Here is a 90,884-nt window from a genome sequence, read left to right as displayed (position 1 = left end):
AAGATGACCACGTTGATAGGCTATAGATGTAAAGGCAGTAATGTCATAGTCGAGTAGTACTAATAATCCGTAAGCTTATGTACACCCTTTTCCCGGGAGCGAAAGCTCTCGGGAGAGAACTTTCTAAAATAGTAAATAAAACTTTTTTCTTTATCTCAGTATGTTAAGATATTTGCTCGACGCAAGAGCAGTTGATGGTCAATAGTTGATAGTTGATGGAAAATCCAACAACCGACAACCACAAACCAACAACTAAAAATCTTAAGGTGGTTATTGCGGCGGGGCTCACCTCTTCCCATCCCGAACAGAGAAGTTAAGCCCGCCTGCGCAGATGGTACTGCAGTTATGTGGGAGAGTATGTCGTCGCCTTTCTTTTGAGAATCCTCATCATTCACTTGATGGGGATTTTTTCGTTTTACAAATGTTTGGGAAAAATACCTCTTATCCCTAATTAAGACCCGACGGTGCAACTGCGGGCAATCTTTAGCTTGAAAACCGTTTGTGGCTGTTTTGAAAACTGAAAACGTTTATTCTTCCCTAAACGCGTTAGGGATGGGAGTGGCATCCTTTTGCGGGAAACCAAAAACTACCAGACTTACCTGAAACTCCTCCCGCAAAAGATACAGCGGACAGCCCGACCCAGAGGGAAACGCCATAATTATTCTTTTTTTTAAATAAAAGGTTTGTATGTTGCAAACCAAAGCATTGTGTTCTGTTCTTTTTAGATTTTTTTGCTGTCAACCTCCTTTATAAATTCTATGACCCCATTCATAAAGATTTTTTGATCATCCCACATGGCCAAGTGGCTACCGTTTGGGCAGTATAGATATTGTCCATTTTTGACTAATTTACTTTGTTCTTCCATTGCTTTTGGATCCATAGTATCATATTTTGCTCCTATCATTAAGGTAGGGACAGTTATTTCATGTAGTCTACTTTTTATGTCCCAATTAGCTAATCTTCCGCTGATTCCGAATTCGCTTGGTCCCTGCATCATAGTGTAAATTTCACTGTTCATGTGTTTGTTAGCACGATTTAAACCGTCAGGAGATTCCTCTAGTCGGCAAAGATGTTTTTTATAAAAATTAGGGATTAACAATTCCATGTATCTCGGATTAGAAAAATCTTTTTTTGCTTCGATTGCTCTAATTTCAGCCAGGATTTCCGGCTTCATTTGTTTTGCGAGAACATCCTTAGCATATTTTCCGTACTCAGGTGCACTTGCCACCATATTAGCTACAAGAAGGCCTTTTATTTTGTCCTGATGTTTTAGAGCGTATTCCATAGCTAGAATTCCACCCCACGAATTTCCAAGTATATAGAAGTTATTTTTGTCTGCATTAATAGCTTTACGAACTTGCTCTACTTCGTCTACAAAACGGTCTGTTGTCCATAAACTGCTGTCTTTGGGTTGGTCGCTGTAGTAAGATCCAAGCTGATCGTATTCGTAAAATTCGAAGCCTTCACGCTGAAAAAATGTTTCAAAACATTCCATATATTCGTGAGTCATTGCTGGGCCTCCGTGTAATAGCAAAATTTTAATTTTAGGATTATTCCCAAATCGTTTTGTCCAAACTTTAAAATTGCCAACAGGTGTTTTTATTGGAATCATTTTAACACCAGCACTTTGAATCGGACTTGTTTCCTTGTACGTGAAATAATTTGCTAAAGAATCTGTCTGGCCTTCTTTTTTGCAGGAGATCAAAAGTAGAAACACTAAAAGTAATAGTATTTGACGCATTTTCTTTTTTATTTATAGTTAGACGTTTTGATTTTTATAAATCTAAAATACGAATTAAAGTGCAGCTTTTTAACAGTATTTATTAAGATTTAGATAAGGGAACTCTTTTTATTAATTAATTTGTTTGTGATTATATTTTTTTGCTATTTTTACTAAATCGTTTTAGCTATTTGAAATTAAGAAATAGGAACTGTTTGTTAGTTGTTATACTAATGAAAACCTGTGCATAGTGATTATTAATTTTAGTTTTCTTCCGAAAGGGAAATAGTTTAAAACGATTACTTATTAAGACAGAAAGAGTGCTGTTTATGACGTAAGTTCACAGTCATGAAATAAGAAAAGTGACAATTCCATTCATACAAAAATCAAACAGATGTTTTTGTCGATTGGGGAATGGCTATTTTCAATAAAGAATGAAATAAATAAAAAAGTAATAATTAAAATAAAAACATCAAACATGAGTGCAAAAATGTATCCAATGCAATTTGAGCCGATTCTGAAAGAAAGAATTTGGGGAGGAGAAAAATTAAAAACAATTCTTAATAAACCAATAAACTCAAAAATTACTGGAGAAAGCTGGGAATTATCTACTGTTGAAGGAGACGTAAGTATTATAGCGAATGGATCATTAAAAGGGAAATCATTAATGGATATTATTAATGAATCACCAGACGAGGTTTTAGGAACAGCTGTTCATGCCCGATTCGGAAAGCAATTTCCTTTATTGTTTAAATATCTTGATGCGAGAGAAGATCTCTCTATTCAGGTTCATCCAAACGATAAATTAGCTAAAGAACGTCATAATTCTTTCGGAAAAACTGAAATGTGGTACGTAATGCAAGCAGATACGGATTCGCGTATTATCGTTGGCTTTAAAGAAGATTCTAATAAGGAAGAATATTTGAATCATTTAGAAAATAATACTCTTGTCTCTATCTTGGATGATGTGAAAGCAAAATCGGGAGATGTTTTTTTTCTTGAAACAGGGACAGTTCATGCAATTGGAGCCGGTTTAGTAGTTGCTGAAATTCAACAGACATCTGATATTACCTATCGTTTATATGATTTTGATCGAGTTGATGCACAAGGCAACAAAAGAGAATTGCATGTGGATTTAGCACTTGATGCGATCAATTATAATAAGGTCGAAACTTTTAAAAACTACGATAAAGTTTTTAATCAATCGAATGTAATAGTTGACTGTCCTTATTTTACAACAAATTATCTTCCTTTGGATGGAAAAGTAGAAGTTAGTAAAAACGGTAAAAGTTTTACTGTGTATATGTGTGTTGATGGTAATTTTGAAATTGAAAGCGAAAATGAAAAGTATATTTATAAAAAAGGAGATACAGTTTTAGTTCCAGCGGCGCTAAAAAGTTTCAGTCTTAATGGCAACGCAGCTGTTTTAGAAGTTTGTATCGTTTAGTTTTCTTTTGGAATCTTTGAAAATAATAGTGTTTTTAATAAGATATTAGCTGTAAAAGTCTTATAATTGCTATGAATTATATTTAATATTAACGATAAATAAATGATTTATTTAAATATAATGTTTACAAAATCGTTTTAGTTTCTATTTTTGTTTATATTTGTGATTAAGATTAATGATAATTTAATATCAGCACGCTTCATGAAAAAGATTACCATAAAAGATATTGCTACAGAAGCTCAGGTTTCTATTTCTACGGTATCTTTTGTTATAAATGGGAAGGGTGAGAAAATGGGTATTAGCGCTGCTGTTATTAAGAAAGTACAAGATGTAGCAGAAAAACTTAATTATAGGCCAAGCATGATTGCTACTAGTTTAAGAACTGGGAAGACAAGATCTATTGGGCTTATTGTGGAGGATATTTCGAATCAGTTCTTTTCTGATCTTGCGCGTATAATTGAAGAGGAAGCGAGAAATATTGATTACAGAGTTTTTTACTGTAGTACGGGAGATGATGATGAACGTTCTGAAGAGTTGATTCATAGTCTTTTACAAGCTAATGTGGATGGTTTTATTATTACTCCGACTCAAAATCTTGAAAAGAAAATAGATCTTCTATTAAAGTTGAAAAAACCTATGGTTTTGATTGACAGATATTTTCCGGATCAAAATGTAAGCCACGTAGTAATGGACAATTATGAAGCAGCAAATTCGGCTACAAAATTTTTGATTAAGAAGGATCGCAAAAATATTGCCGTCGTGAATAATACTTCTGAAATGATTCAGATGAAATTAAGGGAAGATGGTTACAGAGATGCTTTGAAAGAAGAAGGAATGTATAAGGAAGAACTTGTGCTTCATTTGGATTATCATAGTAATGAACAAACAAGAATTGACGGTCTGGTAAGTTTTTTTAAGAAAAATAAAGAAATTGATGCCGTTTTATTTTTAACAAATTATATGGGGCTTTCGGGGCTTCAGGCTTTGAGAGGACTAGGAATTAATATTCCTGAAGATATTTCGATAATAAGTTTTGATGATCATGACAGTTTCAAATTGCATTCACCAACAATAAGTGTAATTGCGCAGCCAATTGTAGATATTGGAATCAAAGCGATAGAACTTTTAATGAGTCAAATGACAAATATTGAAACATTTAAAGTCGAAAAAAGTTTAAAAAAGGGCGATCTGATAATCAGGGAGTCTGTCTGATTTTTTGAAATATTAAAAAGAAAAGAAAAAAACGTTTCGTTTTTTTTTGCCATTTCACTAAATCGTTTTAGTCTGAAAATAAGATTTGGTTAGTGTAAAAGCCAGCCTGATTAAAAGTGTATAAGAAACACAACCCATTATAAAGTTGATTGTGGGGTGTAAATGAGTTAAAAATTTTGGTTAGTTAGTTGAATTAAGCCGGGTAGAAATCCTGTAACTCCCGGCTTATTTTAAATTTAATTTTCGGAAGATTTTGATTTTGCTGATTTCAGTTTAAATTAAGCAAAAAAAAATAAAAGAGAAATAAAATGATTGTCTATGCAATCAAAAATATAAAATAAGTTAAGCCTGGCAGCCGTAAAAAAGGAAATGATTTCTGGATATTTTGTTAGTTACTGTTATTCTGATTTAAAACCTAAAAGAGAAGGAGCCGATTGCGAAAACCGATCGCCCTTCTCAAACTGCCAGCGATTAATTTGATAAAAATAATAAAATAGGAATTCGGTAAAATGAAGTATAAAAGTAGCTTTTATTGGTTTGTTGGTATTTGCGTTGCAAGCTTTTCTTTTGCGGCTCAAGCTCAAAATATTGATATAAAGACAGGTTGGCAGTATCGCGAAATAAAAACTGAAAAATGGTTTCCCGCAACAGTTCCGGGAGAAATTCACACTGATTTATTACGCAATAAAACAATTCCTGATCCATTTTACAGGGATAACGAAAAAAAACTGCAATGGATTGACCTAAAAGATTGGGAATACAAAACAACTTTTAAACTTACCGACGCAACATTAAAAAAGAAAAATGCTGAGTTGGTTTTTGACGGATTAGATACTTACGCTACAGTTTACCTAAATAATAAACAGATTTTAAAAGCTGACAATATGTTTCGTCAGTGGCGTGTGGAAGTAAAAAATTTGCTGAAGACTGGAAATAATGAATTGGTAGTCGTATTTAAATCGGCACAAAATGTTGTTGATTCACTTGCCAAAAAAGATTTGCCTTTTGTTATTCCTGACAATCCACGCCTTTATGCTCGAAAAGCACAATATCATTTTGGATGGGATTGGGGACCTAAATTTACTACTTGCGGAATTTGGAAAACGCCACGTTTGGAAGTTTATGACACAAAGACTCCAGAAAAACCGTACGTGATGGACCGCAAAATTGAATTGGTACAGCAACCGGATAGTATTGGGAAGTCATTTTACTTTAAAATTGACGGAAAACCGGTTTATATGAAAGGTGCCAATTATATTCCGTCAGACGCTTTTCTTTCGCGTATGACAAAAAAAGAATATGAAAAAGTGATTTCTACAGCCAAAGATGCCAATATGAATATGCTTCGTATTTGGGGTGGCGGAATTTATGAAGACGATTATTTTTATGACTTATGTGATAAAAACGGAATTTACGTTTGGCAAGACTTTATGTTTGCTGGTACAATGGTACCGGGCGACAAAGCTTTTTTCGATAATGTAAAAGCAGAAGTGCAGTATCAGGTAAAACGTCTTCGTCATCATAAAAGCATTGTTTTATGGTGCGGAAACAATGAAGCCGATGAAGCTTTTAAAAATTGGGGCTGGCAGAAAGCTATGAAAATGTCGAAACAAGATTCAACTCGTATCTGGCATGATTATGTTCGTTTGTTTCAGGATAGTATTCCAAAATGGGTAAAAGAAGTTGATAATAAAAGACCTTATGTAAGTTCTTCACCTTTATTTGGATGGGGAAAAAAAGAAAGTCTTACACAAGGAGACAGCCATTATTGGGGGATTTGGTGGGGACTTGACGATATAGAAATAGCGAACTCTAAAACCGGTCGTTTTGTTAGTGAATACGGAATGTTGGCAATGCCAAATTACTCTTCAGTAGAAGCCTTTACTTTACCGGAAGATCGTTATTTGTACTCTGATATTTTAGAAGCGCATTTAAAAGCCGGAAAAGGATTTATGAAAATAGATTCTTATCTAAGTCGATATTTTATTGATTCGACCAAGATTAAGAAAATGAATGTCGAAGATTATACATATCTCACGCAATGTCTGCAATATTATTCTTTAAAAAATATTATCGGAATTCAAAGGTCAAAAGCGCCTTATAATATGGGAACATTGGTTTGGCAGCTTAATGATTGCTGGCCAGTAGCAAGCTGGAGTGTTACCGATTATTACAATCGAGAGCCAAAAGCGGCTTGGTATGCAATAAAAGAAGCGTACAGAGATGATAAAACTCCTGAAATTGATTTGACTCGTCCGATTGATTTGAAATTAGAAGATCCAAAAATAACATGGAAAGTTTCAGGAAATAAAATCATTTTAAAATCTTCTAAGGCTGCAAAATATGTATACGTTTCTATAAAAGGTTATACAGGAAAATGGAGTGACAACTATATTGATCTTAAGGCCGGAGAAGAAAGAACAATTTCTTTTGAAGGCAAATTATCGAAGCCACAAGTGAAAGTTTTCTCTTTATACGATGTTTTAGCAAGGTACTAAGGTTCTAAGTTTTGGTACAAAAGTTTTTGTTGAGTCGCGCTAAAGTGCGTCTTTCTTGAGATTTAAAATTCTGAGATAAAAAATAGCGGCATAGATTGATGTAATCGTTTAACCAGCGGGCAATTTATGCAAATCAAATTATAAAAGAATATGTTTAAAAAATACAATAAAATAGCACTGAGCGGTATTATTGCTTTCCATTTATTGTTTGCTAATCCTGTAGTAGCACAGAAAAAAAATGTAAAACAAAATAATATTGATTACACAAAATATGTAAATCCGCTTATCGGATCTGCGGGGCACGGACACGTTTTTGTAGGAGCAAATGTACCTTTTGGAGCGGTTCAGTTAGGGCCGGTAAATATTTTTGAAGGTTGGGATTGGTGCAGTGGCTATAATTATGCAAGTAATACAATTTTAGGTTTTACACATACACATTTAAGTGGTACCGGAATTGGCGATTTAAATGATATCCTTTTATTACCCGTTTCCGGAAAAGTTCCGCTTTTTAAAGGAACAAAAGAAGATATGGTAAACGGTTATGGTTCTTATTTTTCACATGAAAATGAAGTTGTTAAGCCAGGTTATTACAGCGTTATACTTGATAAATACAAAATTAAAGCAGAAATGACAGCTTCGGAACGAGTTGGTTTTCATAAATATACTTTTAATAGTACTGCAGACGCTCATGTTTTATTAGATCTTGCCGATGGAGTGGGTTGGGATAAACCGGTAAAAACTTATATCAAAAAGATAAATGCAACTACACTTGCCGGATATCGTTTTTCTGAGGGATGGGCTACAGATCAGCGTATTTTCTTCACAATGGAATTTTCTGAACCAATTTCAAATTTGGCGTTGTACGATAATAAAACAGCAGTTTCAGGAAATGAGGGTGAAGGACTTCAAATCAAAGCGGTACTGGATTTTGCATCTTTAAAAAACAAACAAGTTTTAGTAAAAGTTGGAATTTCTCCTGTAAGTTCTGAAAACGCTTCCGCTAATATAAAAGCCGAAATCCCAAACTGGGATTTTGATAAAACGGTTAAAACGGCTACTTCAAAATGGAATGCTGAATTGAATAAAATTCAGATCACAGGAAATGATAAAACAATGAAGGTTTTCTACACTTCATTATATCACACCATGTTTGCGCCTTCCATTTTTAATGATGTAAACGGAGATTACAGAGGAACGGATAAAAAAGTATACGAAAAAGCAGATTTTACCAATTACACCACTTTTTCACTTTGGGATACTTATCGTGGTCTGCATCCATTGTACACAATAACACAAGCAGATAAAATCAATGATATTGTAAAATCATTTTTGGCTATTTATCAGCAGCAGGGAAGATTACCTGTTTGGCATTTAATGGGGAATGAAACAAACACGATGAACGGAAATCATTCGATTGCTGTAATTGCCGATGCTTATTTGAAAGGATACCGCGATTATGATGTGGAGTTAGCTTATGAAGCAATGAAAAAGACTGCAATGCAAACGCGCGACGGAATGGATTACGTTCAAAAATTGGAATATATTCCTGCCGATAAAATGTTAGAATCTGTTGGTAATGCTTTAGAATATGCTATTGATGATTATTCGATTGCACAAATGGCGAAAGCTTTAAACAAAACAGAAGACTACGAATATTTCTCGAAAAGAGCCAATTTGTACAAACTTTATTTCGATAAAGAAACCACATTCATGAGAGGTAAATTGACAAACGGAAATTGGAGAACTCCATTTAATCCGCTTTCGTCTGCACACCGAAAAGATGATTATGTTGAAGGAAATGCATGGCAATATACTTGGTTAGTTCCTCATGATCCTTATGGCTTAATTGATTTATTTGGAAGTGAAAGTAAATTTTTGAACAAATTAGATTCACTTTTTCAAATTACAGACAAAGTTGAAGGTGAAGAAATTTCTCCTGATATCAGTGGTTTAATTGGTCAATATGCGCAAGGAAATGAACCAAATCACCATATTCCATATTTATATGCTTTTGCTGGTGAACCTTGGAAAACGGCAAAATTAATCAGAGAAATTGATGATAAGTTTTATTCTACAAAACCTGACGGATTGTGTGGTAATGAAGACTTAGGTCAGATGTCGGCTTGGTACATTTTATCTTCAATGGGATTTTATTCTGTTAATCCTGCAAATGGAGTTTATGTTTTGGGAAGTCCATTAGTAAATACGGCAACAATTCATTATAAAAAAGGAATTTCATTTACAGTAAATGCAATTGATAATAGTGCAACCAATATTTATATTCAGAAAGCGGAGTACAACGGAAAGCCTTATTCAAAATCTTACATTACTCATGATATGATAGTGAAAGGCGGAGAGTTAAAATTGTATATGGGAAGTAAACCATCTGCAACATTTGGTGTAAAAAAAGAAGATAGACCGCTTTAGTTTTTAGTCGCAGTATCAGTTTACAGTTCCTGCAAGGTTTTTAAAACCTAGTAGGTATAATTTTAAGTGTCATTATTACTATAGTTTAGAAATTAGAGTTTTTGCAAAAAAATAAATACCTACAAGGTTTTAAAAACCTTGCAGGATAAAAAACACAGAATATGAAATTAAAGAGTTTAATTTTTTTAGGATTAATACAGTGTGGTATTGCCACGGCACAGGTTAAAACCTTAGATCCTGCGGAGTATGTAAACCCATTAATGGGAACACAATCTGTTCATAGTTTGTCAAACGGAAACACATATCCGGCAATCTGCAGACCTTGGGGAATGAATTTCTGGACACCACAAACAGGAAAAATGGGTGACGGATGGGCATACACGTACACGGCAGAAAAAATTAGAGGATTTAAGCAAACACATCAGCCATCACCTTGGATGAACGATTATGGTCAGTTTTCGATTATGCCTGTAACAGGGAAATTAGTTTTCGCGGAAGCGGAAAGAGCAAGCTGGTTCAGTCATAAAGCAGAGGTTTCAAAACCATATTATTATAGCGTTTATCTTGCTGATTATGATGTTACAACTGAAATTACAGCCACAGAACGAGCAGCACATTTTCAAATTACTTTTCCTGAAAATGAGCAATCTTCTATCGTAGTTGATGCTTTTGATAAAGGTTCTTATATTAAAATTATTCCATCAGAAAATAAAATCATCGGATATACAACACGCAATAGCGGTGGCGTTCCGGGGAATTTTAAAAATTATTTTGTACTTGTATTTGATAAACCGTTTACAACAAGCAGTACATGGAATGACAAAGGACTTGAAAAAAATAAATTAGAACTACAAGACGATCATGCTGGTGCTATTGTAACCTTTAAAACGAAAAAAGGTGAAATCGTAAATGTAAAAACAGCTTCTTCATTTATAAGCGCAGAGCAAGCAGAATTAAATTTGAAATCAGAATTAGGAAACGCTTCGTTTAAAGAAACAGTTGCCGCTTCTAAAAAAGAATGGAATAAAGTATTAGAAAAAATTACTGTAGAAAGTAATAATGAAGACCAATTAAAAACTTTTTATTCTTGTTTGTACCGTGCGACTTGTTTTCCTCAGAAACAATACGAAATCAACGCAAAAGGAGAAATTGTTCATTATAGCCCATACAACGGAAATATTTTACCGGGTTACATGTACGCTGGAACTGGATTTTGGGATACTTTCCGCGCATTATATCCATTGTTAAATTTGGTTTATCCTTCGATAAATAAGGAAATGCAGGAAGGTTTAATCAATGATTATAAAGAAGGTGGTTTTTTACCAGAATGGTCAAGTCCTGGATTTAGAAATGTAATGGTTGGAAACAATTCAGCTTCTGTAGTTTCTGATGCTTATATGAAAGGTTTAAGAGGATATGATATAAACACATTGTATGAAGCGTTGGTTCATGGAGCCAATAATGAAGGTCCGATGGATGCAGTTGGTAGAAAAGGAGTTTCCTATTATAATTCTTTGGGATATGTTCCTTATGATGTAAAAATTAACGAAAATGCCGCAAGAACACTTGAATATGCCTACGATGACTTTGCCATTTGGAAATTAGCGAAAGCTTTAAACCGTCCCAAAAAAGAAATCAGTTTGTTCGAGAAAAGAATGATGAACTATAAAAACTTATACAATCCTGAAGCGGGATGGATGAGTGGTAGAAATAAAGACGGAAGTTTTCCGGCAAATTTCAATCCATTAAAATGGGGAGATGCTTTTACGGAAGGTAATAGTATGCATTACAGCTGGAGCGTTTTCCATGATATTCAGGGATTAATTAATTTGATGGGTGGACAGAAAAAATTCACAGAAAAATTAGACGCTGTTTTTACAACACCACCAATTTTTGATGATAGTTATTACGGATCAGTTATTCATGAAATCCGCGAAATGCAGATTATGAATATGGGACAATATGCACACGGAAATCAGCCTATCCAGCATATGATTTACTTGTATAATTATGCAGGAGAACCTTGGAAAACACAATATTGGTCAAGAGAAGTTATGAATCGTTTATACCAACCTACTGCAGATGGATATTGTGGAGACGAAGATAACGGACAAACTTCGGCTTGGTATATTTTCTCTGCAATGGGATTTTATCCGGTTTGCCCGGCAACAGACGAATATGTTTTAGGTGCGCCATTGTTTAAAAAAATCAGTTTGCAATTAGAAAATGGTAAACAATTGATTATTAACGCGCCTAAAAATTCAGAAACAAACAAATACGTTCAGGATTTAAAATGGAATAATGCGAGTCATACCAAAAATTTCATTAATCATTCAGATGTTTTAAAAGGCGGGGAGCTAAATTTTGAGATGGGTGCTGAGCCAAATCTTCAAAGAGGAACCGCTGCAAGTGCTTTTCCATATTCTTATTCAACTTCAAAATAATACTATGCAATCACGTAGAAAATTTATAAAAAACGCCGGGATTTTTTCCGCCGGATTATTGGCGATTCAAACAGATGTTTTTGCGTCGCAGTCAGATACTTTTAATTTTGCCCTAAAAGATTTTATCAGTAAAAGACCTCCTTTGGCAGAACGAAAATTTACCAGTCCGGCTATTGAGGCGGCAATTGTTCGCATTAAAAAGCAAATTGCAAATCCTGAATTGGCGTGGTTGTTTGAAAACTGTTTTCCAAATACACTAGACACTACGGTTGATTTTGAAATTATAGACGGAAAACCTGATACATACGTAATCACCGGAGATATCGATGCAATGTGGCTTCGTGATAGTACAGCGCAAATCTGGCCTTATATTCCGTTTGTAAAAGAAGATAAAAAACTGGCAGAATTGGTAAAAGGAGTGATCAATCGTCAGGCAAAATGTATTCTTTTAGACCCTTACGCAAATGCTTTTTATAAAGATTTTAATCAGGTGAGCGAATGGAAAAACGACATGACGAAAATGCAACCTGGTATTCACGAGCGCAAATGGGAAATCGATAGTTTGTGTTATCCAATACGACTTGCTCACGGATACTGGAAAGAAACCGGAGATATTAGCCTTTTTGACAGTAAATGGAAAGAAGCAATGCTTTTGGTTTTGCAAACGTTCAAAGAACAGCAAAGAATGCATGACAAAGGGCCTTACAGTTTTCAGCGTGTAACGGCTTGGGCTACAGACGGTGTGCCATTAGGCGGTTACGGTTATCCTGTAAAACCATGCGGATTGATTGTTTCAACATTTAGACCTAGTGATGACAGTACATTATTCGGATACTTGATTCCGAGTAATATGTTTGCGATCGAGGTACTTGGATATCTTATCGAAATTTTCTCTTTACCAGCTTTAAAAGACAATGATTTGGTGGCTAAAGCCAAAGAATTACGCGATCAGGTTCAGAAAGGTTTAGAAGAAAATGGAATCATCGAGCATCCGAAATTTGGAAAAATCATCGCTTTTGAAGTTAACGGTTACGGAAGTTTTCATATGATGGATGATGCAAATGTTCCTTCATTACTTTCATTACCTTATTTAGGTGCAATTGAACCGGATAGTTCTCTTTATTTAAATACAAGAAAAGTAGTTTTGTCTGAAAATAATCCGTTTTTCTATAAAGGAAAAGCCGGAGAAGGAATCGGTGGGCCACATACAGGAACGGACACCATTTGGCCAATGAGTATTGTTTTAAGAGCAATTACAAGTGTTGACGAAAAAGAAATAAGACAATGTATCAGCAACCTGATTAAAACCAATGCAGATACTGGATTTATGCACGAATCCTTCCATAAAGACGATGTGACGAAGTTTACCCGAAAATGGTTTGCCTGGGCAAATACATTGTTTGGAGAAATGATTGTTCACACCAGTATAAAATATCCACAAATTTTAAAGGATAAAAATTTATAAAATCCGAGAGAATAAAAATAGAAGAAGCTTTTAAATAAGCTGTAGTTATAGTTTCAAAATGAAATTGAAGTTTATGAATGAAATGAAATTGGTGAGGCGAAAACCAGATTTTAAAAAATTAGATAAAACAGAAAAAATGAATAAAGAATATGCCGTTGGAGTTGACATTGGTGGAACACATATTACCGCAGCAATTATAGATATTGCGAATATGAAAATGATTGACTTTTCGGTACATAAAGAATCTTTTGATTCTAATTTACCAGTCGATCAGGTCATGAGCATTTGGGAAAAAGTGATTCGTATTTCAATCGAAAATTCTAAAGTTGAAGAAGTAAAAGGACTTGCCGTGTGCATGCCTGGTCCGTTTGATTATGCCAATGGACTTTGCTGGATAAAAGATCAATCGAAATATGAGCATTTCTATGGTAAGAATGTTCGTTATTTATTTCAGGGAACTCTTAATTTGTCCAACGAATTTCCAATTCTTTTCGAAAATGATGCCGTTTGTTTTGGAAAAGGAGAGGTTTTTAAAGATTCAGCAAACCTTACCAAAAAAGTTATGGCAGTAACGCTTGGTACAGGACTTGGTGCTTGTTTTATCGATAAAGGTGTTTCTGTGGCAGCAGGAGAATCAGTTCCGCATGACGGAGAAATTTACAATTTGCCTTTTAAAGAAGGTATCGCAGAAGATTATATTTCGACACGAGGTCTTTTAGGCGGATATAAAACTTTATCAGGAAAAGGCCTCAATAACGGTTTAGAACTTTATAATCTTGCAATAGCCGGAGACGAAATTGCCATAAAAGTTTTCGAACAAATGGGTGAGGATCTGGCCGAAGTTACAAGCCCTTGGTTAAATAAATTTGGTGCAGATCATTTTATTATCGGCGGAAAAATTGCAAACGGAAGCGAATTTTTTCTTCCTGGTTTCAATAAAAAAATTAAAGAAAACAATCTTGAAGTAAGCGTTTTAGTTTCAACAGATAATGAAGCTGCTGCTTTACTTGGAGCTGCAAGTATGCTTTATACTTTATAGTTTAAATTATTAAAGGATTTTATATCTGCATAAAAAAAGAGTCTACAGAAGTAGACTCTTTTTTTTACAAAAAAAATAAATAACAAGAAGTGAATTAAACTTTAAAAATTAATTTCTTTTTGTAAAAAATCCACAATATCACTGACCAAAATATAGCATACAGAATGGCATAAGCCAAAGAGGAGTTCAGTGGATTTTCAAAACAAGGAACAATTCCATGTTCGTAGATATATGCCTGAAGTCCAATTTCTTCGCCTCCAGTTTCAGGATTCGCAACTTTTATGGAACTTAAAACTCTCGGTATTATTCCTGAAAAGAAAAAGACAATCATTGGGTTTACGCCCCAGATCAAAAATAATTTTGTCCACTTTTTATAACCTTTAATATCGATTATATAGTAGAGGAGCGTTAGACATATTGTAGCAATTCCTGCAGTATATAATACGTAAGAACTTGTCCATAATGATTTGTTTATCGGGAAGAAAATATTCCAGATTAATCCGCCAATTAATAACGATGTTCCCACTATTGCAGCTTTTTTTACAATTTCAATTTTGGAAATCTGAAGATTAAGAATTTGTCCAATAAATATTCCGAGAATTCCGGTGCCAATTGCGGGTAAAGTACTTAAAATCCCTTCCGGATCCCAGGTTTTAGACGATGCCCATAAATGCCCGTTTAAAAGTGTATTGTCTACCGATGCAGCAAGATTGGTTCCTTTATCAAAATTAGCAGGGCCAAATCCGGGAACAGGAACGCAAGCCATCAATACCCAATAGCCTAGTAAAAGTGTTGCCACAACCAAAAGCTGCGTATTTAAATTTGTTTTTAAATATAAAAGAGAAGAAAAGAAATAAACGATAGCAATTCGTTGTAAAACACCTGGTATTCTGGTATCTTCAAAATGTTCCAGACCGCTGAATGATAGCGAAATTAGTATTAGAAATACACTTACAGCCAGAATGGTTTTTACTTTCATTGAAAAATTTCCCAAAAGCGCATAAGCAACAGCAAAAGCAATAATTAACCTCAACGCTAATAACGGAATCCCTTCCAGACCAAATAAATGTATTCTGCTGAAAACGCTCAAAAACAATCCTAAACAGAAAATACGAAGCGAACGAACTAAGATTTTATTAAAAACGCTTCCGTCAAAATGTTTTACCGGCATTGCAAACGGAATTGCAGTTCCCATTATAAAAACAAAAAAAGGGAAAACTAAATCGGTTGGAGTACAGCCATGCCATTCAGCATGTTCTAAAGGTGGGTAAATAGAAGCCCAGCTTCCCGGATTATTGACAATTGTCATCAATAAAATGGTAAAACCTCTAAATACATCTAGTGAAGTTAAACGTTCTTTTGTCATTGGGTTTTATAGTTTATGGTTGATAGTTTATGGTTGATAGTTTATGGTTTGGAATTTGGAATTTAAAATTTGGAATTTATTTAATAATTGCGTCCTGAATTATTTGTTGAATTTCTTCTCTGATTTTTCCTTTGGCTAATTTGTTTTCGTCGTTAACTACTTCAGGATACGTTCTGTTGGATAGGAATACATATACAATTTCGGTTTCCGGATCAGCCCAAGCCATGTTTCCTGTAAAACCAGTATGACCGAAACTAGCTTCAGAAACACAGTCGCAAGTTGGTCCGCCTTTATGCACTCTTTTATCAAATCCTAAACCTCTTAAAACACCTTGATTTTTGTAATAACAAGTATTAAAAGCGTCGAAAGTTTGTGGAGAAAAGTACTGAATACCGCCATAATTCCCTTTTTGCAAAAACAGCTGCATCATTTTGGCAACATCCATACTGTTAGAAAAAATTCCGGCGTGACCGGCAATTCCGCCTTCCATAGCGGCAGCCATATCATGAACATAACCCTGTATTACCTGATGTCTGAAATAAGTATCAATTTCGGTAGGAGCGATGTCGGTTTTATTAAATCTATTTAACGGATTATACGTTGTATAATTCATTCCCAATGTGCTGTAGAAGTTTTCCTGACTCAAATCTTCTAATTTTTTATGGGTTTTTCTTTCTAAATATTCTTTCAGAATGATGAAAGTAAAATCACTGTATTTGTATTCTTTTTTTGAAGATAACGGACTTTTAGCAATGATTTTCATAATCGTATCCTGATAATCATTTCTCAGGAAAAGACTATCGGCGACTTTGGTAGAAAATTTACTGTCGGCTACTTTTTTATAATATTTTTCAGAAGGCTGATTGTTTTTATCTAAAGTTGCTTTGTAAAACGGAATCCAAGCCTGAAGTCCTGCGTAATGATTCAGCAAATCTTTAAAAATGATATTTTCTTTATTAGTTTTTGCAAAAAACGGAACCATATCTTTTAATTTGGTATCCAGCGTCACTTTATTTTTATCATAAAGCTGCATTACATTCGGAAGCGTTGAAATCATTTTTGAAATGGAAGCCACATCATATAAATCCGAATTGGTCACTTTTTTTCCGTTTTCATAGGTTTGCGCTCCGTACGATTTCTGAAAAATTACGTTTCCTTTTCTGGCAACCAAAACCTGCATTCCCGGAGTCATTTTTCCGTCAATTGCTTTTTGTGCAACCGCATCGATTTTCGATAAAACAGACGGATTCATACCAACATTTTCCGGAGCGGTAAAAGCCAGTCGGTTTATTTTTTCGGTTGACAAACCATCATTTACATGGAAAGAATCATTAATAGAAACGGGTAATTTTCCCTTGGCTCCAATTGCTCCAAAAAGCAATTCTGCCGAAACAACCTGACTGATATCAGAGTTTTGATAAGACACTACTAAACCTTCAATATCATCAAAATCAGTAATTGATAACAGCGAATAAGGTTTTGCAAAAATGTCCAGAATTACTTTATTGTGTTTGGCAATTTCTTTCAGCCAAAGCATTTCCTGTAGTGTAAATTCTTGTTTTTCCCAAGCTTTATTTACTTTGTGAAAGCTGATAATTACCTTATCAAACTTTTTTAATTCCTTATTTAAACTGTCAAGATTGGTGTCTTTAACTTCTACGATTTCCGTGTATTTTTTTAAAGTAGAAATAAAAGTGGAGTTAGTGTCTTCGCCCAGTTTTACGTAAGCGATTTTTTCGCTTAAATCTTTTATAGGAAGTATTTCTTTTTCATTCTTTAAAATAGTAATCGCATTTTCATATAGTTTGTAATGCAAAGCATCATTCTCTGAAGGATTTAAATCATTGTAAATATTAGCCATATCGATTGGCTTGTATTTGTTTAATCCCACTTTGTATTTATAGTGCAATATTTTTTTTACCGAATGTGCCAATCTTTCTTCTGTAATCACTTTTTCGTTGTAAGCTGTTACAAGTTTTTCAAAAGCTACAGGTACATTTTCCGGACAAAGTAAAATGTCATTTCCGGCAAGAATAACAGCAATTTCTAAATCTCCCGGACCTTTGAAATTTGCTGCGCCTTTCATTGCAAGGCCATCTGTAAAAATCAATCCGTTGAAACCTAATTCTTTTTGAAGCAAGTTTGTAACCACATTATAAGAAGCAGATGACGGACAGTTTGGCTGTGATTCTAAACTCGGAATATTAAGGTGCGCGACCATAACAGAAGCCAAACCTTCGTCAAACATTTTTTTGTACGGATACAATTCGACCAAGTCCAAACGTTCTTTAGAAAAACTTACAGTTGGTAATGCATGATGCGAATCGGTTGAAGTGTCTCCGTGTCCGGGAAAATGTTTTCCGGTACAAAGTACGCCGTTACCTTGAATTCCTTTCATTAACGCAATGGCTTTGTCAGTTACATTGACTTTGTCTTCTCCAAAAGAACGATTTCCGATAATAGGATTTTTGGCATTCGTATTAATATCCAAAACTGGCGCAAAATTAAAATGAACGCCAATTCGCTTGTTTTCGGCAGCCATATTTCTCCCTACTTTTTCAATCAAACTCAAATCCTGAATCGCGCCCAAAGTCATATTCCAAGGATAACGGTAAGTTGAGTCCAATCGCATTGCCAATCCCCATTCTGCGTCAATACCTACAAACAAAGGAACTTTAGCTTTTGATTGGTGTAAATTCGTTAGTTTCGCCTGACGAACCGGACCGCCCTGAAAGAAGATTACGCCACCCACTTTATAATCGGAAACCAATTTATTGATCTCGTTTACATGAATTGAATCTTTGTTGGAGTAGGCAGAGACCATAAAAAGTTGTCCAATTTTTTCCTGTACAGACATTTTATTGTAAATGCTGTCTACCCAAGCCGTTTCTTTATCAGAATCTTTAAAAAAGGTTTTTCGTTCTAGTTGTCCTTTCGGAGTATAAACTACAGTATCTTTTACTGGAATTTCTTTTTTTTCCGTGGCAACGGATTTATCTTTTTTTGAAGCGCAATTTATTATCAGAAATAGGAAAGAGGCGTATAGGGTTATCTTTATGAAGGAATTTTTCATATCATGTTTTTTTCGGCAAATGGATTCTAAATGATTTAGAATTTTAGTTATAGAGAAATGTTTTTAGAAAGAAACCTGTTCACTGCTTCGTGAACTAGTCAGGAATAATCCTAAGTAAGTCAACAAACCGTTTAGTAGAATTAATTCATTATCAAATACATATCCTGAAAATAATAGTGTCGAATTTTCATTTATTAAATAGGTAAAGAAAGGAGACAAAAGGCATATAAAAGGCACCAATTTGTCATTTACATGTCTTGTTTTCTGAAACAAACCAAAAGCATATAATCCTAATAGCGGTCCGTAAGTATACGAAGCAACCTTGAAAATCATTCCCACAACCGAGCTGTCATTGATGGTATTAAAAATAAGGATGATAAAGAAAATTAAAGCCGAAAAACTGATATGAACCAAATGTCTTACGCGTACTGTATTTTTCTTGTCACTGTTTTCAGCTTTGTCCATACCTAAAAAATCTACACAAAATGAAGTAGTCAAGGCCGTTAATGCCGAATCGGTAGTGGCAAATGTTGCAGCAATAATTCCAAGCAAAAATACAATTGCCGGAATTGTCGCTAAATGATTTAGTGCTATTTCAGGGAAAAGTAAATCGGTTCTTGGTTTTCCGGTAACCAAATCAACAGGAATCGAAATTCCGTTTTTATTGGCATAAATGTATAAAAGTGCACCAACGCTTAAAAAGAAAATATTAATTACCACGAAGATTCCAGTAAAAGTGAACATATTTTTTTGTGCTTCGCCAATATTTTTGCAGCTCAGATTTTTTTGCATTAAATCCTGATCAAGTCCGGTCATTGCTATGGTAACAAACATTCCTCCAATAATTTGTTTTATAAAGTGGAATTTGCTTCCCATAAAATCATCAAAGAAAAATATTTTCGAGTAATTACTGTTTTTTACTTCCTCAAAAGCAGTAATGGCGCTTAAATCCATACGATCGCAAATAAAATAAATAGTAAGGAAAACCGATGTAACCAAGAAAAACGTTTGTAAAGTATCAGTGATAATAATAGTTTTCAATCCGCCTTTATACGTGTATGAAAAAATAAGAAGCAGAGAAATCATTACTGTAAAAGCAAAAGGAATATGAAAATAATCAAATACGAAACGTTGTAAAACAATCACAACCAAATAAAGTCGGAACGCAGAACTGATGGTTCTACTGATCAAGAAAATAGAAGCAGCTGTTTTGTAGCTGTAAAATCCCATTCTTTTTTCGATATAACCGTAAATAGAAGTTAGATTCATTCGGTAATACAACGGCAATAATAATTTTGTAATTACAATAAAACCAATTGCGTTACCCAATACAAACTGAAAATATTTGAATTGTTCGCCGCTCGCCGCCCCAACTTCTCCGGGAACAGATATAAATGTTACACCTGAAAGTGCAGTTCCAATCATCCCAAAAGCAACTAAATACCATTTTGAGTTTTTGTTGGCAGTAAAAAAAGCATCATTTCCACTGTCTTTTTTGCTTACGCGATAAGAGATGTAGAATAATGTTCCGAAATAAATTAGGATGAGAAGAAGGATTGTACTTGGTGTCATTTTATAGCTTTGGTTTTTTGGATTCTTTTATAAATCTATAAAAGATTTTGTATAGTTTTAGATTTCCGGTTTTTTATTTATGTGCCAATAAAACCGCTCTTACACTTTTGTGTTTGTGCAATAATTCTTCGGCCAAATCATGTTCAATATCAAGTTCTTCCATAATCATTTTGATAGCGCGTTTTACTAATTTTTCATTAGAAAGTTGCATATCGACCATTTTATTACCTTTTACTTTTCCTAATTTAATCATTACCGAAGTAGAAATCATATTTAAGGTCAGTTTTTGAGCTGTTCCTGATTTCATTCTCGTACTTCCGGTTAAAAATTCAGGTCCAACAATTAATTCAATTGGATAATCGGCTTCTTGGGCAATAAGTCCGTTGCTGATACACGAAATACTTCCGGTTTTAATATTATGTTCTTTCGCTTTTTTCAAAGCTCCCAAAACGTAAGGTGTGTTTCCAGACGCTGCAATTCCTATAATCATGTCCAAACTTGAAATTTCATATTTGGCTAAATCTTTCCAGGCTTGTTCTGTATCGTCTTCGGCATTTTCAACCGCTTTTCTGATAGCGGTATCGCCACCGGCAATAATTCCGATAATCATATCATGTGGTACGCCAAATGTAGGTGGACATTCTGATGCGTCTAAAATTCCAATTCTCCCTGAAGTTCCTGCTCCAATATAAAACAATCGGCCACCTAATTGCATTTTTTTGACAATTGCCTTAACCAGTTTTTCGATTTTAGGAATTTGCTCTTCAATAATATCCGGTACCTTTTTGTCTTCTGTATTAATGTTGGTAAGAAGTTCTTTCACGCTCATTTGATCCAAGTCTTTGTACAAAGATTCTTGTTCAGTTTCAGGATTTTTATTTTTCATTTTTCTTTTTTTTTTGATTTTTGAAACCAAAATTCTTTCGAACAATTGATTTCATTATTTTGCATTAATAGTTTCTATTTTTATGGAAAAAATAGCTGAATTTGGGAAAATTATTGAATTAAGGGATTATTTATAAATCAGATATTTTGTTCGCATTTTTTTGAAAGCTTCAAGATCTTTCTGCCAAGTTTTTCTAATCTCAGTTTCAGAAACTCCACTTTCAATTTGTTGTTGTAATTTTTTTGTTCCGGCAAGTTTGGTGAAAAAAGCGTTGAAGAATTTAGTTTTGTCACTTGTATTCTGATAAGCTTTGATCAACCATTTTAATTCGAGTTGTTTTAGTTTTGGATATTTCGTTAAATCTTCACCAAAACACTCTTTTCCGTTGTATAAAGGATCTTTAGCTCCAAAGTTTGGTTTCGGCGTAAAGCTAAAAGTTGTGTTTTTTAAAAAAGGCGAACCATAAATTTGAAATTGCGTTTCAGTTCCGCGCCCCATACTTACGTTCGTTCCTTCAAAAAGGCATAAACTTGCGTAAAGATTTATCGACTGATCGTTTGGTAAATTTGGAGATGGTTTTGCCAATAAACTGTATTCCATTTTTCTATTGTAATCCGTACACGGAATAACAGTCAGTTTACATTGTGCGCCGTCTTTTAGCCATTTTTCACCATTAACCATTTGTGCATATTCGCCAATGGTCATTCCGTGAAGAAGCGGAATAGGGTGCATGCCGACAAAACTGGTGAATTCTTTTTCTAAAAGCGGTCCGTCTACAATACTTCCATTCGGATTTGGTCTGTCCAGAATTAATAACGGAACATTATTTTCGGCGCAAGCCTCCATAACATAATGCAAAGAAGAAATATAAGTGTAGAAACGTGCACCAACATCCTGAAGATCAAAGATCATAATGTCAATTTCTGCTAATTGTGCTGCTTTTGGTTTTTTGTTGTCTCCATAAAGCGAAATAATAGATAATCCCGTTTTTGGGTCTTTTCCGTCAACGATATGTTCCCCTGCATCGGCTGTTCCTCTAAAACCGTGTTCCGGAGCAAAAATGGTTTGAAGATTGATTTTTTTCTCAATTAAAAAATCAACGACATGTGTTTTGTCTGATAAAATTCCCGTTTGATTTGTAACAATCCCTACTTTTTTATCTTTCAGTAATGGCAAATATTTTTCGTAATTATCTGCTCCGGTTTTAATTACAGAAGCATTAATTTCTTTTGTGTTGTTTGTTGTTGTAACTGGTAAAATTGTAGTTGCGAAAGATGGAGTGTAAAATAAAGACGTTACAATAAGGGTGCTTTTTGCTATAAATTTTATCATTTTAAATACAGTTAATAGTTAAAGACAAAAATGAACTAAATAAAATTAGAATAGTATTGTGATGTATAATGTTATTGGCAGATTGGGGATCTGATATTTTTAGAAATACACCTGAATGTTCAGGGTAGAATTTTATTTGATCTTTTGTCTTTTCCTAAGTGGTTAGAAAAAAGTATTTTAAAATACTACCTTCAGAATAACTGATTCCGAAGGTAGTGTAAAATATGTTGGTTATTTCTTTAAAAAAGAAGGTTTTACCAACCTGGGTTTTGTTTTAATTCAACACCCTGAGCTTTATACAAATCAATATCGTTTGTTGGGATATTCATTAAATAATGTTTTGCTTCAAAGGTTCTGGTACTTGCAGGGTATATTTTTACATAACCATTTGCATCAACCTGAGTTTGCGATCCAACCGGAGTTCCAATTCTTGCACCAAGATTTACATCAGGATTTTTTGAAGTATCTAAATAGTCACCTTTTTTCCAACGGTAAATATCAGCTTGTCTCAAAGTTGTCCAGCTCATAAATTCGATTTGACGCTCACGACGAACTTCCCAAATTAAAGGACTAACCACACCAGAAATTTGCTCTAAAGCAGAAGTTCTTCTTGGGTCATTAATTAGTACACCATTTGCAGAAGCATTAATTCCGTTTGTAGTTAACGGTGCGATTCCAGCGCGGGCACGTACTTTATTAATCGAAATATCAAGGTCATTGTTTGTTGCTGTACCAAGTTCGGCACAAGCTTCGGCATAATTTAAATATACTTCACTCAATGTAAATAATGGAGCATCAGTATAGTTACGTCCACCAGTTGTAACATCCGGGCCACTTGTTGCAGGGTTGTTGTATAATTCGAATACATAACCAGACATTGAAACCAATGCTGCTGTACCAAAAGGTTTTCCTTTGTAACCGTAATTCGTTGTATTTACTGTTTTACCAAAACGAGGATCTCTGTTTGCAAATGTTTTAGTAATATCATCATCACCTTGATATTGTGCATTTCCAGATTGCTGAATTGGTAATCCATTTGTAGTTACATAACTATCAGCTGCCCATTTTGTAATACCATACTGAATTGTTGACGTATTGGTATAGTTTTGAAGCGAATGCATCAAGACGTTTGTTAAATAACGTTTTGCCAATATCACTTCTGAATTTCCAAGTAATTCAACAGAGTTGTAAAGTGATTTCCAGTCTGCATTTAATTTATAACTTGGATTGTTCATGATGGCTAAAGAAGCAGTTTTAGCTTTGTTAAGATAAGCGCTTCCGTCTTGACCTAAATGGTATTTTCTGTAAGTCCCTTCATAAATACAAGCGTTGCTTAAAGCTGCATAAGCTGTGTATTTATTTGCTGTAGCATTTTTATCATCAGATACAAGCATCAAGTTGGCAGCTTCTTCTAATTCAGCAATAACTTTGTCCATTACTTGCGCTCTAGGCATTGAAGGAGCATAAACTTCAGGAGCATCCTGAGCTAAATATTTATCCGTATAAGGGACATCTCCAAATTTTTGAACCAAACGGAAATAAGTATACGCTCTGAAAAATTTAGCAACTCCAAGATAGTGGTTCTTTTTTTCTGCAGACATGCTTACCGTTGGAACTTTTTCCAACATAAGATTACAACGACGGATAAGCGTATAATACTCATTCCAAGAGTAAACATTTGTAGTTGCAGCAGTTACCGGCATTTGGTAGAAAGTAAATGCTGATAAGTTGTCATCTACTCTGTAATCAGATCCATGATAGTAGAAAAAAGAAAGTCCGATTGTGGTTCCGTTTCCATAACCATAAAAAGTATCATAGTTAAGCCATGAAAAGGTTTTTACGTTATCTTCTGACTGCCAAAAGTTATCATTTGTAAATTTATCTGCAGGATCATCAGTAAGATAATCTGAACAGCTAACTGCGCTTCCTGCTAATAAAGCAGTTGCAAACATTAGCAGAAACTTAGATTTTATATTGTATTTTTTCATTGTATAAGTTTTGAATAGTTAGAGATTAGAAAGCGATATCAACACCAACTGACCATGTTTTTGTGTAAGGATAAGCTCTTCCCCAGAAAACTTCTGTTTCGTCGATTTCAGGGTCAACCGGAAGACGTTTGTCAGCCCATGTTGCAATATTTTCACCTGAAGTATATAATCTTACTTTTTCTAATCCTGCTTTTTTCACAAGAACTGTTGGCAAATTATAACCAATAGTAAAGTTTTTAAGACGGAAATAAGACATGTCTAACAAGTATCTTGTTGAGGTAACAAAGTTGTTTTGTCCATTAGTTCCAGAACCAAAAGTATTTGCTTCATTTCCATAATAAGGATTTGGGAAATAAGCACCAGTGTTTTCCGGAGTCCAGTAATCTGCCTGGTTTGCATACATTTGCTGAGGAGCACGATAGAAAGGCAATACAGCATCAGAAGCAGCCCAGTAATCACGTTTTCCAACTCCCTGGAAGAAAGCAGAAATATCAAATCCGCGGAATTTACCACCTAATGTGATACCATATCTGTAACGTGGAGTTGAGTTACCAATTTTTTTCAAATCTCCGTGATCGTCAGCAGTTCCTGCTCCACGAGTAATTGCTCCATCGCCGTCTACATCTACATAGTGAACGTCTCCCGCTCCGTATTTAAAGTTTCCACCCATTGTTTTAGAGTAGTCAACGCCATTTACTGTTTTACCATTGTTAGTAATTACATCATCAGCCTGAAGAAGTCTGTCACTGGTTAATCCCCAGATTTGACCAATTTCGAAACCATCATAATAAGGTCTTGTATCCGGTGTTACTAAAGCTAATAATTTAGAAGTGTTGTTCCATTTTGTAATAACCGATTTAGAATCAGATAAAGCAAGATCTACGAAAAATGAAGCAGTTTCGCTCAATTCTTTGTTAAAGTTCAATGAAAGCTCCCAACCTTTAGTTCTCATGTTTCCTGAGTTAGTCTGTGCAGAACTCTGTCCAAATGAACCCGGAAGTGTTATACCCGGAGCAAGCATTCCTTTTGTATCACGCTGATACCAGTCAAAAGAAGCACCAAGCATATCAAATATTTTAACATCGACACCAACATCTTTAGTCAATACTTTTTCCCAAGTTAATGCAGGGTCTACGTTTGTTGGTAAATCAGTAGAAGGCGGAATTGTAGCGCCACTATTTACCCAAGAAGGATTTTTAGCATTCATGATTGCTAAGAAAGCATTGTTTCCAACATTCTGGTTACCGATAGATCCTATAGATCCACGCAATTTAAGGTCGTTCAACCAGCTGCGTGTTCCTTCCATAAATTTCTCGTTTACAATTTTGTATCCTACAGAAGCAGAAGGGAAGAATCCCCATTGTTCGTTAGTTGGGAATCTTGAAGAACCATCGTAACGAGCGTTAAGCTCAACTAAATAAATTCCGTTGTAATCATAATTTACACGCCCAAAGAAACCTGCAATTGAGTATTCTGTTACCGTTGGATTTAAATCTTTGTTTGCAGCTCCAGAAACAAATTGCTCACCTACAGCAAGGTTAAATTCTGGTTTAGATTTGTCCAAAAGTGTATTTCTTCTTGCATAATTACGAGAGAAATTCTGCCACTCCGAGTTGAAACCAGCTAAGAATTTGAAATTATGCTTGTCAAATTGTTTTTTGTAGTTACCATAAATGTTCACAACATTTGTTGTTGACTCTTGTTTTGACTGTCCTACAAAGTCATTTCCTGTTTCAAGCGTTGCAGGTACAGCAGTTTGAATTGTAGTAGCATCGTATGGCATTGAAGACCAGCTGTCCCACGCTAAGAATTTACCACCGTTTTGTTTTCTGTTGTAATAGTCGTTTACGCTGCTTACTTCAGTGATAAGATTTAAATCTTTTGTAATATCTGCAGTAAATCTTGCGCTTAGCCTTGTATTACGTCTATTGTTTTCATTTCGTGAAGCATTAGATAAATATCCTCCCGCAGTACGGAAATTGTATCCTCTGTATGTTCCAAAATTTGGGAAATATTGCCCCCAACGAAGTGCATAACCAAAATATCCACCGTAGCCAGTATCATCAGTTCCAGAACCACCATAGTAGTTAAAAGGCTGATCGTAAGAGCTGTTGATTGTCATTACTTTGAAATCTCCAGTAAGCCAATCCGCTAATTTTGTTGTAAAACCTAAATTGATGTTGATTCTTTGTCTTTTTTCCTGATTCACTCTTAACATACCATCTTGGTTTGTAAGTCCGAATGAAGCGAAGAATGAACTTTTATCTCCTAAATTACCTTGCGCAGAAACATTGTGAGTTGTTTGTAGCGCATCTTTTGCATATAATTCTTTGTTGGCATCCCAAACTCTGTAAAAATAAGGAACACCATTTTTTATCTCCCAATCTTCTCCGTAAACCATTTCACGGCTTGTACGATTGTTTTCGTATTTTTCTTTCCAGTTTTTAATTCCGTCTAATAAAATGCTGTAGTTCTGACCAAAAATCTCCGGTGTTGAACCATCTGTTCTTGTTCCAGCTGCAATTAATCCTGGAATTTCTTCTGTTGGATCTAAGAATTTAAGCGTAGAAATTGGGTTAGTAAAAGCAGTATTGGCAGAATAAGAAAATTTCACTTTTCCTTCGCCTGTTTTTCCTCCTTTTGTTGTAATAAGAACAACACCAAAAGCAGCACGAGCACCATAAATAGATGCAGAAGCAGCATCTTTAAGTACAGACATCGTCGCAATATCATTCGGATTGATCAATGATAAATCTGTAGGAACACCGTCTACTAATATTAATGGATCATCAGAACCGTTAACAGTACCAGCTCCACGAATGTTAATTTTTGCGGCGCGATTAATGTTTCCTGAGTTAAAATTAATGTTTACACCTGGTGTAGTTCCTTGCAAAGCTTTACTAACATCTGTAAGCGGTCTGCTTCCAATAGTTTTAGCTACATCGATTGAGGCAACAGCTCCAGTTAAGTTTGTTTTCTTTTGAGAAGAGAATCCTACGACTACAACTTCGTCAAGTTTTGAAGTGCTTTCAGAAAGCTCGACATTAATTTTTTGTTGTCCTTCGACTTTTACTACAGAGGTTTCAAACCCCATATAGCTAAAAGCAAGGCTTCGTCCTGGTGCGATGCTGATGCTGTAGTTTCCATCAAAATCAGTGGTTGTACCGTTTGATGTCCCCTGAATCAGGACCGTAACTCCAGGAATTGGAATTCCATCTGATTTGCTTTTTACTGTTCCAGTAATTGTTTTTGCTTGTCCAAATGCTGTTTGAATGCACAAAACCAACACTGTAATAAAGAGTAATTTTTTCATGATTAATCTGGTTTTTTATGGTTGTTGTTGAGCAAATATATTTATTTATTGCATATAAATGCGACATTTTGTAATATTTTTTATAAAACAGCTAAAAATAACGCAAAATAACGCATATTTTGTATGTCAATTCCCTCCTGTTGTTATGTATAATTCAAAAAACGCAAACTATTGCATTTCTTAACATATCTTCTGTCGGTGAATAGAATTATTTGATATATTTGTTCTGAATTTTTAATCTCTGGAAAATGCTGAAAGCGGAAAGACATAAATATATAATGACCAAACTTATTGAAGAGCAAAAAGTTGTTACGACAGATTTGGCACTTGCGTTGGATTTGTCTGAGGATACAATAAGAAGGGATTTAAACGAGTTGGACGGCAAGAAGCTACTTGAGAAGGTTTATGGAGGTGCAGTTCAGGTTAAAGAAAAAGCTGCCGATGTTTTTAATATTGATATTAACGCCGAGGAGGAAAAAAAGAGAATTGTAGCTAAGGCATTATCTTTATTACGTGACGGACAGGTTATTATTATGAGTGGAGGAAGTACAAATTTGGTTTTCGCAAAGCTTATTCCTGCAGAATTAAAAGCTACTATATATACGTATAGTTTGCCAATAGCCATGCAATTGTCACAACATCCAAATATTGATTTGATATTTATTGGAGGAAAGATGCAGAAAAACGCAATGGTGACAATTGGTATGGATGTAATTCAGGTTGTTTCCAAAATTAAGGCCGATATTTGCTTCATCGGTGCCAGTAGCATTAATGTAAAACAAGGGCTTACTGAAGTTGGTTACGAAGTGTCAATTGTCAAGAAAGCTATGATTGAGGCTTCTGATAGAGTGGTTTCTATGTTTACTTCAAATAAACTGGATACAAAAATGCCGCATAGTGTTTGCGAAATTAGTCAGTTGGATACTATCGTTACAGAGTTAGATCCGAATGATTCAAGGTTCGATGAGTATAAAAAATCTGGGGTTTTTGTACTTTAATTTGTAATTTGCTTTTTAATACTTGCGTTATTTTTCGTGTTTTAAATTTAATTTTGTTAAATAACGCAAAATAATGAAATCAGTTTGTTTTTTGTATATATTTGTTAAATTAAAGTTTACCATTTGTATTAAAAAAACAATACTTACTCAATGCCCAATTCTTTCCCATTTCAACAATTATCCGATTCATTAGAAGGAAATCTATTTTATGATGAACTTCATAAAAAGCTTTACGCTACAGATGCTTCTGCTTATAGAATTATTCCGGAAGCTGTTGCGGTTCCAAAAACCGAAGAAGATATTGTAAAAATAATTCGTTTTGCTTCAGAAAATAATATTTCAATAACACCTAGAACAGCAGGAACTTCGCTGGCTGGGCAAACTGTTGGAAACGGAATTATTGTAGATGTTTCTAAACATTTTACTAAGATTGTTGCTTTTGATGCTCAAAAGAAAACCATAACAGTACAACCAGGAGTAATTCGCGATGAACTGAATTTATACTTAAAACCGCACGGATTATTTTTCAGCCCGACAACCTCAACTACAAATCGCTGCATGATTGGCGGTATGGTCGGGAATAATTCCTCAGGAACAACTTCTATTCGATATGGCGTGACCCGAGATAAAATTGTTGAAATCAAAGCAGTTTTAAGTGACGGAAGTAAAGTGGTTTTTAAGGATTTGTCTTCGGAGGAATTTATTGAGAAAACAAAAGGGGATACGCTCGAAAATAAAATCTATCAAACGATTTACGAAGAGTTGTCGAATAAAGAAAATCAAGAAGAAATTCATAGGGAATTCCCAAAACCTGAAATTCACAGAAGAAATACGGGTTACGCGATTGATATATTATTAAAATCTAAATTGTTTTCAGGTACAGAAGACACTATAAATCTAGGTAAATTGCTTTGCGGAAGTGAAGGAACTCTTGCTTTTACTACAGAAATCACGCTGAAAGTTGACGATTTACCACCAACCAATACTATTATGGTTGTGGCGCATTTTCATACTATTCAGGAAAGTTTAGAAGCGGTTGTTACCGCAATGAAACATCATTTGTATACTTGTGAAATGATGGACGACACTATTTTAGATTGTACCAAAACCAATAGAGAACAAGCAAAAAACCGATTTTTTATTGTGGGAGAACCTAAAGCAGTTATTATGCTTGAAGTTGGATCGCACATTAGCATGGAAGATGCCGAATTACAAGCCGATGCATTAATTAGAGATTTAGAAAATAATGGTTTCGGATATGCTTTGCCAAAAATTTACGGAACAGACATTGACAAAGTTAATGAGGTTCGTAAAGCTGGTTTAGGCCTTTTAGGAAGTATTGTAGGCGATGATAAAGCTGCTGATTCAATTGAAGATACAGCAGTAGAATTAAGTGATCTTCCAAATTATATTGCCGATTTTGCAGCCATGATGGAAAGACACGGACAAAGTGCCATTTATTATGCGCATGCGGGAGCTGGAGAATTGCATTTGCGTCCGAAGATAAATTTAAAAACAAAAGAGGGATTACATCAGTTTAGAAATTTATCCACGGAAGTGGCACATTTGGTAAAAAAATACAGAGGTTCGTTAAGCGGTGAACATGGCGACGGAATTTTAAGAGGCGAATTTCTCCCTTTTATGATAGGCGATAAAAACTACGAACTGCTGAAACGAATAAAAAAAGCATTTGATCCCAATACCATTTTAAACGTTGGGAAAATTGTAAATACTTCTAAAATGGATGAAAACCTTCGTTTTGAAGCAGGAAGGATTGAACCGGAAATTAAAACCATTCAGGATTTCTCAGACAGTTTAGGAGTTTTACGCGCCGCCGAAAAATGCAACGGTTCGGGCGATTGTCGCAAACTGCCTTCTGCCGGCGGTACTTTATGCCCGAGTTACCGTGCAACCCGAAACGAAAAAGATACAACTCGCGCCAGAGCCAATGCACTTCGAGAATATCTTACTCATTCTGAAAAGGATAATAAATTTGATCACGAAGAATTATATAAAGTATTTGAGTTATGTGTAAGTTGTAAAGCTTGTGCAAGCGAATGCCCTAGTAATGTTGATATTGCGACTTTAAAATCGGAATTTTTATATCAGTACCAAAAAGCAAATGGTTTTTCGCTTCGCAGTAAAATATTTGCTTTTAATTCCAAATTAAATAAGCTCGGAAGTATTACGCCAACGATGACGAATTTTGTTTCTAATTTGTCTTTGGTCAAAAAAAGTATGGGAATTGCTCCAAAAAGACAAGTTCCGTTATTGGCTCCCGCAACTTTCAGAAAATGGTATGCGAAGAACCGAAAATTGGCAGAAAACAATTCTTTCGCAAATGGCAAAGTGTATCTTTTTTGCGATGAATTTACCAACTATTATGACGTTCAAGTCGGAATTGATGCTTATGAATTATTGACTGCTTTAGGTTATAAGGTAGAAATAATCAATCACGAAGAAAGCGGAAGAGCCTTTATTTCTAAAGGTTTTCTCGAGCAAGCGCAGGAAATTGCAAATAAAAATGTGACTATTTTTAAAGATTTAATTTCAGAAGATACACCTTTAATCGGAATTGAACCATCTGCAATTTTGTCTTTTAGAGACGAATACATTCGTTTGGCAAAAGACAAAGAAAGTGCTGAAAAACTTTCGAAAAATACTTTTACAATAGAAGAATTCTTTAAAAGAGAAATTACAAAAGAGAAAATCCATTCAGGACAATTTTCCGATAAGGAAAAAACTATAAAGATTCACGGACACTGCCATCAGAAATCCTTAAGTACGGTTGAAGCTTCTTTTGCGATGCTGAATTTGCCAAAAAACAGTTCGGTTACCATTTATAATTCAGGTTGTTGCGGAATGGCAGGTTCATTTGGTTACGAAAAAGAACATTATGATATAAGCATGCAAATGGGTGAGGATACATTGTTTCCAAAAATTCGAGCAACGGAAGCAACAACAGCAATTGCAGCAGCAGGAACAAGTTGTCGTCATCAGATTTTTGACGGAACAAATAGAAAAGCAATGCATCCTGTAACGATTTTAAGAGATTGTTTGAAATAAGTTTCTGAAATTTGATGATCTAACCGTTTAAAAAAGATTTTATGAAAAAAGCAATCTTCACTCTACTTCTGACATTCGTATTTTTTTCTGCAAAAGCAGCCAAAATAGATACCATTCAGGTTTTCAGTTCTTCAATGAATAAGAATATAAAAACCTGTGTAATAGTTCCTGATAATTATAAAAAAAGTAAAGATAGATTTCCGGTTGTGTATCTTCTTCACGGCTACAGCGGCAATTACAGAAGTTGGGCAAAAGACTTTAAAGACCTTGGCAAACAGGTTGATCAATACGGTTTTATAGCGATCGGTGTTGACGGAAATTATTCAAGCTGGTATTTTGATAGCCCAATAGATCCGAGTTTTAAATATGAAACTTATGTAATCAATGAATTAGTTCCTTTTATAGATAAAAATTACAAAACAATTTCGAAACGCGAAGGCAGAGCGATAACAGGTTTGAGCATGGGCGGACACGGCGCTTTGTATTTATCATTTAAGCATCAGGATGTATTTGGCGCAGCAGGAAGTATGAGTGGCGGAGTTGATTTTCGTCCGTTTCCGGAAAATTGGGACATAAAAAAACGTCTTGGTTCAATAACCGATTTCCCTGAAAATTGGGATAAAAATACTGTTACCAATATGCTTGATCTGGTAAAAGACAATAATTTAAAACTGATTATAGATTGCGGCGTTGATGATTTTTTTATGGAAGTAAACAGGCAACTTCATCAAAAAATGTTGGCATTAAAAATAAATCACGATTACATCGAACGTCCGGGAGAACATAATTTGGCTTATTGGGAAAATTCATTAAAGTTCCAATTATTGTTCTTCAATAATTTTTTCAAAGAGAAAACAAAATAATAAAAACTTATGTGTTGCAATAGACGATAAAGCAACACATAAAACTTGGTTGGTTACCTATCCTAACAGGTTTTCAAAACCTGTTAGGTATTTTTTAGCCAATTAGAATAGCCACAGATTAAGTTGATATAAAAGATTTTTTCGCCACTAATTGCACAAATTAATCTGTTGAATCTGCTAAATCTGCGAGAGAAAAAAATAGCCTGCATTTGTTTTTTACAACATTAACGAACCAAAAACACAACCTTATGAAAAGTCTAAAAATCATAATTCTAATACTGCTGTTTCAAACGAAACTTTTCAGTCAGGAATCACCAAAAAGAGAAATGCGTGCAGCGTGGATATCAACTGTAGACAATATCGACTGGCCATCAAAACCAGGATTATCAGACAAGCAGATGAAATCTGAAATGATTATGATTTTAGATAATCTAAGATCAAATAATTTAAACACCGTAATTTTTCAAATCCGACCAACGGCCGATGCCTATTACAAATCAACAAAAGAACCGGCATCGCATTGGATAACCGGAACTCAAGGTGTAGCTCCAGGATTTGATCCGTTGCAAATGATGATTGATGAAGCCGGAAAAAGAGGAATGAATGTTCATGTTTGGCTGAATCCGTATCGTGTACAAAAAGATACTGTAAAAGAAGTTTTGGCAAAAACACATTTGTATTTTAAAAAACCAGAATTATTTTTAACGTACGGAAAATCTAGATATTTTAATCCGGGTTACAAAGAGACTAGAGATTTTGTGGCTTCTGTGGTAGGCGAAATAGTTCGCAATTATGATATTCAGGCCGTTCATATGGATGATTATTTTTATCCATATAAAATTGAAGGACAGGAGTTCCCTGATGAAAAAGCTTTCGCTAAAGAACCACGTCAATTTAAAGATAAAGGGGATTGGCGAAGAGACAATGTTGATTTGATTATTAAACAAATCAGAGACACGATAATTGCGAATAAACCAGAAGTAGAATTCGGAATATCGCCTTTTGGTGTTTGGAGAAATATTGCCAAAGATTCAGACGGATCAAATACGACAGCCGGAGCAACCAATTATGACGATTTGTATGCCAATATTTTAAAATGGCAAAAAGAAAACTGGATCGATTATGTAACACCGCAAATTTATTGGCACATTGGTTTTGACAGAGCCAATTTTGAAGTTTTGGCAAAATGGTGGGCGGCACACAAATATGGAACTAATGTTTATGTAGGCCACGGCGATTATAAGATTTCGAATACCGCGAAAGAACCAGAGTGGAGAAGCCCGGATCAAATTGTAAAGCAGATTGAAATGATTCGAAAAATACCTCAAATAGACGGTTCGATGCATTTTACAGCAAATTCATTCTTTAAGAAAGGAGATACATTGCGAAATCCGCTTACTCAAAAACCATATAAATACATTGCCTTAACGCCAGAAGCAAACCGAATTACAAGAATAAAACCTCAACCGCCAACAAATGCTGTATTTGCTAAAAAAGGCAATAATGCATCATTGACCTGGAAGGCAGGAATTAATGATAAGAAATATGTGATTTATAAATTCCCGAAAGGAAAAATAACCGATTTCTCAAATCCGGCGAATATTTATTACGTAACCACAGCAACAAAATTAGAAGTTCCAAATGCCGATTTCGAGCATTATATATATGCCATTTCCGCTTTAAGTCAAACCCAGACTGAAAGCGCTCCAATTGAATTTACAACAAAATAAAAAGATAAAAGCCATGAAAAAAAGTATTTTACTAATCGCCATTTTTCTAAGTTCTTTGAGTTGCCTACAAGCACAGAAGTTGGATATAATTCCGAAACCGGTTAAAGTCGAGCAAAAAGAAGGAGCATTTATTATTCCTTCATCGGTACAAATTATTGTAGACAAAAAAGCAGAAAAAAGTGCTGATTATATAAAGACTTCTTTTTCGAAATACACAGGAATTATTCCAGTTGTTTCTATCGGAAATAAACATAAAAAAAATACAATTGCATTTTTGGTCGATGAAAAAATGAATCTTCCGAATGATGGTTATAAATTGACTATCAATAAAAAAGGAATTCTTATAAAAGGAAAATCTTCAAACGGAGTTTTAAACGGACTTCAAACCTTACTACAGATTTCTTCAGCAAAAGACGTTAAAAAAGGAAGCATTCCATTTGCAAAAATAGAAGATTATCCACGTTTTGAATGGCGCGGTATGATGCTCGATTGTTCACGTCAGTTTTTTGACAAACAAACGGTTCTTAATTATATCGACTGGCTGGCAGCGCATAAAATGAATATTTTTCATTGGCACTTAACCGATGACAATGGCTGGCGCGCCGAAATAAAATCAATGCCTGATTTAACCTTAAAAGGCGCGTGGAGAGGACCGGGAGAAGTTTTGCTTCCATCTTACGGATCTGGCGATAAACGTTACGGCGGATTTTACACGCAGGCCGATATGAAAGAAGTCGTGGCGTATGCATCGGCTCGTGGAATTTCGGTAATGCCCGAAATTGAAATTCCGGGACATTCGCGCGCAGTAACAGCTTCGTATCCAGAAATTGGATGCGCTATAAGTCAGGAACTCAAAAGTGTTCAGGGAGAAGTGAAAAATGTTTGGTGCGTGGGACGTGAAGAAAACTACCAAATTTTAGATTCGATTATCAGGGAATTTTCAGAAATGTTTCCGTTTGAATATATTCATATTGCTGGAGATGAAGTAAACAGAGCCAATTGGGAACATTGCCCAAAATGTCAGGCTTTGATGGCAAAAGAAGGTTTTACGGATAGTTTTCAGCTTCAGAATTATTTCTTTAAAAGGGTTCAGACAATTGTAGATAAATACCATAAAAAAACGGACGGTTGGAATGAAATTTTAAAAGGCGGAGAAATAAAACCAAATACGCTTATTTCTGCTTGGCAGGGAATTAGTTACGGAATTGAATCGGCTAAAAAAGGATATGAAACCATTATGATGCCAGGACAATATCTATATTTTGACATGGCACAATCTGAAAATGAGCGAGGCCATCGGTGGGCCGCTATCACAGATACTAAAAGAGCCTATTCGTTCGAACCAATTCCGAATGACGATTTGACACCGGAACAACAAAAATTGATAAAAGGAGTTCAAGGCGCTTTGTGGAGCGAATATTTAGATCGTCCAACTCGATTTGTAGAATATCAAAGTTATCCGAGAATCAGTGCTTTATCTGAAATTGGATGGTCTAAAAAAGAGGACAAAAACTGGGAGGATTTTTACGGAAGATTAACGCACAGTCATTTGCAGCGTTTGGCAAATATGGGAATTGCTTTTAGAGATTTTCCGCCAACTGCAATTTATCAAAACGGGACAATTACGGTAACTCCACCATATGAAAATGCAATTGTTCGTTTTGATGCGCAAGGAAACGAACCAACAAGACAATCGGCTTTATATACAAAACCAATTCAGACAAAAGATTACGAACAGTATATGTTCCGCACTTTTTTTAATGAAGATGTGGCAAGTCCGGCGGTAAAAGTGGAGAAGTTGCCTGTTGCCAATTGGAGTACTTCTAAAGTGGAGGTTTTGAATATTTCAGAGAATATTTCGGAACACGTTGATAAAAGCGGAATTTGGTATTTAACTTTTACTCCAACTGCAGATGCAAGAGCAAATGGTGTTGTAAGAACGGTTTCTCTTTTTGAAAATGATAAATTAGTACAAAGTTTTGCTGATGAAAAAACGCTGAAATCAAAACCGCGTCTTCGATTTGTAATTGAGAATTACAATGAAAAAAATACGTATCGTTTAGATTTTACTGTTGAAAATAAAGAGACAAAAGAATCTTCGGCAAAAGTAAATTTCAATTGTTCACCTTATTTAGAGCCAGAAGTAAAAGTGACCTCATCGATGGCTGAAAATCCTAAATTCCCAATTTCGACTTTAGAAGATTATAATGCCGAAACTTATTTGCGTACTGATGTTGCGTGTGCTAATGGCGATTGGATTTTATACACTTTTACAAATCCTGTAACTTCTTCTAAAATTGATGTATTAACGGGAATTCCGCATCATCCAAGATTCATTGTGAACAACGGTTATGTGGAGTATTCATATAACGGAATTGATTTTATAAAAGGCGATGCTTTCGATTACGGAAATGTGTCAATTTTTCCAAAACAACCCGTAAAAGCAGTAAAAATTGTTATTACAGGAACCAATAATGAACCTCTAATGGCAAGTCAGGACTTAAGAATTAATCCATAGAAATATGAAAAATAGTGTCAACAAAATTATAATCGTTTCCTTGATTTTTTTAGGAATAAATGGTTATTCGCAGAAAAAATCTTTTGATCTAAAACGAAATGAAGTTTACATCGATTCGATGATGACCAATGCACTCGAAAAAGGATTTTTTCCCGGAGCTGAAGTTATTGTAGGGAATAAAGATGCCGTTTTAATTTCGAAAAATTACGGTTTTCACGATTACTCGAAAAAACAGCCTGTAAAATCAGATGATGTTTACGATTTGGCTTCGATGTCTAAAGTTTTAGGGGCAACACTTGTAACGATGCGTTTGGTTGGTGAAGGCAAAATAGATTTAAAAGACAAAGTAGGCGATGTGGTTGAGGTTTACAAAAACACGCCAATTGCCGATTTGACATTGTTTGAATTATTAACACATACTTCAGGATTAAAAGCGAGTATTACTTTTTATCAAAGTCTGCTTTCAACGCCAGATGGTTCGCCTTTGTTGAGCAAAGAGAAGTCGGATAATTATCCTGATTTGTTTGATACGATGTATGTAAACAAGAATATCGTTTATGATGCCAATTATCTTTCTTTTACGCCGAAAGAAAATTGGGTTCAGATTTATAAAAACATGTGGTTGAATCCGGAATTTTATAAAATAGTTTACGAGCAAATTTCTGTAGCAAATACGAACACAAGAGGGAAATATGTTTATAGTGATCTGAATTTGCTTTTGGTGAAACAAATGATTGAAGCCAAAACAGGTTTGAAATTAGATCAATTGACAAAAGAAATTTACACCGAATTAGGGATCTCAAAAATCGGTTACAATCCGTTAAAATGGACTTCGATTGAAAATGTAATGCCAACGGAATTGGATAATTTTTTCAGAAAAGATACTATTCATGGTTATGTTCATGATGAAGCTGCGGCGATTTTTGGCGGTGTTTCAGGAAATGCGGGTTTATTTGCAAATGCACAATCAATCTCTGTTATCTGCCAAATGCTGTTAAATAATGGAATGTATAACGGAAAACAAATCCTGAAAGCAAAAGTGGTAAAAGAATTCACGAATTCGCCTCTAACAAAAGAAGGAATCTACCGCGGACTTGGTTTCGACAAACGAAAACCAGATGAATTTTTTAAAGCAAATGATTTTGGACATACGGGATTTACAGGAACTTTTTTCTTCATGAATCCGGACACAAACAGATTTCTAATTATTCTGACCAATCGCGTAAATCCAACGAGAACAAACAGATTAATGTACAAAGATGATTTTAGTGCTAAAATCTGGAAGCAAATCAATAATTAAGATAAGGCTAGTCACACATTGAAAGGATTTTTCTCTCGCAGATTCTGCAGATTTAGCAGATCAGAATATTTAAAAAATCTCCTAAATCTGCAGAATCTGCGAGAGAAATAAAAAATATATCCTTTTAATCCTTTAATCAGTGGCAAGAAAAAAACAAATCGTATGAAAAAACTAATATTTTGCATACTGCTCACAACAGTATCTTTTGCACAGAAAATAAAAACAGGCGCGGAGAATTACACAGCGTATTTGCCTTTAATACAAGGTAAAAGCGTAGGAATTGTAACCAACCAAACCGGAATTATTGACGAGAAAACCCATTTGGTTGATTTTCTAGCATCAAAAAACATCAAAATCAAAACTGTTTTTGCACCGGAACATGGTTTTAGAGGAACTGCAGATGCTGGCGAACACGTTTCTGACGAAGTGGATGCGAAAACAGGTTTGTCTATAACTTCCCTTTATGGGAAAAATAACAAACCAACTCCAGAGCAATTGAAAGGCATCGATATCATGATTTTTGATTTGCAGGATGTTGGAACAAGATTGTATACTTATGTTTCAACAATGCATAGAATAATGGAGGCTTGCGCCGAGAATAATATTCCGTTGATTGTATTAGACCGCCCAAATCCTAATATTGCGATTGTCGATGGACCGGTTTTGGACATTGCTTTCAAAAGTGGAATTGGGATGCATCCTACACCGCTACTTCACGGAATGACTTTGGGTGAAGAAGCAAAAATGATTAACGGTCAAAAATGGCTAAAAGATGGCGTTCAATGCAAATTGACAGTGGTGCCTTGTTTAAATTATAACAGAACAATGAGTTATAGTTTGCCTGTAAGACCTTCGCCAAATTTGCCTAACGATCAGTCGATTAATCTGTATGTGAGTTTGTGTCTTTTCGAAGGAACCAATGTAAGTATGGGACGTGGCACCGAAAAGCAATTCCAAATTTATGGTTCTCCATATTTGCCAAAAAGCGATTTTGCATTTACTCCAAGACCTAATTTTGGAGATAAAGACCCTTTATATAAAGGTATAGAATGTAATGGCGAAGATTTATCTGCAATTCCGAGAATAAACAGACTCGAAATAAAATGGTTAATAAAAGCATATCAAACAACTGCGGATAAATCTAAATTTTTCGATAAAAGAAAGTTTTCCATTCGCGCCGGAAATGAAAAATTACAACAACAAATTGAAGCGGGAACATCAGAAGAAGAAATAAGAAATAGTTGGAAAGAAGGTATTGCAGCTTTTAAAAAAATGAGAAAGCAATATCTGATTTATAAAGAAAAATAACAGTCACTTGTTATATTTATTTGGTTTGGTTAGTGAAAAAGCGGTTCAGAGATGAGCCGCTTTTTTTTGAAAAAAACTGTTTATAAGCGCTTTAAAAGCTATTATTTAGTACAGCCATTTGACAATATACTATTGTCAAATAAGAATCTTTCTGTTTAAGTTTGAATGATGTTTTGTAATGAAAAGTTATGTGGAAATGCTTTAATTACATTGTGTTATGACACAGGGCATCGGTTTCGGTTAAACAATTAAAATAAAAAAAGAATGGCAATAATTATAGGAGTAGATGTGGGAGGAAGTCACGTAAGCAGTGCAGCGGTTGATAGTGAAAGTTTTAAAATAGTTTCTGATACTTATTTTTGCGGACCTGTTGATTGTATGGCTTCAAAGGAAATAATTCTTCAGAAATGGGCAGAAATCATCAACGAGACTATTGATGTTATTGAGAAAAATCAAATGATTTCTGAAAATGAGACGATTGGAATTTCTTTTTCAATGCCTGGACCTTTTCAGTATGAATCGGGAATTGCAATGTTTAAAGGCAACAATAAATTTGAAGCATTGTTTAATGTTTCGGTTTCTGACGAACTTTTGAAATACATCAAAAACAAAAATGTAAATTTTAGATTCTTGAACGACGCCAGCTGTTTTGGTGTAGGTAGTACATTAAAACAAATATCAGGTTCGGCGCATGAAAAAGTAATCGCAATAACTTTAGGAACCGGTTTTGGTGCTACATTTTTAGATGATAAACTGCCTATTACGCAAGGTTTAAATGTGCCAAATAATGGTTGCTTATGGGATAAACCATTTGAAAATGACATTGCCGATAATTATTTTTCTACACGTTGGTTTTTAAAAGAATATGAAAATGCTTCCGGGGAAATCGCAACCGATGGCGTAAAAGAAATTGCTGGTTTAGAAAACCATTCCACAGCCAAAATATTTGACAATTTTGCAGATAATTTAACCTCATTTTTGTCTCCATATATTATAAATTTCGATGCAGATTTATTGGTTATCGGCGGGAACATTGCTAAATCGTACAAATTGTTTTTGACGAAATTGGAGGAAAACTTTAAGAGCAGAGATATCGATTTGACGATTTCTATTGTTGATGAAACGGAGCAAACAAGTATTTTAGGATCAAGTTATTTGTATAACGACGTTTTCTGGGAACGTATAAAAGATGAATTGCCGAATTTCTAATCGTAGAGTTTTCTTTTGATATCAAAATATTCTATTCGTATCTTTATGAATTAGATTAGAAGCCGAAATTAAATTTCGGCTTCTAATCTTTTGAATCAATTTTATTCAGTACTGGAAAAATGAAAGATATAATTCTAAAGCGAGTTTACGACGCCAAAACAAACGATGAAACGTATCGAATCTTGATCGATCGTTTATGGCCGCGTGGAATGAAAAGCGAAGATTTAGAATTTGACGAATGGAATAAAGAAATTGCGCCTTCGCAGGAATTGCGCAAATGGTTTGCTCACAAAGAAGAACGTTATGAGGAATTTTCAAGATTATATCTGGAAGAATTAAAAACTAAAACTGAAGAAGTAAAACGCTTACAGAACATTGCAAAAGAGAAACCTTTAACTTTGTTATATGCAGCAAAAGATCCGATTATCAATCATGCTGTAATTTTGAAAAGCTTTTTACAAAAAGAAAAATAACAAAGTTTTGAATACGCAGAAGCAGAAAATAAGTTTTACGGCAATAGAAAATGGTAAAATTCGTACCATTGAAACCTTTGTTGGTGAATATCCAAATTTGATGTTTTTACTGAGAGACAAACTTTTTTTGGAAGATTTTGGAGAATGCGGCGGCGTTGGCAGATGTGCTACCTGCATTGTAAAAGCGAGCGATGTCAAAGGGAATTCTCAAAAAAAAGACCGCAATGAACCAACAACTTTGGCAAAATTGGGATTTGAACAAGAGAATATTCGTTTATCCTGCCAATTGTATATTTCGACAGATTTGGAGGGTGCACAAATTGAAATTTTGGAATTATAATCGGCTTTTCAGATTTTTATTGCGTTGAAGAATTTAAAATTCTTTGCTTAACGTGATCCATATACGATCTTCCAATTACATATCTTAGACCTTCAATTTCAATGCTGTTTCCTTCTACAGCATCAATCTTATCAATGGCAATGGTAAAAGAACGATGAATTCTTAAAAAATTTCTTTCCGGCAACAAATCAGTAAAGTCAGATAAAGTGCTGTGTATGATGTATTTGTTTGTAAGAGTGCTTATTTTTAAATAATCTTTCAGACTTTCGATAACTAAGATTTCATTCAGGAAAATCTTCTTCATCCTTTTTTTATCAATTTTGACAAAAATGAAAGGATTGTCTACTGTATTTTCAGGCGTGATGTTGTTTATAGTTTCAAGACGTTTGCTAACCTTATTAAGGGCTTTCATTAATCTTGGAAATTCAATTGGTTTAACCAAAAAGTCGACAACATCGAGTTCATAGGTTTCGATCGCAAATTGGCTGTAAGCACTTGTAATGATTACTAACGGCGGATTTTCTAAACTTTTTATAAAATTTATACCATCAAGTACAGGCATATTTATATCCAGAAAAATGACATCGACTTTATTGTTTTTTAAATAATTCAGGCCTTCAATCGGGTTACTGAAAGTATTTAGAACCTCAAAATCTTCAAGGGGTTCCAAATAATTTTTAATAACATTAATTGCCAAAGGCTCATCATCAATAATCAAACAATTTATCTTCATTTCTTTATTCTTATTTTTTGCTCAAAAAAATTTAGCAGACAAGGTTTTTAAGTAGCAAAAGTCGTGCTAAGTGACTTTAATTATAAGCTTTACGACAAAAATATTCTTTTTCTTTTTAAAAGAAAGACTATACTCGTTTTTATTGTAACCTAATGCCAACCTTTTTTTTACATTTTCGATACCAATACCGCTTGAACTATTAAAATTGTCTTCGTGAAGCGTAAATTCAGGCTGCGGATTTGAGATGCTAAAATGCAGAAAATCCCCTTTTATTTTAAAATTAATGTCAATTACTACTTTTCCGGTGTTCTTGTTTACGCCATGTTTAAAAGCATTTTCAATAAAAGTCAGTAGTATAATTGGGGCTATTTCTTTATCATGAATATCGCCCGAAATCGCCATATTTATTTCCAGACGATCATCATTTCGTATGCGTTCTAAATCGAGATAATTCTGAATGCAAAGTATCTCATTTTCTAAACTCTGTCTTTTGTTTTTGGTTTCATAAAGCATGTAGCGCATTAATTCCGAAAGTTTAATGACGATTTTTGGTGTTTTATTTGATTTTTCGACAGATAAAGAATAGATGTTGTTAAGCGTGTTAAACAGAAAATGAGGAGAAATTTGAGATTTTAGAAAAAGCAATTCGGTTTCCAATTGTGATTTTTCGAGATCGGTTACTCTTTTTTGCTCTTTCATAAAATCCAGCGTAATCTTGATTGCCGTTACAAATGTGATCACATAGAGTTCACCTATCATCATGTCAATCGTGTAGGTAAGTGTCAGTTTATCAATTCTGTTAGGACCTTCTGGCCAAACGTCGTGATTGATAAGCAAGTAAGTAAGATTGAATTTCAAAATCACCATTACAAAAATAGAAGACAGAACGGCGAGTATGTACAAAAGGTATTTTTTTCGGTAAACCAAATAAGGCATAAAGATTAAAATATTCAGATAACATAAGGTCATGTGAATAGGAAAACCCAATAAATTGGTTTTGAATGAATAGAGGTAATCGTTAAAGTAAATTCCCCAGCGAAAAGTATTAAACAAAAAGTACGTAAGCCAGAAAAAAATATGGTAGCGCAAAGGAATCGAATAAAATCTGCTGGAATTAAAATTCATAATAATAGTACGTTTTGTGACTTTTTTTGATGTTGGTCTTCGTTTAGATGTCGTTTGTCTAAATTAATTTACGCAAAAATCAATTTTGTATAAATTTAAAGTTAAATTATTATTGTTTTATGAAGCATTTTGCTTTGTTGACCGTCATAACATTCGGACTGCAAGTTGTAAAATAAAGAGATATAAAAACAATAGTCAACAGGTTTTTTTTGTCTAACAGCTTATTTATTTCAAACAATAATAAAAGTCTTTTTAAAATTATCATTATGCTTACCAAAAATCAATACCGCATCATCAACAGGTTTTTCTTAAGAATTCTAAGATCAATGTAGAATTTGCTACTTCAAAACCTTTGTTTTTTCCTCACATTTAGTGTTTCGGGAATACTAAAAATCGGCCTTTATTAATCGCGGCTTTTTTTAAATACTCAACCAAAAATTTAACTAACCAACCAAATAAATATAAAAATTAATGAATATCATTGACATAGCGATCATCATAGCCTACATTGTTTTATCAGTAGGAATTGGAATTTGGATTTCAAGAAAAGCTTCAAAAGGATTAGATGATTACTTTCTCGGTGGAAAAACGATCAAATGGTATTTTTTAGGATTAAGTAACGGCTCCGGAATGTTTGACGTTTCGGGAACTTCATGGATGATTGGAGTACTGTTCTTATATGGTGTAAAAAGTTTTATGTTTATGTGGCTTTGGCCAATTTGGAATCAGATTTTTGTGATGATGTTCCTCGCCGTCTGGATCAGAAAATCGAAAGTAATGACGGGTTCCGAATGGATTTTAACTCGTTTTGGAAGCGACAGAGCCGGAAAAGCCTCTCATATTATTGTAGCAATTTTCGCCATCATCTCTACAATTGGTTTTATTGCTTACTTTTTTGAAGGAATCGGGAAATTTGTAACCATTATTCTTCCATGGGATTTAACGCTTCATTATGGCGATTTAGTACTCTTGACTTCAGAGCGTTCTTACGCTTTGCTAATTATATTTTTAACGACAATTTATACTGTTAAAGGCGGAATGTTTTCTGTAGTGGCTACTGAGGTTGTACAATACCTTATAATGATTACTGCCGGAACACTAATTGCAGGCTACGCTTTTGTAAATTATACAGATATTCAAATCAATTCGGTTATTACCGAAGAATGGAAAAATGTTTTCTTTGGATGGCAATTTGAAACCCAGTGGAGTGATAAATTTCAGACATTCAATAATTTAATTGATTCTGAAGGATACAAAATGTTTGGCGCTTTTATAGGAATGACCTTGTTCAAAGGATTTTTTGCAAGTGTTGCCGGACCAACGCCAAGTTACGATTTACAAAGAATTCTTTCTACAAAATCGGTAAAAGAAGCCGCTTATATGAGTGGGTTCACCAACTTGATTTTGTTCATTCCAAGATATTTGTTAATTACCGGAATTGTCGTAATCGCATTGGTAAATCTGGCGCCGGAACTAAATTCGAACACAGGTTTAACCGGAGCTGATTTAGAATTGCTAATGCCAAAAGTGGTTAATTTATATATTCCTGTTGGAATAAAAGGACTTTTGCTTGCCGGTTTATTGGCAGCGTTTATGTCCGGATTTTCAGCTTTTGTAAATGCAGGACCAGCTTATATCGTAAATGATATTTATAAAAAATATTTCAAGCCAGTTGCAACAAACGCACATTACATAAAAGTGAGTCAGATTTCTTCATTTTTGGTTGTTGGTTTAGGAGTTTTTATGGGCTTTTTTGCTGATTCTATCAACTCTTTGACTTTATGGATAACCAGCGCACTTTACGGTGGTTATGTGGCAGCCAATTTCCTAAAATGGATTTGGTGGCGTTTTAACGGCTGGGGTTATTTCTGGGGAATGTTCGCCGGATTAATTATAGCTTCATTGCAGTTTATTTTAGGCCAGAATCAAGCTAATTTAACGGAAGGTTCATTTCTATATAACTTATCACATGTACAAGCCATTTATCTCTTTCCGTTAATTTTTGGGTTTTCGATATTGGGTTGTGTTTTAGGAACTTTTTTAAGCGCACCAACAGATATGGAAGTGCTGAAATCTTTCTATTCGAATGTAAGACCTTGGGGATTCTGGAATCCGGTTTATAAAGTATTAAAAGCAGAAGACGATAATTTCGAAAAAAATAAGGATTTTGGCAGAGATATGCTAAACTGTTTAATCGGGATTGTATGGCAATCGAGCATGATTTTGCTTCCGATATTCTTTATTATCAAAGATTATCCAAAAGCAATTGTAGCATTAATAGTCTTTTTGGCAACGACCACTATCCTGAAATTTACGTGGCTGGACAGAGTCCGAAAAATAGAAGATTAGAAAAATTAAGACAAAGTTTGTCATTTCGAGGAACGAGGAACGAGACTCGAGCGATAGCGAACAGACGAAGTAAATCGCACACGTAACTCGACAAAGACTGACGATTTAGATTGCAGAATTTCTAGTGCGATTTCTCGTTCCTCGAAATGACAAGATTGAGAAAAAAAATAAACACATAGAAACATAGATTTTTATGTTTAGAAAAGAACAATTCAAAAGAAAGTTTTCCACACATAGCTATACTTTTGGACTAACCGAAACCACTTTTTTAAATTTTAAAAACTATGTTTCTATGTGTTTCACTATTAAAACAGATTGGCTAAAGTTTTGTATTTTGACAAACTGTAAAAAAGAAAATAGCACTAAGTAGAAAGAGTGATTTCTGTGCATATAAAAAGTAAAAAAGAAACAATTTCAGCATTTATTTTTTAGTGTTGAAAGAATTAAAATAATAAACAAAAAACATAAAAATGAGCACTATTCCTTGGCAAGACAGACCCGAAAACAGTAATGATGTAATGTGGAGATATACTGAAAATCCCATTATAGAAAGATATGCAATCCCATCATCAAACAGTGTTTTTAATAGTGCTGTTGTTCCTTTTGGAGATGGTTTCGCGGGTGTTTTCAGATGTGATAATAAAGCGGTTCAAATGAATATTTTTGCTGGCTTTAGTAAAAACGGAATCGATTGGGAAATCAATCACGAACCAATCGAAATGAAAGCCGGAAATACAGACATGATCGAGTCTGCTTACAAATATGATCCTCGTGTTGTTTTCATCGAAGATCGTTACTGGATTACATGGTGTAACGGTTACAACGGACCAACAATCGGAATTGGTTATACTTTTGATTTTAAAGAGTTTTTTCAATGTGAAAATGCTTATTTGCCTTTTAACAGAAACGGCGTTTTGTTTCCACAAAAAATTAACGGAAAGTATGCCATGTTAAGTCGTCCAAGTGATAACGGACATACACCTTTTGGAGATATTTGGATTAGTTACAGTCCAGATATGAAATATTGGGGAGAACACCGTTTGGTCATGAAACCAACTCCTTTCGAAGACAGCGCATGGCAATGTACCAAAATTGGAGCAGGACCAATTCCAATTCTTACGAACGAAGGCTGGTTGATGATTTATCACGGTGTTATCAATACTTGCAACGGATTTCGTTATGCAATGGGAGCAGCGCTCTTAGATGTTGATTCACCAGATAAAGTAAAATACAGAACACAGCCTTATTTATTAGGACCTGCAGAACTTTATGAACAAGTAGGCGATGTACCAAATGTCGTTTTCCCATGTGCTGCTTTGCACGATACAAAAGAAGATAAACTTGCTGTTTATTATGGCGCAGCCGATACAGTTGTGGCTATTGCTTTTGGAAAATTAAGCGAAGTGGTTCAGTTTACGAAAGATAACAGTTTATAAGTACGAGATGGGTTTTAAATTTAGATGGCTGACAGTTGCTTTAGGATTTGTTTCGATTGTGGGATATTCGCAATCCAAAAAGACGATTGTACCTAAAACATATGTGGCGTCAAAAATAGCAACTCCAATTGTAATTGATGGAGAAGATACGGATGGAGCATGGAGCAAAGCAGACTGGACAGATCTTTTTGAAGATATTGAAAACGGTGTAAAACCAAAATATGCTACTAAAGTAAAAATGCTTTGGGATGAAACCAATTTCTATATCCTGGCTAAAATGGAAGAACCTCATGTTTGGGCGAATTTGAAACAGCGCGACACTATTATTTTTTATAATAATGATTTTGAAGTTTTTATTGATCCCGATAATGATACTTACAACTATTACGAATTAGAAATAAACGCCTTAAACACAGCATGGGATTTGTTTTTGACGAAACCATATCGAGAAGGAGACATTGTGGTAGCTAACGGTTGGGATATTCCGGGGCTTAAATCGGCGGTGAAAATCAACGGAACAATCAATAATCCAAATGATACTGATGAAGGCTGGGTTTTAGAAATGGCAATTCCTTGGGCATCTTACAGAACATCCTATTTTGATAAAGTTGTTCCTGTGGATAAATTCTGGAGAGTGAATTTTTCGAGAGTAAATTGGCAACATTCCATCAAAAACGGAACTTACGAAAGAAAGAAAGATGCTGATGGAAGATTCCTGCCCGAATACAATTGGGTTTGGTCACCAATGGGCGTCATCAACATGCACGAACCTGAAAAATGGGGCTATGTTTATTTTTCTTCCAAAGAAGGAAAAGATACTTTTGTGATTCCGCAGGATGAAAAAGTTAAATGGGAACTTTATACCTTGTACAGAGCTCAAAAGCAATATGCGGGAAAACATAAAGTATGGGCAAAATCAATTACAGATCTTACGAAAGAACCAATCGTAGTCGAGAATAAAATTTTGAAACCGGTATTAGAAAACCATGCTTCGGGATATAATATTACAATAAAAAGTCCTTTTTCAAACCAAACTTATATTATAAGGCAGGACGGCAAAATAATCTCAAAATAAACCACCTATGAAACTACCAAAACTATTATTTCTTTTACTAGCCTTTAGTATTTTTTCATGTGCTAAAAAAGAAGAACCAATCACTTTTAAATTTGCAGTCTGGACCACCGCCGACGCCAAAAAAGCAGATGCAGAGTATACAAAAGAATTTAAAAAATACAAAGACGGCGGAATCGATGAGGTTCTAATCAATACTTCTACAGACCCGAAACTTTTAAAAAGACTTGTTCCTTTGGCCACAAAAGAAGGTTTAAAAGTACATGCCTGGATTATGGCAATGAACAGACCTGGCGATTCGATTGCGTTGCAACACCCAGATTGGTATCAGGTAAGCAAAGAAGGGAAATCATGTTTTGATACGCGTCCGTATGTTGATTATTACCAATGGCTTTGTCCGACCAGAAAAGAATCTAGAGAACATGTTTTGCATTTAGTTGAAGAACTTGCAAAAGTGGATGGAATTGAAAGTGTTCATTTAGATTATATTCGTTTCCCGGATATCTTTTTACCAATTAGTTTATTGCCAAAATACAATTTGGTTCAGGATGTAGAATTACCACAATTTGATTTTTGCTATTGTGATGAATGTGTGAAAGCGTTCGAAAAAATACACCATAAAAATCCAAAAGAAAGCCACAATACTTCGATCGATATGGAGTGGAAAAACTTCAGATTAAATGCGGTTCAGGCTGTGGTTAACGATGCTTTTGCAATTGCGCACAAACACAACAAACAATTGACTGCGGCGGTTTTTCCTTATCCTGAAATGGCAGATCATATGGTTCGTCAGCGTTGGGATAAATGGGATATTGACCAAGTATATCCAATGATTTACCATAGTTTTTACGATGAAGAAATTGACTGGGTTGGTTACGCTACAAAACAAGGTGTTGCCGATCTAAAAGATAAAAAAACAAAAATCAATACTGGAATTTATGTTCCGGGAGTAAAGAATGACAAAGAACTAAAAGAAGCCATTTTATTAGCAAAAGAAAATGGTGCTATTGGAGTTTCATTCTTTGATGGAAATGCGCTGTCAGAAAGTAATTTCAAAACTATAAAAGAAACAAAAGCAAGCCTGAAATAACCTTCAGAAGCTAAAGAAAAACCGTATTTCTGTAATGCGGTTTTTTCTTTAAATCGAATAAGGATGCTGTATACTTTGCGTAAGAGAAATAGGTTTTAAAGCTTTTGCTTAATTTAGAATTATGTTTCTATAGACTAAAAAAAATAATAGCATGCCGAGAATAAAAACAACAGAATGAAAAAAACAATATCCATATTATCCTTATTATTTGCCTCAGTCTTAACGGTCAATGCTCAGGAAAAAGTTCCGTTTTGGCAAAATGAAAAAATCAACGAAGAGAACAGGGAACCGATGCATGCTTCTTATTTCGTTTTTGAAAATGAAGCTTTAGCAGCTAAAAACAACTGGAGAGAATCTAAAAATTATCTTGACATTAACGGGCCGTGGAAATTTAAATATGTAGACAGTCCAAATGACCTTCCAAAGGATTTTGAAAAAACCGACTATAACGACAATTCCTGGGATAATTTTAAAATTCCTGCAAGCTGGGATGTAAATGGTTACGGATTTCCGGTTTATGTAAATACTTCATACGATTTTGATTATTTAATGGCGCCAAATCCGCCGTTTGTTCCAACAAATTATAATCCGACTGGCGTTTACAGAAAAGAAATTACAATTGATAAATCGTGGGAAGGAAAAGATATTTTTCTTCACATTGGAACAGCAAAATCAAATCTTACGGTTTGGGTAAATGGTGTGTATGTGGGTTATGGCGAAGACGGAAAATTGCCTTCGGAATTTAAGCTTAACAAGTATGTAAAAACAGGCAAAAACTCAATCGTTCTAAAAGTAATGAAATGGAACGACGGTTCGTATTTGGAATGTCAGGATATGTGGCGTATGAGCGGAATTACCAGAGATTCTTACCTCGTTGCCCGAAACAAAGCGCACTTAAATGACTTCGAAATTATTCCGGATTTAGATGCAAATTACGTAAACGGAACCTTGAAAATTACCACAGATTTTTCCGATTTAGACAAAAAAGAAAGTTACAATTTTGAAGTACAATTGAAAGATAACGGTCAGGTTATTGACTCAAAAAAAGCGGTTCTTTCAGGCGATTCAAAAAGGTTGAATTTTGATTTCGCAGTAAATAATCCTAAAAAATGGAGTGCCGAAATTCCTAATTTATATCAGGTTAGTTTTCTTCTGAAAGATAAAAAAGGAAACGTAATCGAAGTAATTAACCACAATATCGGATTTAGAAAAGTGGAGATTAAAAACGGTCAACTTTTAGTAAACGGAAAAGCGATTTACATAAAAGGAGTAAACCGTCATGAGACTGATCCAGTTACGGGACAAACGATTTCAAGAGAACGAATGGAGCAGGATATTAAAGTTATGAAAGAGTTTAATATCAATGCGGTGAGAATGTCGCATTATCCAAATGATGAATATTTTTATGAATTATGTGATAAATATGGAATTTATGTTGTCGATGAAGCCAATATAGAATCGCACGGAATGGGTTATGATATTACCAAAACGTTAGCCAATAAACCAGATTGGGAATTGGCGCATTTACAGCGTATGCAGCGTATGGTTGAACGCGATAAAAATCATGCTTCGATTATTATTTGGAGTATGGGTAACGAAGCCGGAAATGGTTATAATTTTTACCGTGGTTATTTATGGATTAAAAACCGTGATAAATCAAGACCAATTCAGTACGAAAGAGCAACTGCGGGAGCTTGGGATGGAAAAGGGTTGAAATTTGAATGGGATTCGGATATTATTGATCCAATGTACAGTTCTCCGGATAAAATGGAAGAATATATTTTGGCAAATCCAAATCCGTCGCGACCTTATATTCAATGTGAATATGCGCACGCGATGGGAAATTCTATGGGGAATTTCAAAGATTATTGGGACGTTATTAGAAAATATCCAAACTTTCAGGGCGGTTTTATTTGGGATATGGTGGATCAATCGGTTTATAAAAAATTGCCAAACGGAATTACAGTTTTGGCATATGGAGGCGATTTTGGACCAAAAGATGTCAAAAGCGACAATAACTTTGTAAACAACGGCGTATTCACGGTAGAAAGAAAACCAAATCCGCATGCACTTGAAATGCGAAATGTGTTGCAAAATATTTTGACTTCTTGGGAAAATAAAGAAACGGCTACTATTAAAGTTTACAATGAATTTTCATTTAAAGATTTAAGCAATGTAAAACTGCAATGGAAATTGATTTTGGATGGAAAGACAGAAGCAACAGGCGTTATCGATAATTTAGATATTAAAGCAAATCAATCGAAAACCTATGCTTTGCCAATTAAGTTAGGAGACAAAAAGTTTCAGGAAGCATTTGTAAATATTACGTATACATTAAAAGATGCTGAACCACTTTTACCAAAAGGCTTTGAAATTGCAACGGAGCAATTAGCATATAAAGGTGAATGGAAAAACGATATTAAAATTGTTGGCGAAGGCAAAATAACAGTTGAGAAAAAAGCAAATAGTACGGTTTTTAAAAGTGAAAATGCCGAAATTGCGTTTGATAAAAAAACAGGTTTTATAAACGGATATTCATTCCGTAATTTGCCAATTATAAAAGAAGGTTATCAGTTGCGTCCAAATTTATGGAGAGCACCAAATGATAATGATTTTGGCGCAAATTTCCAGAAAACATTGGTGGCATGGAAAGAAGCAACAGAAAATCCAACGTTGGTAAACTGGACATTTTCGGCTACGAAAGACAACAAGATTCTGGTAAAAGCAACGTATTGTTTGCCTCAGGTTGCTGCTACTTTAGAACTAAATTATGAGCTGAACAGCAACGGAGAATTGAGTGTAAAAGAAGCGCTGAATATCGATAAAACCAAAGAACAACCAATGTTGCCAAGATTTGGTATGGAAATAATTGTTCCGAAAGATTTTAGCAATATGACGTATTACGGAAAAGGTCCGCACGAGAATTATATCGACAGAAATTACAGTTCGCAAGTCGGACTTTATAATCAAACGGTTTCTGAGCAATATTATCCGTATATCCGTCCGCAGGAAACAGGAAATAAAACCGACGTTAGATTTTTGGAATTATCAGGAGATAAACTGAAATTGACCGTTACATCAGATAGTTTATTATCGATTACAGCATTACATTATTTAAACGAAGATTTAGATGATGGCTTAGAAAAAGAACAAAGACACGCTGCCGAATTGAAAGAAAGAGATTTAACAAGCTTAAAAATCGATTATAAACAAATGGGCGTTGGAGGTATTGACAGCTGGCAGGCATGGCCAATGAAACAGTATCTTTTGCAAGACAAAAATTATCAGTATCAATTTAAAATAACACCATCTTTAAAATAATAATTATGAGAAAATTAAAATCTTTATTCCTCTTAATCTTCTTAACCGTTTTAAGTTCGGGTTATAGTCAGAAGATTTTTACTGAAAAAGATATTCAGATTATACCGAAACCAAATCAATTGATGCTTCAGCCGGGATCTTTTGAGTTTTCAAAAAATACCGTTTTTGTTGCAACTACCGATTTTCAGAAGGACATTTCGAATGCATTGATAAGCAAATTCGAAACCGCAGCGGGCTGGCGTCCTGTTCTTGGAGCGAAAGCACCGAAGAGCAACTTTGTTCAGTTTAAAACCGATGCAACATTTCATAGAGAAGCTTACAAACTTGATGTAAGCAATAATATCATTACAATTACGGCAAACGGAAATGCCGGTTTTATTTACGGTTTAGAAACTATTCGACAATTGCTTCCAGTTGCAATTGAAAGCAAATATGCCATTACATCAGCAAAATGGCAGATTCCAAACGTTGCGATTACAGACGAACCACGTTTTCAATACAGAGGATTGATGTTGGATTTATCACGTCATTTCTTCGATAAAAACTATATTTTATCTACAATCGATCGTTTGGCAATGCACAAAATGAACGTTTTGCATTTGCATTTAGTAGATGATCAGGGCTGGAGAATTGAAATCAAAAAATATCCAAAATTAACCGAAGTTGGAGCCTGGAGAGTCGATCAGGAACATTTAGCATGGAATGCGAGATTGGTTACAAATCCAGATGAAAAAGGAACTTACGGCGGATTTTTAACGCAGGAAGAATTAAAAGAAATCGTAAAATATGCTGCTGCAAAAAATGTAGAAATAATTCCAGAAATAGAAATGCCGGCGCACGTAAGCAGTGCTATCGCAGCATATCCGGAATTAGCTTGTTTTGATCAGCGTATTGGTGTGCCTTCCGGCGGATTATGGCCAATTACAGATATTTATTGCGCAGGAAAAGAATCAACATTTGAATTTCTTCAGAATGTAATCGATGAGGTAATTACTATTTTCCCTTCAAAATACATCCATATTGGAGGCGATGAAGCGACAAAAACCAATTGGGAAAAATGTCCGCATTGCCAAAAAAGGATGAAAGATCATAATTTGAAAAATGTTCATGAACTGCAAAGTTATTTTGTAAAAAGAATGGAAAAATACATCAATTCTAAAGGCAAAAAACTAATTGGATGGGATGAAATTCTGGAAGGCGGATTAGCTCCGGAAGCGACAGTAATGAGCTGGAGAGGAACAAAAGGAGGAACTGAAGCTGCTGCACAAGGACATGACGTTATCATGACTCCGGAATCTCCTTGTTATTTTAATTTTTACCAAGGGCCACAAAACGAAGAGCCTTTGGCTTTTGATGCTTATAATCCGTTAAATAAAGTGTACGAATTTGATCCTGTTGTTTCAACGATGTCAGAAGCAGAAGCAAAACATGTTTTGGGCGCACAGGCAAATTTATGGGCTGAATTTCTTCCGGGACCAAAGGATTCTGAATATATGATTTTCCCAAGATTAGCTGCTTTATCTGAGGTTTTATGGAGCACGAAAGAAAACCGTAATTGGAATGATTTTACTACACGATTAACTTCGGTATTCAAACGTTATGATTATTTGGGAATCAATTATGCTAAAAGTGCTTATTTGGTTACCGCTTCTTCAAGCGCCGATTTAGAGAAAAAACAAATTAATGTGACGCTGAAAAATGAATTTCCAAATCCGGATATTCGTTATGTTTTAGGGAATAATGCGATTGGTCAAAATGCTGAAAAATATACAACCCCAATTCAGTTTAAAGAAACTACAATTTTAAAAGCGTCTCTTTTTCAAGACGATAAACCAATAGGAAAAACATTCACCGATACAATTGTATTCCATAAAGCGGTTGCACACAAAGTAAATTATCTGACGCCTTACAATAAAAGTTATACAGGAGATGGACCTTTTACGATGGTAAATACAATTCGCGGATCTAAAAATTTCCATGACGGACAATGGCAAGCGTGGCTTGTTAATGATATGGAATTGGTTATTGATTTTGAAAAACCTCAAAGTATTGAGCAAGTTATTGTTGGAACCTTAGAAAGCCAGGGTGCAGGAGTATTTTTTCCGATACAAATAAAAGTACTGATTTCTAATGATGGTATTAATTATAAAGAAGTTGGAAAAATATCACGTGCTTATGCGGCAAATCCAGTTTCTGAATTGAAAGATTTTAAAATCAATTTTCAAAAACAAAACGCCAGATACGTAAAAGTAATTGGAGCAAATTTGAAAAAAAGTCCAAGAGGAGAAAGCTCTTGGTTGTTTGTGGATGAAATTTTAGTGAATTAAGAAATATAAAAGTTATAATATGAAAAAAGGAATATTCATTTTAGCATTATTATTTTCTGTGCAATTGTTTTCGCAGGCCATTTATGAAGATGAGCGCTACGTACCGGAAACAGATCCTGCAGTTTTGAAAAATTTAGAACAATGGCAAGGGAAAAAATTTGGATTATTAATGCACTGGGGAACGTACAGCCAATGGGGAATTGTAGAATCCTGGTCGATTTGTCCGGAAGATTACGGCTGGTGCGAACGCAAAAAAGGAAGCAATCCAAACAATTATACTGAATATGTAAAAGAGTATGAAGGATTGAAGAAAACATTCAACCCTACAAAATTCGATCCGACGAAATGGGCAAAAGCGGCAAAAGCTGCCGGAATGAAATACATGGTTTTTACCACAAAACACCATGACGGATTTTCGATGTTTGATACAAAATACACGGATTATAAAGTGACAGACAAAGATTGTCCTTTTAGTACAAATCCAAAAGCGGATATTTTAAAAGAAGTTTTTAATGCTTTCAGAAACGAAAATATCTCAACAGGAGCTTATTTCTCTAAGCCGGACTGGCATAACGAAAACTATTGGGATCCATATTTTCCTCCATTTGACAGAAACGTGAATTACGATCCGTCATTATATCCTGAAAAATGGCAGAAGTATGTTGATTTTACACACAATCAGATTTTGGAAATCCTGACTAATTATGGCAAAGTTGATATTTTGTGGTTAGATGGAGGATGGGTTAAAAAGAGAGATTTGCAAAACATCAAAGAAAATTATGCGGAGAAATTTGCAGAAAACGAATCTAAAAACGGTTTTATTAAACATAGAATTGTAGATCAGGATCCTAAAATGGATGAATTGGTGGTAAAAGCACGCCAGAAACAACCGGGATTGATAGTTGTAGACAGAGCGGTTCACGGTAAAAATCAAAATTATTTAACTCCGGAAAACAGAGTTCCTGAAAAAACATTGCCTTATCCTTGGGAATCTTGTATTACTTCAGGTGGCGGCTGGTCGTACACTCCGGATGCGAAATATATGACTGGAAGACAAGGTATTCATATGTTAATTGATGTAGTAGCAAAAGGCGGAAACTTATTATTGAACATCGCTCCAAGTCCGGAAGGAGAGTGGCAACAAGGCGCTTACGATTTATTAGCAGCTTATGGAGATTGGATGAAAGTAAACAGTACAGCAATTTATAATACAAAACCAATTGCGCCTTATAAAGAAGATAACATTTGTATGACGCAAAATAAAGAAGAAAACGTATTTTTGTTCTATCTGGCTAAAGACGGAGAAGACAAAATTCCTGCAGAGGTAATTGTAAAATCTATTAGTCCGAAAAAAGGAACCAAAATTACGATGTTGGGTTCAAAAACTTCTTTAAAATGGACGAAAGAAGCGCAGGGATTTAAGGTTCAAATTCCGGAAAGTCTGCGAAACAACCTTCCTTCAAAAGAAGCTTGGACTTTAAAGATCGAAGCGATTAACAAATAGTATTATGTTGAGAAAAAAGAGAATTATAGAAGCAGCATGTTTTATGAGCATGCTGTTTTTTAGTTTAACAATTTTTGCCCAGGAACCGCCAAAACAGGAACCGGCAGAATATGTAAATCCATTAATTGGGACATCGAATTATGGAGCTGCATTTCCGGGACCAATTGCGCCACGCGGTATGGCGAGCATTAGTCCGTTTAATGTTGCCGGATCTAAAAATACACCTTTAGAAAAAGACAGTCAGTGGTTGTCTAATCCTTACGTAAACGAAAATAAATTTTTGACAGGATTCAGTCATGTTAATTTGAGCGGGGTTGGCTGCCCAGAATTAGGTGTTATTTTGTTAATGCCAACCACAGGAACTGTAGAAACAAATCATTTAAAATACGGATCAACGTATTCGAATGAAGTTGCTAAAACAGCTTATTACGGCTTGGATATTGACAAGTATAAAGTCAAAGGCGAATTTACAGCATCAAAAAGAGTAGGCGTAAGCAGATTCACTTTCCCGAAAGGGCAGGCTAATATTTTGCTTAATCTTGGTTTAGGATTAACCAATGAAGAAGGCGCGATGGTAAAAGTCGTTTCTTCAACAGAAATTGAAGGAATGCGTTCTGTGGGATCATTTTGCTACAACAGTCCTGAAGATGCGTATCCGGTTTATTTTGTAGCAAAATTTTCAAAGCCGGCTACCAATTACGGCGTTTGGAAAAAAACACCAAAATACGATGGTGTAGAAGCACAATGGATGGGCTACAACGGGAAAACGAGAATAATGAAGAATAGTATCAAAACGGTTGTTGGAGATAGTATCGGAACATATTTTTCGTATCAGTTTGATAAGAAAGAAACGGTTGAGGTTAAAATTGGAGTTTCGTATGTGAGTATCGAAAATGCTCGTGACAATTTAGAAAAAGAAACTGCAGATAAGCCATTTGATACGATCTACAAAGAAACATATGACGAATGGAACAAAGAACTTTCGAAAATTATGGTCGAGGGTGGTTCTTATCAAGATAAAGTTATTTTTTACACAGCGTTATATCATACTTTAATTCATCCAAATACTTTAAACGATTTTAACGGCGAATTTCCGGAAATAAAAAGAAGAAAGATCGGAAGAACTTTGGGCACGCGTTACACCGTGTTTTCACTTTGGGATACGTACAGAAATGTACATCCGTTAATGTCTTTAGTATACCCTAAGCAACAATCTGATATGATAAAAAGCATGTTGGAAATGTATGACGAAAACGGCTGGCTGCCAAAATGGGAATTAAATTCGACTGAAACATTTACCATGGTTGGAGATCCGGCAAGTATCGTTATTGTTGATGCCTGCTTAAAAGGAATTCAGGATTTTGATATTTATAAGGCGTATCACGCGATGCTGAAAGGTGCTGATCAGATTGAAGATAATCCGTTGCGTCCGGGACTTAAAGAATATATCGAAAAAGGATATTTGTCTACAAATTATTCCGGGCCAGTTTCTACAACGGAAGAATATAATACTTCAGATTATGCGATTTCACTTTTAGCGAAAGCTTTAGGAGAAAAAGAAGATTTTAAGCGTTTTAGCAAACGATCATTATCGTATCAAAAATTATTTGATAAGGATTTAAAATTGCTTCGACCAAGATTACCTAACGGAAAATGGTACGAGCCTTTTGATCCCATAGCCGGAGCAAATTTTCAGGAAAATGTTGGTTTCATCGAAGGAAATGCGTGGCAATATGCTTTTATGGTTCCGCATGACATCAAAGGGTTAATGAAATTAATGGGCGGTGAGAAACCTTTTTCTGAGCAATTGCAAAAAGTTTTTGACATCAATCAGTTTGATATGGCAAATGAGCCAGATATTGCTTATCCTTATTTATTCAATTACGTAAAAGGAGAGGAATATAAGAGTCAGGAAATGGTAAGAAAATTGGTGAGAGAACATTTCAAAAATTTACCAAAAGGACTTCCAGGAAATGATGATACAGGAACAATGTCTGCGTGGTTGGTGTATTCAATGATGGGATTCTATCCAATATCGCCTGGAGATCCACTTTATACGATTACAGCGCCGATGTTTGATAAAATAACGATTCAGCTGGATCCAAAATATTACAAGAAAGAGAACATTGTAATTGAGCGAGAAAGTATTACTGGTGGAAAAATCAAAGACATTCAGCTTAACGGAAAAAGTATAAACAGTTTCTTTATTACGCATGATGATTTTGTAAATGGAACAACATTAAAAGTGATTCAGGAATAAAACAAAAAGAGGCTGTCCCAAAAGGACAGCTTTTTTGTTGGAAGGAATATTTATGAAATTTATCATAAACCCCAGCGGGGTGAACTATTTATAGAATTACAACAAGACAAATAAAAAAGCTCCTGAGGAGCAACATATTTAATACTGTAGAAAAAATATGTTGCTCCTCAGGAGCTTTATGTTGTAACCAATATTCTTTTGCTATAAATATTTCGCTTCTCTGAAGCTTGCAATTGAGACAATCTCTTTCTTATAGCTTTAAGAGCAATATTATTCTACTGTTTTTACTCCCAATTCTGCAATGGAAATATAAGTTCCATCAACACTGGTTTTACCTATAAATTTGATATATCTGGCTTTCGCCGAAGCTTTCAAAGTGATATTCTGTTCAACAGGATTGCTTTTTATATTAGCAAATTCACCTTCTGCAACAGTTGTCCACGTAACATTATCGGTACTGATTTGCCATTCGTAATTTTTCACAATTCCGCCTGTTCCGTTTCTTCGAGGCAAATACGATAATACCGAAACTTTCAATTCCTGCCCCATATCAAGAACAATTGATTGAGGTAATCCTGTCGCCGAAGTATTGTCAGCAGTGCTCCAAACTGTATCAGGATTTTCGTCTATTGCATTTATAGCAACTGCTTTATCATTGTCTTCAAAAGAAGCAGTTACTATTTTCCAATCTTTTTTGAAAACATTCAACGACTGAATAGCTGTTTCTCCAGCTTTCAGATTAGTGTCAAATGATTTTGCTTTAATATCGCCTGAATTTAAAAATAAAAATGCAGTCTCATAAACAGGAGATTGCGCGGTTGGTTCAGTTCCGTCTGTTGTGTAACGAATTTGGTTTACAGCCGATTCGGTTGTAATAGAAACCATTCCGGTTTTATCTCTTTTAATTTTTGGAAGCGATACTTGTTCCGGTTCTTTAAAAACGCCAACATCACTTAAAGCAATACAAACAGGAGATTCTTCAATACGGATTCTTAATTTTGAGGTAGTGATGTAATTTGGTAATCGTACCAAACGATTTGCGCCAATACTTGTAGTTGTTGCTACTTTTTTCCATTTTCCGTTGATAAAAGCATCAAATTCAACTTTCTCAATACGTTGTCCAAGTTTGATGTTTTCTCTTAAACGAATGATATTGAAGGTTTGTTCTTTTTTCCATTCTAAAGTTAATGACGCTTTTTTGACATCATCATTGGTAGCCCAATACGAATAACGATCATTGTCAGTAAGATTTTTGGTTCCAAAGAATATTTCATTATCACCGCGAATTTCTGATGCTTTAATCACAGCAGAATTGGCAAGATTATCAGAATATAATTTCTTTAGAAAATCGCCAAAATCTTTCAATGCTTTTACGTCATTTGGATGCAGTAAACCATCAGTATTAGGTGAAATTCCTAAATCCAGACAAGCACCTCTTCCAACAGATTTTAAGTAAATCTCAAACAACTCCGAAACCGATTTTACATGATTGTCTTCATTAGTATGATAAAACCAGCCATTTCTAAGCGGAACATCACATTCTGCAGGTTTCCAGTATTTTCCATTTCTTGTTCCTTCCGGCGCTTTATCCGAGTTGGTTTCGCCAGGTGCAGCAACTAATTTTCCAGCAGTTGGTTCTGGTGTAAAAGTAGCCCATGAAGTTTCTGCTGCAAAACCTTGTTCATTTCCTACCCAGCGTACATCACCATTGTCTGCAAATATAACAGCTCCCGGTTGTAATTTTTTTGAAATTCCCCAAGTTGTATCCCAACCATAATAAGTTGTGCGGTCAATATTTCTTTTTTCTTTTTTTCCACCGTAGTAACCGTCGCCACCGTTGGCGCCATCAAACCAAGTGATAAATAATTTTCCGTAATTGGTATACAATTCGGTTAATTGCTCGCGGAATTTTGTTACATATTCAGGCGTTCCATAATATTCATTATTTCTGTCCCAAGGCGAGCAATAAAGGCCAAATTTCATTCCTGCATTTCGTGCAGCAACTTCAAATTCTTTGACCATATCGCCTTTTCCGTTGCGGAAAGGGCTTTTACTGATATTATAATCTGTAGTTTTTGTTGGCCATAAACAGAATCCGTCGTGGTGTTTTGCTACAACAATTACCCCTTTAAAACCTCCTGCTTTGGCTGCATTTACAATTTGGCTTGCATCAAATTTTGAAGGATTGAAAATCTTAGGATCAGCATCTCCATATCCCCATTCTTTATTTTGAAAAGTTGTTGGAGTAAAATGAACTAATACATATTGTTCTAATTCCTGCCACTGCAAATGTGCTTCGGTTGGTAAAGCTCCGTAAGGCGCCGGAGGACCTACTTTTTGAGCGCTCATCGATACAAAAGCAAAACAACCAATAAGCGTTAATAACTGTTTTTTCATTTTTTTATTTTTGATTCATTAATCAATACTCTTTAATTTACTTTCAGAACAACTGCTTCTGCACTTGCTAAAGAAGTTCTAAGATTTTGCGGAATACTAACGATAATTCCACCTTCTGTTTTCTTGCTGGTTAGTTTTTGTTTGTTAGCCAATAAAATAACTTTTGGGTTTTTTAAGTTTGTTTTGATAGTAATTTCTGAAGGCAATTCTTTTTCGTCTTTTGCAGGCATATAAATTCCGTAAACGGCATTTGCTTTTTGAGTATAACCGACTTTTCCATCTAAGTAAGGCGCAACAGGTTTAGTGTCGTAAATCGCTTCACCATTTACTGCAAGCCATTTTCCAACGTTGGCTAAAGTGGTTTCGATTTTAGGATCAAATTCACCTTTAGCATCTGGTCCAACGCCTAATAATAAGTTACCGCCTTTTACCACAATGCTTGTCATCAACTGAACTACTTCTTTTGATGATTTATAATGATCGTTTGGTACCCATCCCCAGGCTCCACCAAGCGTTATACAGCTTTCCCAAGGCACTGATAAAGGTTTTTCAGGTGTTTTTTGCTCTGGAGTTAAATAGTTTTCATATTCACTAGGAACCCAACGGTCTACTACAAGCATTCCAGGTTGTTTTTTGCGGGCAGTTTCAGAAACCAATTTCATATCAATATCCATGTCATAAGGATATTTACAAAATTCTTCTACTTTTTTATTGATTGTAGAAAGTGGTCGAACCCAACATCCGTCAAGCCAAAGAATATCTACTTTTCCGTAATTGGTAGTTAATTCATTTAACTGGTTTTGTGTGTATTGAACGTAGCTTTTCCAACGTTCCGGAAACTTTTTGATGTCATAAGTCGGGTTTCTGTCTTTTGGAGGATAATACGACCACCAGAAATTTTCAGTTGTCCAGTCCGGTTTTGAGAAATATACTCCGACAGCCAATCCTTCTTTTCGCGAAGCATCCAAAACATCTTTTAAAACATCTGCTTTTGGATTTTTAGCATAAGGCAATTCCGGATTTGTGATTTTAAAATCGGTATATTTTGAATCATACATACAAAATCCGTCATGATGTTTTGAAGTAAAAATCATGTATTTTGCTCCGGCATTTTTGAACATTTTGGCCCACTTTTCAGAATTTAGATTCGTAGGGTTCAATTTGTATTTTGTATTTCTGTAATCAGTAGCATATTTGTAATAATCGTCGTAGCCATCTCTGGTTACCCAATCCTCAGGCGCCAATCCCCAGGATTCAACAGTTCCTAACTGCGAGTAAAGCCCCATGTGAATTAATACACCAAATTTGTAACCTTGCCATTTGTCAAGGTTGGCTTTTACCTGTGGATCTTTCGTCCAAACATAACCTTCTTCTTCTGTTTTATCTGCTTTCATGCTGAAATCACCTTGCGCATTCACAGAAAGTGAACTCGCACAAACAAAAGCAGTAAACAGTAACTTGAATTTATTTTTCATTTTGTTTTCGTTAAATCTTTATTGATGTTAGGGACTGTTGATTACTTGATATAAAAATCAGGATCAATTAGTCGGTTTCCGGTTTCGTCGTAAACAGCATAGTTAAAACCACTCTGAACACAGTAAGAACCGTAATCACCTTTTTTGTTCAAAGCAATAAAGCCAACCTGAATATCTTTAAGGTTTTTGTTTCTGTTTTTCATCAATTTAACCACTCTTTGTACAGCCTCTTCACAAGCTTTTTGAGGAGATCTTCCCTGACGCATTAATTCTACAACTAAATGACATCCAGCGATTCTGATTACTTCTTCACCATGTCCGGTTGCCGTTGCAGCTCCAATCTCGTTGTCAACATACAAACCGGCACCAATAATAGGAGAGTCTCCAAGACGACCATGCATTTTGAAAGCCATTCCGCTGGTGGTACAAGCACCAGAAAGGTTTCCTGCAGCATCCAAAGCAATCATTCCAATAGTATCGTGATTTTCGATATTAGCAATCGGTTTATATTCTGAAGTTTTTAGCCATTCTTTCCATTCTCTTTCTGAATCCGGCACCAATAAATTTTCTTTCTGAAAACCTTGAGACAAAGCAAATTGAAGTGCTCCATCTCCAACCAACATTACGTGAGGTGTTTTTTCCATCACGGCGCGCGCTACAGATATCGGGTGTTTGATATGTTCAAGACAACCAACAGAACCAATATTCGACATTTCGTCCATGATACAGGCGTCCAGAGTTACACGTCCGTCGCGATCTGGTCTTCCTCCGTAACCCACACTTCTTTCTTTAGGATCGGCTTCTGGTACTTTTACTCCGGCTTCTACCGCGTCAAGTGCTCTTCCGCCATTTTTTAATACTTCCCAAGCCGCTTCATTTGCCTGTAGGCCAAAACGCCATGTTGAAAGCACGATTGGTTTTCTAACTTTTCCTTCCGGAAGTTCATTTTGTTCCTCTCTAATTTCTTCCGCATTTCCGGTGAAAGAATTCAATACAACAGCAGCCGATGCGATTGCAGTTGTTTTTAAAAAATTTCTACGATTTGTCATGTCCTTTTTTATTTAATCTGATTGATTCAATCAGAAAGTAGTTTGTTTTTTTGCTTGTAAATAACACAATTTCAAAAGATTGAATTTTCTAAAGAAGTAGTGGTATTTGTTTGATATTCTGTCTTTTTTTGTTAAAAGTAAGTGTTTTTATTGAAATACTAAATCGTATTAGTAAAATTATCGCAACAGTGAAGTTTTGAATTCAATTTTTTGTTTTTGAAATCATTTTTTACTACTCTACAACGTACCAATTGTAACTTTCAGCTTCTATTGTAACGGGTAATTCGACTTCATAATTACGATTGATCGTATAGTTTTTTGATGCACCTTCTTTTTCGCGAATCATTGCTTTATCGGTAAGACCGGTATAATACAATGGTATTTTAATGGTTTTGATTATTTTTTCTTTAGTTGGATTATAAAGCATAATAAAACCTTTTTGTTTTAAAGAAGGATTAACATGTATAAATCCGTCCCAATCTCTTCCATCTGCACGACGTATCTGAATCATATCGGAATTTAGAATATCACGGTATTTTTTGTACCAACTAATTGTCGTTTTTACCAGTTCTTTTGTTCGGTCTGTATCGTACAAACGCGGGCCGCGATAACATGCCTGAACGCCTGCGCCGTAATATTGAACCATCAATTGTTCATAATCTTTCAAATGGTCATTTAACGGTTCTAAAACTGCCGAAGCATCGCCACCCTGATACGCTGTCAAAGGAACAAATCCCCAAGACATTGAAGCCGATTTTTCAATTGTTCCGTCATGAATATTTTGGCGATTCAGGATAAGTTGCTGTTCTCTCGGAAGAGAAAAATTAACTTCGCGATATCCTAAAGCAATTTTATGTGTTCCGTCAAGGAAATACCAATCGGGAGCATTTATATAAACGCCTTTTTCATTTAGTGAACGATATAAATCTTTCTGAATCTCCATTTGTCGCCATTGCGAATCATCCAGATTTTTGTGTCCGGGATGCGTCGTAGAAGCGCAAACATCTCCCGGATAAGGTCCGTCATTTTCCCAAATGTCAAAGTTGGTTTCTGCGAAGAATTTCTTGATACGATCTCTGTATGACAATCCCCATTTACTTCCAAAACAGGGCGCATTTCCAAAAAAAGCACCGCCCGGTTTTCCGGTTTTTGGATCGATTACGTCATCTTCATCACTAATTCTTCGACTGCTGAAGAGCGAATATCCGCCAATTTTTATTCCTTTTTCATGCGCGTAATCGGCTAATTTTTTCCATTTTTGATGATTTTCAGGCGTATCCAGTTCCATATTTAAATGGCTTCCAAAACTTAAAATCAGCGCTTCATAACCTGTTAAGGCACATTGATCGATTGCCGTGCGAACCTGTTCATCATTTTGACTTACCAAATGCATGAAAATTGGATTTTCAGTTGTCCATGGAGCAATAGTTCGGTACATTTTTTTGATCATCAATCCTCTGCGCTGACGGTCGTAAGTATCAATCAGAAGTTCATTGCTGCGAACCGAATTAAACGTTTCTCCTGGTTTTAAATCGATTCCTGGTGCTTTTTCAGGATAAACTTCCAATAAGCAAGGCGTTTTATATTGATAATGCACCTGAGAAGTATATAGGGAATCTTTTTTCCAGTGTGTAGTCTGATCGCTCAGTTCGTAACTCATCGAATTGTTGAATGCGTAATTGGTTTCAATATAAAATCCGTGCTGACGTCTCATTTTTTCAGGATCGCCTTCTACGGCACTTTGTTCTTCGACCATTCCAATAATCTCGTTTATCACTCTATCGAGTTTAAACGTTTTTTGCGAAGAATTTTCAATAGTAACCGATTTGTTGATCAGCGGCAAGCCATCATACAATTCATAATTTACTTTTACTTTCAAACCTTTTAATTCTGGTACAGACGAAGCATATTCAAAAACAAGAAGTTTTCCGGTTGCTTGTTTTTTGTTTGTTGACCAATTCGTCGATTTCCAATTTAGATAAGGTTTAATAGCTGAAATGGTATAATCTACAAAAACGAAATCATCTTTTCCAACTTGCATTTTATCGACCCATTCCGGCAATAAATAAGCATTTTCTTTTTGTCCAATTAATCCTCCTACGGCATATTCTTTTCCGTCAATTTTAATTTTTGCTTCCGGTTTAACCGCTCTAAGCAATTGATTATCATTTGTCAGATTAGTGTAATCAATACAAGCAACATTTGGAGAAATCCTAAAAGATCTTCTAACCAAACCATTGTACAAAATAATTGATTTTTTGTCCGGACTTGTGTATATATCAGCCTTAGATTTTATTGGTGTAATAAGCCAATCGCTGGTTGCTGCTGCTTCTGTTTTGTTTTCTAAAACCGGAAATTTAGATACATCAGGAAACTTTTTGTCATTCTTCTGCGCCAGACCAGAAAAACCTACAGTAAAAGCTGCAAAACCAAAAACTATTTTTCTCTGTAATTCCATAGTTTTTTAATTATAAAATTCCAAAGTCTTAGCAGACCAGTCATTATCAAAGAAACCAGTTACTTTCATATCCGGTAAGCCGTTTAATAGCAAATTAGCTTTAAAAATCATTACATCAGGGAAACCTGTAATTCCGGAAATGTAATTGTTGGCCCAAGTTGCCTTCATTCCTTTTTCCGAAGTTCCAGCCACAACACCTACCATTGCAATTTTACTATCCGTTCTTGGAACTACAAAATATGCAGCCAAATCATCGCCTTTTAATGTTTTAGTATCAATTTTTACCTGCTGATTGTCGATTTGAATAGGGGAGTTTTTCAACAATAATTTCCATGCGCTATTGTTCGACGCATTTCCGTAAATAATAACGTTTCTGTCTTTGTATTTTTCCAATGAAAATTCCTTATCTGTAATAATATCAATGCTTCCGTTACCTCTATAGTAGAAAGTTTCTGCATCAAAACGTGCTCTGTTTTGGTACCATTCGCGTTCCTGTGCAGAACCGCCTGTCGCATAAACGAATACCACATTTGTATTAAAAGCAAATTTAAAACCGCCCTGACGTTCTGCATATTTTTGGGCAGTATTAATTTCATTGATTACACTCCATTTTCCATCTTTTAAGGCCAAAATTGCTTTTTTATCTGAAGGAGTTTTTAGTGTTTGATCATCAATAGTAATCGTGATTTCTTTGTTTATTTCTAATGAAGCCAAATCAAGTTCCATTATCGAAACGTTTTTGGTTTTAATGGTAATTACTTCTTTGTCGATTTTTGCTGTAATATTAGAAAAGTCAAAAGGAAGAATTTGCTGCTGCAGTTTAACCCAATAGTCTGTGGCAGAAACCGCTGGAGTAGCGGTATGAAAATCGATTTCTTTTACATTTTTGTTTGCCGGAATCGTCTGGCGTTTGAAAAATTCAAAAATCGGAAACCAGTCTACAGAATGATCTCCATACCAATGTTCTCCGCCAGGATATTCATAATAGCAGAAATTTGGGTGAAAAGTTCCCAAAATCTGACGCATTTCTCGAACTTGAGAAATAGGCACAGTTGAATCGGCATCGCCGTGAAGAATGTAAACTCCGGCTTGTTTCAGGTTTTGCACAATGCTTTTTACACGCCCTGAATTTGCAGAACGTTTGATCGGTTCGTAAGCTTTGAACATGTCGTGCATTTCGTCACCTTTATCAAATCCGTAAGTAGAAATGTCAGGATAAGAAGCGCATGGAGCAATCGCAGCAAATTTTCCAGGATAGGTAGTTCCTAAAAACCAAGTTCCGTGACCACCCATTGAGTGACCCGTTAAATATGTTTGATCAGGAATTGTCTGGAAAACTTTTTTTGCCTCTTCTAAAACTTCCAATGCATCAATTCTTCCCCAATCTTCCCAGTTAAATCCAAAAGGACGACGGTTTGTAGCGGCAACAATTGTTACCCAGTCTTTTTGTTTGTAAGCGCGCGACTGATTTCTGGCTTCAACAGAAGCACCGTGGACGGATAAAACTAACGCTTTTGGTCCAGTTCCTAAAGCAGGAGCAATGCTATAATATTGTACGCTGTTGTCAACTTTGCTTAGAAAAGTACGCTCGTGATGAACAGTAGCAGAGCGTTGCTGAATTGGAAATTCGGTTTTATCAAGTACTTTTCCGCTTTTGTCTGTTAGTGTAAGTTCTACTTTTAATTCGCCGCTAAAGTCGTTTTTTGCAGCCGGAATTTTAAATTTTACTTTTCTCACAAATAACGGCATAATAGCATCAGTTGCATATGAAGCCGTTTCGCCGCTGGATAATTTTGCAGTAATTACAAGGTTTTTTAAATCTTTTTCGGTTGCATTGATCACACGAACAGAAGCCCATTTTTCATCTTTTTCACCATTTATAACATCCGGCAGCGTCATGTCGCGTTTGGTAAACTGAATGTTTTTTGAAAGCGTAATAATTTTTGATTTTACTCGACCAAAACGTCCTTTTGTATAAATAAATTCGTTTGTTCCTTTACGAAGTTTAAACGGAATAAGCGTATAACCAAAATCATAATGATCACCTTCATGAGGCATACCATTTATGTAGGTGCGCGTTCCGCCGGTGGTTTCAAGAAGTACAATTTCTTCTTTTGGCGAATTATATTCTGTAAAAAGAAAAGCAGATCTGAGGTTCTTCCCGCTAAAAACCCCTACTGAATCCACTTTTATAGGTTGCCAGTCTGTTTTTTGTTTGTTTGGATTGGCAAATTTTCCAACGGCATATTGCCACGCTATCGGATCTTGTCCGTTAAAAAGTGTACCGCTTTTTTTATCAGCAGGAAGAAAATATCCTTCGCTAAACTGATGAAGAACACTTCCTTCTGCGGTTGTTACGATTTTTTCTTTGCCAAAATATTCTACGACATTTCCGGTGGTTTTTGTCTGTGCATTCAAATTTGTGCTGAGCGCAATCAGGAAAATCAAAAGTTGTTTTTTCATTTTTATTAGTTTTGGTTTTTATTCCGCTACTTTCAATTAAACTGTGGTTAAATAATTTTTAAGTTTAGAATAAAAAAATGGTTTAGCAGAGTTTCAAAAAATGTTTTTAATTTTTGTTTAAACACATTTTACAGTATTGATCGTGAATTGAGAGAAGTTCATTTTTGAGAAATCACTTATTAATTCAATTCTGTCCTTTTTTTCAAAAAAACAATTCGATTTTATCTTTAAATTTTGCCATTTTTAGCCTGTTTTCGGGACTTTTGGAATAAAAATTAAAGATATTTTTTGGTTCTAAATGAGAGACAAAAACGACTTGTTTCTGATTTTTTTTATCACCATAAAACGATTTAGTGTTGTCGTACACATTTTTTGTTATTTTTGTTTTTTGGGGAAATTAAAATTATATCTAAATCAATTTAGTAATTAATTCAATTTTATCATTATTTAATTATTAATTATCATTATTATTCTGAAAATGAAAATCGTTAAAACCACTATCGCTTCTTATACAAATACATCGCTATCTGTATTTTCTCGTGAAGAGTCGTTTTTTCAGTCTCCTTTTCATTCGCATCCGGAATTTGAGTTGGTTTATATATTAGAAAGTCACGGCAAAAGAATTATAGGAAACTCTGTCGAATCTTTTGAAGCTGGTGACATGGTTTTCCTTGGAGATGATATCCCGCATGTTTGGCTAAATGATGAAATTTTTTATAAAGGAATAAACAGTCTTAAAGCAAAAGCCATTGTAATTTATTTTAGCAGAGATCTTTTTGGGAATTCTTTTTATGAACTTCCGGAAGCACAAGAAGTAAAAAAGTTTTTCTCGCAGGCTATAAAAGGTGTTTCTATTACAGGAGAAACAAACGCAATGATTGCAAAAAAAATGGGCAAATTGCTAAAAAAGAAAGGTTTTGAAGTAGTAATGGGACTTATTGAAATCTTGTTTCTTTTGTCAAAAAGCAAAGACCTTAAATATATAAATGATAACTCATACGTACCAGTTAATGAGGATAACAAAAGTGATCGCCTTGCTGAGGTTTTTAAATACGTAAAGTCGAATTATAAGGAAGAAATTTCTCTTGATGAAATCTCGAAAATCGCAAATCTGACACCAACGTCATTCTGTAGAATGTTTAAAGCCAAAACCAAAAAACCTTTTGTGGAATATCTAAATGAAATTAGGGTTGCAAATGCATGCAAATATCTAATTGAAACAGATTTGGGCATTTCTGAAATTGCTTACGAATGTGGTTACAAAACGGCATCAAACTTCAATAAACTTTTCAAAAAATTAATAGGCACCACGCCTAAGGAATATCGTAAAAACGCTTTGGTGTAAAGTTCAGTTTTCTGAAGATATCTGTCTCAATAATACTGACTTAAAATGTTTTTAATAAATCAGAATTGTACTGAAATCTGCATCATATTTTGCTCAGAATCAAAAAAGGCTTTTTAAATTTTTCATTTAAGAAGCGTATTATATTTTCTTATCCAATAATTTATTCCTAAAAAGGCTACTAATTGTCTGCTTTTTTGTGAAATTAATTATAAAGATAATAAATGCTTAATTAATGATAATTTTGAGCTAAGATAAAAGATTATAATGCAATAATTTTATTTTTTTAAGATTACTTAAAAAACTATATCCAAATATATAAAACGATTTAGTTAATAACTTGTAAGATTAAAGATTGAAATTATTAACTCCTTTTTAAAGTATACTTATAAATAGGTATCAAATAAAAATATGAAAAGCAGAATAAAATTAATACTCTCAGTTTGTTGTTTTGCCGCCGGAACGCTGTCTTATGCTCAGGGCGATATTATGCCTGAAAACGAAAAAACACCCGGAGATACTTATATAGGACCAAAAGATAAAGCGGTAAAAGAAAACTTAGCCAAATGGCAGGATTATAAATTTGGTGTTTTAATTCATATGGGATTGTATAGTCAATTGGGAATTTGTGAATCTTGGGGATTGGCGCCTGAAGATTGGGTTACCCGAAACGGTTATGACGATTATGATTCGTTTGCATCTGATTATCGTGGCGCGCGATTCAGCTTAAATCCGGTAAATCTGGATGCTGAAAAATGGGCGAAAATGTTCAAAAGCGCCGGAGCGAAGTATATGATTTTTACTTCGAAACACCACGATGGATTTTGTATGTATGATTCGAAATTTACAGACTTTAAAATTACAAATCCAAATTTACCTAATGCCAAGAATCCAAAACCGGACGTATTGAAAAACGTTTTGGATGCATCGCGTAAAGAAGGTTTGTCTGTTGGAATTTACTTTTCGAAACCTGACTGGACATCACAGGATTTTTGGTGGAAATATTATCCTCCAAAAGATAGAAATCCAAACTACGATATTAAAGCACATCCTGAAAGATGGCAGAATTTTGTAAAATACACACAAAATCAATTGGATGAATTGACTACCAATTACGGAAAGGTAGATATACTTTGGCTGGATGGTGGTTGGGTTCGTCCTTCAGATCCAAAACAAGCTGGTAAAAAAGGTCGTCAGAATCTGGATATCGACATGAAATTGATTTCTGAAACGGCGCGTAAAAAACAACCGGGACTTATTGTAGTAGATCGTTGGGTTCCTGGAGAATATGAAGATTATCTTACGCCGGAGCGAAAAGTACTTGAAAAACCAATTCCGGTGCCATGGGAAAGCTGTGTAACGCTCGGTAATGACTGGGGTTGGGTGCCAAATGACAAGTACAAATCCGGAAAAGAAGTGATTCAGTTATTAACTGGTATTGTCGCTAAAGGCGGAAATTTACTGCTTGGTGTTGGCCCTGACGGAAAAGGTGATTTTGAGCCAAAAATTCAGCAAGCGTTAGCCGAAGTGGGAAAATGGCTTGATGTAAACGGAGACGCTATTTATGCTACAAAACCTATTGCACCTTATTCTGAAGGTAATCTGTATTATACTTCAAAAGGAGAAAAAAGCATTTTCGGAATTTATCTTCCACAGCCAAATGAAAAAGAAATACCTGCAGAAATTGTTATAAAAAACAATCTAAAAGGAAAAGTAAATGTGGCGCTTTTGGCAAGCAAACAAAAGCTAAGTTATAAAAATGTAAATTGGGGAATTAGCGTAGCGATTCCAAAAGCATTGCGCGCAGAGCTTGCAAAACAAGCTGGAGTAGTTATAAAAGTAACGGCAAAATAAGACTTTCTAATCCCGGATTGGAATTGTTTTTTAAACGATAATAAGTAATTTTAGGTTTCAACCTTAAAATTTAAATAAAATAGTATGGTAACTCAAAAATATTGTCTTGCATTAGATTTAAATGATGATTCGGTTTTAATAGCGGAATATAAAAAATATCATGAAAAAATCTGGCCGGAAATTACAGAAAGCATTGCAAATTCAGGAATTGAAAACCTTGATATTTATTGTGTTGGAAACAGATTGTTTATGATTATCGAAGCCAATGAAACGTTTACTTTCGAAAGAAAAGGCGAAATGGATGCGAATAATCCTGTAGTTCAGAAATGGGAGGAGTTGATGTGGAAATACCAGAAAGCATTGCCATGGGCAAAAGAAGGAGAAAAATGGATGATGATGGATAAAATTTTTGATTTACATGAAAATCGATAGCCACCAACATTTTTGGAAATTCCACCCAGTGAAGGATGCCTGGATTACAGACAGAATGAAAGTAATCAAGCGCGATTTTTTGCCTGCCGATTTGAAACCGTTATTATTGGAAAATCAATTTGGCGGCTGTGTGGCTGTTCAGGCGGATCAAAGTGAAGAAGAGACAATTTTTCTTTTGGATTTAGCCAAAGACAATCCTTTTATAAAAGGAGTTGTGGGCTGGATAGATTTACGCGCAGATGCTATTGAAGAGCGTTTACAATATTATAGCAAATTTGAAAAATTAAAAGGTTTCAGACATATTATTCAGGCTGAAGCCGATATTGATTTTATGCTGCAGTCAAAATTTCAGGAAGGAATTTCGCAATTAGCGAAGCATAATTTCACTTATGATATTTTGATTTTTCCGAAACATCTGGAAAATGCGGCAAAACTTGTGGCAAAATTTCCGGAGCAAAAGTTTGTTATTGATCACTTAGCAAAACCGGATTTTAAAAATAAAGAATTTACAGATTGGGAAAGCGGAATCCGCGCTATTGCGAAATTTCCAAACGTAATGTGCAAGGTATCAGGCCTGGTAACAGAAGCCGACTGGAATAATTGGACTACAGCAGACTTTACGCATTGTTTAGATGTTGTTACAGAGGTTTTTGGAATTGACCGTCTAATGTTTGGCAGTGATTGGCCTGTGAGTTTACTTGCGGCTTCTTACGCTGAATCATGTGAAATTGTGGAAGAATATTTTTCGAAATTTTCAAAAACAGATCAGGATAAATTCTGGAGCGAAAATGCCATACGTTTTTATCATTTACAAAAATAACCACTATTTGGCCGCGCGTTTAAAAGTGCTCTCGGTCAAGTAAACTATCTAATTTAAATAGAATACAAAATGAATCTTAATCTTAGTAACAAAATAATTATCGTAACCGGCGGTGCAAAAGGAATCGGATTTGGAATCTGTAAGGTTTTGGCTGGTGAAGGTGCTGTTCCGGTAATTATTGGAAGATCTGACGCAGATAATCAAAAAGCAATCAAAGAAATAGAAGCAGAAGGAGGAAAAGCATTAGCCGTTGTTGCTGAACTTACCAATCCTGAAGCTTGCAAAAATGCTGTTGAACAGGTCGTTACGCTATGCGGAAGAATCGATGGACTGATTAATAATGCCGGCGTAAATGATGGTGTTGGTTTGGAAAGCGGCGATTATGAAAAGTTCATGGCTTCGGTTCATAAAAATCTGGTGCATTATTATTTAATGGCGCAACATGCTTTGCCTGAGTTGAAGAAAACAAAAGGAGCGATTGTAAATATTGGTTCAAAAACGGCTGATACCGGACAAGGAAATACATCAGCATATGCTGCTTCAAACGGCGGACGTAATGCGTTAACCCGTGAATGGGCTGTTGAATTACTGAAATACGGAATACGTGTAAATGCCGTAATTGTGGCCGAATGTTATACGCCATTATACGACGCTTGGATCAATACACTTGAAAATCCGGAGCAAAAATTAAAAGAAATTACAGCAAAAATTCCGTTTGAGAACAGAATGACAACGGCTGAAGAAATTGCAAATATGGCAGTATTCTTATTGTCTGACAGATCAAGCCACACAACAGGTCAATTGATTTATGTAGATGGAGGTTATACACATTTGGATCGTTCATTATAATTTAATGATTATATAAGAATCAAAAATTAAGATGAAACTGTACAAAAAAACGTTCTTACTCTTTTTATTTTTTCTGCTGGCAGTAAATGTTTCTGCTCAGATTGCCGATACTATAAAAGTGACGCAATTTGGCGTGAAATCCAACAGTTATCAAAATGCCAGTAAAGGAATTTCTGAAGCATTAAAAAAATGTTCAGGTAAACAAAATGTAGTTGTACAATTGCCTGGCGGAAGAATTGATTTGTGGCCGGAAGATTCGGTTAAAAAAGAAATTTACATTTCGAATGCGACGGAAAGCGATACTTTATCAAAGATTAAAAACATTGGTTTTTTCTTCGATCATTTAAAAAATGTGACTTTAGACGGAAACAATACTTTGGTCGTTTTACACGGAAAAATGATTTCGTTTGCCTTGTTCAATTGCGAAAATATTCAAATTAAGAATCTTCAATTTGATTATGAAAGACCAACAATGTCAGAGGCAACGATTGTTTCAGTTTCTCCTTCTTCAGTAAAATTAAAAATACATCCCGATTCTAGGTATTTTATCGAAAACGGAAAAATTGGTTTTTATGGCGAAGGCTGGAAAAGCAATTCTCATCATACAATTGCACTGGATCAGCAAAACAGAATGCATTATTCCTCATTTGAACCTTTTTTGAAATCAAAAGCAATTCAGCAGGAAAACAGAGATGTTTTGTTTGAAGGCGATTTTACGAAAGTAAAATATAATGTTGGTGATGTTCTTACTATTCGGGATACCTATCGCGATAATTGCGGCGGATTTATCACATTAAGTAAAGATGTTGTGTTGTCTAATGTAAAAATGCATTTCATGCACGGCTTAGGAATTGTTTCTCAGTTTGCCGAAAATATAACACTTTCAAAAGTTGTAGTGGCACCTCGCGAAAATTCGGGACGTGTGATTGCTTCTTTTGCGGATTGTTTTCATTTTTCAGGTTGTAAAGGGAAAATTTTAGTTACCGATTGCAAAACATCCGGAGCACATGATGATCCAATAAATGTACATGGTACGCATTTGAAAATTACTGAAATAGCTGGAAACAAGAAAATAAAAGTACAATTCATGCACCATCAGACATATGGTTTTGAAGCTTTTTTTGCTGGAGACAGCATCAGTTTTGTAAGTCCGCAAACTTTGAAACCAATTGTTTTTGGTAAACTAAAATCGGCAAAACTGATTAGTAAAAAAGAAATGGAATTGACTTTGGAAAATGAAATTTCAGAAAAAATAAAAGTAGGCGATGTAATTGAAAACCTAACATGGACACCAGAAGTTACGATTCGAAATTCAAGATTTGAACGCACCAATACAAGAGGATTGTTGTTGACAACACGACGAAAAATTGTGATAGAAAACAATATTTTTTATAAAACAGGAATGCATGCCATTTTGATTGCAAACGATGCATCAAGCTGGTTTGAGTCAGGTGCAGTTAACAATGTTATAATTCGCAATAATACTTTTGAAGAATGTGCCTATAATTCGGGTACAGTTATCAATATTGCTCCTGAAAATCATGAATTAGTAAAAGGATATTATGTACATCATAATATCAAAATTTTGGAAAATACATTTAAAGTTTTTGATAAACAGATCTTGTCAGCACGCTCGACGGATGGATTGCTTTTTTCGAATAATACCATTAATCAGTCCAGTTTGATGGAAAATTCAAACGAAGAAACTTTTAAACTTACTGCATGCAAAAATGTAGTAATCAAAAACAACACATTTAATACCAGTTGGAAACCAAAAATTGCAACTTTCAACATGGAGAAAATTTCAATGAGGTAGGATCTTAATTGGAATGTTTAATAATTGATTTTTAAATGGCTAATGTTTTTCTTTTTAAGCAAAGCCAAGTAAAACTAAAGCAAACTAAAACAAAATAAATAAAAAAATGAGCAAAAAGATGTTTTCAATAAACCATAATTTCGCTTTACTTCTCTGTTTAACGATAGGTTTTTCTGGTTTTTCTCAGCAAAAAGCAATAAAAAGAATGGGCTCGGCCGATACAGAGTCTTTTGATGATAATTGGGTTTTTTCACGTTTCGGACTTCAGGCTGACGGATTAATCAAAGAAGAACCAAAAAACTTAGAAGCAGTTTCGACTAATGAAGCTTTTTGGGAAAAACTAAATGTGCCACACGATTGGGCCATCAAAGGACCTTTTAGAATCGAACTTCGAGGAGAAACAGGAAAATTACCTTGGAGAGGAATTGGTTGGTACCGAAAACATTTTACTGTTCCTGCGTCAGATGCTGGAAAACAGATTTTTGTTGATTTTGACGGTGCTATGGCAAATGCCAAAATTTATTTAAACGGAAATTATGTTGGAACCTGGCCATACGGTTACAATTCTTTCCGCATGAATTTGACACCATTTTTAAAATTTGGAGAAGAAAATGTTTTAGCGGTTCGTCTGGATACAGAAAACTGGGATTCTCGTTGGTATCCGGGAGCTGGTATTTATCGTCATGTATGGCTGGTAAAAACAAATCCGGTGCATGTTGGACATTGGGGAACTTATATTACAACTCCAAATATTACCAAAGAAGAAGCAGCGATAAAAGTTTTGGTTAAGGTTGATAACGCGACAAATAAAACAGTTAAAGCAGTTGTAACAACCGATTTATATGAAATGGATATTGATAATAAACCGACTGTAAAAGCAGGTTCATTAATAGTTTCCACTTTAGAAATCAAACCAAATACAACAGAAGAAGCAGAAACGCATTCGATTTTAAATAATCCTAAATTATGGGATTTAAAAACGCCGAATCGTTATGTCGCGCAAACTAAAGTTAGCGTTGACGGAAAAGTTGTAGATACTTACAATACTCCATTTGGTATTCGTACAATCGAGTTTACACCAAGAAACGGATTCCTTTTAAACGGAAAAAGAGTCGAGATTTTCGGAACTTGCAATCACCATGATTTAGGAGCTTTAGGTGCCGCAATTAATACTTCGGCATTGAAAAGACAATTGGTTATGTTGAAAGAAATGGGATGTAATTCGTTGCGAACTTCACACAATCCTCCAGCTCCGGAATTATTGGAACTGGCTGATAAAATGGGATTCTTAGTGTGGGACGAAGCTTTTGATGCCTGGAAAATCGGAAAGAAAAAATTAGATTATAACGTGATTTTTGATGAATGGCATGAAAAAGATTTAATGGCTTTGGTACATAGAGACAGAAATCATCCTTCGGTGTTCATCTGGTCAATTGGAAATGAAGTTCCGGATCAGCAAAATGTTAAGCTGACAAAAGAATTGGCAGATATTATGCGTAGAGAAGACCCAACGCGTCCAGTTTCAAACGGATACAACGATCCTGACGGCGGAAGAAGTTCCGGAGCAGTTGTAGCATTGGATATCATGGGAGTAAATTACTTTTTTGATCAACAGCCAAAATGGGATGTAGATCCGAGATATGAGAAAAAACCAACGCTTGGAAGTGAAACAGCTTCAACAGTAAGTTCTCGTGGCGAATATTTCTTTGATGATAAATTCAATAAAACGACCTGGCAGATTTCATCTTACGATGATGCATTTCCGGGTTGGGGTTGCTCTCCAGATACTCAGTTTCGCACCAATGCAAAATATCCGCATTTATTGGGAGAATATGTTTGGACCGGTTTTGATTATTTGGGAGAACCAACACCATATAATTCAGACGAAACCAATTTGCTGAATTTTAGAACAGATCCATCAAAACAAAAAGAATTGGAAGCTAAATTGGCTGAATTACAAAAAAGCAATCCACCTTCAAGAAGCAGTTATTTCGGTATTATTGATTTAGCTGGTTTCCCAAAAGATCGCTACTACAGCTACAAATCACACTGGAGACCTGATGTTCCTACAGCACATATTTTGCCACATTGGAATTGGAGCGAACGTAAAGGTCAAGTCGTGCCTGTTCACGTTTATACTTCAGGAGATGAAGGTGAATTATTCCTTAACGGAAAAAGCCTTGGAAGAAAGAAAATGGTAAAAGGACAAGATTTCCGTTTAGCGTGGGACGATGTAGTTTATACGCCGGGAGAACTAAAAGTGGTTTGTTATAAGAATGGGAAAATTTGGGCAATAGATATTGTGAAAACAACAGGAACTGCTGCAAACTTAAAAATGTCAGCTGATCGTAAAACGGTTTTTGCAGACGATGTTGATTTGGTTTTCGTAACAGTTGATATCACTGATAAAAATGGTTTGGTTGTTCCTCGTTCAAATCCATTGGTTAAGTTTTCAATTGAAGGAGCCGGAGAAATAGTAGCAACTGATAATGGAGATGCAACAAGTTTTGTGCCTTTCCAAAGTACGGAAAGACCAGCTTATAACGGGAAAGTTTTAGTTATCGTAAAAGCTAAAAAAGATCAAAAAGGGCAATTTACTGTAAAAGCACAAAGTGAAGGATTGCAAGCTGCTGCAACAACAATCATGATTAAATAATAAACTATAATAAAAACAAACAAAATGACCAAAAAGATAATCTTAGCGATTTTAGTACTTGGTACAACTATCGCAGGCTATTCGCAAAACAAAATTGAAGCAAAAGATATTGCCGAAAAAATGAAATGGTTTGAAGATGCTAAACTAGGAATCTTCATTCACGCCGGAATCTATTCTGTTGCTGACGTTTCTGAATCTTGGAGTTTTCACAACGGAAAAATTTCTGTTGAAGATTATATGAAACAACAAAAAGGTTACACATTAAGTAAATATGATCCTGCAGCATGGGCAGATATGATCAAAGATTCTGGTGCAAAATATGCTGTAATCACGACAAAACATCATGATGGTGTGGCAATGTATGATACGAAACTAGGGAAACTAAGTTCTGTAAAAACGTGTCCTGCAAAGAAAGATATGGTGAAGCCATTTTTTGAAGAACTACGCAAAAGAGATGTAAAATGTGGTGCTTATTTTTCATTAATCGATTGGACACATAACGATTATCCGGGCTTTTTGAAAGATAAAGCACGTTACGATATTAAAAAAGAACCAGCACGTTGGGAGCGTTTTCAAAAATTCTTCCAAGGTCAAATCAAAGAAATTTCAGATTGGTACAATCCGGATTTATGGTGGTTTGATGGCGATTGGGAACATAGCGCAGAAGAATGGCAAGCTGAGAAAACTCGTAAAATGATGTTGGACAGAAATCCGAACACAATTATCAACGGACGTTTGCAAGGTTATGGCGATTATGATACTCCGGAACAAAATTTCCCAGTAGTGCGTCCAGCGTTCAAATGGTGGGAATTGTGTATGACAATGAATGAAAACTGGGGTTACCGTGTGAGCGATAACAATTGGAAAACACCTTACGAAATCGTAACGATTTTTGTAGACGCAGTTTCAAACGGTGGAAACTTATTACTTGACATCGGACCAAAACCTGATGGAACTTATCCTGAAACGGTTGTGTCAACGCTAAAAGAACTAGGTGATTGGAACAGAAGAAATGGAGAAGGTATTTTTGGAACAGTTCCTGGAATTCCGATGGGGCATTTTTATGGACCAACAACACTTTCGAAAGATTCAAAAACACTTTATTTATTTGTTCACGGAAAAACTTCAGGTCAATTAATGTTGAAAGGTCTTGATAATAAAATTCAGGATATTACAGTTTTGGGTTCAAATGTAAAACTGACTCATAAAGTGGTAGGAAAAATTTCTTGGAGTGCAGTTCCGGGATTGGTTTACATTGATTTACCAGAGACTGCAATTGATAAATATGTGACTTGCATTAAAGTTACTTTAGATGCACCAATTAAATTATACAGAGGTCACGGAGGATTCCTGACAAACTAATACTAAATTTTAAAATGTCATCTCCAGAAAAGGAGATGACATTTTTTTATCTAATTTTTTTGAGTTGATTCTTTAACAATCAGCCTTTTGGATACAATTTTTAACACATAGAAACATAGATTTTTGGTGCTGAAAAAAGGCGTTTCACTTGTTTAAAATAAACATAGTTGGCTATGTGTTAGAAACTAGTTTCTTTTAGTCAACTTCATTTATATATAAAGTCTATGTTTCTATGTGTTTAAAAAAAGATCAAGTATCCTCAACAGGTTAAAATCAATAAAAATATATGCCTTATCGCTATTTCAATACTATTATTATGAACAAAAAAATACTTTTACTAGGCTTATTTCTGGGATTTCAGACACTATATTCTCAGAATGCGCCAAAATATAAAAATGCAAAATTACCTGTTGAAGAACGCGTTCAGGATTTATTGTCCAGAATGACGACGGAAGAGAAATTTTGGCAAATGTTCATGATTCCAGGTGATTTGTCTGATGGAGAAGCCAATTATAAAAATGGAATATTTGGTTTTCAGGTCAGTGCAAAAGGAAGTACCGACGCCAGCAATCAAATTTTAGATTATAGTGCCGCCAGTAATGCAAAAGAAACAGTGAAACTGGTTAATAAAATTCAGAAATATTTTGTGGAGAAAACACGTCTAGGAATTCCGATTATCGCTTTTGATGAAGCGTTGCACGGATTAGTAAGAGATGGCGCAACTGCTTTTCCGCAATCTATTTCATTGGCTGCAACCTTTGATACCGGATTGATGAAAAGGGTTTCGACAGCGATTGCAATGGAATCAAAAAGTCGCGGAATTCGTCAGATTCTTTCGCCAGTGGTTAATCTTGCCTCAGATGTTCGCTGGGGAAGAGTGGAAGAAACATATGGAGAAGATCCTTTTCTTTCTTCAAAAATGGGTGTAGCATATGTTTCCTCGTTTGAAGAAAGAGGCGTAATCACAACTCCTAAACATTTTCTTGCCAACAGCGGCGACGGTGGTCGTGATAGTTACCCAATTGATTACAATGAACGCTATCTGGAAGAATATCAGTTTCCGCCTTTCCGTGCGTGTTTTACCGAAGGAGGAAGCCGAAGTGTGATGACTTCGTACAATACTATAAATGGAAGCCCTTGTACGGCAAACGACTGGTTGTTGAACAAAAAATTAAAAGGAGAAATGAATTTTAAAGGGTTCATTATTTCTGATGCAAATGCTGTAGGTGGCGGAAATGTACTGCATTATACCGCAAAAGATTATCCTGAATCGGGAGCAAATGCCATCAACAATGGTTTGGATGTGATTTTTCAAACGGCATACGATCATTACAAATTATTTCAGCCGCCTTTCCTTGACGGAAGAATCGACATGAAAAATATTGACGAAGCTGTGGCGAGAGTTCTACGATTGAAATTTGAATTGGGATTGTTTGAGAATCCATATGCGGATGAAAAAGAGACCAACAAATGGAACGGAAATCCTGCTCACAAATTATTGTCGAGAGAAGCTGCCGAAAAAGGAATGGTTTTGCTTAAAAACGAGAATAATGTTTTACCACTTAAAAAATCAATAAAATCAATTGCCTTAATTGGAAATGATATTACTGAAGCACGTTTGGGAGGTTACAGTGGTCCGGGCAACGGAAAAGTAAGTATGCTTGACGGAATAAAAGCAAAGTTAGGAACAGCAACTCAGATAAACCTTGCGAAAGGAGTTGGCAGAAGAAATACGGAATATGTTTCGGTTCCTTTGACTCAGTTGTTTAGTGTTGAAAAAGGTAAAACCGTAAATGGTTTGTCTGGTGAGTACTTTAATAATGTACAACTAAGCGGAAGTCCGGTTTTAACACGATTAGATCAGTTAATTAATTTTGACTGGACACTTTATTCTCCGGATCAGGAAAAAATCAATTACGATTTTTATTCAGTTAAATGGAGCGGAAAAATAAAATCTCCGGAAACGGGAACTTATAAAATTGGTTTTGAAGGAAACGATGGTTATCGCTTGTACTTAAATGGAAAACTAATTATTGACAATTGGAAAAGCCAAACGTATTCAACAAAACTTGTTGATTTTAAATTTGAAAAAGACAAAGAATACGATATCAGAATTGAGTTTTTTGAATCACAAGGTTATGCGAAATTTAAATTAGTCTGGAATGTTGGCGTAAATAATGACTGGCAAAATAAAATTGATGAAGCTGTAGCGGCTGCCAAAAAATCGGATGTGGCGGTAATTGCTGCGGGAATCGAAGAAGGTGAATTCAATGACAGAGCTTATTTAGGTTTACTTGGACATCAGGAAGAATTAATAAATGCTGTAGCAGCAACCGGAAAACCAGTTGTAGTTGTTTTGGTAGGAGGAAGCGCTATTACAATGGACAAGTGGATTAATAATGTACCATCAATTTTAGACGTTTGGTATCCGGGCGAAGATGGCGGTCATGCTGTTGCAAATATTTTGTTTGGAGATAAAAATCCTGCAGGACGTTTGCCAATAACATTTCCTGTTTTTGAAGGACAATTGCCATTGGTCTACAATCATAAACCGACAGGACGTTCTGATGATTATACCAATTTAAATGGTGCGCCTTTATTTCCTTTTGGTTTCGGATTGAGTTATTCAACATTTGAATACAGCAATTTGCGATTTGACAAAAAACAAATCGGAAAAGCAGAAACAACGAAAGTGTATTGCACAATAAAAAATACAAGTACTGTTGATGGAGATGAGGTTGTTCAGTTGTATGTGCGTGATGTTTTGGCTTCTGTTGCTCAACCGATAAAACAGTTAAAAGGTTTTCAGAGAATTTCGCTTAAAGCGGGAGAATCAAAAGAAATCTCATTTGATATCAATAAAGAAACACTTAAAATGTTGAATGGCGAAATGAACTGGGTTGTTGAACCAGGCAATTTCAGAATTATGATTGGAGCTTCATCAAGAGATATTCGACTAAGAGATATACTTACTGTTTCAGAGTAGAAAAAGCAGTTCAAAAATTGAAAAAGATCTCTGAATTGAATTAAAAAGTAAGTTGAATTTGTGAAATTTTAGCCTTGAGCTAAAATCAAATGCAAAAAAAAGCTTACAACTTTAAAAAAAGAGAAATAACGAAGCGTAATTGTTTTTAAAATAGTTTGATCTAGATGATAAAAATTGAATAAAAAGAATTTCGGTTATTTTATGTTAAAAAAAATACTGTAAAAGTGAAATGGAATTGTTATATGAAAATTACTTAACATATATTTATGTTAAATATGTCGCATTTTTTCTGATTTTATGATGGCATTTTTTGCAGTATTAATTTTTATTGAATTTGGCTGCTGTTTTGAGTTTTTGTGGGAAAAATAACATCCTTTTTATGATAATTAATGTTTTATTTTCAGGAGGTTAGCGATAAAATTTGAAATTAGGTTTTTTAAATGTTAAAATATTTAAATGAATATAAAAAAAATACTAAAACGTTTTTGTAAATCGTTTTATTAAATATATATTTGTTTTAATATATTAACTAAGGTTTAAGATAAACTTAACGTTTCATGAAAAAAAACATCACCATTAAAGATATCGCCAAAGCAGCAAATGTATCGGTAACTACTGTTTCGTTTGTTCTGAATAACAAAGGCGAGAAGATGGGGATAAGCAAAGAAGTGATTAAGAAGGTCTTTAAGGTTAGTGAAGAAATGAAATTTAAACTCAATATGATCGCCAGTAGTTTAAGAACTGGAAAAACACGATCGATTGGGCTTATTGTAGAAGATATATCAAATCACTTTTTTTCTGATTTAGCAAAAGTGATTGAGCGTGAGGCGATAAATTCTAATTATAGAGTGTTTTATTGTAGTACCGGAGGAAGCGATGAACGTGCAGTGGAGTTGGTAGATAGTTTGTTGCAGGCAAATGTTGATGGTTTTATCATAACGCCTACAGAAAACATGAAAAGTACGATAGACAGATTATTAGAACTTCAATGTCCGGTGGTATTAGTCGATCGTTATTTTGAAGGACAAGATGTAAGTCATGTAGTACTGGATAATTTTGAAGGAGCTGAAAAAGCGACAAATTTTCTGTTAGAAAAAGGATTCAAAAAAATCGCATTCGTTACCAATTACTCACAGCTGATTCAGATGAATCTGAGGAAACAAGGTTATACGCATGCATTGACAGAAGCTGGTTTGTATGATGAGTCACGAATTCTGGATATTGAATATCATATAACAGAAGACAAAAGAATAGAAAAGATCTCTGAATTTTTGAGCAAGAATACCGATATCGACGCGATACTCTTTGGAGCAAATTATTTGCTACTTGCAGGATTACAGTCTTTAAGGCGGCTAGGTTTGAAAATTCCTGTAGACAAAGCGGTGATCAGTTTTGATGATCATGACAGTTTCAGGTTACATTCTCCTTCTATTACTGTTTTATCGCAGCCAATTGAAGAAATGGGAAAAAAAACAGTAAAGCTCCTAATGAGTCAAATGACAGACGGAAGTGATTATAAGATAATAAAAGAAAAGAAAAAAGGAAGTTTAACTATAAGAGAGTCAGTATAGGAATTGTTTCCTTTTTTTAAAAAACAATTGCTAAAACGTTATAGTTGGCGGAAAAGATAACTCAGAAAACTTAAACAAATTATTAAACAAAAAAAACGCTTATGATATAAAAGAAAAAATAGAGATGTAATAAACAAGAAACTTAACTATTACCAGATCCAGGTTAGGAAAAGGTAATATAGAAATCAAAGGTTTTAGTATTCAATATTTTTTTTAAAAAAAATCAGAACCTTTTATTTAGAAAAATTTAAAACCAAACCAAACTAATATTAATTATGAGAAAACTGTTTTACAAGTCACTGTTAGTTTTTCTAATGGTAATGTGCTATCAAGGAGTGAATGCTCAAAACACCACGATCTCCGGGGTAATTACAGATAATGAAAATCTCCCGATTCCTTCTGTTATCGTTAGGGAAAAAGGGACTAAACAAGAAACAATTACTGATGAGAATGGAGCATTCAAAATTTCAGCAAGAGAAGGAGCTACACTTATTATTAGCTCTGTAGGATTTAAAACGGCTGAAGTAAAAGCTGTAGATGGAATGACATTTAAATTAGCAAGTGGTACTAACGAATTAGATGGTGTTACGGTTACCGCTTTAGGGCAATCTAAAAAGAACAAATCGATCGGTTATGCTACGAGTGTAATTAAAGCAGATGCGATTGTTAAAACAGCGTCTCCTACAATTGCTAATGGATTGTACGGTAAAGCACCAGGTGTACGTATTACTGCTACTCCAGGAGGAGCAGGAGCAATTAATATCCAGATTCGTGGAATTAACTCTATTACAGGTAGAAACCAGCCGCTTATTGTTATGGATGGTGTGCCTATTCGTAATGGTGAGGTTTCTAACAGTGATTATTGGAATCAGCCACGTATTAAAAACAACGGTTTAGCAGATATCAACCCTGAAGATGTTGAAAATATTTCTATCTTAAAAGGAGCTTCTGCAGCTGCATTATATGGTTCTGAGGCTGTAAATGGTGTTGTATTGATTACAACTAAAACTGGAAAAGGAAAAAAAGGACTAGGTGTTGATTTTAGCACTAGTTATTCAGGAAATCAAATTGCTTATTTGCCAAGATTTCAGTACGAAAGAGGTCCGGGTTATTCTAATGGTACTTTTAATCCAAACTGGGCTGGACCAGACGGTTTTGTGCAATATGACACAAATGGCGATGGAGTTAATGATATGAGAGGAGTTGCGAACAGTTCTGTAAACTTTGGTCCTAGGTTTGACGGGCAACCAATTATGTCATGGGATGGTGTAGTACGTCCGTACTCTGCACAAAAAGATGGCTACAAAAATATGTTCCAAAACGCATGGGATGCAACTACAAACTTTGCCCTTACAAACAGTACAGAAAACAGCAATATTCGTTTCTCTTATACTCATATCGAATCTGAAGGTTTGAGTATGAATAATAACAATAAAAAGAATAACTTCAACTTAAATGCATCATTCAAGACAGGTAAGTTGAAAACAGATGTTATTGTTAGTTATTTGAATCAAAATGTGCGTAATCGTTCAGTAGCTTTAGACCGTTTAGTAAATAACTTTACAGGTATGCTTAGCCCTTTTGATAATGGCGATTGGTACAAAGCAAAATACAAAACAAGTTTAGGTTATAAATATGTTACAGGAGTAAATGGACAAAGTTTAACTCCGGATGAAAATATTATTCGTAACGGTTTTAAAGCTGATATTGGTGATTTCTTTTGGAATACAAATGCAAATCAACAAGAGGAGATTACAAATCGTGTTATAGCAAGTCTTACTGAAACGCTTTCAATTACAAAAGATTTGTCTATCCGTGGACGTGTTTCGACTGATTTAACAGCAATAAACACAGAAACAAAGAATCCATTAGAAAAACCCTTAATTTACGGTTTTGGAACTGGGTCTTATCAAATGGAAGGTCAGGACTATAATGTTCTTTATGGCGAATTAATTGGGACATACAACAAAAAAATAAATGACGATTTTACTGTAGGTGCAATGTTTGGTTATTCTGGAACGCAGGAAACATCTAAATATTTGTCTCGTTCTACTAATGGTGGTTTAAGTGTAGAAGGATGGTATGATGTAAATTCTTCTGTTGGATTAGCTAATAGTGGCTCTAAACAATTTACAATACTTAAAGATGCACTTTTTGGAACTGTAAGTGGAAGTTATAAAAACTTTTTGTTCCTTGAAGGTACATTAAGAAGAGACCGTACTTCAACGATGAACCCAAATAATAATGCTTTTACGTATCCTTCTGTAAACTCTAGTTTCGTTTTATCAGATGCTGTTAAATTACCAGATTTCTTTAATTACGCAAAAATGCGTGGTTCTTGGGGTATCGTGGGGGCTTATCCAGAACCATTTATTGCTAACGTAGCATTCGATCAGGTTTCTTTAGGATCACAAGGAACAGCAAGTCCTGTATTGACTACGACTTCGCAAGCTACATATGGAAATGAAGGTATTAAACCTGAAATGAAGCATGAAATAGAACTTGGTTTTGAAACTAAATTCTTAGACAGAAGATTAGGATTGGATTTCTCTTTCTATACAGCAAAAATTAAGGATCAACTTATTCAATTGTCTATACCACCTTCTTCAGGGGCTACTTCTATTTTGACGAATGTTGGTGAATTGAGTAATAAAGGATTCGAGGTTGCTTTGACAGGGACACCTGTTAGAACAGATAGTTTCTCTTGGGATGTGACTTTGAACTGGTCTAAAAACATTAACAAAGTGATTTCATTATCAGATGGTTCTAACGAGATTTTGCATGCTGACTATGATGGATCTGCTGCTCAATTAAAATCAGTAGTAGGACAAGAGATGGGAGGTATTTATGCACACCCTGTTAAAACAGATGCGAACGGTAATAAAGTGGTTGGTGCTGATGGATTTTATCAGCTTGATGGTGATAAATGGGAAAAATACGGATCAGCAATGGCTAAAGGTGTTGGAGGTTTGATCAACTCTTTGAGTTATAAAAACTTTACATTAGATATTGGTATTGATTACTCTTATGGTGGTTCTTTGATGCCAACAGGTATGAACTGGATGACGTCTAGAGGTTTAACTGAAGAATCTTTGAAATACAGTACAAACGAGCGTGGTGGTTTAACCTATTATATGGATAATGGAAAAGGAGTTCAGGTTCCAAACAGTGCAACTTCAGGACCAGCTGGTCAGCCATTATACCGCGATGGTATGTTAATGGATGGTGTAAATGTTGATGGAACTCCAAATACAAACGTAGTTTCTCAGGCAGGTTATTATGTTTTGACTTACAACTGGGGAGGTCCTCAATATGATAGTATTTCTCGTTATGAGTTGTACATTCAAAAGAACGACTATGTTAAATTAAGAGAGTTATCACTTATGTACAATGTACCTTCTTCTTTTGCTAGTAAAATTGGAGCGACTAAGTTAAGTCTTTCTTTCTTCGGACGTAACTTGTTTTATTTCTACAGAACGATTAAAGATATGGATTCTGAGGCAACAACTTCAGGAACTAAATGGTATCAAAACGTGAACAATTCAGGAATCACTCCGTCTACAAGAAGTTATGGGGTAGTATTGAGAGCATCTTTCTAATAGGATAAATTATAATTAAAATAGACAACATGAAAAAATTATTATATATATCATTAGCTTCTATTGCAATTTCTTTGAGCTCATGTTCGAAAGATGATTTTGCAGAAGCATATAGAGATCCGTCAAAGGTAACAACTACAACAGTACCTAAACAATTTGCCGGATTTATGAAAGTTAACTATGAGGATGTAATTCCATCATATTGGAATTATTTTACTGTAATAAGAACAACTTCATTGACTTATACTCAAGGACACGGATTTACTAATACGTCTAACCGTTATGTTCCGGGAGCAGCAGTAACTAACAGATGGGATAGATATTATAGATTTATTACCCAATATAGAGAGTTAGAAAAAGTAATGGGTTCTTTAACACCTGCAGAGCAGGCTGAATACAGAATTTTTGCTATTACATCAACTATCTACTTATATGATCATACTGCAAAAATGATTGATAACTTTGGTGATATCCCTTTCTCTGAAGCAGGAAAAATTAGTTCAACTGGAGGTGCTTATGCACTTGCATTGGCTAAGTATGATAATCAGACAGAGCTTTACACATTGATGTTAGATAATTTGAAAGCTTTTTCTACAGAATTGAATACTATTACTTTGACTGACAAAACAAATTTAGAGTTCAAAAATCAGGATTTGATCAACAAAGGTAGTCTTGTAGCTTGGAAGAATTATTGTAACTCTTTGCGTTTGAAGTTGTTAAATAGGGTTTCTGCTGTTCCGACTTTTTCGGGAAGAGCAAATACAGAAATCGCTGAAATTATTGCTGAAGGAAAAATTGTGGATGAAAGTTCAGAAGATATTGCTTTCAGAGTATATACTCAGGATACAGATTTAGATACTTCAGGTTTCTGGGATGCTTTGGAAGGTTGGAATAATAACCTTGCTCCAAAACCTATGATTGATCACATGAATGCCAACAGTGATCCTCGTCAGGCATGGTTGTTTGAAAAAGGTGCAAACGCAACAGCTTACGTAGGAGTAGATCCATTAGCGACTTCTACAGTTCAAGATAAAGAAATAGCTGATGGTGAAATTGCTATTTATAATAGATCAGTTATCAGTAAAAACGACTGGTTGCCAGGTACTTTGATAAATTCTGCTGAAGTAAACTTGATTCTTGCAGAATATTATTCAAGAACTGGGAATGCTGCTACTGCAAAAACACATTTTGAAAAAGCAATCAGACAATCAATTCAATATTACGTGAGATTAGGTGATAAGGCGGACGATGTTACATGGAAGCCAACTAGCGAACCTACAACTGCTGAAATTGATGCTTATATTGCTAATGTTAATTTTGCAGGTGCTACAACTCCAGCTGCTCAATTACAATTGATCGCTTTTCAAAAGTATATTCATTATAACATTATGCAGGCTGACGAATCTTGGTCTGAGCAAAGAAGGTTGAAACTTCCAGTGCTTAATTTCGCGCAAGATGAAACAAGCCCTCAAAAAACACCTCCAACGCGTTGGACATACCCAAGCTCTGAAAGTGTTTATAATACAAATAACTATAATACAGTTAAAGACAAAGATAATTTAAGTACCAAAATTTTCTGGGACGTAAAATAATTTTCATTTTTAATGTTTAGTTAGTAATTGGTAAACCCCAGATTCAGGACAACCTGGATCTGGGGTTTTTTGTTTGAGAAAAATGTAATTTCAACAATGTGCTAAACTGTTGTTTAAAACTCAGAAACTAATATTAATCGAGTGAGAAAGACTCGTTACTTTTAAAGACTTTATTTTTTTCTACTGTTACACTTTTGAAACAATTTGCTAAAGTTTTTTTAGGAAGCCCGCTAAGAGATTTAATAAATAATCCGATTTAGCTACCGTTTTAGGAATAGTTAAGGCATAAAAAACGTCGAATTTGCATTTGAATAATCGCAAATTCGACGTTTTTATTTAAAGAGAAATTTTTATTGCTTTTGGCTAAATTTAATTCTGCTTTATAAAAGTCAGCGGTTGCTCATAATTAGCAATAGAAACTAAAGCATTATAAATATATTTAGCAACCAAGGCGCCACCCTCGCTATTAATCAAAACAGTATCATCTTCCGGTGTATGATATTGCGGATGTCCTCCAGTATGTAATCCTATAGCAGAAATTTCGTTTTTGTAAAAAGTAACATGATCAGAGCCTCCAACATCTCCGGCAAATACAACAGGATTTAATCCGCTGCTTTCACCTAATTTTTTCATCAGTTCAACGCCGTCAGGAAATGTGCCGGCACCGCCCATATAAAGTTCTTTTTTATCATTTAATCTTCCCACCATATCCATGTTGATCATCACTTTTACGGCGTTTTTATCCACAGGTAAATGATTGACAAAATATTTCGAACCTAATAAACCTTCTTCTTCAGCGCTAAAAGAAATAAAAATTATACTTCTTTTTGGAGCAACTTTAGTATGGTGAAACTCTTCCAAAATAGACAAAAGAGCCGAAACTCCCGAGGCATTATCATCAGCTCCATTATGAATAGCGAGCGTGTCTTTTTTCTTGCTTCCTGAACCTTTTCCGCCCCAACCCCAATGGTCATAATGAGCGCCAATAACAATGAATTCTTTTTTTAGATTTTCATCAGAACCTTCCAGATAACCTACAACATTTTGCGTCGAAACACTATCCGATTTCATTTTGTTAATATCCGGTTTTATGAAAATTTTGAAAGGCTGATAATAGTTGTTATTGAATTTTTTAAGTCCAAATTTTTTGAAATATTTTTTGATGTAAGCAGCTGCTTCATTGTTGCCTTTTGTTCCGGCCAAACGACCTTCTAACTTATCTGAAGCTAAATAGGTATCGTGTTTCAGGAATGTTTCGGCTGAAATTGTACTTTGTGCGCTTCCTTTTTCAGTTGCAATAAGAGCAACGAATGAGAAGAAAATAACTTTTTTAAACATTTTAAATAAATTTATTGAATA

General features: G+C 35.0%; 53 protein-coding genes and 1 rRNA gene. 38 read left to right on the top strand and 16 right to left on the bottom strand.

Annotation, left to right across the window (positions count from 1 at the left end; all coding sequences use genetic code 11):
* Positions 1-262 precede the first annotated feature (262 nt).
* Positions 263-372 (top strand): 5S ribosomal RNA (gene rrf, locus BD847_RS20050).
* A 349-nt stretch (positions 373-721) separates the two neighbouring features.
* On the opposite strand, the gene BD847_RS20045 is transcribed toward rrf, so the two are convergent.
* Entirely contained in the window at positions 722-1,741 is a 1,020-nt protein-coding gene (locus BD847_RS20045) for a proline iminopeptidase-family hydrolase (RefSeq protein WP_115890023.1), read from the bottom strand.
* Positions 1,742-2,198: 457 nt separating this feature from the next.
* On the opposite strand from BD847_RS20045, the gene BD847_RS20040 reads away from it, so the two are divergent.
* From BD847_RS20040 to BD847_RS20010, 7 genes are all read left to right on the top strand, one after another.
* A complete protein-coding gene (locus BD847_RS20040) occupies positions 2,199-3,167 on the top strand; it encodes a type I phosphomannose isomerase catalytic subunit (RefSeq protein ID WP_115890022.1) in 969 nt (322 codons plus the stop codon).
* Between the two features lie 201 nt (positions 3,168-3,368).
* Positions 3,369-4,379, top strand: a complete 1,011-nt coding sequence (locus tag BD847_RS20035; protein WP_115890021.1) for a LacI family DNA-binding transcriptional regulator — start codon at positions 3,369-3,371, stop codon at positions 4,377-4,379.
* A 509-nt stretch (positions 4,380-4,888) separates the two neighbouring features.
* On the top strand, positions 4,889-6,877 hold the full coding sequence (locus BD847_RS20030) for a beta-mannosidase (protein ID WP_115890020.1): 1,989 nt from the start codon (positions 4,889-4,891) through the stop codon (positions 6,875-6,877).
* Positions 6,878-7,027: 150 nt separating this feature from the next.
* A complete protein-coding gene (locus tag BD847_RS20025; RefSeq protein WP_115890019.1) occupies positions 7,028-9,304 on the top strand; it encodes a GH92 family glycosyl hydrolase in 2,277 nt (758 codons plus the stop codon).
* 161 nt (positions 9,305-9,465) lie between these two features.
* A complete protein-coding gene (locus BD847_RS20020) occupies positions 9,466-11,748 on the top strand; it encodes a GH92 family glycosyl hydrolase (RefSeq protein WP_115890018.1) in 2,283 nt (760 codons plus the stop codon).
* A gap of 4 nt (positions 11,749-11,752) precedes the next feature.
* On the top strand, positions 11,753-13,213 hold the full coding sequence (locus BD847_RS20015; RefSeq protein ID WP_115890017.1) for a glycoside hydrolase family 125 protein: 1,461 nt from the start codon (positions 11,753-11,755) through the stop codon (positions 13,211-13,213).
* A gap of 73 nt (positions 13,214-13,286) precedes the next feature.
* Positions 13,287-14,252, top strand: coding sequence for an ROK family protein (locus tag BD847_RS20010; RefSeq protein ID WP_244201646.1), 966 nt, complete (start codon positions 13,287-13,289; stop codon positions 14,250-14,252).
* A gap of 94 nt (positions 14,253-14,346) precedes the next feature.
* On the opposite strand, the gene BD847_RS20005 is transcribed toward BD847_RS20010, so the two are convergent.
* From BD847_RS20005 to BD847_RS19975, 7 genes are all read right to left on the bottom strand, one after another.
* Positions 14,347-15,618 carry an acyltransferase family protein gene (locus BD847_RS20005; RefSeq protein ID WP_115890016.1) on the bottom strand — a complete coding sequence of 424 codons (1,272 nt, stop codon included), beginning with the start codon at positions 15,616-15,618 and terminating at the stop codon, positions 14,347-14,349.
* A 76-nt stretch (positions 15,619-15,694) separates the two neighbouring features.
* Complete coding sequence (locus BD847_RS20000) at positions 15,695-18,691, bottom strand: glycoside hydrolase family 3 N-terminal domain-containing protein (protein WP_115890015.1); 2,997 nt, start codon at positions 18,689-18,691, stop codon at positions 15,695-15,697.
* A 63-nt stretch (positions 18,692-18,754) separates the two neighbouring features.
* On the bottom strand, positions 18,755-20,263 hold the full coding sequence (locus BD847_RS19995; protein ID WP_115890014.1) for a sodium:solute symporter: 1,509 nt from the start codon (positions 20,261-20,263) through the stop codon (positions 18,755-18,757).
* A 73-nt stretch (positions 20,264-20,336) separates the two neighbouring features.
* On the bottom strand, positions 20,337-21,149 hold the full coding sequence (gene murQ, locus BD847_RS19990; protein ID WP_115890030.1) for an N-acetylmuramic acid 6-phosphate etherase: 813 nt from the start codon (positions 21,147-21,149) through the stop codon (positions 20,337-20,339).
* 126 nt (positions 21,150-21,275) lie between these two features.
* On the bottom strand, positions 21,276-22,481 hold the full coding sequence (locus BD847_RS19985) for an exo-beta-N-acetylmuramidase NamZ family protein (protein WP_115890013.1): 1,206 nt from the start codon (positions 22,479-22,481) through the stop codon (positions 21,276-21,278).
* A 254-nt stretch (positions 22,482-22,735) separates the two neighbouring features.
* On the bottom strand, positions 22,736-24,469 hold the full coding sequence (locus BD847_RS19980) for a RagB/SusD family nutrient uptake outer membrane protein (protein WP_115890012.1): 1,734 nt from the start codon (positions 24,467-24,469) through the stop codon (positions 22,736-22,738).
* 25 nt (positions 24,470-24,494) lie between these two features.
* On the bottom strand, positions 24,495-27,782 hold the full coding sequence (locus tag BD847_RS19975; protein WP_115890011.1) for a SusC/RagA family TonB-linked outer membrane protein: 3,288 nt from the start codon (positions 27,780-27,782) through the stop codon (positions 24,495-24,497).
* A gap of 248 nt (positions 27,783-28,030) precedes the next feature.
* Between BD847_RS19975 and BD847_RS19970 the strand changes: the two genes are divergently transcribed.
* The 10 genes from BD847_RS19970 to BD847_RS19925 all read left to right on the top strand — a co-directional run bounded on the left by BD847_RS19970 (position 28,031) and on the right by BD847_RS19925 (position 41,587).
* The gene (locus BD847_RS19970; RefSeq protein WP_115890010.1) at positions 28,031-28,780 is read left to right on the top strand and encodes a DeoR/GlpR family DNA-binding transcription regulator; all 750 of its coding nucleotides are present in this window, start codon (positions 28,031-28,033) and stop codon (positions 28,778-28,780) included.
* Between the two features lie 150 nt (positions 28,781-28,930).
* Complete coding sequence (locus BD847_RS19965; protein WP_115890009.1) at positions 28,931-31,846, top strand: FAD-binding and (Fe-S)-binding domain-containing protein; 2,916 nt, start codon at positions 28,931-28,933, stop codon at positions 31,844-31,846.
* A gap of 41 nt (positions 31,847-31,887) precedes the next feature.
* Positions 31,888-32,709: an alpha/beta hydrolase gene (locus BD847_RS19960; RefSeq protein WP_115890008.1), complete on the top strand. Its 822-nt coding sequence runs from the start codon at positions 31,888-31,890 to the stop codon at positions 32,707-32,709.
* A gap of 248 nt (positions 32,710-32,957) precedes the next feature.
* Positions 32,958-34,439: a glycoside hydrolase family 10 protein gene (locus BD847_RS19955; protein WP_115890007.1), complete on the top strand. Its 1,482-nt coding sequence runs from the start codon at positions 32,958-32,960 to the stop codon at positions 34,437-34,439.
* 13 nt (positions 34,440-34,452) lie between these two features.
* Positions 34,453-36,957, top strand: a complete 2,505-nt coding sequence (locus tag BD847_RS19950; protein ID WP_115890029.1) for a beta-N-acetylhexosaminidase — start codon at positions 34,453-34,455, stop codon at positions 36,955-36,957.
* Between the two features lie 4 nt (positions 36,958-36,961).
* Positions 36,962-38,257: a serine hydrolase domain-containing protein gene (locus BD847_RS19945; protein ID WP_115890006.1), complete on the top strand. Its 1,296-nt coding sequence runs from the start codon at positions 36,962-36,964 to the stop codon at positions 38,255-38,257.
* A 162-nt stretch (positions 38,258-38,419) separates the two neighbouring features.
* A complete protein-coding gene (locus BD847_RS19940; protein WP_115890005.1) occupies positions 38,420-39,565 on the top strand; it encodes an exo-beta-N-acetylmuramidase NamZ family protein in 1,146 nt (381 codons plus the stop codon).
* A gap of 264 nt (positions 39,566-39,829) precedes the next feature.
* Positions 39,830-40,774, top strand: a complete 945-nt coding sequence (locus BD847_RS19935) for an ROK family protein (RefSeq protein ID WP_115890004.1) — start codon at positions 39,830-39,832, stop codon at positions 40,772-40,774.
* Between the two features lie 119 nt (positions 40,775-40,893).
* Positions 40,894-41,247 carry a DUF488 domain-containing protein gene (locus BD847_RS19930; protein ID WP_115890003.1) on the top strand — a complete coding sequence of 118 codons (354 nt, stop codon included), beginning with the start codon at positions 40,894-40,896 and terminating at the stop codon, positions 41,245-41,247.
* Between the two features lie 7 nt (positions 41,248-41,254).
* Entirely contained in the window at positions 41,255-41,587 is a 333-nt protein-coding gene (locus BD847_RS19925; protein ID WP_115890002.1) for a 2Fe-2S iron-sulfur cluster-binding protein, read from the top strand.
* 16 nt (positions 41,588-41,603) lie between these two features.
* Here the strand turns inward: BD847_RS19925 and BD847_RS19920 are convergent, their stop codons facing one another.
* Together BD847_RS19920 and BD847_RS19915 are read right to left on the bottom strand one after the other, a co-directional pair.
* Positions 41,604-42,320 (bottom strand): LytR/AlgR family response regulator transcription factor, encoded by a 717-nt coding sequence (locus BD847_RS19920; protein WP_115890001.1) that lies wholly within the window; start codon positions 42,318-42,320, stop codon positions 41,604-41,606.
* A gap of 66 nt (positions 42,321-42,386) precedes the next feature.
* Positions 42,387-43,445 (bottom strand): sensor histidine kinase, encoded by a 1,059-nt coding sequence (locus tag BD847_RS19915; protein WP_115890000.1) that lies wholly within the window; start codon positions 43,443-43,445, stop codon positions 42,387-42,389.
* Positions 43,446-43,916: 471 nt separating this feature from the next.
* Between BD847_RS19915 and BD847_RS19910 the strand changes: the two genes are divergently transcribed.
* The 8 genes from BD847_RS19910 (at position 43,917) to BD847_RS19875 (ending at position 58,804) form a co-directional block, all read left to right on the top strand.
* The gene (locus BD847_RS19910; protein WP_115889999.1) at positions 43,917-45,794 is read left to right on the top strand and encodes a sodium:solute symporter family protein; all 1,878 of its coding nucleotides are present in this window, start codon (positions 43,917-43,919) and stop codon (positions 45,792-45,794) included.
* Between the two features lie 470 nt (positions 45,795-46,264).
* Positions 46,265-47,230 (top strand): glycoside hydrolase family 130 protein, encoded by a 966-nt coding sequence (locus BD847_RS19905; RefSeq protein WP_115889998.1) that lies wholly within the window; start codon positions 46,265-46,267, stop codon positions 47,228-47,230.
* 7 nt (positions 47,231-47,237) lie between these two features.
* The gene (locus tag BD847_RS19900; protein ID WP_115889997.1) at positions 47,238-48,305 is read left to right on the top strand and encodes a carbohydrate-binding family 9-like protein; all 1,068 of its coding nucleotides are present in this window, start codon (positions 47,238-47,240) and stop codon (positions 48,303-48,305) included.
* A gap of 7 nt (positions 48,306-48,312) precedes the next feature.
* Positions 48,313-49,392: a putative glycoside hydrolase gene (locus BD847_RS19895; protein WP_115889996.1), complete on the top strand. Its 1,080-nt coding sequence runs from the start codon at positions 48,313-48,315 to the stop codon at positions 49,390-49,392.
* A gap of 174 nt (positions 49,393-49,566) precedes the next feature.
* The gene (locus tag BD847_RS19890; protein ID WP_115889995.1) at positions 49,567-52,713 is read left to right on the top strand and encodes a glycoside hydrolase family 2 TIM barrel-domain containing protein; all 3,147 of its coding nucleotides are present in this window, start codon (positions 49,567-49,569) and stop codon (positions 52,711-52,713) included.
* A 5-nt stretch (positions 52,714-52,718) separates the two neighbouring features.
* Positions 52,719-55,040, top strand: coding sequence for a glycoside hydrolase family 20 protein (locus BD847_RS19885; RefSeq protein ID WP_115889994.1), 2,322 nt, complete (start codon positions 52,719-52,721; stop codon positions 55,038-55,040).
* Positions 55,041-55,059: 19 nt separating this feature from the next.
* Positions 55,060-56,544 carry an alpha-L-fucosidase gene (locus BD847_RS19880; RefSeq protein WP_115889993.1) on the top strand — a complete coding sequence of 495 codons (1,485 nt, stop codon included), beginning with the start codon at positions 55,060-55,062 and terminating at the stop codon, positions 56,542-56,544.
* A 4-nt stretch (positions 56,545-56,548) separates the two neighbouring features.
* The gene (locus BD847_RS19875; RefSeq protein ID WP_115889992.1) at positions 56,549-58,804 is read left to right on the top strand and encodes a GH92 family glycosyl hydrolase; all 2,256 of its coding nucleotides are present in this window, start codon (positions 56,549-56,551) and stop codon (positions 58,802-58,804) included.
* Positions 58,805-59,074: 270 nt separating this feature from the next.
* On the opposite strand, the gene BD847_RS19870 is transcribed toward BD847_RS19875, so the two are convergent.
* From BD847_RS19870 to BD847_RS19850, 5 genes are all read right to left on the bottom strand, one after another.
* Complete coding sequence (locus BD847_RS19870; RefSeq protein ID WP_115889991.1) at positions 59,075-61,201, bottom strand: alpha-L-fucosidase; 2,127 nt, start codon at positions 61,199-61,201, stop codon at positions 59,075-59,077.
* 32 nt (positions 61,202-61,233) lie between these two features.
* Positions 61,234-62,676, bottom strand: coding sequence for an alpha-L-fucosidase (locus BD847_RS19865; RefSeq protein WP_115889990.1), 1,443 nt, complete (start codon positions 62,674-62,676; stop codon positions 61,234-61,236).
* 41 nt (positions 62,677-62,717) lie between these two features.
* Positions 62,718-63,725, bottom strand: a complete 1,008-nt coding sequence (locus BD847_RS19860; protein WP_115889989.1) for an isoaspartyl peptidase/L-asparaginase family protein — start codon at positions 63,723-63,725, stop codon at positions 62,718-62,720.
* A gap of 232 nt (positions 63,726-63,957) precedes the next feature.
* Positions 63,958-66,183 carry an alpha-galactosidase gene (locus BD847_RS19855; protein ID WP_208641820.1) on the bottom strand — a complete coding sequence of 742 codons (2,226 nt, stop codon included), beginning with the start codon at positions 66,181-66,183 and terminating at the stop codon, positions 63,958-63,960.
* A 6-nt stretch (positions 66,184-66,189) separates the two neighbouring features.
* Positions 66,190-68,646: a carboxylesterase family protein gene (locus BD847_RS19850; protein WP_115889988.1), complete on the bottom strand. Its 2,457-nt coding sequence runs from the start codon at positions 68,644-68,646 to the stop codon at positions 66,190-66,192.
* Between the two features lie 478 nt (positions 68,647-69,124).
* On the opposite strand from BD847_RS19850, the gene BD847_RS19845 reads away from it, so the two are divergent.
* From BD847_RS19845 to BD847_RS19790, 12 genes are all read left to right on the top strand, one after another.
* Positions 69,125-69,991, top strand: coding sequence for an AraC family transcriptional regulator (locus BD847_RS19845; RefSeq protein WP_115889987.1), 867 nt, complete (start codon positions 69,125-69,127; stop codon positions 69,989-69,991).
* Positions 69,992-70,399: 408 nt separating this feature from the next.
* A complete protein-coding gene (locus BD847_RS19840; protein ID WP_208641819.1) occupies positions 70,400-71,842 on the top strand; it encodes an alpha-L-fucosidase in 1,443 nt (480 codons plus the stop codon).
* Between the two features lie 84 nt (positions 71,843-71,926).
* Positions 71,927-72,274 (top strand): L-rhamnose mutarotase, encoded by a 348-nt coding sequence (locus tag BD847_RS19835; protein WP_115889986.1) that lies wholly within the window; start codon positions 71,927-71,929, stop codon positions 72,272-72,274.
* Positions 72,261-73,094 carry an amidohydrolase family protein gene (locus BD847_RS19830; RefSeq protein ID WP_115889985.1) on the top strand — a complete coding sequence of 278 codons (834 nt, stop codon included), beginning with the start codon at positions 72,261-72,263 and terminating at the stop codon, positions 73,092-73,094. Before BD847_RS19835 ends, BD847_RS19830 begins: the two co-directional genes overlap by 14 nt.
* 69 nt (positions 73,095-73,163) lie before the next feature.
* Entirely contained in the window at positions 73,164-73,943 is a 780-nt protein-coding gene (locus tag BD847_RS19825; protein WP_115889984.1) for an L-fucose dehydrogenase, read from the top strand.
* Between the two features lie 31 nt (positions 73,944-73,974).
* A complete protein-coding gene (locus tag BD847_RS19820) occupies positions 73,975-75,759 on the top strand; it encodes a right-handed parallel beta-helix repeat-containing protein (protein WP_115889983.1) in 1,785 nt (594 codons plus the stop codon).
* 118 nt (positions 75,760-75,877) lie between these two features.
* Positions 75,878-78,415: a beta-galactosidase GalB gene (gene galB / locus BD847_RS19815; RefSeq protein ID WP_115889982.1), complete on the top strand. Its 2,538-nt coding sequence runs from the start codon at positions 75,878-75,880 to the stop codon at positions 78,413-78,415.
* Between the two features lie 24 nt (positions 78,416-78,439).
* Entirely contained in the window at positions 78,440-79,777 is a 1,338-nt protein-coding gene (locus BD847_RS19810; protein ID WP_115889981.1) for an alpha-L-fucosidase, read from the top strand.
* Between the two features lie 316 nt (positions 79,778-80,093).
* Positions 80,094-82,763, top strand: coding sequence for a glycoside hydrolase family 3 C-terminal domain-containing protein (locus BD847_RS19805; RefSeq protein ID WP_115889980.1), 2,670 nt, complete (start codon positions 80,094-80,096; stop codon positions 82,761-82,763).
* 557 nt (positions 82,764-83,320) lie between these two features.
* Positions 83,321-84,334, top strand: a complete 1,014-nt coding sequence (locus BD847_RS19800; RefSeq protein WP_115889979.1) for a LacI family DNA-binding transcriptional regulator — start codon at positions 83,321-83,323, stop codon at positions 84,332-84,334.
* A 275-nt stretch (positions 84,335-84,609) separates the two neighbouring features.
* On the top strand, positions 84,610-87,933 hold the full coding sequence (locus BD847_RS19795) for a SusC/RagA family TonB-linked outer membrane protein (RefSeq protein ID WP_115889978.1): 3,324 nt from the start codon (positions 84,610-84,612) through the stop codon (positions 87,931-87,933).
* A gap of 29 nt (positions 87,934-87,962) precedes the next feature.
* The gene (locus tag BD847_RS19790; protein ID WP_115889977.1) at positions 87,963-89,525 is read left to right on the top strand and encodes a SusD/RagB family nutrient-binding outer membrane lipoprotein; all 1,563 of its coding nucleotides are present in this window, start codon (positions 87,963-87,965) and stop codon (positions 89,523-89,525) included.
* Positions 89,526-89,894: 369 nt separating this feature from the next.
* On the opposite strand, the gene BD847_RS19785 is transcribed toward BD847_RS19790, so the two are convergent.
* The gene (locus tag BD847_RS19785) at positions 89,895-90,863 is read right to left on the bottom strand and encodes a M20/M25/M40 family metallo-hydrolase (protein WP_115889976.1); all 969 of its coding nucleotides are present in this window, start codon (positions 90,861-90,863) and stop codon (positions 89,895-89,897) included.
* Between the last annotated feature and the right edge of the window lie 21 nt (positions 90,864-90,884).

Source organism: Flavobacterium cutihirudinis, from assembly GCF_003385895.1.
GTDB lineage: Bacteria > Bacteroidota > Bacteroidia > Flavobacteriales > Flavobacteriaceae > Flavobacterium > Flavobacterium cutihirudinis.
The sequence above is the reverse complement of the archived record's forward strand: the minus strand, read 5'-3'. Positions and strand labels throughout refer to the sequence as shown.

Excerpts from the sequence above, each read along its gene's own strand:
- BD847_RS19855 (WP_208641820.1), bottom strand. The coding sequence starts at position 66,183 with ATGGAATTACAGAGAAAAATAGTTTTTGGTTTTGCAGCTTTTACTGTA.
- BD847_RS20000 (WP_115890015.1), bottom strand. The coding sequence starts at position 18,691 with ATGAAAAATTCCTTCATAAAGATAACCCTATACGCCTCTTTCCTATTT.
- BD847_RS19885 (WP_115889994.1), top strand. The coding sequence starts at position 52,719 with ATGAGAAAATTAAAATCTTTATTCCTCTTAATCTTCTTAACCGTTTTA.
- BD847_RS19850 (WP_115889988.1), bottom strand. The coding sequence starts at position 68,646 with ATGAAAAAACAACTTTTGATTTTCCTGATTGCGCTCAGCACAAATTTG.
- BD847_RS20020 (WP_115890018.1), top strand. The coding sequence starts at position 9,466 with ATGAAATTAAAGAGTTTAATTTTTTTAGGATTAATACAGTGTGGTATT.
- BD847_RS19845 (WP_115889987.1), top strand. The coding sequence starts at position 69,125 with ATGAAAATCGTTAAAACCACTATCGCTTCTTATACAAATACATCGCTA.
- BD847_RS19785 (WP_115889976.1), bottom strand. The coding sequence starts at position 90,863 with ATGTTTAAAAAAGTTATTTTCTTCTCATTCGTTGCTCTTATTGCAACT.
- BD847_RS19865 (WP_115889990.1), bottom strand. The coding sequence starts at position 62,676 with ATGAAAAATAAATTCAAGTTACTGTTTACTGCTTTTGTTTGTGCGAGT.
- BD847_RS19800 (WP_115889979.1), top strand. The coding sequence starts at position 83,321 with ATGAAAAAAAACATCACCATTAAAGATATCGCCAAAGCAGCAAATGTA.
- BD847_RS19995 (WP_115890014.1), bottom strand. The coding sequence starts at position 20,263 with ATGACACCAAGTACAATCCTTCTTCTCATCCTAATTTATTTCGGAACA.
- BD847_RS19920 (WP_115890001.1), bottom strand. The coding sequence starts at position 42,320 with ATGAAGATAAATTGTTTGATTATTGATGATGAGCCTTTGGCAATTAAT.
- BD847_RS20035 (WP_115890021.1), top strand. The coding sequence starts at position 3,369 with ATGAAAAAGATTACCATAAAAGATATTGCTACAGAAGCTCAGGTTTCT.
- BD847_RS19860 (WP_115889989.1), bottom strand. The coding sequence starts at position 63,725 with ATGACAAATCGTAGAAATTTTTTAAAAACAACTGCAATCGCATCGGCT.
- BD847_RS19950 (WP_115890029.1), top strand. The coding sequence starts at position 34,453 with ATGAAAAAAAGTATTTTACTAATCGCCATTTTTCTAAGTTCTTTGAGT.
- BD847_RS19985 (WP_115890013.1), bottom strand. The coding sequence starts at position 22,481 with ATGATAAAATTTATAGCAAAAAGCACCCTTATTGTAACGTCTTTATTT.
- BD847_RS19915 (WP_115890000.1), bottom strand. The coding sequence starts at position 43,445 with ATGAATTTTAATTCCAGCAGATTTTATTCGATTCCTTTGCGCTACCAT.
- BD847_RS20015 (WP_115890017.1), top strand. The coding sequence starts at position 11,753 with ATGCAATCACGTAGAAAATTTATAAAAAACGCCGGGATTTTTTCCGCC.
- BD847_RS20045 (WP_115890023.1), bottom strand. The coding sequence starts at position 1,741 with ATGCGTCAAATACTATTACTTTTAGTGTTTCTACTTTTGATCTCCTGC.
- BD847_RS19795 (WP_115889978.1), top strand. The coding sequence starts at position 84,610 with ATGAGAAAACTGTTTTACAAGTCACTGTTAGTTTTTCTAATGGTAATG.
- BD847_RS19825 (WP_115889984.1), top strand. The coding sequence starts at position 73,164 with ATGAATCTTAATCTTAGTAACAAAATAATTATCGTAACCGGCGGTGCA.
- BD847_RS19970 (WP_115890010.1), top strand. The coding sequence starts at position 28,031 with ATGCTGAAAGCGGAAAGACATAAATATATAATGACCAAACTTATTGAA.
- BD847_RS19840 (WP_208641819.1), top strand. The coding sequence starts at position 70,400 with ATGAAAAGCAGAATAAAATTAATACTCTCAGTTTGTTGTTTTGCCGCC.
- BD847_RS19910 (WP_115889999.1), top strand. The coding sequence starts at position 43,917 with ATGAATATCATTGACATAGCGATCATCATAGCCTACATTGTTTTATCA.
- BD847_RS20040 (WP_115890022.1), top strand. The coding sequence starts at position 2,199 with ATGAGTGCAAAAATGTATCCAATGCAATTTGAGCCGATTCTGAAAGAA.
- BD847_RS20005 (WP_115890016.1), bottom strand. The coding sequence starts at position 15,618 with ATGACAAAAGAACGTTTAACTTCACTAGATGTATTTAGAGGTTTTACC.
- galB (WP_115889982.1), top strand. The coding sequence starts at position 75,878 with ATGTTTTCAATAAACCATAATTTCGCTTTACTTCTCTGTTTAACGATA.
- BD847_RS19975 (WP_115890011.1), bottom strand. The coding sequence starts at position 27,782 with ATGAAAAAATTACTCTTTATTACAGTGTTGGTTTTGTGCATTCAAACA.
- BD847_RS19905 (WP_115889998.1), top strand. The coding sequence starts at position 46,265 with ATGAGCACTATTCCTTGGCAAGACAGACCCGAAAACAGTAATGATGTA.
- BD847_RS19890 (WP_115889995.1), top strand. The coding sequence starts at position 49,567 with ATGAAAAAAACAATATCCATATTATCCTTATTATTTGCCTCAGTCTTA.
- BD847_RS19835 (WP_115889986.1), top strand. The coding sequence starts at position 71,927 with ATGGTAACTCAAAAATATTGTCTTGCATTAGATTTAAATGATGATTCG.
- murQ (WP_115890030.1), bottom strand. The coding sequence starts at position 21,149 with ATGAAAAATAAAAATCCTGAAACTGAACAAGAATCTTTGTACAAAGAC.
- BD847_RS19965 (WP_115890009.1), top strand. The coding sequence starts at position 28,931 with ATGCCCAATTCTTTCCCATTTCAACAATTATCCGATTCATTAGAAGGA.
- BD847_RS19935 (WP_115890004.1), top strand. The coding sequence starts at position 39,830 with ATGGCAATAATTATAGGAGTAGATGTGGGAGGAAGTCACGTAAGCAGT.
- BD847_RS19930 (WP_115890003.1), top strand. The coding sequence starts at position 40,894 with ATGAAAGATATAATTCTAAAGCGAGTTTACGACGCCAAAACAAACGAT.
- BD847_RS19980 (WP_115890012.1), bottom strand. The coding sequence starts at position 24,469 with ATGAAAAAATACAATATAAAATCTAAGTTTCTGCTAATGTTTGCAACT.
- BD847_RS19820 (WP_115889983.1), top strand. The coding sequence starts at position 73,975 with ATGAAACTGTACAAAAAAACGTTCTTACTCTTTTTATTTTTTCTGCTG.
- BD847_RS19945 (WP_115890006.1), top strand. The coding sequence starts at position 36,962 with ATGAAAAATAGTGTCAACAAAATTATAATCGTTTCCTTGATTTTTTTA.
- BD847_RS19810 (WP_115889981.1), top strand. The coding sequence starts at position 78,440 with ATGACCAAAAAGATAATCTTAGCGATTTTAGTACTTGGTACAACTATC.
- BD847_RS19895 (WP_115889996.1), top strand. The coding sequence starts at position 48,313 with ATGAAACTACCAAAACTATTATTTCTTTTACTAGCCTTTAGTATTTTT.
- BD847_RS19830 (WP_115889985.1), top strand. The coding sequence starts at position 72,261 with ATGAAAATCGATAGCCACCAACATTTTTGGAAATTCCACCCAGTGAAG.
- BD847_RS19960 (WP_115890008.1), top strand. The coding sequence starts at position 31,888 with ATGAAAAAAGCAATCTTCACTCTACTTCTGACATTCGTATTTTTTTCT.
- BD847_RS20030 (WP_115890020.1), top strand. The coding sequence starts at position 4,889 with ATGAAGTATAAAAGTAGCTTTTATTGGTTTGTTGGTATTTGCGTTGCA.
- BD847_RS19880 (WP_115889993.1), top strand. The coding sequence starts at position 55,060 with ATGAAAAAAGGAATATTCATTTTAGCATTATTATTTTCTGTGCAATTG.
- BD847_RS20010 (WP_244201646.1), top strand. The coding sequence starts at position 13,287 with ATGAATGAAATGAAATTGGTGAGGCGAAAACCAGATTTTAAAAAATTA.
- BD847_RS19955 (WP_115890007.1), top strand. The coding sequence starts at position 32,958 with ATGAAAAGTCTAAAAATCATAATTCTAATACTGCTGTTTCAAACGAAA.
- BD847_RS19900 (WP_115889997.1), top strand. The coding sequence starts at position 47,238 with ATGGGTTTTAAATTTAGATGGCTGACAGTTGCTTTAGGATTTGTTTCG.
- BD847_RS19790 (WP_115889977.1), top strand. The coding sequence starts at position 87,963 with ATGAAAAAATTATTATATATATCATTAGCTTCTATTGCAATTTCTTTG.
- BD847_RS19805 (WP_115889980.1), top strand. The coding sequence starts at position 80,094 with ATGAACAAAAAAATACTTTTACTAGGCTTATTTCTGGGATTTCAGACA.
- BD847_RS19875 (WP_115889992.1), top strand. The coding sequence starts at position 56,549 with ATGTTGAGAAAAAAGAGAATTATAGAAGCAGCATGTTTTATGAGCATG.
- BD847_RS19870 (WP_115889991.1), bottom strand. The coding sequence starts at position 61,201 with ATGAAAAAACAGTTATTAACGCTTATTGGTTGTTTTGCTTTTGTATCG.
- BD847_RS20025 (WP_115890019.1), top strand. The coding sequence starts at position 7,028 with ATGTTTAAAAAATACAATAAAATAGCACTGAGCGGTATTATTGCTTTC.
- BD847_RS19940 (WP_115890005.1), top strand. The coding sequence starts at position 38,420 with ATGAAAAAACTAATATTTTGCATACTGCTCACAACAGTATCTTTTGCA.